The 115,343-nt window shown below is 75.7% G+C and carries 103 protein-coding genes, 1 tRNA gene and 1 pseudogene (1 of these 105 running past the window's edge); 61 read left to right on the top strand and 44 right to left on the bottom strand.

All coding sequences use genetic code 11. The features are described from left to right. Positions 1 to 811, top strand: the 3' portion of a protein-coding gene (locus ACI796_RS12025) for an MFS transporter (protein ID WP_456941464.1). 311 nt of this gene lie to the left of the window's left edge; only the last 811 of its 1,122 coding nucleotides appear in the window; its start codon lies off the left edge, out of view; it ends in the stop codon at positions 809 to 811. Positions 812 to 879: 68 nt separating this feature from the next. Here the strand turns inward: ACI796_RS12025 and ACI796_RS12020 are convergent, their stop codons facing one another. Beyond that, positions 880 to 3,504, bottom strand: a complete 2,625-nt coding sequence (locus ACI796_RS12020) for a diguanylate cyclase domain-containing protein (protein ID WP_456941463.1) — start codon at positions 3,502 to 3,504, stop codon at positions 880 to 882. A gap of 113 nt (positions 3,505 to 3,617) precedes the next feature. Then, a complete protein-coding gene (locus tag ACI796_RS12015; RefSeq protein ID WP_456941462.1) occupies positions 3,618 to 5,306 on the bottom strand; it encodes a diguanylate cyclase in 1,689 nt (562 codons plus the stop codon). Positions 5,307 to 5,412: 106 nt separating this feature from the next. Between ACI796_RS12015 and pheA the strand changes: the two genes are divergently transcribed. Continuing rightward, positions 5,413 to 6,348, top strand: a complete 936-nt coding sequence (pheA, locus tag ACI796_RS12010) for a prephenate dehydratase (protein ID WP_456941461.1) — start codon at positions 5,413 to 5,415, stop codon at positions 6,346 to 6,348. 62 nt (positions 6,349 to 6,410) lie between these two features. On the opposite strand, the gene ACI796_RS12005 is transcribed toward pheA, so the two are convergent. Further along, positions 6,411 to 8,507 (bottom strand): MMPL family transporter, encoded by a 2,097-nt coding sequence (locus tag ACI796_RS12005; RefSeq protein ID WP_456941460.1) that lies wholly within the window; start codon positions 8,505 to 8,507, stop codon positions 6,411 to 6,413. A 58-nt stretch (positions 8,508 to 8,565) separates the two neighbouring features. Between ACI796_RS12005 and ACI796_RS12000 the strand changes: the two genes are divergently transcribed. Then, the gene (locus ACI796_RS12000; RefSeq protein ID WP_456941459.1) at positions 8,566 to 9,024 is read left to right on the top strand and encodes a MarR family winged helix-turn-helix transcriptional regulator; all 459 of its coding nucleotides are present in this window, start codon (positions 8,566 to 8,568) and stop codon (positions 9,022 to 9,024) included. Positions 9,025 to 9,129: 105 nt separating this feature from the next. Here ACI796_RS12000 and ACI796_RS11995 read toward each other — a convergent pair whose 3' ends face one another. From ACI796_RS11995 to ACI796_RS11980, 4 genes are read right to left on the bottom strand one after another with little or no spacing between them, the layout of a single operon-like run. Further along, the gene (locus ACI796_RS11995; protein ID WP_456941458.1) at positions 9,130 to 9,465 is read right to left on the bottom strand and encodes a GroES family chaperonin; all 336 of its coding nucleotides are present in this window, start codon (positions 9,463 to 9,465) and stop codon (positions 9,130 to 9,132) included. Positions 9,466 to 9,501: 36 nt separating this feature from the next. Next, on the bottom strand, positions 9,502 to 9,849 hold the full coding sequence (locus ACI796_RS11990; protein ID WP_456941457.1) for a metallopeptidase family protein: 348 nt from the start codon (positions 9,847 to 9,849) through the stop codon (positions 9,502 to 9,504). Next, on the bottom strand, positions 9,846 to 11,279 hold the full coding sequence (locus ACI796_RS11985; RefSeq protein WP_456941456.1) for a GuaB1 family IMP dehydrogenase-related protein: 1,434 nt from the start codon (positions 11,277 to 11,279) through the stop codon (positions 9,846 to 9,848). Before ACI796_RS11985 ends, ACI796_RS11990 begins: the two co-directional genes overlap by 4 nt. 40 nt (positions 11,280 to 11,319) lie before the next feature. After that, entirely contained in the window at positions 11,320 to 12,036 is a 717-nt protein-coding gene (locus ACI796_RS11980; RefSeq protein WP_456941455.1) for a hypothetical protein, read from the bottom strand. A gap of 98 nt (positions 12,037 to 12,134) precedes the next feature. On the opposite strand from ACI796_RS11980, the gene ACI796_RS11975 reads away from it, so the two are divergent. The 5 genes from ACI796_RS11975 to ACI796_RS11955 all read left to right on the top strand — a co-directional run bounded on the left by ACI796_RS11975 (position 12,135) and on the right by ACI796_RS11955 (position 17,151). Then, on the top strand, positions 12,135 to 12,311 hold the full coding sequence (locus ACI796_RS11975) for a hypothetical protein (RefSeq protein ID WP_456941454.1): 177 nt from the start codon (positions 12,135 to 12,137) through the stop codon (positions 12,309 to 12,311). A gap of 83 nt (positions 12,312 to 12,394) precedes the next feature. Continuing rightward, positions 12,395 to 13,687, top strand: a complete 1,293-nt coding sequence (gene serS, locus ACI796_RS11970; RefSeq protein ID WP_456941453.1) for a serine--tRNA ligase — start codon at positions 12,395 to 12,397, stop codon at positions 13,685 to 13,687. Beyond that, a complete protein-coding gene (locus ACI796_RS11965; RefSeq protein WP_456941452.1) occupies positions 13,684 to 14,607 on the top strand; it encodes an HAD family hydrolase in 924 nt (307 codons plus the stop codon). Before serS ends, ACI796_RS11965 begins: the two co-directional genes overlap by 4 nt. Positions 14,608 to 14,637: 30 nt before the next feature. Then, complete coding sequence (locus tag ACI796_RS11960; RefSeq protein ID WP_456941451.1) at positions 14,638 to 15,441, top strand: Cof-type HAD-IIB family hydrolase; 804 nt, start codon at positions 14,638 to 14,640, stop codon at positions 15,439 to 15,441. Between the two features lie 69 nt (positions 15,442 to 15,510). After that, complete coding sequence (locus tag ACI796_RS11955) at positions 15,511 to 17,151, top strand: methyl-accepting chemotaxis protein (RefSeq protein WP_456941450.1); 1,641 nt, start codon at positions 15,511 to 15,513, stop codon at positions 17,149 to 17,151. An 83-nt stretch (positions 17,152 to 17,234) separates the two neighbouring features. Here ACI796_RS11955 and ACI796_RS11950 read toward each other — a convergent pair whose 3' ends face one another. Beyond that, positions 17,235 to 17,774: a bacterial proteasome activator family protein gene (locus ACI796_RS11950; RefSeq protein WP_456941449.1), complete on the bottom strand. Its 540-nt coding sequence runs from the start codon at positions 17,772 to 17,774 to the stop codon at positions 17,235 to 17,237. 100 nt (positions 17,775 to 17,874) lie between these two features. Here ACI796_RS11950 and ACI796_RS11945 point away from each other — a divergent pair, with 100 nt between their 5' ends. Further along, entirely contained in the window at positions 17,875 to 19,104 is a 1,230-nt protein-coding gene (locus ACI796_RS11945; RefSeq protein WP_456941448.1) for a cysteine desulfurase-like protein, read from the top strand. 10 nt (positions 19,105 to 19,114) lie between these two features. Here the strand turns inward: ACI796_RS11945 and ACI796_RS11940 are convergent, their stop codons facing one another. Both ACI796_RS11940 and ACI796_RS11935 read right to left on the bottom strand, forming a co-directional pair. Further along, positions 19,115 to 20,107 carry an NAD(P)H-quinone oxidoreductase gene (locus ACI796_RS11940; RefSeq protein WP_456941447.1) on the bottom strand — a complete coding sequence of 331 codons (993 nt, stop codon included), beginning with the start codon at positions 20,105 to 20,107 and terminating at the stop codon, positions 19,115 to 19,117. A gap of 52 nt (positions 20,108 to 20,159) precedes the next feature. Then, on the bottom strand, positions 20,160 to 20,837 hold the full coding sequence (locus ACI796_RS11935) for an NAD(P)-dependent oxidoreductase (protein ID WP_456941446.1): 678 nt from the start codon (positions 20,835 to 20,837) through the stop codon (positions 20,160 to 20,162). A gap of 154 nt (positions 20,838 to 20,991) precedes the next feature. On the opposite strand from ACI796_RS11935, the gene ACI796_RS11930 reads away from it, so the two are divergent. Both ACI796_RS11930 and ACI796_RS11925 read left to right on the top strand, forming a co-directional pair. Beyond that, positions 20,992 to 21,966 carry an AraC family transcriptional regulator gene (locus ACI796_RS11930; RefSeq protein ID WP_456941445.1) on the top strand — a complete coding sequence of 325 codons (975 nt, stop codon included), beginning with the start codon at positions 20,992 to 20,994 and terminating at the stop codon, positions 21,964 to 21,966. A 68-nt stretch (positions 21,967 to 22,034) separates the two neighbouring features. After that, positions 22,035 to 22,745 (top strand): hypothetical protein, encoded by a 711-nt coding sequence (locus ACI796_RS11925; protein ID WP_456941444.1) that lies wholly within the window; start codon positions 22,035 to 22,037, stop codon positions 22,743 to 22,745. Between the two features lie 60 nt (positions 22,746 to 22,805). Here the strand turns inward: ACI796_RS11925 and ACI796_RS11920 are convergent, their stop codons facing one another. From ACI796_RS11920 to folP, 4 genes are all read right to left on the bottom strand, one after another. Next, positions 22,806 to 24,404: an AMP-binding protein gene (locus ACI796_RS11920; protein WP_456941443.1), complete on the bottom strand. Its 1,599-nt coding sequence runs from the start codon at positions 24,402 to 24,404 to the stop codon at positions 22,806 to 22,808. Positions 24,405 to 24,488: 84 nt separating this feature from the next. After that, a complete protein-coding gene (locus ACI796_RS11915; protein ID WP_456941442.1) occupies positions 24,489 to 24,911 on the bottom strand; it encodes a PaaI family thioesterase in 423 nt (140 codons plus the stop codon). Between the two features lie 42 nt (positions 24,912 to 24,953). Beyond that, on the bottom strand, positions 24,954 to 25,529 hold the full coding sequence (locus tag ACI796_RS11910) for a universal stress protein (protein ID WP_456941441.1): 576 nt from the start codon (positions 25,527 to 25,529) through the stop codon (positions 24,954 to 24,956). Between the two features lie 206 nt (positions 25,530 to 25,735). Next, entirely contained in the window at positions 25,736 to 26,596 is an 861-nt protein-coding gene (folP, locus tag ACI796_RS11905) for a dihydropteroate synthase (protein WP_456941440.1), read from the bottom strand. Between the two features lie 86 nt (positions 26,597 to 26,682). On the opposite strand from folP, the gene ACI796_RS11900 reads away from it, so the two are divergent. Beyond that, positions 26,683 to 27,144 carry a MaoC family dehydratase gene (locus ACI796_RS11900; protein WP_456941439.1) on the top strand — a complete coding sequence of 154 codons (462 nt, stop codon included), beginning with the start codon at positions 26,683 to 26,685 and terminating at the stop codon, positions 27,142 to 27,144. 66 nt (positions 27,145 to 27,210) lie between these two features. Here the strand turns inward: ACI796_RS11900 and ACI796_RS11895 are convergent, their stop codons facing one another. The 4 genes from ACI796_RS11895 to ACI796_RS11880 all read right to left on the bottom strand — a co-directional run bounded on the left by ACI796_RS11895 (position 27,211) and on the right by ACI796_RS11880 (position 30,446). After that, positions 27,211 to 28,467, bottom strand: coding sequence for a serine hydrolase domain-containing protein (locus ACI796_RS11895; protein ID WP_456941438.1), 1,257 nt, complete (start codon positions 28,465 to 28,467; stop codon positions 27,211 to 27,213). Between the two features lie 117 nt (positions 28,468 to 28,584). Then, on the bottom strand, positions 28,585 to 29,013 hold the full coding sequence (locus tag ACI796_RS11890; protein WP_456941437.1) for an HU family DNA-binding protein: 429 nt from the start codon (positions 29,011 to 29,013) through the stop codon (positions 28,585 to 28,587). A gap of 138 nt (positions 29,014 to 29,151) precedes the next feature. Then, positions 29,152 to 29,325 carry a DUF1059 domain-containing protein gene (locus tag ACI796_RS11885; RefSeq protein WP_456941436.1) on the bottom strand — a complete coding sequence of 58 codons (174 nt, stop codon included), beginning with the start codon at positions 29,323 to 29,325 and terminating at the stop codon, positions 29,152 to 29,154. Between the two features lie 35 nt (positions 29,326 to 29,360). Further along, the gene (locus ACI796_RS11880) at positions 29,361 to 30,446 is read right to left on the bottom strand and encodes an EAL domain-containing protein (RefSeq protein ID WP_456941435.1); all 1,086 of its coding nucleotides are present in this window, start codon (positions 30,444 to 30,446) and stop codon (positions 29,361 to 29,363) included. Positions 30,447 to 30,620: 174 nt separating this feature from the next. On the opposite strand from ACI796_RS11880, the gene ACI796_RS11875 reads away from it, so the two are divergent. Continuing rightward, positions 30,621 to 33,362, top strand: a complete 2,742-nt coding sequence (locus ACI796_RS11875; RefSeq protein ID WP_456941434.1) for a SpoIIE family protein phosphatase — start codon at positions 30,621 to 30,623, stop codon at positions 33,360 to 33,362. Between the two features lie 24 nt (positions 33,363 to 33,386). Here ACI796_RS11875 and ACI796_RS11870 read toward each other — a convergent pair whose 3' ends face one another. Both ACI796_RS11870 and ACI796_RS11865 read right to left on the bottom strand, forming a co-directional pair. Next, the gene (locus ACI796_RS11870; RefSeq protein ID WP_456941433.1) at positions 33,387 to 34,610 is read right to left on the bottom strand and encodes a saccharopine dehydrogenase family protein; all 1,224 of its coding nucleotides are present in this window, start codon (positions 34,608 to 34,610) and stop codon (positions 33,387 to 33,389) included. Between the two features lie 28 nt (positions 34,611 to 34,638). Continuing rightward, the gene (locus ACI796_RS11865) at positions 34,639 to 35,370 is read right to left on the bottom strand and encodes a trimeric intracellular cation channel family protein (protein ID WP_456941432.1); all 732 of its coding nucleotides are present in this window, start codon (positions 35,368 to 35,370) and stop codon (positions 34,639 to 34,641) included. Between the two features lie 104 nt (positions 35,371 to 35,474). Between ACI796_RS11865 and ACI796_RS11860 the strand changes: the two genes are divergently transcribed. Together ACI796_RS11860 and ACI796_RS11855 are read left to right on the top strand one after the other, a co-directional pair. After that, the gene (locus tag ACI796_RS11860; RefSeq protein ID WP_456941431.1) at positions 35,475 to 37,466 is read left to right on the top strand and encodes a putative bifunctional diguanylate cyclase/phosphodiesterase; all 1,992 of its coding nucleotides are present in this window, start codon (positions 35,475 to 35,477) and stop codon (positions 37,464 to 37,466) included. After that, entirely contained in the window at positions 37,463 to 38,365 is a 903-nt protein-coding gene (locus tag ACI796_RS11855) for an ABC transporter substrate-binding protein (RefSeq protein WP_456941430.1), read from the top strand. Before ACI796_RS11860 ends, ACI796_RS11855 begins: the two co-directional genes overlap by 4 nt. A 68-nt stretch (positions 38,366 to 38,433) precedes the next feature. Here ACI796_RS11855 and ACI796_RS11850 read toward each other — a convergent pair whose 3' ends face one another. Together ACI796_RS11850 and ACI796_RS11845 are read right to left on the bottom strand one after the other, a co-directional pair. Beyond that, positions 38,434 to 40,476 carry an acyl-CoA dehydrogenase family protein gene (locus tag ACI796_RS11850; protein ID WP_456941429.1) on the bottom strand — a complete coding sequence of 681 codons (2,043 nt, stop codon included), beginning with the start codon at positions 40,474 to 40,476 and terminating at the stop codon, positions 38,434 to 38,436. Beyond that, entirely contained in the window at positions 40,473 to 41,141 is a 669-nt protein-coding gene (locus tag ACI796_RS11845; RefSeq protein WP_456941428.1) for a TetR family transcriptional regulator, read from the bottom strand. Before ACI796_RS11845 ends, ACI796_RS11850 begins: the two co-directional genes overlap by 4 nt. An 88-nt stretch (positions 41,142 to 41,229) precedes the next feature. Here ACI796_RS11845 and ACI796_RS11840 point away from each other — a divergent pair, with 88 nt between their 5' ends. From ACI796_RS11840 to ACI796_RS11825, 4 genes are read left to right on the top strand one after another with little or no spacing between them, the layout of a single operon-like run. After that, on the top strand, positions 41,230 to 42,516 hold the full coding sequence (locus ACI796_RS11840; protein WP_456941427.1) for an acetyl-CoA C-acetyltransferase: 1,287 nt from the start codon (positions 41,230 to 41,232) through the stop codon (positions 42,514 to 42,516). Positions 42,517 to 42,529: 13 nt separating this feature from the next. Further along, entirely contained in the window at positions 42,530 to 43,864 is a 1,335-nt protein-coding gene (locus ACI796_RS11835; RefSeq protein ID WP_456941426.1) for a 3-oxoacyl-ACP reductase, read from the top strand. Next, positions 43,864 to 44,715, top strand: coding sequence for a MaoC family dehydratase (locus ACI796_RS11830; RefSeq protein ID WP_456941425.1), 852 nt, complete (start codon positions 43,864 to 43,866; stop codon positions 44,713 to 44,715). Before ACI796_RS11835 ends, ACI796_RS11830 begins: the two co-directional genes overlap by 1 nt. Before the next feature lie 16 nt (positions 44,716 to 44,731). After that, positions 44,732 to 45,946: an acyl-CoA dehydrogenase family protein gene (locus ACI796_RS11825; RefSeq protein ID WP_456941424.1), complete on the top strand. Its 1,215-nt coding sequence runs from the start codon at positions 44,732 to 44,734 to the stop codon at positions 45,944 to 45,946. A gap of 21 nt (positions 45,947 to 45,967) precedes the next feature. Here ACI796_RS11825 and ACI796_RS11820 read toward each other — a convergent pair whose 3' ends face one another. Beyond that, complete coding sequence (locus ACI796_RS11820; RefSeq protein WP_456941423.1) at positions 45,968 to 47,149, bottom strand: hydroxymethylglutaryl-CoA reductase; 1,182 nt, start codon at positions 47,147 to 47,149, stop codon at positions 45,968 to 45,970. 123 nt (positions 47,150 to 47,272) lie between these two features. Between ACI796_RS11820 and ACI796_RS11815 the strand changes: the two genes are divergently transcribed. Then, a complete protein-coding gene (locus tag ACI796_RS11815) occupies positions 47,273 to 48,088 on the top strand; it encodes a glucosamine-6-phosphate deaminase (RefSeq protein ID WP_456941422.1) in 816 nt (271 codons plus the stop codon). Here the strand turns inward: ACI796_RS11815 and nagA are convergent. Then, entirely contained in the window at positions 48,051 to 49,175 is a 1,125-nt protein-coding gene (gene nagA / locus ACI796_RS11810) for an N-acetylglucosamine-6-phosphate deacetylase (protein ID WP_456941421.1), read from the bottom strand. The two genes, ACI796_RS11815 and nagA, sit on opposite strands and share 38 nt — an antisense overlap. Before the next feature lie 123 nt (positions 49,176 to 49,298). On the opposite strand from nagA, the gene ACI796_RS11805 reads away from it, so the two are divergent. From ACI796_RS11805 to ACI796_RS11775, 7 genes are all read left to right on the top strand, one after another. Continuing rightward, a complete protein-coding gene (locus tag ACI796_RS11805) occupies positions 49,299 to 51,086 on the top strand; it encodes a glycoside hydrolase family 2 protein (protein WP_456941420.1) in 1,788 nt (595 codons plus the stop codon). An 83-nt stretch (positions 51,087 to 51,169) separates the two neighbouring features. Then, positions 51,170 to 52,699 carry an ABC transporter substrate-binding protein gene (locus tag ACI796_RS11800; protein ID WP_456941419.1) on the top strand — a complete coding sequence of 510 codons (1,530 nt, stop codon included), beginning with the start codon at positions 51,170 to 51,172 and terminating at the stop codon, positions 52,697 to 52,699. Then, positions 52,696 to 53,640: an ABC transporter permease gene (locus ACI796_RS11795; protein ID WP_456941507.1), complete on the top strand. Its 945-nt coding sequence runs from the start codon at positions 52,696 to 52,698 to the stop codon at positions 53,638 to 53,640. Before ACI796_RS11800 ends, ACI796_RS11795 begins: the two co-directional genes overlap by 4 nt. Further along, complete coding sequence (locus ACI796_RS11790; RefSeq protein WP_456941418.1) at positions 53,637 to 54,575, top strand: ABC transporter permease; 939 nt, start codon at positions 53,637 to 53,639, stop codon at positions 54,573 to 54,575. Before ACI796_RS11795 ends, ACI796_RS11790 begins: the two co-directional genes overlap by 4 nt. Then, positions 54,572 to 55,591, top strand: coding sequence for an ABC transporter ATP-binding protein (locus ACI796_RS11785; protein WP_456941417.1), 1,020 nt, complete (start codon positions 54,572 to 54,574; stop codon positions 55,589 to 55,591). The genes ACI796_RS11790 and ACI796_RS11785 overlap by 4 nt, the downstream gene beginning before the upstream one ends. Continuing rightward, on the top strand, positions 55,588 to 56,655 hold the full coding sequence (locus ACI796_RS11780; RefSeq protein WP_456941416.1) for an ABC transporter ATP-binding protein: 1,068 nt from the start codon (positions 55,588 to 55,590) through the stop codon (positions 56,653 to 56,655). The genes ACI796_RS11785 and ACI796_RS11780 overlap by 4 nt, the downstream gene beginning before the upstream one ends. Positions 56,656 to 56,754: 99 nt before the next feature. Continuing rightward, positions 56,755 to 57,507: an MIP/aquaporin family protein gene (locus ACI796_RS11775; RefSeq protein ID WP_456941415.1), complete on the top strand. Its 753-nt coding sequence runs from the start codon at positions 56,755 to 56,757 to the stop codon at positions 57,505 to 57,507. Between the two features lie 72 nt (positions 57,508 to 57,579). Here ACI796_RS11775 and ACI796_RS11770 read toward each other — a convergent pair whose 3' ends face one another. Continuing rightward, positions 57,580 to 59,367 (bottom strand): helicase-related protein, encoded by a 1,788-nt coding sequence (locus ACI796_RS11770; protein ID WP_456941414.1) that lies wholly within the window; start codon positions 59,365 to 59,367, stop codon positions 57,580 to 57,582. Positions 59,368 to 59,639: 272 nt separating this feature from the next. On the opposite strand from ACI796_RS11770, the gene ACI796_RS11765 reads away from it, so the two are divergent. The 4 genes from ACI796_RS11765 (at position 59,640) to ACI796_RS11750 (ending at position 64,113) form a co-directional block, all read left to right on the top strand. Next, positions 59,640 to 60,155, top strand: a complete 516-nt coding sequence (locus ACI796_RS11765) for a hypothetical protein (RefSeq protein ID WP_456941413.1) — start codon at positions 59,640 to 59,642, stop codon at positions 60,153 to 60,155. Between the two features lie 60 nt (positions 60,156 to 60,215). Next, a tRNA-Ser gene (locus tag ACI796_RS11760) sits at positions 60,216 to 60,302 on the top strand. 89 nt (positions 60,303 to 60,391) lie between these two features. Beyond that, complete coding sequence (locus tag ACI796_RS11755) at positions 60,392 to 62,968, top strand: EAL domain-containing protein (RefSeq protein WP_456941412.1); 2,577 nt, start codon at positions 60,392 to 60,394, stop codon at positions 62,966 to 62,968. A 104-nt stretch (positions 62,969 to 63,072) separates the two neighbouring features. Beyond that, the gene (locus tag ACI796_RS11750; protein WP_456941411.1) at positions 63,073 to 64,113 is read left to right on the top strand and encodes a GGDEF domain-containing protein; all 1,041 of its coding nucleotides are present in this window, start codon (positions 63,073 to 63,075) and stop codon (positions 64,111 to 64,113) included. 26 nt (positions 64,114 to 64,139) lie between these two features. Here the strand turns inward: ACI796_RS11750 and ACI796_RS11745 are convergent, their stop codons facing one another. Then, complete coding sequence (locus ACI796_RS11745) at positions 64,140 to 65,249, bottom strand: NAD(P)/FAD-dependent oxidoreductase (protein WP_456941410.1); 1,110 nt, start codon at positions 65,247 to 65,249, stop codon at positions 64,140 to 64,142. Positions 65,250 to 65,330: 81 nt separating this feature from the next. Here ACI796_RS11745 and ACI796_RS11740 point away from each other — a divergent pair, with 81 nt between their 5' ends. Further along, positions 65,331 to 65,891: a mycothiol transferase gene (locus tag ACI796_RS11740; protein WP_456941409.1), complete on the top strand. Its 561-nt coding sequence runs from the start codon at positions 65,331 to 65,333 to the stop codon at positions 65,889 to 65,891. A gap of 26 nt (positions 65,892 to 65,917) precedes the next feature. Here the strand turns inward: ACI796_RS11740 and ACI796_RS11735 are convergent, their stop codons facing one another. Further along, on the bottom strand, positions 65,918 to 66,487 hold the full coding sequence (locus ACI796_RS11735; protein WP_456941408.1) for an LOG family protein: 570 nt from the start codon (positions 66,485 to 66,487) through the stop codon (positions 65,918 to 65,920). A gap of 10 nt (positions 66,488 to 66,497) precedes the next feature. Further along, a complete protein-coding gene (locus ACI796_RS11730; protein ID WP_456941407.1) occupies positions 66,498 to 66,956 on the bottom strand; it encodes a MaoC family dehydratase in 459 nt (152 codons plus the stop codon). A 93-nt stretch (positions 66,957 to 67,049) separates the two neighbouring features. Between ACI796_RS11730 and ACI796_RS11725 the strand changes: the two genes are divergently transcribed. Then, the gene (locus ACI796_RS11725) at positions 67,050 to 67,529 is read left to right on the top strand and encodes an NUDIX domain-containing protein (protein ID WP_456941406.1); all 480 of its coding nucleotides are present in this window, start codon (positions 67,050 to 67,052) and stop codon (positions 67,527 to 67,529) included. A gap of 2 nt (positions 67,530 to 67,531) precedes the next feature. On the opposite strand, the gene ACI796_RS11720 is transcribed toward ACI796_RS11725, so the two are convergent. Next, the gene (locus ACI796_RS11720) at positions 67,532 to 68,335 is read right to left on the bottom strand and encodes an endonuclease/exonuclease/phosphatase family protein (protein ID WP_456941405.1); all 804 of its coding nucleotides are present in this window, start codon (positions 68,333 to 68,335) and stop codon (positions 67,532 to 67,534) included. A gap of 163 nt (positions 68,336 to 68,498) precedes the next feature. On the opposite strand from ACI796_RS11720, the gene ACI796_RS11715 reads away from it, so the two are divergent. From ACI796_RS11715 to ACI796_RS11700, 4 genes are all read left to right on the top strand, one after another. Beyond that, positions 68,499 to 69,245: a hypothetical protein gene (locus ACI796_RS11715; protein ID WP_456941404.1), complete on the top strand. Its 747-nt coding sequence runs from the start codon at positions 68,499 to 68,501 to the stop codon at positions 69,243 to 69,245. A gap of 38 nt (positions 69,246 to 69,283) precedes the next feature. After that, positions 69,284 to 70,174: a 1,4-dihydroxy-2-naphthoyl-CoA synthase gene (locus tag ACI796_RS11710; RefSeq protein WP_456941403.1), complete on the top strand. Its 891-nt coding sequence runs from the start codon at positions 69,284 to 69,286 to the stop codon at positions 70,172 to 70,174. 11 nt (positions 70,175 to 70,185) lie between these two features. Then, positions 70,186 to 70,518, top strand: a complete 333-nt coding sequence (locus ACI796_RS11705; RefSeq protein ID WP_456941402.1) for a hypothetical protein — start codon at positions 70,186 to 70,188, stop codon at positions 70,516 to 70,518. 117 nt (positions 70,519 to 70,635) lie between these two features. After that, entirely contained in the window at positions 70,636 to 71,232 is a 597-nt protein-coding gene (locus tag ACI796_RS11700) for a TetR-like C-terminal domain-containing protein (protein WP_456941401.1), read from the top strand. Between the two features lie 28 nt (positions 71,233 to 71,260). On the opposite strand, the gene ACI796_RS11695 is transcribed toward ACI796_RS11700, so the two are convergent. Next, complete coding sequence (locus ACI796_RS11695; RefSeq protein WP_456941400.1) at positions 71,261 to 71,947, bottom strand: TetR family transcriptional regulator; 687 nt, start codon at positions 71,945 to 71,947, stop codon at positions 71,261 to 71,263. A 206-nt stretch (positions 71,948 to 72,153) separates the two neighbouring features. On the opposite strand from ACI796_RS11695, the gene ACI796_RS11690 reads away from it, so the two are divergent. Then, complete coding sequence (locus tag ACI796_RS11690; RefSeq protein WP_456941399.1) at positions 72,154 to 73,266, top strand: NDMA-dependent alcohol dehydrogenase; 1,113 nt, start codon at positions 72,154 to 72,156, stop codon at positions 73,264 to 73,266. A gap of 11 nt (positions 73,267 to 73,277) precedes the next feature. Here ACI796_RS11690 and ACI796_RS11685 read toward each other — a convergent pair whose 3' ends face one another. From ACI796_RS11685 to ACI796_RS11670, 4 genes are all read right to left on the bottom strand, one after another. Further along, entirely contained in the window at positions 73,278 to 74,246 is a 969-nt protein-coding gene (locus tag ACI796_RS11685) for a glucosyl-3-phosphoglycerate synthase (RefSeq protein ID WP_456941398.1), read from the bottom strand. Positions 74,247 to 74,327: 81 nt separating this feature from the next. After that, positions 74,328 to 76,484 (bottom strand): phage holin family protein, encoded by a 2,157-nt coding sequence (locus ACI796_RS11680; protein WP_456941397.1) that lies wholly within the window; start codon positions 76,482 to 76,484, stop codon positions 74,328 to 74,330. Further along, positions 76,481 to 77,122 carry a DedA family protein gene (locus ACI796_RS11675; RefSeq protein ID WP_456941396.1) on the bottom strand — a complete coding sequence of 214 codons (642 nt, stop codon included), beginning with the start codon at positions 77,120 to 77,122 and terminating at the stop codon, positions 76,481 to 76,483. The genes ACI796_RS11680 and ACI796_RS11675 overlap by 4 nt, the downstream gene beginning before the upstream one ends. Beyond that, positions 77,119 to 77,928: an MBL fold metallo-hydrolase gene (locus tag ACI796_RS11670; protein WP_456941395.1), complete on the bottom strand. Its 810-nt coding sequence runs from the start codon at positions 77,926 to 77,928 to the stop codon at positions 77,119 to 77,121. The genes ACI796_RS11675 and ACI796_RS11670 overlap by 4 nt, the downstream gene beginning before the upstream one ends. A 118-nt stretch (positions 77,929 to 78,046) precedes the next feature. On the opposite strand from ACI796_RS11670, the gene ACI796_RS11665 reads away from it, so the two are divergent. The 6 genes and pseudogenes from ACI796_RS11665 (at position 78,047) to nrfD (ending at position 84,844) form a co-directional block, all read left to right on the top strand. Next, positions 78,047 to 78,307, top strand: coding sequence for a hypothetical protein (locus ACI796_RS11665; protein ID WP_456941394.1), 261 nt, complete (start codon positions 78,047 to 78,049; stop codon positions 78,305 to 78,307). Between the two features lie 24 nt (positions 78,308 to 78,331). After that, positions 78,332 to 78,718 (top strand): MmcQ/YjbR family DNA-binding protein, encoded by a 387-nt coding sequence (locus ACI796_RS11660; RefSeq protein WP_456941393.1) that lies wholly within the window; start codon positions 78,332 to 78,334, stop codon positions 78,716 to 78,718. A 108-nt stretch (positions 78,719 to 78,826) separates the two neighbouring features. Next, positions 78,827 to 79,303: a hypothetical protein gene (locus ACI796_RS11655; protein ID WP_456941392.1), complete on the top strand. Its 477-nt coding sequence runs from the start codon at positions 78,827 to 78,829 to the stop codon at positions 79,301 to 79,303. Between the two features lie 85 nt (positions 79,304 to 79,388). Then, positions 79,389 to 82,679 (top strand): annotated as a pseudogene (gene fdh / locus ACI796_RS11650) (formate dehydrogenase). A gap of 10 nt (positions 82,680 to 82,689) precedes the next feature. Next, positions 82,690 to 83,757, top strand: coding sequence for a 4Fe-4S dicluster domain-containing protein (locus tag ACI796_RS11645; protein WP_456941391.1), 1,068 nt, complete (start codon positions 82,690 to 82,692; stop codon positions 83,755 to 83,757). A 46-nt stretch (positions 83,758 to 83,803) separates the two neighbouring features. After that, positions 83,804 to 84,844, top strand: a complete 1,041-nt coding sequence (gene nrfD, locus ACI796_RS11640; RefSeq protein ID WP_456941390.1) for an NrfD/PsrC family molybdoenzyme membrane anchor subunit — start codon at positions 83,804 to 83,806, stop codon at positions 84,842 to 84,844. Positions 84,845 to 84,910: 66 nt separating this feature from the next. On the opposite strand, the gene ACI796_RS11635 is transcribed toward nrfD, so the two are convergent. Both ACI796_RS11635 and ACI796_RS11630 read right to left on the bottom strand, forming a co-directional pair. Beyond that, complete coding sequence (locus tag ACI796_RS11635) at positions 84,911 to 86,206, bottom strand: flavin-containing monooxygenase (protein WP_456941389.1); 1,296 nt, start codon at positions 86,204 to 86,206, stop codon at positions 84,911 to 84,913. 208 nt (positions 86,207 to 86,414) lie between these two features. Beyond that, on the bottom strand, positions 86,415 to 86,954 hold the full coding sequence (locus ACI796_RS11630; protein ID WP_456941388.1) for an FkbM family methyltransferase: 540 nt from the start codon (positions 86,952 to 86,954) through the stop codon (positions 86,415 to 86,417). Between the two features lie 1,012 nt (positions 86,955 to 87,966). Between ACI796_RS11630 and ACI796_RS11625 the strand changes: the two genes are divergently transcribed. The 7 genes from ACI796_RS11625 (at position 87,967) to ACI796_RS11595 (ending at position 96,608) form a co-directional block, all read left to right on the top strand. Next, positions 87,967 to 88,755: a glycosyltransferase family 2 protein gene (locus ACI796_RS11625; RefSeq protein WP_456941387.1), complete on the top strand. Its 789-nt coding sequence runs from the start codon at positions 87,967 to 87,969 to the stop codon at positions 88,753 to 88,755. A gap of 85 nt (positions 88,756 to 88,840) precedes the next feature. Beyond that, a complete protein-coding gene (locus ACI796_RS11620) occupies positions 88,841 to 89,188 on the top strand; it encodes a hypothetical protein (protein WP_456941386.1) in 348 nt (115 codons plus the stop codon). Further along, on the top strand, positions 89,185 to 90,357 hold the full coding sequence (locus ACI796_RS11615) for a GNAT family N-acetyltransferase (RefSeq protein WP_456941385.1): 1,173 nt from the start codon (positions 89,185 to 89,187) through the stop codon (positions 90,355 to 90,357). The genes ACI796_RS11620 and ACI796_RS11615 overlap by 4 nt, the downstream gene beginning before the upstream one ends. Next, positions 90,354 to 91,373, top strand: coding sequence for a glycosyltransferase family 2 protein (locus tag ACI796_RS11610; protein ID WP_456941384.1), 1,020 nt, complete (start codon positions 90,354 to 90,356; stop codon positions 91,371 to 91,373). The genes ACI796_RS11615 and ACI796_RS11610 overlap by 4 nt, the downstream gene beginning before the upstream one ends. Positions 91,374 to 91,396: 23 nt before the next feature. After that, a complete protein-coding gene (locus ACI796_RS11605) occupies positions 91,397 to 92,170 on the top strand; it encodes a polysaccharide deacetylase family protein (RefSeq protein ID WP_456941383.1) in 774 nt (257 codons plus the stop codon). Further along, the gene (locus ACI796_RS11600; RefSeq protein WP_456941382.1) at positions 92,167 to 95,682 is read left to right on the top strand and encodes a lipopolysaccharide biosynthesis protein; all 3,516 of its coding nucleotides are present in this window, start codon (positions 92,167 to 92,169) and stop codon (positions 95,680 to 95,682) included. Before ACI796_RS11605 ends, ACI796_RS11600 begins: the two co-directional genes overlap by 4 nt. Before the next feature lie 68 nt (positions 95,683 to 95,750). Beyond that, positions 95,751 to 96,608, top strand: coding sequence for a methyltransferase domain-containing protein (locus tag ACI796_RS11595; RefSeq protein WP_456941381.1), 858 nt, complete (start codon positions 95,751 to 95,753; stop codon positions 96,606 to 96,608). Here ACI796_RS11595 and ACI796_RS11590 read toward each other — a convergent pair. Then, positions 96,605 to 97,918 carry a hypothetical protein gene (locus tag ACI796_RS11590; protein WP_456941380.1) on the bottom strand — a complete coding sequence of 438 codons (1,314 nt, stop codon included), beginning with the start codon at positions 97,916 to 97,918 and terminating at the stop codon, positions 96,605 to 96,607. The genes ACI796_RS11595 and ACI796_RS11590 overlap by 4 nt on opposite strands. Positions 97,919 to 98,105: 187 nt before the next feature. Between ACI796_RS11590 and ACI796_RS11585 the strand changes: the two genes are divergently transcribed. Continuing rightward, the gene (locus ACI796_RS11585) at positions 98,106 to 98,675 is read left to right on the top strand and encodes a metal-dependent hydrolase (protein WP_456941379.1); all 570 of its coding nucleotides are present in this window, start codon (positions 98,106 to 98,108) and stop codon (positions 98,673 to 98,675) included. Positions 98,676 to 98,718: 43 nt separating this feature from the next. On the opposite strand, the gene ACI796_RS11580 is transcribed toward ACI796_RS11585, so the two are convergent. Further along, positions 98,719 to 99,543: an SDR family oxidoreductase gene (locus ACI796_RS11580; protein ID WP_456941378.1), complete on the bottom strand. Its 825-nt coding sequence runs from the start codon at positions 99,541 to 99,543 to the stop codon at positions 98,719 to 98,721. A gap of 23 nt (positions 99,544 to 99,566) precedes the next feature. After that, entirely contained in the window at positions 99,567 to 101,687 is a 2,121-nt protein-coding gene (locus tag ACI796_RS11575) for a SpoIIE family protein phosphatase (RefSeq protein ID WP_456941377.1), read from the bottom strand. A gap of 192 nt (positions 101,688 to 101,879) precedes the next feature. Here ACI796_RS11575 and ACI796_RS11570 point away from each other — a divergent pair, with 192 nt between their 5' ends. Continuing rightward, positions 101,880 to 102,044 carry a hypothetical protein gene (locus tag ACI796_RS11570; RefSeq protein WP_456941376.1) on the top strand — a complete coding sequence of 55 codons (165 nt, stop codon included), beginning with the start codon at positions 101,880 to 101,882 and terminating at the stop codon, positions 102,042 to 102,044. 68 nt (positions 102,045 to 102,112) lie between these two features. On the opposite strand, the gene ACI796_RS11565 is transcribed toward ACI796_RS11570, so the two are convergent. Then, complete coding sequence (locus ACI796_RS11565) at positions 102,113 to 103,324, bottom strand: glycoside hydrolase family 3 N-terminal domain-containing protein (RefSeq protein WP_456941375.1); 1,212 nt, start codon at positions 103,322 to 103,324, stop codon at positions 102,113 to 102,115. A 68-nt stretch (positions 103,325 to 103,392) separates the two neighbouring features. On the opposite strand from ACI796_RS11565, the gene ACI796_RS11560 reads away from it, so the two are divergent. The 4 genes from ACI796_RS11560 (at position 103,393) to ACI796_RS11545 (ending at position 107,738) form a co-directional block, all read left to right on the top strand. After that, on the top strand, positions 103,393 to 104,064 hold the full coding sequence (locus ACI796_RS11560; protein WP_456941374.1) for a TVP38/TMEM64 family protein: 672 nt from the start codon (positions 103,393 to 103,395) through the stop codon (positions 104,062 to 104,064). 304 nt (positions 104,065 to 104,368) lie between these two features. After that, positions 104,369 to 105,874, top strand: coding sequence for a sugar transferase (locus tag ACI796_RS11555; protein WP_456941373.1), 1,506 nt, complete (start codon positions 104,369 to 104,371; stop codon positions 105,872 to 105,874). Positions 105,875 to 106,104: 230 nt separating this feature from the next. Next, positions 106,105 to 107,520 carry a sugar transferase gene (locus tag ACI796_RS11550; RefSeq protein ID WP_456941372.1) on the top strand — a complete coding sequence of 472 codons (1,416 nt, stop codon included), beginning with the start codon at positions 106,105 to 106,107 and terminating at the stop codon, positions 107,518 to 107,520. Positions 107,521 to 107,543: 23 nt separating this feature from the next. Continuing rightward, positions 107,544 to 107,738: a hypothetical protein gene (locus tag ACI796_RS11545; RefSeq protein ID WP_456941371.1), complete on the top strand. Its 195-nt coding sequence runs from the start codon at positions 107,544 to 107,546 to the stop codon at positions 107,736 to 107,738. An 18-nt stretch (positions 107,739 to 107,756) separates the two neighbouring features. Here ACI796_RS11545 and ACI796_RS11540 read toward each other — a convergent pair whose 3' ends face one another. The 3 genes from ACI796_RS11540 to ACI796_RS11530 all read right to left on the bottom strand — a co-directional run bounded on the left by ACI796_RS11540 (position 107,757) and on the right by ACI796_RS11530 (position 109,685). After that, positions 107,757 to 107,888: a hypothetical protein gene (locus ACI796_RS11540; protein ID WP_456941370.1), complete on the bottom strand. Its 132-nt coding sequence runs from the start codon at positions 107,886 to 107,888 to the stop codon at positions 107,757 to 107,759. 171 nt (positions 107,889 to 108,059) lie between these two features. Continuing rightward, the gene (locus tag ACI796_RS11535; RefSeq protein WP_456941369.1) at positions 108,060 to 109,142 is read right to left on the bottom strand and encodes an LCP family protein; all 1,083 of its coding nucleotides are present in this window, start codon (positions 109,140 to 109,142) and stop codon (positions 108,060 to 108,062) included. Between the two features lie 348 nt (positions 109,143 to 109,490). Beyond that, positions 109,491 to 109,685 (bottom strand): hypothetical protein, encoded by a 195-nt coding sequence (locus tag ACI796_RS11530; RefSeq protein WP_456941368.1) that lies wholly within the window; start codon positions 109,683 to 109,685, stop codon positions 109,491 to 109,493. A gap of 307 nt (positions 109,686 to 109,992) precedes the next feature. Between ACI796_RS11530 and ACI796_RS11525 the strand changes: the two genes are divergently transcribed. The 3 genes from ACI796_RS11525 (at position 109,993) to ACI796_RS11515 (ending at position 113,504) form a co-directional block, all read left to right on the top strand. After that, positions 109,993 to 111,531 carry a sugar transferase gene (locus ACI796_RS11525; RefSeq protein WP_456941367.1) on the top strand — a complete coding sequence of 513 codons (1,539 nt, stop codon included), beginning with the start codon at positions 109,993 to 109,995 and terminating at the stop codon, positions 111,529 to 111,531. 138 nt (positions 111,532 to 111,669) lie between these two features. Continuing rightward, entirely contained in the window at positions 111,670 to 112,665 is a 996-nt protein-coding gene (gene rfbB / locus ACI796_RS11520; protein WP_456941366.1) for a dTDP-glucose 4,6-dehydratase, read from the top strand. After that, entirely contained in the window at positions 112,662 to 113,504 is an 843-nt protein-coding gene (locus ACI796_RS11515) for an SDR family oxidoreductase (RefSeq protein ID WP_456941365.1), read from the top strand. The genes rfbB and ACI796_RS11515 overlap by 4 nt, the downstream gene beginning before the upstream one ends. Here the strand turns inward: ACI796_RS11515 and cysC are convergent. Next, positions 113,488 to 114,522, bottom strand: coding sequence for an adenylyl-sulfate kinase (gene cysC / locus ACI796_RS11510; RefSeq protein ID WP_456941364.1), 1,035 nt, complete (start codon positions 114,520 to 114,522; stop codon positions 113,488 to 113,490). The genes ACI796_RS11515 and cysC overlap by 17 nt on opposite strands. Before the next feature lie 130 nt (positions 114,523 to 114,652). Here cysC and ACI796_RS11505 point away from each other — a divergent pair. Then, positions 114,653 to 115,343, top strand: a 691-nt coding sequence (locus ACI796_RS11505; protein WP_456941363.1) for a nucleotide sugar dehydrogenase, incomplete at its 3' end; no start/stop codon positions are given.

Raw genomic sequence — 115,343 nt, 5'->3', positions numbered from 1 at the left:
GCTGGTCTACGAGGCCCTGGCCGCCGTCGGCGCGGAGGAGGACTTCGTCCGGGTCCAGGGCACGATGACGGCGACCGAACTGCTCGTGCAGGTGCCCACCGCGCTGCTGGCCGGCGTGCTGGTCGAGGCCGGCGGCTACGCGCTGGTCGGCTGGGCGAGCGTCGGCGTGTGCCTCGCCGCCGCGGCGCTGGCCACCCGCTTCCCCGAGACCACCCCCACGCGGGACGCCGATGCCGGGGACGACGACGCCGGTCCGGGCCTGCGCGCCGCCGTCGGTGAGGCGCTGCGCCGGCCGTCCCTGCGGCTGACCGTGGCCGCCGTCGCGCTGCTCGGCGGGCTGGACGCGCTGGAGGAGTACTTCCCGGTCATGGCGCGCGACCACGGCGTGCCCACCGAGCTGGTGCCGGCGGCCGTGCTGGTCGTCGCGCTGGCCGGTGCGGCGGGCGCGGCGCTGGCGGGCCGGCTGGGGCGGCTGCCGTCGCGGTCGCTGCCGGTCCTGCTGGCCGTCTCGGCGGCGCTGCTGGCGGCCGGGGCGCTGACCGGGACGCCCGTCGCGCTGGCCGCCGTCGCGCTCTCCTACGGCCTGTACCTCGCGGTGCTGGTGGTGGGCGAGGCGCGGCTGCAGGAGCAGGCGCCCGGTGCGGCGCGGGCCACGGTCACCTCGGTCGCGGGCCTGGGCATCGAGCTGGCGTCGCTGCTGGTGTTCGGCGCGTGGGCGCTGGGCTCCGCGCTCGCCGTCTCCGTCCTCTTCCTGGCAGTGGTCCCGGTCGTGGCCCGCGGCCTGGTTCGCCGCCCCGTGAGGAGCCATTAGCGCGACGGAGGCGCCTGCTCCGCCTCGCGCGCGAAAGGCGGAAACGGCCGTTCCTGCCGCCCGGGCCCCTACCTCGCGGTGCGCCTCGCGATGCGGGCGGCGAAGACGCCGGCGGCGTGACCGTTGTCGATGTTGCTGACCACGACGCCGGGCGAGGCCGAGTTCAGCATGGTGAGCAGCGCGCCGAACCCGCCGAACGAGCCCGGCTGACCGGTCGAGGTGGGCACCGCGACGATCGGCACGTCGGTCATCGCGCCCACCGTGCCGGCCAGCGAGGCGTCCAGGCCGGCGACCACGACCAGGCAGTCGACGTCGTCGAGCAGGGTGCGGTCGGTGAGCAGCGGCCGCAGCCGGCTGCCGCCCACGTCGTCGACCCGCACCACCTCGGTGCCGGTCACCCGGGCGACGAAGGCGGCCTCGGCGGCCACCGACGCGTCGGCGGTGCTCGCGCACAGGACGCCGACCCGGCCCAGCGGCTCGGGGATCGGCCCGACCGCGGCCGACATCGCCGCGGCGTCGACGGTGGTGGAGCCGTCGTACGCGCCGGCCAGCGCGACCAGCGTGTCGGCGGTGGCCCGGACGACCAGCGCCGGCCGGTCCGGGTGCGCCGCGCGGGTCTCCCGGACCAGGGCCAGCACCTGCTCGGTGGACCGGCCGACCCCCCAGACGACGTCGGGCTCGGCCGGCGCCGGGCGGGCCGGCGCGGCCGGGGGCGGCGGTGCGAGGGCGGGCCGGCCGGGGCCGCCGAGCGACAGGGGCGGGTCGGCCAGCAGCGCGGCGAAGCCGCCGAGCGGGTCCAGCGGCGAGGACTGCACCGGACCCACCTGCACCGACGCGCGCGCCACCGGCGTGGTCGGTGCCGGCGGGGGCTCCGCGGGCGGATCGGGGGCGCGGGTCTGGGTGACCGCCGACAGCCGGACGACGCGGTCGCGGCCGCTGCGCTTGGCGTCGTAGAGGACGCCGTCGGCGGCGGCGAACAGCGTGCGGCGGTCGTCGCCGCGGGTGGCCGAGGCGATGCCGACGCTGATCGTCACCGGCACCGGCAGGCCGAGCGCGGTCCAGTCGTGCGCGGCGACGGCGCGGCGGATCCGCTCCAGCGCCCGCTCGGCCTGCTCGGCGGTGGTGTCCGGCAGCAGGACGACGAACTCGTCGCCGGCCCACCGGCACACCTCGTCGGTGTCGCGGCACCCGGCCAGCAGCAGGTCGGCGACCGCGCGCAGCACCGCGTCGCCGCCGGGGTGCCCGACGGCGTCGTTGATGGCCTTGAACCGGTCGACGTCGACCACCGCCAGCGCCGGCGTGGTGCCCGCGCCGAGCAGCCCGTCCAGCCGCGCCTCGGCGTAGCGCCGGTTGGGCAGGTGGGTGAGCGGGTCCTCGTAGGCCTGGCGGCGCAGCTGCCCGGCGGCCCGCTCGTTCTCCAGCAGGCTCTTGCGCCGGCCGAACAGCTCGACCCAGCGGGTGCGCCTCTCGTCGACCCGGTCGAGCTCGTCGGCGAGGTAGGCCTGCAGGTAGGGCAGCGCGCGGCCGGCGTCGTCGAGCTCGGCGTGCAGCGTGCACAGCTCGCGCAGCGCCGCCCGCCGCAGCCGGGGCAGGCCGTGCTCGGTGGCCAGCGCCAGCGCCCGGGCCAGCTGCTCGTCGGCGCTCCGGCCGTCGCCCTGCCGGCGCAGCGCCCGGCCGAGCCCCAGCAGCGCCGACGCCAGCAGCGCCCGGTCACCGGTGGCACTGGCGGTGCGGACGGCGGCGCGCAGCGGGCCGGCCGCGGCGGCGGACTCGCCCAGCCCGACCAGCGCCCAGCCGTGCACCACCTGCGCGGCGACGACGCCGTCGGCGTCCGGCGGCAGCTGGGCCAGCGCCCGCTCGGCCAGCTCGCGGGCCTCGGCGAAGTGGACCTCGGCGGCCCCGGGCTCGCCGTCGTCGAGCAGCGCCTCGCCCAGCTCCGCGCACAGCTCCCCCAGGCAGGTGGCCGCCCGCGCCACCAGCACGTCGGGGTCGCCGTCGTCCGGGCCGAGCGTGCCCTGCCCGGCGGCCGCGCCGGCCGCCTCCAGGGAGCGGCGCTGGTAGTCCAGGGCCAGCGGCATGAGCTCGAGGTCGGCGAGGACGCCGGCCAGCGTGCCGAGGGTGTCGACGAGCAGCGCGTCGGGCGGGAGCGCGGGGTCGAGCAGGCTGGCCGCCTCGACCGCCTCGTCCATCGCCGCGTCGATCCGCCGCGACAGCAGCTCGATGCGGGCGTGCCGGGCCAGGCCGGCGGCGCGCTGCACGGCGTCGTCGGTGGCGTCGAAGGCGGCCTTGGCCGAGCGCACCAGGGCGATGGCCTCGGCGGCGTGCGCGGCCGACTCCGAGCGCGGGTCGCCGTCGCCGGCGGTCCGGTCGGCGGCGCGGTCGTCGCCGCGCTCGAGCAGGCCCGCGACGCCGGCGTGCAGGTCCAGGGACTCGGTCGCCTCCGGCGCGTCCAGCGGCTCGCCGACCAGGGTGAACCCGGCGACGCGCAGCCGGCGGACCAGCAGCTCGGCGCGCAGGGTGTCGGCCCAGGCGCGGCCGAGGGAGGGCTCACCGTCGCGCCCGGTGGCGGCGCCGGACGGCCCGGCCCCGTAGGGCGTCGAGGGGTCGACGACCGACAGCAGCCGCTCGGCGTCGTCGAGCTGCCAGTTGGCGAGGGCGGCGGTCACCCGGTGGTGCAGGGCTCCCGGTGGCACCACCGCACTGTGCACGCCGTCGCGCGGTCCGGCCGGGAACGCGGGCCGGGCGCGCCGTGTGGCGCCGGTCCCGTCGCCCGTCGCGTCACTGGCGTCCCAGGCGCGGCCGGCGCTCACGACGACGTCCCCTCGGCCGCGTCGTCGGCCGCGCCCCCGGCGACCAGGCCCGGCGCGCGCACCCGGTTGCGCCCGCCCCGCTTGGCGGAGAACAGGTGCAGGTCGGCGGTGTCGAACAGCGAGCGCCAGCCCACCGGCGCGGCGTCGTCCTCGGCCGCGGGGGCGGTGGCCACGCCGATGCTCACGGTGATCGGCTCGGGGAGCGCGAGGTCGGCCCAGTCGGCGTCGGCGACGGCGGCGCGCAGCCGCTCGGCGGCGGCGAGGGCCTGGGCCGGGCCGGCCGTGGGCAGGACGACGAGGAACTCGTCCCCGGCCCAGCGGTAGACCTCGTCGCCGACGCGGCTGTGCTCGCGCAGCAGCCCGGCCACCCGGCGCAGCACCTCGTCGCCGTGCGAGTGCGAGGTGTCGTCGTTGACCTCCTTGAACCGGTCGACGTCGACGACGGCCAGCGACAGCGGCTCGGCACCCGGCCGCAGCCCGGCCAGCCGGCGCTCGGCGCTGCGCCGGTTGCCCAGGCCGGTCAGCGGGTCCTCGAGCGCGTGCCGGCGCAGCACCGCGGCCTGCCGCTCGACCTCGCGCAGCCGGCTGCGGCGGACGAACATCTCCGCCCACAGCTCCCGGCTGCGCGCGTGCGCCCGGCCGGTGTCGGCGCGGTAGGCGTCCAGCCAGTACAGCGCCTCGGCCGGCCGGCCCATCGCGGCGGTGGCCTGGCCGAGCTCGAGCAGGCACTGCCGGTAACGGCGCCGGTCCGCGGTGGCGGCGAAGGCCCCGGCGGCGTCGACGAGCAGGTCGGCGGCCTCCTCGCCGTGCCCGCCGCCGGTGTGCACCTGCGACAGCCGGGACAGCAGGCGGGACAGCGCCAGGTCGGCGTAGCCGCGCAGCCAGGTGCTGCCGGTGCGGTGCACCCGGCGGTGCGCGCTGCGCAGCGGGCCGAGGGCGTCGTCGAGGTCGTCCCGGCAGGCCAGCGCCCAGGCCTGGACGACGTCGAGCAGGGCGAGGTCACCGGGGTCGGGCTCGACGTCGAGCGCGCGGGCGTCGCCGGCGCAGGCCAGCGCGGCACCGGCCAGCTCGCGAGCCCGCTCGGCCCTCCCGCGGCGGCGCAGCGTCTGGGCCAGCTCGGTGTTCTGCCGGGCGCACAGCTGCAGCAGCTGCCACCGGTCGGCGGGGTCGGGCAGCGCGGCGGCCACCCGGTGCCCGCGCTCGGCCTGCGCGACGGCGAGCTCCTCGAGGTCGAGCGCGGTGAGGGTGAGCGACAGCCACAGGTGCGCCTGGGACAGCGCGCGGGAGGGCTCCTCGGCGGGCGGGGACAGCTGCTCGGCGAGCAGGCTCGCGTCGACGGCGAGCAGCATCGCGGCGTCCGGGTGGTCGGCGGTCGCCTCGACGTGCGCGAGGTAGGCCAGGACCAGGGCCGTCGAGGACGACGGCGGGCAGGCGCCCAGCGCGTCGCGGGCGGCGGCCACCGCGGCGCCGGTGGCCTCGCGGTCGCCGTCGAGCAGGCCGCGGCGGGCGGCCAGCGCGTGCCGCCAGGCCGCCCAGCGGGGGTCGCTCGCGGCGCCGAACGCGGCCTCGGCGTCGTCGAGCCCGTCCCGGAAGGCGTCGGCGTCGTCCCGGCTGCTCGCGCTCAGCAGGCGCCGCAGCGCAGCGTCGAGATCACCGTCGGTGACGGGAGCGGGGCCGGGGGTCACGCATCCCTCCTCCTCGACGCCGGGCGACCGGCCGCACGGACCGGCGGCGAGGCGGTTCCCCCCGGACCCGGACTGTGCCCCGGCCCGACCGCACTACCCTCGTCGGGTGCCCCAGACGCCTCCGACGCGGTTCGCCTACCTCGGGCCCGAGGGTACCTTCGCCGAAGCCGCGCTGAGCAGCGCCGTTGCCCCCGGGGAGGGAGTGCGGCAGCCCGCGGCCAGCGTGCCCGCCGCGCTGGCGGCGGTCCGGGCCGGGGACGCCGACGCCGCCCTCGTGCCGCTGGAGAACTCGGTCGAGGGCTCGGTGCCGGCCACGATGGACGGCCTGGCCGACGGCGACCCGCTGGTCATCACCCGCGAGGTGTTCCTCCCCGTCTCCTTCGTCCTCGCCGCCCGGCCCGGCACCCGGCTCGGCGACGTCCGCGCGGTGGTCAGCCACCCGCACGCGCTGGCGCAGACGGCGCGCACGCTGGCCGAGCGGCTGCCCGGCGTCCCGACCCTGCCGGCCTCCTCCACGGCCGCCGCGGCCCGGGCGGTCGCCGAGGGTGACCAGGACGCCGCGGTGTGCGCGCCGATCGCCGCCGAGCGGTACGGGCTGGTCCCGCTGGCCGACGACGTCGCCGACTTCCCCGGCGCGGTCACCCGCTTCGTGCTCGTGTCCCGTCCCGGGGCGCTGCCGGAGCCGACCGGCGACGACAAGACCTCGCTGGTCGCCGTCGTCGCCGACCGCACCGGCGCGCTGCTCGACGTGCTGCGCGAGTTCGCCGTCCGCGGGATCAGCCTCACCCGCATCGAGTCCCGGCCCACCCGCGACCGGCTGTGGGTCTACTCGTTCTCGCTGGACTGCGAGGGGCACGTCGCCGAGGCGCGGGTGGGGGAGGCGCTGGCCGCCCTGCACCGGGTCTGCGAGGACGTGCGCTTCCTCGGCTCCTACCCGCGCGCCGACGGCCGCACCAACCGGCCGGTGCCCGCCGAGGCCGCCGACGCCGCGTTCACCGACGCGGGCGAGTGGCTCGCCCGCCTGCGCGCCGGCCGGGTCTGACGGAGGGCCCTCCTGCCCCCCACCGCTCGCAGGCTCGCGGCGGGGCCCTGCAGGAGGGCCGATCACGCGGGTTCGAGCTCGCGCTCGGGCTCGGGGGACCGGCGGCGGGACAGGCGGCTCGGCCACCAGGTGCGGTCGCCGAGCAGCGCCACCGCCGAGGGCACCAGCAGCGAGCGGACCACGAAGGTGTCGAGCAGCACGCCGAACCCGACGAGGAACGCCAGCTGGGTGAGGAACAGCAGCGGCAGCACCGCCAGCGCCCCGAACGTCGCCGCCAGGACCAGCCCGGCGCTGGTGATGACCCCGCCGGTGACGGCCAGCGCGCGCAGGACGCCGTCGCGGGTGCCGTGCCGCGCGGACTCCTCCCGCGCCCGGGTCATGAGGAAGATGTTGTAGTCGATCCCCAGGGCGACCAGGAACACGAACCCGATCAGCAGGATGCCCGGATCACTGCCCGGGAAGCCGAAGACGCCGTCGAACAGGAGCGCGGCGACGCCGACCGTCGCGCCGACGCTGAGCACCACGGTGGCGACCAGCAGCAGCGGCGCCACCAGCGAGCGCAGCAGCAGCGCCAGGACGACGGTGATCACCACGAGCACGCTCGGCACGATCACCCGCAGGTCGCGCGCGGCGGTCTCCCGGGCGTCGAGGTTGCTCGCGGTGTCGCCGCCCACGAGGGCCGCCGGGTCGGCGTCGTCGAGGGTGGCCCGCAGGTCCTGGACGACGTCGATGGCCTCGGTGCTGTCGGCCGGGACGGCGAGGGTGACGTCCAGGCGCACCAGCCCGTCGACGACGAGCGGGTCGGCGCCCGGGGGACCGCCGGTGAACGGGACGGCCGACGCCACGCCCTCGGTCGCCGCGGCCGCCTCGGCGACCTCCGGCCACGTCCCCTCCGGCGTGACGACGACGGTGGGGCTGCCCGAGCCGGCGTCGAAGTGGCGGGCCAGCGCCTCCTGCCCGTCGACGCCGTTGGACTCCCCGCGGATGGCGTCGCTGAAGGTGATGCCACTGGCGTCGTAGGTGGGCGCGAACACCGCGGCGGCGACCAGCGCCAGCGTGCTGAGGGCCAGGACGCGCCGCGGCCGGCGGCCGACCAGGGCCGCGACCCGCCGCCACCCGCGCCCCTCGCGGGGCTGGTCCCCGACGTGCGGGCGGAACGGCCAGAACGCGGCGCGGCCGAGCAGGGCGAGCGCGGCCGGCAGGAAGGTGAGCGCCGCGACGACGGCGAGTGCCACGCTCACCGCCGAGATCGGCCCGAGCCCGCGGTTGGACGCGAGGTCCGAGAAGAGCAGGCAGAGGACGCCGAGGACGACGGTCGCCCCCGAGGCCACGATCGGCTCCCACGAGCGGCGCAGCGCCACGTGGATGGCGGTGAACCGGGACGGCTCGCGCTGCAGCTCCTCGCGGAAGCGGGCGACCAGCAGCAGCCCGTAGTCGGTGGCCGCGCCCACGACCAGGATCGCCGCGATGCCCTGGCTCTGGCCGTTGACGGTGATCAGGTCGGCGTCGGCGAGCAGGTAGGCGACCGCGTTGCCCGCGGTCAGCGCGAGGCCGGCGGTGCCGATGACCAGGAAGGGCAGCAGCGGGCTGCGGTAGACCACCAGCAGGATGAGCAGCACGACGCCGAAGGCCGCGGCCAGCAGCAGCCCGTCGATCCCGGCGAAGCCGTTGGCGAAGTCGGCGAAGATGCCGCCCGGGCCGGTGACGAAGGTGTCGGTGCCGTCGACGGCGATCGCGGCGCGCAGGTCCTCGACCACGGCCACGATCTCGTCGCCCAGCTCGGGGGTCAGCGGCAGCACCGCCTGCACCGCCTCGCCGTCCTCCGAGGGGATCGGCGGCGAGGTCTGCCCGGCCAGGGCGCCGGCCTCCTCGGCGACGGCGGTGGCCTCGGCCAGCGCCTGCCCGACGGCGTCGAGGGTGGCGGGGTCGAGGGGCTCGTCGGCCTCCCACAGCAGGACCGCGGGGATGGCCTCGGTGGGGGAGAAGGCCTGGCTGAGCTCCGCGACGCGCGTGGACTCCGCGCTGTCGGGGAGGAAGGCGGCGGTGTCGTTCTCCTGGAGCCCGGTGAGCTGGCCGCTCAGGGCGCCCAGCGGGCCGGCGGCGCCGAGCCAGGCCAGCAGGACGAGGAGGGGGAGCAGCCAGCGGACCCGACGGGCCATGGTGGAATCCTCTCGAGGGCCGATAATCTCGATGTTCGAGAGATTAGGGGGTGGGCAGGTGTCGCGCAACGACGACGAGCGGGTGGAGGTCACCCTGCTGCTGCGGCGGCTCACGGTCGAACTCGACGCCGTCGGTCAACGCTTCGCCGAGACCCACCACCTCGGACGCACCGACGTCCGCGCGGTGACCGCGATCATGGACGCGGCCCGGGCCGGGGAGCCGCTGACCGCGGGCGCACTGGGCGCCGCGGTGGGGCTGAGCTCGGCGTCGGTGACCGCGCTGGTCGACCGGCTGGAGCGAGCCGGCCACGTGCAGCGCGTGCGCGACCCGGCCGACCGGCGCCGCGTCGTCCTGCAGATGACCGAGCCGACAATGGCGGCCGGCGCCGCCTACTTCGGCGGGCTTCAGCGGGAGCTGCTCGCGGCGATGGAGGACCTCACCGACGCCCACGTCGCCGTCGTCCGGCGCTGGCTGACCGCGATGACCGACGTCATCGCCCGCCACGCCCGGGCATAGGAAGCGATCCGCACGGATCGGTGCCCGGGACGTGCGGATCGCTTCCCGTGCCCGGTACCGGGCGGGCAGCGCCGCGTCGTCCACCCGCCGCCCTCCCGCGTCCGGTCAGAGGTAGAGGCCGGTGGACTCCTCGATCCGCTCCGCGGCGACGGCGTGCACGTCGCGCTCGCGCAGGATGATCAGCTCCTCGCCGTGGACCTCGACCTCGTGCTGGTCCTCCGGGGAGAACAGCACCTGGTCGCCGACCTTCACCTGCCGCACGCTCGAGCCGACCCCGCGCGCCTCGCCCCACACCAGCCGCTTGGCCACCTGGGCGGTCGCCGGGATGAGGATGCCGCCGGTCGAGCGCCGCTCGCCGTCCTCCTTGCGGAGGGCCACGAGGATCCGGTCGTGCAGCATCTTGATCGGCAGCCCGCTGCCCTTGGCGACGTCGGATGGCACGGTGATCACGGTACGCGCGGGGGGCTCGGCCTCCCGCTAGCCCCAGCCCAGCTGGTGCAGGCGCTCGTCGTCGATGCCGAAGTGGTGGGCGATCTCGTGGACGACGGTGACCGTCACCTCCTCGACCACCTCCTCGGCGGTCGAGCAGACGTCGCAGATGGCCTCGCGGTAGATCATGATCCGGTCCGGCAGCGCGCCGCCGTACTGCCAGCCGCGCTCGGTCAGCGCGTACCCCTCGTAGAGGCCCAGCAGGTCCGGCTCGTCCTCGTTGCGGTCCTCGACCAGCACGACGACGTTGTCCAGCAGCGCCAGGAGCTCGGCCGGCACCGCGTCCAGCGCGTCGGCGACCAGCTGCTCGAAGACCTCCCGGGGGAGCGGCCTCACCAGCTGGTGGGCAGCGGGCGGCCCTCCTCGTAGCCGGCCGCGCTCTGCACCCCCACCACCGCCCGCTCGTGGAACTCGTCGATGGTGCGGGCCCCGGCGTAGGTGCACGACGAGCGGACCCCGGCGACGATCCCGTCGACCAGGTCCTCCACGCCGGGACGGGCCGGGTCGAGGTACATCCGCGACGACGAGATGCCCTCCTCGAACAGCGCGGCTCGGGCACGGTCGAACCCGCTCTGCTGCGCCGTCCGCGCCTTGACCGCGCGCGCCGAGGCCATCCCGAAGGACTCCTTGTACAGCCGTCCGCTGCCGTCGTCGTGGATGTCCCCGGCGCTCTCGTAGGTGCCCGCGAACCACGAGCCGACCATCACGTTGGCCGCGCCGGCGGCCAGCGCCAGGGCGACGTCGCGGGGGTGGCGCACCCCGCCGTCGGCCCACACGTGCTTCCCGAGCCGGCGGGCCTCGGCGGCGCACTCCTCGACGGCGGAGAACTGCGGCCGGCCGACGCCGGTCATCATCCGCGTGGTGCACATGGCGCCCGGGCCCACGCCGACCTTGACGACGTCGGCCCCGGCCGAGACCAGGTCGCGGGTGCCCTCGGCGGTGACCACGTTGCCCGCCACCACCGGCACCGACCCGGCCACGGACCGGGCCGCGCGCACCGCCTCGACCGCCTTGTCCTGGTGGCCGTGCGCGGTGTCGACGACGAGCACGTCGACCCCGGCGGCCAGCAGCGCGGAGACCTTGCCCGCGACGTCGCCGTTGATCCCGACGGCGGCCGCGGTGAGCAGCTGCCCCTGCGCGTTGACCGCGGGCGTGTAGACCGTCGAGCGCAGCGCGCCCTTGCGGGTGACCACGCCGACCAACCGCTCGCCCTCGACCACCGGCGCGGCGCTGACCCGCTCCTCGGACAGCACGTCGAAGACCTTCGGCAGCTCGGTGCCGGCCGGGATGGTCAGCGGGTGCTCGGCCATGACCTGGGAGAGCTGGCTGAACCGGTCCACGCCCTGGCAGGCGCCGTCGGTGACCACGCCGACGGGCACGCCGTCCTCGACCACCACGACGATGCCGTGCGCGCGCTTGGTCATCAGCGACAGCGCCTCGCCCACGGTCGAGCCGGGGGACAGGGTGATCGCGGTGTCGTAGACGGGGTGCCGGCCGTGCACCCAGGAGACGACCTCGCCGACGACGTCGACGGGGATGTCCTGCGGCAGCACCGCGAGGCCGCCGCGGCGGGCGACGGTCTCGGCCATCCGCCGGCCGCTGATCGCGGTCATGTTCGCGACGACGACCGGGATGGTCGTGCCCACCCGGTCCGGCGTGGTCAGGTCGACCTCGAGCCGGGAGCCGACGGTGCTGTGGTCGGGCACCATGAACACGTCGGCGTAGGTCAGGTCGGTGGGCGGGCGCTGACCGTTGAGGAACCGCATGCCCCCAGTGTCCCGTACCGGACGCCGGACGTGCCGGTCCTCACGCGGTGCGCCGGGCCCCCAGCACCGCGGACACGGCGACGGCGGCCAGCCCGGCGCCGGCCACCAGCACGAGTGCGGTGGCGCCGGCGCCCAGGCTGGAGACGAGCGCGCCGACCAGGGCCCAGGCGGCGGCGAGGACGAACGCGGGCTGTCCGTGCAGGGACCAGGCCAGGACCGCGGCGGTGAGCGCGGCGCCGACGACGAGCAGCGCGGGGACGAGGGTGCCGACGGTCAGCCGGCCCGGGAGGACGGTCGCCGCGTTGACCCACACCGCCGCGCTGGCCCACCCGGCGTAGAGGCCGACGCTGCCGGTCAGGAGGAGACGGGTCACGCGGTCGGCCGGCGTCCGGACGAGGACGCGCAGGCACACCAGCAGGGCGGCCAGCATGCCGGCGAAGACCGGCACGGTCAGCGCCGGCCACCGGGCCGCGGCCACGAGCCAGACGACGAACCCCCCCTGCGCCACCGACAGCGGGACCTGCACCCGCCGCCACGGGTCGGCGGTCGCGCGGCGGAGCGGGAACCCGTACACGGCGGCGGCGAGGCAGCCGAGCACCACCGGGCCCCAGATGGCGAAGAAGGGTCCCGGCGGCACGATCACCGGGTCGCTGCCCGAGCCCTGGTCGAACCCCGCCAGCGGCGGGCTCACGGCCTGGCCGAGCGCGGTCGCCAGCAGCAGCCAGCGCCCGCGGCTGCCCGGTGGGGTGGCGGTCACGGCGGTCTCCCTCCCGGTCGGTGCACCGTCTTCGCGCGCGGCGGTGCGCCCGGATGCGGACGTGCGCTGGAGTGCGCTCCGCACCGAGCATGCCGGGCGTGCGGCAGGTGACGGGACGGGCGGCCGACGGGGTGGACCAGCTGCACGAGGGCCCCGCCCTGCGCACGCAGGAGATCGACGAGTACCGGGACCTGATCGCCCGCGGCCCGGACGGCGAGAGCGAGGACGCCGCCCGGGTCCCGTGCCCGGGCGACGAGCGCGCCACCCTGTCGTGAGCGCCGGCCGCGTCCACCCCGCCGGGGGTGGACGCGCCCTGCGTGCGCGGGGCGGGCCCGCGCGCCCCACCTACGATCGGTACGTGATCGACCTGCGCCTGGTGCGCGAGCACCCCGACGTCGTCCGTGCCAGCCAGCGCGCCCGCGGCGCCGACGAGTCCCGGGTCGACGCGCTGCTGGCCGCCGACGAGGCCCGCCGCGCCGCCGTCAAGCGCGCCGACGACCTGCGCGCGGAGCAGAAGACGGCCTCGCAGGCGGTCCGCGGCGCGAGCAAGGAGGAGCGGCCCGCCGTCCTGGAGCGGGCGAAGGCGCTCGCCGCGCAGGTCAAGGAGGCCGAGGAGGCCCAGCGCGCGGCCGACGCCGCGCTGCGCGAGGCGCACCTGGCGCTGGCCAACGTCGTCCACGACGACGTCCCGTCCGGCGGCGAGGACGACGCGGTCACCCTGCGCACCGTGGGCGAGGTGCCGTCCTACGACTTCGAGGTCCGCGACCACCTGCAGATCGGCGAGGCGCTCGGCGCCATCGACGTGGAGCGCGGCGCGAAGGTCTCCGGCGCCCGCTTCTACTTCCTCACCGGCCCCGGCGCGCTGCTCGAGTTCGCCCTCGCCCAGCTGGCGATCAGCCGCGCGGTGGCCGCCGGGTTCACCCCCGTCGTCGCGCCGGCGCTGGTCAAGCCCGAGGCGATGGAGGGCACCGGCTTCCTCGGCGAGCACGACGAGGAGGTCTACCGGGTCGAGCGCGACGACCTGTACCTCGTCGGGACCTCCGAGGTGGCGCTGGCCGGGATGCACGCCAACGAGGTGCTGGACCTGTCGGCGGGGCCGCGCCGCTACGCCGGCTGGTCGTCCTGCTTCCGCCGCGAGGCCGGGTCCTACGGCAAGGACACCCGCGGCATCATCCGCGTGCACTGGTTCGACAAGGTCGAGATGTTCACCTTCTGCCGGCCCGAGGAGGCCGCCGCCGAGCACCTGCGGCTGCTCGCCTGGGAGGAGGAGTTCCTCCAGGCGCTCGAGCTGCCCTACCGGGTGGTCGACATCGCCGCCGGCGACCTCGGCACCAGCGCCGCCCGCAAGTACGACATCGAGGCCTGGTTCCCCAGCCAGGGCACCTACCGCGAGCTGACCAGCACCTCGGACTGCACCACCTTCCAGGCCCGCCGGCTGGCCATCCGGTACCGCGACGAGGACGGGAAGCCGCAGACGGCGGCCACGCTCAACGGCACGCTGTGCGCGATCGCCCGCACCATCGCCTGCCTGCTCGAGGTGCACCAGCGCGCGGACGGCTCGGTGCACGTGCCGGCGGCGCTGCGGCCCTGGCTGGGCGGGCACGAGGTCCTCACCCCCGGCATGACCCTGGCCGCGCCGGTGCCCGCGTGAGCAGCCAGCCACCGGCCGCGCTCCCGGTCCCGGGGGCGGTGCCGGAGGCCGGCGACGTCGTCGACCTCGGCGGCGTGCTCGACGAGCTCGGGACCTGGCGACCGCGGCTGGTGGCCACCGACCTCGACGGCACCCTGCTCGACTCCTCCGGCGAGGTCAGCCCCCGCACCCGCGCGGCGCTGGACGCCTGCTGGGCCGCCGGCATCCCCGTCGTCGGGGTCACCGGCCGCGGGCCGCGGCTGGTCGACAGCGTGCGGGCGGCCCTCGGCGGCCGCGGCATCGCCGTCCTCGCGCAGGGCGGCTACGTCGTCGACCTCGAGCACGACGAGGTGCTGCGCACCGTCGGCCTGCCGCGCTCGCAGGCCGAGACCGTCGTCTCCCGGATCGAGGAGGTGGCGGGGGACCTCGTGCTCGCCGTCGAGGACGCCGCCGAGCAGGCCGAGGCCCGCGCGGCGCTGCGCGTACAGCACGGCTTCGACTGGCCCTACCCCGAGCCCGCGCACCTGCTGCCCCGCCACTCGGTCATCCCCGAGGGCGCGGTGCTCAAGGTGTTCCTGCGCTCGTCCACGCTCGGGCAGGACGAGCTGCTCGCCCGTGCCCGGCGCGTCGTCGACCCGGCCGAGGCCGAGCTGACCCACGCCGGCCTGGGCTTCATCGAGGTGCTGCCGCCGGGCGTCACCAAGGCCACCGGCCTCGCCGTCGCGCTCGAGCACCACGGCGTGGCCCTGGGCGACGTCCTCGTCTTCGGCGACATGCCCAACGACCTGCCGATGATCGGCGCGGTCACCGACGCCGGCGGGCACGCGGTCGCGGTGGCCAACGCGCACCCGGCCGTCCGCGCGGCCGCCCGCGGCCGCACCGGCGGGCACGACGCCGACGGCGTCGCCCGCTACCTCGAGGCGGTGCTGGCCGGTGTCTGACCGGATGCGCGATGTCTGACCTGATGCGCGATGTCTGACTGGAAGCCGCGGCTGATCGCCAGCGACATGGACGGCACGCTGCTGCGCTCCGACGACACCGTGAGCCCGGGGACGGTGGCCGAGCTGGAGCGGTGGCGGACCGACGGCGTCCCGGTCGTGCTGGCCACCGGCCGCCCGCCGCGCTGGATGCACCGCATCCGGCAGGTCCTGGGCCGGGGCACCGCGGTCTGCTGCAACGGCGCGGTGCTGCTGGACCTGGAGACCTTCGAGATCCTCGAGGAGGAGGCGCTCCCGCCCGCGGTCCTCGAGGAGGTCACCGCGGGCCTGCGCCGGGTGCAGCCGGACACATGGTTCGCCGTCGAGTACGGCCTGGAGTTCCGGCACGAGCCGGTCTACCGACCGCGCTGGGACGTCGACGCGCCCGGCGTCGCCGAGGCGCCGCTGGAGGAGATCGTCGCCGTCCCCGCGGCCAAGCTGCTGGCCCGCCACGAGGACATGGGGCGCGACGAGTTCGTCGCCCTGGTCGAGGACGTCGTCGGCGACCGCGCGACGGTGACCAACTCCTCGTCCGACGCGCTCGCGGAGATCTCCGCCCGCGGGGTCACCAAGGCCACCGGGCTGGCGCGGGTGGCCGCCCGGCACGGCGTCGACCCCGCCGACGTCGTCGTGTTCGGGGACATGCCCAACGACATCGCGGCCTTCGACTGGGTCCGCGAGGGCGGCGGCCGGGCCGTCGCCATGGCGCACGCCCACCCGGACCTGCTCGCCGCCGCGACCGACGTCACGGGCACCAACGACGACGACGGCGTCGCCGCCTTCCTCGCCTCGCTCTGAGCCGACTCAAGCCCGCCGCCGGGCTGCCGATGTGGAACGCGACCGATCGCGCGCCACGGAGGGCAGCACATGAGCACCACCCCGACCCGCGTCCCGCAGACGCCTCCCGCCGAGTCCGCGACGGGAGGGTGGGGCCTGCGCACGCGCCTGCTGGGCGCGATCCTCGTCGTCGCCCTGACGACGATCGGCATCGGCGTCTTCGGGATCGACCGGATGGCCAGCCTCAGCGACCGGGCCGACCGGGTCTACACCGACGGCGCCCTGCCGGTGGCCGGCCTGCAGCAGCTGCAGGTCGACTGGTGGCAGCTCATGACCCACACCGCGCGAGCCAACATCGTGACCCTGCCGGCGGAGAGCCGCGCCTCGGCGCAGCAGAAGGCCGGTGAGGCCGCGCAGACGCTCACCGAGGACACCGCCGCGGCGGCCGGGCTGCCCATGTCCGCGGAGACCCGCGCGTCCTACGAGGAGTTCGTCGCCGCCTCCCAGGGCTACCTCGCCGACCTGCAGCTCCTGGTCGCCGGGGCGACCCCGACCGGCAGCACCCTGCCCCTGGCGGAGCAGCAGGCGATCATCACCCGCCTCAACGCCAACGAGGCCGTCATCGCCGACTCCCTCGCCGCGGCCACCGAGACCGCCCGTGTCGACGCCGAGGCGACCGCCACCTACGCCGCCGACGCCTACGCGGCCGCCCGCACCCTGACCCTGGTGATCATGGCCCTGGGCCTGGTCGTCGCGATCGTGCTCGCGGTGCTCGTCGCCCGCAGCGTCACCCGGCCGGTCGAGCGGATCCGCGAGGTGCTCGGCAAGGTCGCCGGCGGCGACCTGCGGGTGCGCGCCGGGGAGACCGGCGGCGGCGAGCTCGGCGAGGTCGCCCGCTCGCTGGACCGCACGCTGGACTCGCTCAGCGGCGTGCTCGTGCTCGTCCGCGACTCCGCCGGCCGACTGCAGGGCGCCTCCACCCAGCTCGACTCCGCCGCCAGCGGCATCGCCGAGTTCTCCCGCGCCGCCTCCGACCAGACCGACGCCGTCGTCGCCTCCGCCGGGGAGGTGGCCGCCAGCGTCGACACCGTCGCCACCGGCTCCTCGCAGATGGAGACCGCGATCCGGGAGATCGCGCACAACGCCGCCGAGGCCGCCCGCGTGGCCGGTCAGGCCGTGGACGTCGCCGAGACGACGACCCGCACGGTCGGCAAGCTCGGCGACTCCTCGCAGGAGATCGCCACGGTCGTGAAGCTGATCAACGGCATCGCCGAGCAGACCAACCTGCTCGCGCTCAACGCCACCATCGAGGCCGCCCGCGCCGGGGAGGCCGGCAAGGGCTTCGCCGTCGTGGCCAGCGAGGTCAAGGAGCTCGCGCAGGAGACCGCCCGGGCGACCGAGGACATCTCCCGCCGGGTCGAGGCCATCCAGGCCGACACCGCCGGCGCCGTCGAGGCGATCAGCCGGATCAGCGCCGTCATCGGGGAGATCAACGACTTCCAGGCCACGATCGCCGCGGCGGTCGAGGAGCAGACGGCGACCACCAACGAGATGAACCGCAACGTGGCCGAGGCCGCCGGCGGCTCGCGGGACATCGCCACCGCCATCGGCGGGCTGGCCGCCGGCACCCAGCAGACCGGTGCCCGGGTCGCCGACGCCCAGCGCGCCGCGGCTGAGCTCGCCCGCATGAGCGGCGAGCTGCAGGAGGCCGTGGCCCGCTTCGCGGTCTGACCCGCACCCCCGCACACGACAGCGGCGCCGTCCCCTCGGGGGCGGCGCCGCTGTGCACGTCCGCGGGAGTGCACGACCGAGGTCTACAGGTACTGGCCACCGCCGGGGCGGTGCTCGGCCGTGCCCGGGGGCAGCGCCCGCCCGCGCCGGATCTCCTCCAGCTGCGCCCGGGCGGCCATCTGCTGGGCGAACAGCGCCGTCTGGATGCCCTGGAAGACGCCCTCCAGCCAGCCGACGAGCTGGGCCTGGGCGATCCGCAGCTCGGCGTCCGACGGCGTCTCGCCCTCACCGAAGGGCTGGGTGATCCGGCGCAGCTCCTCGGACAGCTCCGGCGCCAGGCCCTCCTCCAGCTCGCGGACCGACGAGGTGTGGATGTCCCGCAGCCGGGCCCGGCTGGCGTCGTCGAGGGGCGCGGCGCGGACCTCCTCGAGCAGCTGCTTGATCATCGTGCCGATCCGCATGACCTTGGCGGGCTGTTCGACCATGTCGCCCACGGTCGTCGCGCCGTCGCCGTCGCCGTCCGGGCCGCCGGCGGGCACGGGCATCGCGCCGACCGGTCGTCCGTCGGGACCCACGACGACGACCTGCTGCGGACGCTCCATGCCGTTTCCCGGTGCCGTCATGCACCCATCCTCCCCCTTGCCGTCCCGGGGTGGACGCGGGGCGGTGGGGTGCCCGGGTGCGGCAGCGGTCCCGGTGCAGCGCCCAACTAGGGTCGCCCGCATGCACCCGGGGGAACCACGGCTGGACGTCGCGCGCGTCCGTGGCCTGTTCCCCGGCCTCTCCGACGGCTTCGTGCACACCGACGCCCCCGGCGGCACGCTGATGCCCGAGAGCGTCGTGCACGCCGTCTCCTCGGCGATGCGGGTGCCGGTGGCCAACCGGGGCGGGGTCTTCCCGTCGTCGTCGCGCACGGAGGGCCTGGTGGCCGCGGCGCGGTCCGCGGTCGCCGACCTCGTGGGCGGGGTGTCCACCGGCGTCGTCCTGGGCCCGAACGCCACCTCGCTGGTCTACGCGGTCGCCCGCGCGCTGTCGCGGACCTGGCGCTACGGCGACGAGGTGGTGGTCAGCCGCCTCGACCACGACGCCAACATCCGGCCCTGGCTGCAGATGGCCGAGCAGGTCGGCGCCGTCGTCCGCTGGGCCGAGGTGGACATCGAGACCGGCGAGCTGCCCGCCTGGCAGTACGACGACCTCATCACCCCGCGCACCCGCCTGGTGGCGGTGACGGCGGCCAGCAACGCGATCGGCACGCGGCCCGACGTCGCCGCGATCGCCGCCCGCGCGCACGCCGTCGGGGCACTGGTCTTCGTCGATGCCGTCCAGGCCGCACCGCACGTGTACCTCGACAAGACCGCCCTGGGCGCGGACTTCGTGGCCGTGTCGGCCTACACCTGGTGCGGCCCGCACGTGGGCGCGGTGGTCGCCGACCCGGCCCTGCTCGCCGAGCTCGCCCCCGACCGGCTGCTGCCCACGCCCGACCGCGTCCCCGACCGCTTCGAGACCGGCACGCCGCCGTACGAGCTCTACGCCGGGGTCACCGCCGCCGTCGACCACCTGGCCGGCCTGTGCGACGACGCCACCGGCAGCCGCCGCGACCGGCTGCGCGCCTCCATGGCCGCCGTCGCCGCGTACGAGTCCGGCCTGTTCGACTGGCTGGACCAGGCGCTGCGGGCCATGCGGCACGTGCAGGTGGTCGGCTTCCCCGAGCACACCACGCCGACGCTGTCGTTCACCGTGCCCGGCATGCGCCCGCGGCAGGTGGCCGCCGAGCTGTCCCGGCGGGGCATCTGCGCCTGGGACGGCGACTTCTACGCCCGCGAGCTGTTCGACGCGCTCGGCGTCAACGAGCTCGGCGGCGCAGTCCGGCTCGGGCTGGTGCACTACAACACCGCCGAGGAGGTCGGCTACGTGATCGACTCGGTGGCGGCGCTGCGCGGCGCGCTGCTCTAGGCCCCCGTCCCTACGCGTCGGGGAGCAGCAGCACCTTCCCGATGTGCTCGCTGGCCTCGACGACGCGGTGCGCCTCGGCCGCCCGCGACATGGGCAGCCGCCGGTCGACGATCGGCCGGACCACGCCGCGCTCGACGTCGGGCCACACCTCCGCCCGCACCGCGGCGACGATGTCGGCCTTGCCGCCCGGGCCGGCCGGCGGGCGCGAGCGCAGCGCCGTGGCCGCCACCGAGGCCCGCTTGGCCAGCAGCTTCGCGAGGTCCAGCTCCGCCCGCGTGCCGCCCTGCATGCCGATGACCACCAGCCGCCCGCCGACGGCGAGGGCGTCGACGTTGCGGGCCAGGTACTTCGCGCCCATGTTGTCCAGCACCACGTCGACGCCGGCGCCGTCGGTCTCCTCGCGCACCCGCTCGACGAAGTCCTCGGACTTGTAGTCGATCGTCACCTCGGCGCCGAGCTCGCGGCAGAACTCGAGCTTGGCCGCGCTGCCGGCGGTGGTGAACACCCGTGCGCCGGCCCGGACGGCGAGCTGGACGGCCATCGTGCCGATGCCGCTGGACCCGCCGTGCACGAGGAACGCCTCACCCCGGCGCAGGCCGGCGAGCTGGAAGACGTTGGACCAGACGGTGCAGGTGACCTCGGGCAGCGCGGCCGCGGTGGCGAGCTCCACGCCGGCGGGGCGGGGGAGCAGCTGCACGGCCGGGACGGCGACCCGCTCGGCGTACCCGCCGCCGGCCAGCAGCGCGCACACCTCGTCGCCGACGGACCAGCCGGTCACGCCCTCGCCGACCTCGCTGACGATCCCGCTGCACTCCAGGCCCAGGACCTCGCTGGCGCCCCTCGGCGGCGGGTAGTGGCCGGCCCGCTGCAGCAGGTCGGCCCGGTTGACGGCGGTGGCCGCGACGTCGACGACGACCTCGCCGGGACCGGCCACCGGGTCGGGGACCTCACCCCAGCCGAGCACCTCGGGGCCGCCGGGTCCACTCGCGATCACCGCACGCATGGCCCCGACCCTAGGAGGACCCTCTCGCCCCCCACCTCCCGTGAGCGTGCTCTCAGGTACTCGGTGCCGGCGCCACGGCGGCCGTGGCGCCGGAGACGGTGAGGCAGCGCCCGCCCCCGGGTCCGCTCACCAGGTCGGCGAGCACCCCGCCCAGCGCCCGCCGGGAGACGTGCATCCCCTCGGTGTCGCCGGACGGCGAGGTCGCGGCCGGCTCGTCGCCGTCGGTGAGGTAGACCGGCTGGACGACCGTCCAGTCCAGGCCGCTGTCCCGGACGAGGCGCTCCTGCCGCTCGTGGTCGGCGATCTGCGGCCGCAGCAGGAGGGCGAACACCAGACGGGCCGACAGCGGCAGCCGGTCGCGCGTCTCCCCGACGCCGTAGGAGGACTGGACGACCAGCCGCAGGACCCCGTGCTCCCGCATCGCGGCGACCACCGCGGCCGTCCCCCGTGAGCGGACGTCGGGCGGGGTGCCGCGGCTGCCCAGCAGGCGCACCCGGAGCGGGTGCTCGCTGATGCCGAGGGTCACCACGACGGCGTCCTGCCCGCGGACCGCCCGCGCCACGTCCCCGGGCGCCGTGGCGTCGCCGTCCACGGCCCGGACGCCGGGACGCCCCGTGTACGCGGCCGACGCCCGCCGGGCGAAGGCGGTCACCTCGTGTCCCTGCCCGGCCAGCGCCTCCACGGCCGCCCGTCCCGATCCACCCGTCGCACCCACCACCAGAACGCGCACGTCCCTGCTCCTCCCGGTCCCGCCGGCGCCGGTCGCCGGCCACCGTCGACACTGGCGGCCGGGGCGGCCGGAGCCCATGACCGCGCGTCCGCGGTCGGTGCCCGTCCGTCCGGCGGACCTGGACGCCCGGTGCGGACGTCAGCAGGCTGGGACCGTGCACGCGGACGCCGGGACCGACGGGGACCACACCCGGCCCTGGGCGCCGGTCGACCCCCTCGGCGGCGTGCTGGCCGACCTCCGGATCCGTGGCACCTTCTACTGCCGGGCGGAGGCGACCGCGCCGTGGGGCGTGGAGATGCCCGCCCTCGCCGGGTGCATGAGCTTCCACGTCGTCACCCGGGGCGCCTGCCTGCTCGAGGTCGACGGCGAGCGCCACGAGCTCGGCGTCGGGGACCTCGCCCTGGTCCCGCACGGCCGCGGGCACCTGCTGCGGAGCGGCCCCGGGGCGCCGGTCGCCGGGCGCGCCGACCTGCTGCCCCAGCGGTACCTGGGCGACCACTACTCCGTCCTGCGGCTCGACGGCGGCGGGTCCCCGGCGACGATGGTGTGCGGGGTGGTCGAGCCCGACCGGCCCGGCGCGGCCCACCTGCTCGGCCTGCTCCCGCCGGTCCTGGTCGTCGACGGGTCGGACCCGGCCCGGACCGGCTGGTTGCCGCTGCTCCTGCGGGTCCTCGCCGACGAGGCCGCGGTGGACCGGCCCGGGGCGGAGGCCGTGATCACCCGGCTCGCCGACGTCGTGGTCGTCCAGGCCGTCCGGGCGTGGCTGGACACCGCGGCCACGGGCCCGGGGTGGCTCCGGGCCCTGCGCGACCCCCAGGTGGGGCGGGCCGTGGCGTCGCTGCACCGCGAGCCCGGCTCGGCCTGGACGCTGACCCGGCTGGCGCGGGAGGCCCGCATGTCGCGCTCCTCGTTCGCCGCCCGGTTCACCGAGCTGGCCGGCGAGCCGGTGATGCACTACCTGGCCCGCTGGCGCATGCACCTGGCCACGGTCGCCCTGGGGCAGGGGGCGCGGGTGGGCGAGCTGGCCGGGAGCCTGGGCTACGAGTCGGAGGCGGCGTTCTCGCGCGCGTACAAGCGGATCGTCGGCGTCCCGCCGACCGCGACCGGGGCGGCCGCGCGACGCTCCTGAGTCGGCCCGCGGCGCCGTCCAAGCAGGCCACAAGCCCCCTGCAGGGGCCGGGCGGCACCGTCTGCGCCATGACCACGACGAGCACCCCGACGACGACGTCCCCCGCCCGCTGCGCGCCCGCCCGCCGCGGCGCCGTCCGGCACCTGGGCGACCACGCCCTGCTGCACCGGGCGCTGCGCTCGGGCACCCGGGTGGTCGCCGACGCCCTGACCGGCATCGCCTACGACGAGTCCTGCTGCCCCGAGCGGCAGCGCGAGCTGGTCCGCTGGACGAGCGGTGTGCTGGCCGAGGTCCGGGCGCACGCGGTGCTGCGCCGGCGGCTGGAGGCCGCGGTGTCCCGCGTCGTGCTGCCCGGCGGGGGCCCGGACCTGCGCCGCCCGGGTGGCGACACCGCCCTCGACGAGGCGCTCATGCGGGCCGTCCTGGCGCTGCCGCTGTTCGCCCGCGACGTGAGCGCCGGTGCCCCCGCCCTGGCCGTCGCGCTGACCGACCTCGCCGACCTGGTCGCCGCCCGGCTGGACGCCGAGGAGGCCGTCGTGCTGCCGCTGGTCGACGAGCACGTGTCCGCCGCCGAGCGCGCCCGCGTCGAGCGGGCCGCCCGCCGGGGCCTGCCCGCAGGTCAGGCGCTGTTCTCGCTGCCGTGGCTGCTGGACGCCTGCCACCCCGCCGAGCGGGTCGCGGTGCTGGAGACGGCCTCCCGCCCGGCCCGGCTGGTCCTGCGGTTCGCCGGCGCCCGCCACGGGCGCACCCGCGACGCCGTCCTCGGCACGCCCTGGTGACCCCGGGGACGGCAGCGGGCCGGCTCCCCCGGAGGGGAACCGGCCCGCTGTGCAGGACCGCTAGGCCCGTGCCTTCAGGTCCTTGCGCAGGATCTTGCCGGCCGCGGACTTGGGCACCTGCTCGATGAACTCCACCGCGCGGATCTTCTTGTGCGGGGCGAGCCGGCTGCCGGCGAAGTCCATGACGTCCTGCTCGGAGATCTCCGCGCCGGGCGCCTTGACGACGAACGCCTTGGGCAGCTCCTCGCCGCTCTCCTCGTCCTTGACGCCGATGACGGCCGCGTCGGCGATGGCCGGGTTGCTCAGCAGCACGGCCTCGAGCTCGGCCGGGGCCACCTGGTAGCCCTTGTACTTGATCAGCTCCTTGACCCGGTCGACGACCGTGTAGCAGCCGTTCTCGTCGACGATCGCGACGTCGCCGGTGTGCAGCCAGCCCTCGTCGTCGAGGGTCTGGGCGGTCGCCGTCGGGTTGTTGAGGTAGCCCTTCATGACCTGCGGGCCGCGGACCCACAGCTCCCCGCGCTCGCCGGGAGCGGCGTCGGTGCCGGTCTCCGGGTCGACCAGGCGGCACTCGGTGTTGGGCAGCGCCAGGCCGACCGAGCCCTTGGGCACCTCGGTGACGCCCTCGGGCAGGCGGTTCGCGTCCGGGGTGGTGTGCGAGACCGGCGACAGCTCGGTCATGCCGTAGCCCTGCGCGACGACGACGCCGTCGGCGGCGCCCTTGCGCAGCCGTTCCTGGGCGGCCTGGGCCAGTGCCTCGTCCAGCGGCGCGGCCCCGGAGGTGATGCTGCGCAGCGAGGACAGGTCGAACTGGTCGACCATCGGGTGCTTGGCCAGCGCCAGCACGATGGGCGGCGCGACGAACGCGCGGGTGATCTTCTGGTCCTGGATCGTGCGCAGGAACTGCTCGAGGTCGAACCGCGGCAGGGTGACCACGGTGCCGCCCCACTGCAGGCCCTGGTTCATGAGCACGGTCAGGCCGTAGATGTGGAAGAACGGCAGGACGGCGATGATCCGCTCGTCGCCCTCGACCAGCTCCACCAGCGGGCGGGACTGGCTCACGTTGGCCACCAGGTTGCGGTGGGTGAGCATGACGCCCTTGGGCAGGCCCGTGGTGCCGCTCGAGTAGGGCAGCGTGACCAGGTCGTTCGCCGGGTCGATGTCCACCTCGACGGACGGCGCGTCGCTGGTGATCAGGTCCAGCAGCGAGGCGTGACCCTCGGCGCCGTCCATGACGATGACCTCGTCGACCGGCGTCTGCTCGGTGGCCTCCAGCGCCCGGTCGAGGAACGGCGAGACGGTGACGAGCACCTTCGCGCCGGAGTCCTTGAGCTGGTAGGCCACCTCGTGGGCGGTGTAGAGCGAGTTGATCGGGCTCATCACCAGGCCGGCGCGGGCGATGCCGTGGAAGACGACCGGGTACCACATGGTGTTCGGGCACAGCACCGCGACGACGTCGCCCTTGCGCAGGCCGCGCGCGGCGAGGGCGGCCGCGACCCGGTCGACGTAGGTCGCCAGCTGGCCGTGGGTGATCGAGTCACCGCTCAGCCCGTCGACCAGGGCCGGCGCGTCCGGGCGCGACGCCCCGCCGGCGAGGACGAACTCGGGGACCGACTGGTCGGGGATCTCGACGTCGGGGTAACGACTGGCCAGAGCCACGGTGCTCCTCCTCGGGGGTGCGTAGTGGCGCCAGTCTCACACCCCGGGTGTGTCGCAGGGCACGGGGGTCACTCGGCGTGACGATCAGCGCGGCCAGAGCACCGACTGGGTGCACCGGAACAGCGCCAGCGTCCTCCCGGCGTCGGCGGCGACGACGGCGTCCCACACCTGCGTCGTCCGGCCGGCGTGCACGTTCGTCGCCACCGTGCGCAGCCGGCCCTCGCGGAGGGTGCCGAGGAAGTTGCTCTTCAGCTCGATGGTCGTGAACCCGGCCGACCCGTCGGGCAGCAGGGCGCGGGTGGCCAGGCCGCAGGCGGTGTCGGCCAGCGCGACGACGGTGGCCGCGTGCAGGTAGCCGTTGGGCGCGAGCAGCTCGGGGCGGACGTCGAGCGCGGCCTCGAGCCGGCCGGGCTCGTGCGCGGTGACGGTCAGCCCGATCAGCCCGGGCAGCGTGCCCGGCAGCAGCGTGTTGAGCTCGTCGGCGGTGAGGAACCCGGGAGCGGCCATGGCCGCGACCGTAGCGCCGCACCACCGGGGGACCCGGCGGCGTCAGGGGGCGGAGTCGGCCCTCGTCCGGCGGAAGCGGCGGCGGTGGGTGCGGACCCGCTCGCCGTCGGTGCGGCGGCGCAGGTGCAGCCGCTCGCGGTGCGCCTCGGCCGAGTGGACGACGGTGACCGGGCACGGCGCGTGCAGGACGCACTGCAGGCCCGTCGAGCCGAGCAGCACGCTGGAGAACCCGCCGTGCCCCCGGCTGCCGACCACCAGCAGGTCCGCCCCCACCGACTCCCGGACCAGCCCGTCGGCCGCCGAGCCGAGGGCGGCCGTCACGTGGATCACCGGGTGCGGCTCCGGCACCTCGCGGAGCACCTCCTCGACGAACGCCTCGGCCCGCTCCACCGCCGCCGCCTCGGCCCGGTCGTAGTGGACGTCGCCGACCACGTCGAAGTCCATCCACGCTTCGGGCGGGCGGTACACGGTGACCGCCTCGACGGGCACGTCCCGGCGGACGGCGTCCTCGAGGGCGAACCGCAGCGCGGCCCGCGCCCCCGCCGACCCGTCGACGCCCACCACCACCCGCGGCCCGTGGGCCCGGGACTCCTCGACGCCTGCGGCCTGCTCGGTCATGACGGCCTCCCCGGCACCGTCCCCGCGGGACCCGGCGCCCCGGCGGGCGACCCGAGCATGATCCGTCCGGGCGCGCGGCGGAAGGGGCCTCCGTCGCGCCGCGGCAGACCGCCGTCCCCGCGGTGGGGTGCCCGGCCTCGCGCTGCAGGGTGAGGCCGGGCACCGCGGGGTGACGACGGCGGCCGGCGGACCGGCGCCCGGCCGGCTCAGGCGAGGCCGCGGGTGGTCCGCGCCGGCGGACGGTCCCCGCGGATGGCGGCGACCATGTCCAGCGTCTGGCGGGTCGCGGCGACGTCGTGGGCGCGGAACACGCGGGCGCCCAGCCACGCGCTGACCGCCGTCGCGGCGAGCGTGCCGGTCAGCCGCTGCTCGAGCGGGACGTCGAGGGTCTCCCCGACGAAGTCCTTGTTCGACAGCGCCACCAGCACCGGCCAGCCGGTGGCCACGAGCTCGTCGAGCCGGCGGGTGGCCTCCAGCGAGTGCCGGGTGTTCTTGCCGAAGTCGTGGCCCGGGTCGACCAGCACCCGCTCGCGGTCCACGCCGGCGGCGACCGCGGCCTCGGCCAGCGCCGTCGTCCGCGCGACGACGTCGGCCACCACGTCGTCGTACCGCACCCGGTGCGGCCGGGTCCGCGGCGGCAGGCCGCCGGCGTGGGTGCACACGATGCCCGCGCCGGCCTCGGCCGCGACGCCCGCCAGTTCGGGGTCGACGCCGCCCCACGCGTCGTTGACGACGTCCGCCCCCGCGGCGAGCACCTCCCGGGCGACCTCGGCCCGCCAGGTGTCGATCGAGATCGGCAGGTCCGGGTGGGCGGCGCGGATGGCGGCCACCAGGTCCACGGTGCGGCGGATCTCCTCGGCGGGGGAGACCTCCGCGCCGGGAGCGGCCTTCACCCCGCCGACGTCCACCACGTCCGCGCCCTCGGCCACCACCCGGTCCACCCGCTCGACCGCGGCGGCCAGCTCGTACGTCGCCCCGCGGTCGTAGAAGGAGTCCGGCGTGCGGTTGACGATCGCCATGACCACCAGCCCGCCGTCGGGCACGTCCCGCCGGCCCAGTCGCAGCACCCCGTCGCCTCCGTCCCGGCCGATGTGGTGGAGTCAGCCAACCAGACCACCGGCGGTCGGGACCGAGGGACACAGGAGGACAGGCGATGGCGCAGACCACCGTGGACGGCGTCGAGGGCGTGCAGGGGCTCGTCGGGCAGCACCTGGGGTACAGCGACTGGGTCGAGGTCACCCAGGAGCAGGTGGACCAGTTCGCCGAGGCGACCGGCGACCACCAGTGGATCCACGTCGACGTCGAGCGGGCGAAGAGGGAGAGCCCCTTCGGCGGGCCGGTCGCGCACGGCTACCTGACGCTGTCGCTCATCCCCTCCCTGCTGCCGCAGATCGTGGAGATCTCCGGCTTCCGGATGGGCGTCAACTACGGCACCGAGAAGGTGCGCTTCCCCTCGCCGGTGCCGGTGGGCAGCCGGGTGCGGGCCGGCGCGACGCTGGCGTCGGCGACCCCCTTCGACGGCGGCATCGCGATGAACATGGACGTCACCGTCGAGGTCGAGGGCCAGACCAAGCCGGCGATGGTCGCCACCGTCGTCTACCGCCGCTACCTCTGAGGCACCGGAGGCGATCCCTGCGTCCTGGGCGCCAGGACGCAGGGATCGCCTCCTCCACCTGGTCGGTCAGTTGACGATCGACTGGTTCACCAGGGCGCGCAGGTAGGCGCGGATCGGCAGCGTGCTCGAGGGCAGCAGCTGCGTGTAGAAGCTGACGACGACGTCCTCGACCGGGTCGACGTAGAACGCCGTCGACGCCGCCCCGCCCCAGCTGTAGTCGCCGACGCTCGCCACGCCGCCGTAGCGCGCCGGGTCGAGCACCATCGAGAAGCCCAGCCCGAAGCCGACCCCGCGCAGCGGCGTCTCGGCGAACAGCGGCCGGCCGAAGGTCTCCAGGTCCTGGTCGCCGGGCAGGTGGTTGCGGACCATGTGCGCCAGCGTCCGGGGGCCGAGCAGGCGCCCGCCGTCGAACGAGCCGCCACGGCGGAGCATCTCGCAGAAGCGCAGGTAGTCACCCGCCGTCGAGACCAGCCCGCCACCGCCGGACAGGAACGTCGGCTTGCGGTGCGCGGCCTCGCCCATGGCGTCGATCGGCGCGAACGCGGTGGCCGGGCCGCCGGGCTGCCCGGGGACGGCGGCGTAGAGGCGGGCCAGGGAGGCGACGTCGTCGTCCTCGCGCAGGCCGAAGGAGGTGTCGGTCATGCCCAGCGGGCGGAAGACCCGCTCCTCGAAGAAGACGTCGAGGGTCTGCCCGGAGACGACCTCCACCAGCCGGCCGAGGACGTCGGTGGAGACGCCGTAGTTCCACTCCGACCCGGGCTGGAAGACCAGCGGCACCGACGCCCACTGGCGGCACGCCTCGGCCGAGTCGACGCCGGGCGGGGTGCCCCACTCGTGGCCCATCGCGCGGTACATGGCGTCGACCGGGTGGGCGTGGTGGAAGCCGTAGGTGAGCCCGGAGGTGTGCGTGAGCAGGTGCCGGACGCGGATCGGCTCGACCTGCGGCTGGGTGACCGGCTTCTGCGACGACCCGGCGACGTAGACCCGGGTCCCGGCGAACTCCGGCAGCCACCGGGCGATCGGGTCGGTGAGCTCGAAGGCCCCCTCCTCGTACAGCATCATCGCCGCCACCGAGGTCACCGGCTTGGTCATGGAGAAGATCCGCCAGCGGGTGTCCTCCTCGACCGGCAGGCCGTTCTCGACGTCGCGGGAGCCGTACCGCCCGACGTGCGCCAGCCGGCCGTGCCGGGACACCGTGACCAGGAAGCCGGGCAGCTGGCCGTCGTCGACCCAGCGGGCCAGCCGCTTGTCCAGGCGCTCCAGCCGGCCGGCGTCGAGGCCCACCTCGGCCGGGTCGGTCTCCAGGGTCAGTCCGCTCGCCACGTGTTCCTCCGTCCCGGCGCCGTCGCCCTCGGGCGGCGCCTGCCTGCGCATCCTGACCCACGGGACGTGGGGGAGGTCACAGGGGGCAGGCGCCGCCCCGGCGGGGGTCCCGGTGGATCAGACCGGCACGTTGCTCGCGGCCTTCTTCAGGTTGGAGCCGGCGGTCACCTTGACGGTGTTGGCCGCGGGGATCTCGATGGACTCACCGGTCTGCGGGTTGCGGCCGGTGCGCGCCGAGCGCTGGGTCCGCTCGACGGTGATGAGGCCGGAGACGGCCACCTTCTCGCCGCGGGTGATCGCCTCGACGAGCTCCTCCTGCAGACCGCTGAGCACGGCGTCGACGGTGGAGTTGGGGACGTCGGCGCGCTTGGCGATGGCGGAGACGAGTTCGGCCTTGTTCACGGGTTTCCTCTCGGACGTCGGGGCCCGCGCGGTCTCGGCGGGCCGCCGGGTGGGTGCCGGCCGCGGGTCCGCGGCGGCGGTCCCGGGCGGGCGCCCGGGACGGACCGGTTCCCGTCGGGGGTCCGGCCCGGGGCACCGTGACACGCCGACGGGGCATCTGGCCAGTGCACGGGCCTGATCACGACCCTACGGACCCGCCGGTACCACCCGTCCCGGGGGCGGGTCGGCTCCCCGCGACACAGCGTGAGCCGCGTGCCGCGGCTCCCCGGGACCGGACGGCGGTCAGGCGGCGCGGATGTGCGCGCAGACGGCCGCCACCGGCTCCGGGCCGACCTCGGCCCGCCCGTGGTCGGCCGCGGCGTGCCCGGCGACCTGGCCGAGGATCCCGGCGTCGTCGGCGGCGGTGAACGAGGCGGTGCAGCCGGGGACGACGTCCCCGCAGGTGGAGGTCTCCACCGGGCGGTGGCTCTCGGGAGGGGTGGGGAGGGCGTTCAGCGGACGGCGGCCGCGGAGGCCAGGTCCTCGACGCGCAGCAGGCCCACCACGGCGCCGGAGGCGTCGGTGCAGACCACGGGGTCGAAGCGCTGGGCCGGCGAGCGGGTCAGGGCCCGCTGGAGGGTGGCGGTGACGTCGTCGCTGGGCTCGGCGCGCAGCGACACCGGGGCCGTGTGGGCCTGTCCGGTGCGCGGGTCGGTCAGCCGCAGAGCGAGTGGCTCGCCCTGCCGGCCCACCAGGACGACCGGCGGGACGCCGGGGAAGGGCTCGGTGACCTCGCACTGGCGCACCGGGCGCAGCAGGCCCGCGACGGTGGACGCCGACCGCGCGCGGGCGGCGCAGCCGCGGACCAGCGCGACGACGTCCGGGTCCAGCGGCGCGAACCCGGGGGAGGGCCGGCCCAGCAGCCACCCCTGCGCCAGCGGCACGCCGAGCCGGCAGAAGGCGGCCAGCTCGCCGCGGGTCTCGATGCCCTCGGCGAGCAGCCAGGCGTCGATGCGGCCGGCGAACTCGCCGACCATCTCGGCCAGCGCCATGCGCACCGGGTCGGCGTCCGCGCCGGCGACCAGGGAGCGGTCCAGCTTGACCAGCTGCGGCCGGAGGGCGGCCAGCTGCTGCAGGCCCGACCAGCCCGAGCCGGTGTCGTCGAGGGCGACCAGCGCCCCCCGCGCCCGCAGCTCGGCGACCTGGACGCGCAGCGCGCCCAGGTCGTCGACCGGCGCGTGCTCGGTCAGCTCGACCACGACGCGGTGCAGGTCCGGGCGGGTGGCCAGCGCCTCCTGCACCGGCGCCGTACCGAGCAGGTGCGGGCCGACGTTGACGGTGAGGAAGGTGTCCGCGGGCAGGTCCGGGACGGCGGCCAGGGCCTTGTGCAGGGCCAGCGCCTCGAGCTCGGCGGCGATCCCGGCGTCGGCGGCCGCGGCGAACCACACGTCCGGGCCGGCGGTGCCCGGGAAGCGGGACAGCGCCTCGTACCCGGCCACCCGGGCCCGCGCGAGGTCGACGATCGGCTGGAAGACCAGCGTGAGGTCGTCGGGGTCGGCGAGCAGGGGGCGGCAGTCCGGCAGCCGCCGCGTCAGCATCCCCGTCATGGTGGGGGGATCGGCCGCGGCCGCCGCCCGCCGGACCCCTCCGGCCGTGGGCCTCACCCGGTGGGGTGGGCGGGCGCCACCTGCGGACGGCGCCGTCCGCGCGGCCGTCTCCCGTGGCAGCATGGACGGCTGCGGCCGCCCGGTCGCGCGAGGACGAGGAGGGCCGTGACCGTCCCTCCGCCGTGCGCGCCCGACGACGTCCTGCGGGACCCGCACCGCCTCGCCGCCGCCCGCCGCCTGCTCCTCGAGGTGCCCGGACCCGCCGCCTACGACCGGCTGTCCGGGCTGGCCGCGCGGCTGCTCGACGTCGGCTACGCGAAGGTCACCCTGTTCATCGAGCGGGACACCGTCGTCGGCGGGCACGGCCTGCCGCCCGGCGTGATCGGCGGGCGGGCGCTGCTCACCGGCGCCTTCTCCGAGCGCGTCGTGCGCGAGGGACGGGCCCTCGCGGTGCCCGACGCACGGGCCGACCGCGCGCTGGCCGGGCTGCCCGCCGTCACCTCGGGCGAGGTCGTGGCCTACCTGGGCACACCGCTGCTGTCCGCGTCCGGGTTCGTCGTCGGCGCGCTCGCCGTCTACGACCCCGGGCCGCGCACGTGGGAGCCCGACGACGTCGCGCTGCTGGAGCACCTGGCCTCCGCGGTGGTGGCCGAGCTGGAGCTCTCGGCGGCCCGGTCCGCCATCGGCGTGTCGGCCACCCGGCTGGAGGTGGCCCTCGAGGCCAGCGAGATCGGCATCTGGGAGTACGACCTGCGCACCGGGGCGCTGCACTGGGACGAGCGCTGCGCGGCGGTGCACGGCCTCGACGGACCCCTGGACATCGTCGACGTCGACCGGATGCTCGCCGAGCGGATCCACCCCGACGACCACGCCGCGGTGCGGTCGGCCATGGTCGGGGCGCTGGCCGGCGACGGCGAGTACGCCGTCGAGGCCCGCGCCCTGCACGCCGACGGCAGCGTGCGGTGGACGGTGTCCCGCGGCCGCGTGGTGCGCGACTTCCGCGGCGAGCGGGTGCGGGTCCTCGGGACCGTCCTCGACGCCACCGAGGCCCGCGAGCAGGCCACCCGCCGGATGGCGGCGGTGCAGCGGGCCGCCGCCATCGCCGAGGTCGCCGCGGAGCTGGCCAACGCGACCGCGCTGTCCCAGCTGGCCGAGATCGCGCTGCGGGGTGCCCGGGTGCTCGGGGCGTCCTCGAGCGCGCTGGCCGCGTTCGACGGGGACGGCGCGCTGCGGCTGCACCTGGCCCGGGACCTGGCCGACACCGTGGCGCACGCCGCCGCGGAGGCCGACGTGGAGCTCCCGCCCGAGGACCTGGTGGTCGAGCTCGACGACGCCCTGCCCACCCAGTACGCCGCCCGGCACGGCGAGCGGCTGGTCTTCGCCGACCTCGACGAGGCCGTGGCCCGGTTCCCGCAGATGGCCGACGTCGGCGCCGCGCTCGGGCTGCGCGCGCTCGCCGCGCTGCCGCTGCGGGTCGAGGGCCGGCTGCTGGGCAGCTTCGTCGTCGTCTGGGACACCGCGCACGTCTTCGCCGACGACGACGTCGAGCTGCTCGACGCGCTGACCGCGCAGATCGGCCTCAGCGTCTCCCGGCTGCGGTCCCAGGCCGAGCGCGCCGAGGCCGTCCGCGCCATGTCCGAGGCCAACCAGCGGCTGCAGCTGCTGGCCGACGCCGGCCGCGTGCTCTCGGGCAGCCTCGACATCGGCGAGCAGCTCGGGCAGCTCGCCGACCTGGTGGTGCCGGCCCTCGCCGACTGGTGCTGGATCGTCGTCACCGAGGAACAGGGCCGGCTGCACGAGGTGGCCTGGGCGCACCGCGACCCGGCCCGGCGTGGGGACGTCGCCGCCTACGTGCACGCGATGGCGACCGGGATGAGCGACGAGCACGCCGCGCGGGTGGTCACCCGCACCGGCCGGCCGCTCGTCGTCCCGGAGCTGGACGCCGCCCGGATCGCCCGGTCCCTGCCCGACCCCACCGCCCAGGAGATGCTGCTGCGGCTGGCGCCCCGGTCGGCGCTCGTCGTGCCGCTGGTGGCGCGGGGGCGGGTCATCGGCGCCCTGGGCACCGCCAACGACGCCGCGCGCGGGCCGCACACGCCCGGCGAGATCGAGACCGCGGTCGAGGTGGGCCGCCGGGCGGGGCTGGCCCTCCAGGCGGCCCGCCTCTACGAGCAGCAGCGCGGCCTCGCCGACGCCCTGCAGCACAGCATGCTGACCGCGCCGCCCCGGCCCGAGGGCTGCGAGATCGTCGTCCGGTACGTGCCGGCGTCGGAGGGCGCCGAGATCGGCGGCGACTGGTACGACGCGTTCGTCGAGGCCGGCGGCGCGGTGGTGCTGGCGATCGGCGACGTCGTCGGGCACGACCGGCACGCCGCCGCGGCGATGGGCCAGCTGCGCGGGCTGCTGCGCGGCATCGGCTACGCCGGCGGGGGCTCCCCGGCCGAGGTGCTCGGCGGGCTCGACCGCGCGGCGGCCGGGCTGGCGCTGGGGACGATGGCCACCGCGGTCCTCGCCCGGCTGGAGCGCACCGACGCCGGGGGTGCGCGGCTGCGCTGGTCGAGCGCCGGGCACCCGCCGCCGGTCGCCGTCCTGCCCGGCGGCGGCGTGCGCGTGCTGGACGAGGGGACCGCGGACCTGCTGCTCGGCGTCGACCCGCGCCGTCCCCGCGCCGACCACGACTGCGACCTGCCCGTGGGCAGCACGGTGCTGCTCTACACCGACGGCCTGGTCGAGCGGCGGGACCGCGACCTCGACGCCGGCACCGCCGCCCTCACCGCCGCGCTGGGCGAGTTCGGCGACCTCCCGCTCGAGGAGCTGTGCGACCGGCTGCTCGGGCGGATGGTCCTGCCCGGCGCCGAGGACGACGTCGCCCTGCTCGCCGTCCGCGTCGGGCGGGAGAGCCATTAGCGCGACGAAGGCGCTCCGGGAGTCCTAGAGAGGCGCGACCTCGTAGGTGTGGCCGGCCGCGCGCAGCCGGTCGACCAGCACGCCGCCCAGTGCCGTCGCGGGGGTCAGCGACCCGGCCCGGTCCGGCAGCCGCTCCTCGTCGAGGGCCAGCGCCAGCGCCACCTCGCCGAGCATGACCGACGTCGCCTTGTAGCCGGGGTCGCCCTGCCCGGCCACCGTGGCACGGTAGCGGCGGCCGCCCTCGGTGTCGGCGTCGACGACCATCCGGAAGAAGCCCCTCTCCCGCGTGGCCTCGTCCGGCCCGCTGCCCGGCGCGGGGAGCACCCGGTCGAGCAGGGCCCGGGTCGGCGGGAAGGCGAGCGCGCCGAGCGCCGCGGCCAGGCCGGTGGTGACGCCGGCGGCGGCGAACGCGCCGGTGATTCCGCGGCCGGTGCTCATCGACTCGCCGTAGCGCAGGCCCCGGCCGTAGGCCCACTCCTGCAGCGCGTTGCTGCGGCGCACGATCCGGGTGTTGAACGGTGCCATGACGAACGGGGCGGTCCACCGGCCCTCGGCGGCCAGCGCGGGCGGCACGGCGTCCGGGGGCTGCTTCGTGTCGGGCTCGGCGGCGCGGTCGGGGGAGAGGGCGTACGGGTCGCCGATCACCCTCCGCACCGCCCGGTCGGTGGCCATCGCCTCGATCTGCGCGCGCATCGAGTCGACGGTGCCGCCGCTGAACCCGCCGCGGACGGTGGCGACCAGGCGGACGTCGGTCAGCCCGCCCGCGCCGTCGGCCCGGGCGCGCTCGGCGAGCAGGTACACCGACAGGTCCGACGGGATGGAGTCGTAGCCGGCGGCGTGCACGAGGCGGGCGCCGGTCTCCCGGGCGACGGCGTCGCAGCGGTCGATGGCCTCGCGCACGAACAGCACCTCGCCGGTGAGGTCGGCGTAGTGCGTGCCCGCCCGCGCGCAGGCCTCCACGACCGGCAGGCCGTAGCGGTGGTACGGGCCGACCGTGGTGGCCAGCACCCGGGTGCCCTCCACCATCCGGGCCACGGACGCCGGGTCGCCGGTGTCGGCCTCGACCAGCGGCCAGTGGCGGGCCGCCTCCGGCAGCGCGGCCGCGGCGGCGGTCAGCTTCTCCTTCGACCGGCCGGCCAGGGCGACGCGCAGGCCGGGCGGCGCGGCCTCGGCCAGGTAGGCGGCGACCAGGCGGCCGACGAAGCCGGTGGCGCCGAAGAGGACGACGTCGTGCTCCCGCTCGGGCATGCGGCTCATCCTGCCGGGCGGCTCCGGCTCACCGCATCCGGCGGCGGAGGACCCGGCGGCGCCCCTCGGGCCGCCGGGACCGGTCGCGGGCCGCCAGCCGGCTGCGGGCGCGACCGGGGAGGTCCACGGCGACCGGCGCCTCCCACCCGCGCCACACCGACAGCACCCGCAGGCCCGCGACGAAGGCGATCACCACCAGCGCCACCGGGATGGGGTCCACGCCGAGCGGCCCGGCCAGCAGCGTCAGCAGGGTGGCGCCGAGCAGCGCGGCGACGGCGTTGTAGGGCCCGGGCTGCACGATGTCGGCGCGCTGGGCGAGCAGCACGTCGCGGATGACCGCCCCGCCGACCGCCGTCAGCGTCCCGATGAACACGACCGAGGCGCTGGGCAGGCCGGCGAGCTGGGCCTTCTGCGCGCCGATGACGGTGAACAGGCCGAGGGTGAGCGCGTCGAGCACCACCAGCAGCGCGGTGAGCCGGGACAGCCAGCCGGAGAAGAAGAAGGTCACCGCCGCGGTGATGGCCACGGCGGGCAGGTAGGCGCGGTCGGTCAGGGCGACCGGCGGGCCCTCCGCCAGCAGCACGTCGCGGATCAGCCCGCCGCCGAGGCCGCCGCTGACCGCGAGCAGCAGGACGCCGGAGACGGCGAAGCCCTCCCGGGCGGCCAGCAGCCCGCCGGTGAGCGCGCCGACGACGATCGCGGCGAGGTCGACCGCGGCCGGGACGTGCAGCGTCTCGGTGGCCGCCGCGAGGGTGCTCACGAGGGTCCATCCTCCCGCCCGCCGCCGGGCCGCCCGGGACCTGCCCCCCTCGGACGGGTGAGACGGCGCTCGACCCGCTGCCCGGCCCGTCCGATGAGGCAGCCATGAGCAGGTCCCGGAGCGCGACGGCGGCCGGCACCCGGTTGTTCGCCGCCTACGCCGCGGCCAGCCTGGTGCCGGTCGTCGTGCTGGGCGCGGTCCTCGCGGCGGGCATCCGGCAGGACGCCGTCGACCGCGCGCTGGAGTACGGCCACGCGCAGGCCGCGGTGGTCGAGGAGATGGCCATCGCCCCGGCGCTGCGCGGGCAGGACCTCGGCACCGGGCTCACCGGCGCCGAGCGCGAACGGCTGCAGTCGGCCACCGACCTCGCCGTCTTCCGCGGCTCGATCCTGCGGCTGCGGCTGCGCGACTTCGCCGGCACGGTCGTCTTCGCCGACGACGGCGCCACCGGTCCCGAGACCGCGCTGCCCGACTACCCCGCCGGCGAGGACGTCGTCCCCGCGGCCGGCGGCGCGTTCACCACGGCCGCGGCCGGCGGGACCGACGTCGCCCTGCTCGACGACGACGGCCTGGCCGTGGGCCGGATGATCCGCGTCCTGCAGCCCATCGTCGCCGACACCTCCGGCCGGTCGGTCGGCGTGCTCGAGCTGCTGCTGCCCTACGACACCGTCGCCGCCGAGGTCGAGGCGGCCACCACCCGCACCTACTGGCGGCTGGGCGCCGGCCTCGGCGCCCTCTACCTGGTGCTCGCCGGGATCTCCTGGTCGACCACCCGCCGGCTGCGCCGCCAGGCCGCGCAGGCCGCCCACGACGCGCTGCACGACCCGCTGACCGGGCTGGCCAACCGCGAGCTGTTCGCCCGCCGGGTGGCCGCCGAGGTCGGCCGCGGCGCCCCGGCCGCCGTCGTCCTCGTCGACCTCGACCGGTTCAAGGAGGTCAACGACACCCTCGGCCACCACGCCGGCGACCAGCTGCTGCGGGAGGTGGGCCGCCGGCTGTCGGCCACCGTGCGGGCGGGGGACACCGTCGCCCGCCTCGGCGGCGACGAGTTCGGCCTGCTGCTGCCCGGCATGGACGACGCCGGCGCCGCCCGCGAGCTGGTGCAGCGGGTCAGCGACGCGCTGTCGGTGGAGACCGTGGTCGAGGGCGTGCCGCTGGCGGTGGAGGCCAGCTGCGGCATCGCCATGCACCCGGCCGACGCCACCGACGTCGAGACGCTCATGACCTGCGCCGACGCCGCCATGTACCAGGGCAAGCGCGGCGCGACCGGCGTCGTCGTCTTCGACCCCCGCGCCACCGCTCCCTCGCCGCACTCGCCCGCGCTGCAGCACGACGTGCGGCGCGCGCTGGAGGACGGCGACCTGCGCCTGCACTACCAGCCGCAGGTGGACCTGGCCTCCGGCGCCACCGTCGGCGTCGAGGCGCTGCTGCGCTGGCAGCACCCGCAGCGCGGGCTGCTCGGCCCCGGCGAGTTCCTGCCGGCGCTGGAGCAGTCCGGCGTCATCAGCGCGCTCACCGAGTGGGTGCTCCGCCAGGCGCTGGCCGACTGCGCCGCCTGGACGGCCGCCGGCGAGGACTGGACGGTCTCGGTGAACGTCTCGGTGCGCAACCTCGAGGCGCCCGGCTTCGCCGCCACCGTCGCCCGGCTCGCCGCCGCGGCCGGGGTGCCACCGGCGAGGCTGCTCCTGGAGGTCACCGAGACCGCGCTGCCCGCCGACCTCGCGGCCGCCTCTGCCTGCCTGGCCGAGCTCGCCGCGCACGGGTTCGGCGTCGCCCTCGACGACTTCGGGGTCGGCTTCGCCAGCCTGTCGCACCTGCGCTCGCTGTCACTGACCGAGGTCAAGGTCGACCGGGCCTTCGTCACCGGGGTCGACGTCTCGGCCGAGGACGCCGCCGTCGTGCGGTCGCTGGTCGAGCTCGCCCACGGCCTGGGTCTGTCGGTCTGCGCCGAGGGCGTCGAGACGCCCGAGGTCGCCGCCTGGCTGCGGGCGGTCGGCTGCGACCGCGCGCAGGGGTGGCTGTTCTCCCGGCCCCGCCCGTGGCCGGAACTCACCTGCGCGGTCGCGTCCGCGCCCGCCCTGGAGGTCCTCGCGTGACCCGCACCCGCCGCGCCCTCGCCGGCACCGCCGTCCTCGCCGCCGCCCTGGTCACCGCCGGGTGCGGGGGAGCCGCCCCGACGACCGGCACCGGCGCGGCCGCCGCCGTCACCGTCGACGCGCGGCTGCACGCCGCGCTGCCCGCCGACGTGCGCGAGGCCGGCGTCCTCACCGTGGCCAACGACCCGTCCTACCCGCCGGCGTCGTCGTTCGGCCCGGACGGGCGCACCATCGTCGGCTTCGAGCCCGACCTCGGCGCCGCGCTCGGCGACCTGCTCGGCGTGGAGGTGCGCTTCGAGGCCGCGCCGTTCGACACGCTCCTCGACGACCTCGTCGCCGACCGGTTCGACCTGGTCATGAGCGCGGTCACCGACACCGCCGAGCGCGAGCAGCAGGCCGACTTCGTCAACTACTTCCGCGCCGGCTCCGCGATCGTCGTCGCGCGCGGCAACCCGCTCGGCATCCACGAGCTGGCCGGGCTGTGCGGCCGCAGCGTCGCCGTCGAGGCCGGGACCGTGCAGGTCGGGCTGCTGGAGCGGGCCCAGGCCTCGTGCACGGGACGCATCGACGTGCACGAGCTGCCCACCAACGACGACGCCCTGCTCGAGCTGCGCACCGGCCGCGCCGACGCCGTGGTCGCCGACTACCCGCCGGCGGTCTACGTGACCACCGACCCGCGGACGCAGAACAGCTACCAGCTGGTCTCCGACACCCAGTACGAGCCCGGGCTCTACGGCATCGCCGTCGCCCCGGACCGGACCGGGCTGCGCGACGTGCTCACCGAGGCGCTGCAGCGGCTGGTCGACGACGGCGTCTACCAGGAGCTGCTCGACCGCTGGGAGGTCGGGCACGGCGCCGTCGACGCGGTGACCGTCAACGGCGCCCTGCCCGCCAGCTGATGGAACGGCCCCCTTGCAGGGCCCCGCTCCGAGCGTCAGCGAGGGGTGGGGGGCAAGGGGTCCTCCGACTACTGGCCGGGCGGGACCTCCACCGAGGTGGCGGTGTCGTCGGGAGCCGTTCCCGCGCGGACACGCGCGTCCTCGGCGGCCATCGCCTCCTGCCGGCCGGCCTCCTCCTCGAGGATGGCGGCGGCCTTCCACTGCTGCGGGATGGCGAAGCCGTCGACGAGGGTGACCATGTGCGGCCGCAGCTCGGCCAGCAGGGCGTTCACCGTGGCGGTCAGCGCCCTGGACCGGGCCGGGGTGAGCTGGCCGTGCTCGAGCAGCCAGCCCTTGTCCGCCTCGAGGGTCGACAGCGCGTAGAGGTCGCACAGGGCCTCGAGCAGCGCCCTCGCACCCGGGTCGGTGGTCCGTTCGATGCCGGCGACGAACGCCTCGAGCACCACCCGGTCGATGTGCGTGGACGCCGTCCGCAGCACGTGGTCCTGCACGCTGTTGAACACCTGGAAGGGCTCCATGCCCTCGGTGGCGGCGTTCCTCCGCAGCCGCCGGATGGCGCCCTCGAGGGTGTGCCTCTCGCGGAACTCGAACACCTTCAGCTGCCAGCCGCGGTCGCGCAGCGGCACGTCCTCGTCCCGGCCGGGGACGGCGTCGACCAGCCGGGCGATCAGGCCCCGGGCCGCCGTCCGCTCGAGGACGGTCTCGCGGACCATGTCGGCGACGAACGCGACCCGGCCCCAGCCGTCGAGGGAGCCGAACGCGTCCCGGTAGCCGGTGAGCAGGCCCTTGGCGACCAGCTGCAGCAGGACGGTGTTGTCGCCCTCGAACGTGGTGAACACGTCGGTGTCGGCCTTGAGCTGGGGCAGCCGGTTCTCCGCCAGGTAGCCGGCGCCGCCGCACGCCTCGCGGCACACCTGGATGGTGCGGGTGGCGTGCCAGGTCTGGGCCGCCTTGAGCCCGGCCGCGCGCGACTCGAGCTCCCGCTGGGCGGCCTCGTCGACCGGCTCGCCGTGCTCGTGCACCGCGGTCTGGACGTCGTGCATCGTGCCGACCAGCTCCTCCTGCGCGAACGCCAGGGCGTAGGAGGTGGCCAGGGCCGGCAGCAGCTTGCGCTGGTGGACCAGGTAGTCGTTGAGCACGATCTCCCGGTCGCGGCCGGGGGCGGCGAACTGGCGGCGGACGTCGCCGTAGCGGACGGCGATGTCGAGGGCCAGCTTGGTCGCCGAGCCGGCCGAGCCGCCGACGCTCACCCGGCCGCGGACCAGCGTGCCGAGCATGGTGAAGAAGCGGCGGGTCTCGTTCTCGATGTCCGAGGTGTAGGTGCCGTCCTCGGCGACCTGCCCGAAGCGGTCGAGCAGCATCTCCCGCGGCACGCGGACGTGGTCGAAGGAGAGCCGGCCGTTGTCGACGCCGAGCAGCCCGGCCTTGGGGCCGTCGTCGCCGATGGTGACGCCGGGCACCGGGTTGCCGTCCTCGTCGCGGATCGGCACCAGCCAGGCGTGCACGCCCCGCGGCTCCCCCTGGGTGACCAGCTGGGCGAAGACGACGGCCATCCGCCCGTCCTTCGCCGCGTTGCCGATGTAGTCCTTGCGCGCGGCCTCGTGGGGGGTGTGCAGGTCGAAGGTCTGCGTGTCCGGGTCGTACGTGCACGTGGTGCGCAGCTGCTGGACGTCGGAGCCGTGGCCGGTCTCGGTCATCGCGAAGCAGCCGGGCAGCGCGAAGCTCATGATGTCGGGCAGGTACGCGTCGTGGTGCCGCTGCGTGCCGAGCAGCTGGACGGCGCCGCCGAACAGCCCCCACTGGACGCCGGCCTTGACCATGAGCGACAGGTCGCCGAAGGCCAGCATCTCGATCGAGGTCACCGAACCGCCGGCGTCGGCCTCGCCCCCGTACTCCTTGGGGAAGCCCAGGCCGACGCGGCCGGTGGCGGCGAGCTCGCCGGCCAGCCGGGTGATCCGCTCGCGGGCCTCCTGCACCGACTCGCCGTACACCGGCGCGTACTTCGGGTCGCCGAGCTGCTCGCGGGCGTCGCGGCGCACGTGCGCCCACCGCCCGTCGAGCACCTCCCGGAGGCGCGCCGGGTCCACGGTGCGGGGCAGGGTGGAGGTCACTTCTTCTCCTCGGGGATGGGGACGGGCTCTCCCGGCACCAGGCTGCGCAGCCCGGCCCAGGCGAGGTCGGTGAGGTGGGCGGCCAGGTCGGCCCGGGGCATCGGCCGGTCGGCGCGCAGCCACCAGTCGGCGGCGGCGCGGACCAGCCCCACCAGGCCGTGCCCCCAGGGCGCGGCGGCCGCGGGGTCCCGGCCGGCCTGCTCGAGGGCGACGGCCACCAGGGCGGCGGCCTGGTCGCCGACGAGGTCCGACAGCGTGCTGACCGGGTCGGCGTCGACCGGCCGGTCCAGCAGGGGGTGGGCGACGACGAAGCGGTAGAGCTCCGGATCGGCCTCGATGAACGCCAGGTAGGTCTCGACGGCGGCCGCCACCATCCGGCGCGGGTGGCCGGTGCTGGTCATCGCCGCGCGCAGCTTCTCGGTGAGCTGGGCCGCGACCCGGTTGCAGACGGCGACGTAGAGCTCGCTGCGGTCGGCGAAGTGCCGGTAGACGACGGTCTTGCTGGTGCCGGCCTCGGCGGCGATCTCGTCCATGCCGACTCCGGCGCCGTGCCTGCCGACGGCGGCGACGGTGGCGTCCACCAGCTGCTCGCGGCGCGCGCGGCGGTGCTCGTCCCACCGCGAGTCCCGGCGGTCGCGCTGCCGGGTCGCCGTCTCCGCTTTCATGTAACCGACGGTACCGTGTACCGTCGGTACCGGCCACTGTGAGCGGCCCTCGTAGCGCTAATGGCGTCCTGTGACCCCGGAGGTCCTCATGAGCTCGCCCCAGCCCCGGCGGGCCGCCGTCCTCGGCGGCAACCGCATCCCGTTCGCCCGCTCGAACTCCCGCTACGCGCAGGCGTCCAACCAGGACATGCTCACCGCGACGCTGGACGGCCTGGTCGCCCGCTTCGGGCTGCAGGGCGAGCAGGTGGGCGAGGTCGTCGCCGGCGCCGTCCTCAAGCACTCGCGCGACTTCAACCTCACCCGCGAGTCGGTGCTCGGCTCGACGCTGTCGGCCGCGACCCCGGCCTACGACGTGCAGCAGGCCTGCGGCACCGGCCTCGAGGCGGCGGTGCTGGTCGCCAACAAGATCGCCCTCGGCCAGATGGAGTCGGGCATCGCCGGCGGCGTCGACACCACCTCCGACGCGCCGCTCGCCGTCCACGAGGACCTGCGCCGCGTGCTCATCCGGCTCAACTCCGCCAGGACCCTCGGCCAGCGGCTCAAGGCCCTGCGCGGCCTGCGCCCCGGCCAGCTGGTGCCCGAGATCCCGCGCAACGCCGAGCCGCGCACCGGGCTGGCGATGGGCGACCACGCCGCCCTCACCGCCGAGGAGTGGGGGATCGGCCGCGAGGAGCAGGACGAGCTGACCGTCCGCTCGCACCGCAACCTCGCCGCCGCCTACGACCGCGGCTTCCTCGACGACCTGGTCACCCCCTACCTGGGCCTGACCCGCGACCAGAACCTGCGGCCGGACACCTCGCTGGAGAAGCTCGCGAAGCTGGCGCCGGTCTTCGGCGAGGGCCCCGGCGCCACGATGACGGCGGGCAACTCGACGCCGCTCACCGACGGCGCCTCGGCCGTCCTGCTGTCCTCCGACGAGTGGGCCGCCGAGCACGGGTTCCCGGTGCTCGCCCACCTGGTCGACGCGCAGACCGCGGCCGTGGACCACGTGCACGGCGGCGAGGGCCTGCTCATGGCGCCGGCCTACGCGATGCCGGTGATGCTCGCCCGCAACGGCCTGACGCTGCAGGACTTCGACTTCTACGAGATCCACGAGGCGTTCGCGTCCACCGTGCTGTCGACGCTCAAGGCGTGGGAGGACCCGGCGTTCTGCAAGGAGCGGCTCGGCCTCGACGCCCCGCTCGGCGCGATCGACCGGGACCGGCTCAACGTGAACGGCTCGTCGCTGGCGGCCGGGCACCCGTTCGCCGCCACCGGCGGCCGCATCGTCGCGACGCTGGCCAAGACCCTGCACGAGGCCGGTCCCGGCAAGCGCGGTCTCATCTCCATCTGCGCGGCCGGCGGCCAGGGCGTCGTCGCGATCCTCGAGTCCTGAGCAGGAGGCTCCCGTGAGCGACTGGTACACGACCTTCGCCAACTCCGGCGTCGGCTCGACCGTGGTGGAGCAGCTCGGCCTGCCCCGGCCGGCGGTGCTGCGCCGGTACGAGCCCGGGCAGCCGCTGCTGCCCGGCCCGGCCCTGGTGGGGACGGCGGGGGAGGGCCGGCTGGGCGACACGCTGGCCGCCGTCCTCCGCGACGCCGGCGTGACCGTGCCGGGTGGCGACGACGAGCGGCCGGCCGCCGTCCTGCTCGACGCCACCGGGCTGACCGGGCCCGGGCAGCTGGCCGCGGCGCACGCCTTCCTCGCCCCGGCGGTCAAGCGGCTGCGGCCCACCGGCCGGGTGCTCGTGCTCGCCGACCCGCCCGCGGCCGCGGACTCCCCGGCGCAGGCCGCGGCCCGGCAGGCCCTGGAGGGGCTGGTCCGGTCGGTGGCCAAGGAGCTCCGCGCGGGCTCCACGGCCAACCTCGTGCACGTGCCCGAGGGCGCCGAGGCGTCGGTCGCGAGCCCGGTGCTGTTCTTCCTGTCCGGGCGGTCGGCCTACGTCGACGGGCAGGTGCTCACCGTGTCGGCGGCCGAGGTACCCGCGGACGAGGACCCGGTGCGCCCGCTGCAGGGGAAGGTCGCCGTGGTCACCGGCGCCGCGCGCGGCATCGGGGCGGCGATCGCCCGGGTCGTGGCCCGCGACGGCGCGCACGTGGTCGCCGTCGACGTGCCCGCCGCCGGGGAGTCGCTGGCCGCGGTGGCCAACGAGGTCCGCGGGACGGCGTTCCAGCTCGACATCACCGCCCCCGACGCCGCCGAGCGGCTGGTCACCCACCTGCGGGAGCGGCACGGCGGGGTCGACGTCGTCGTGCACAACGCCGGGATCACCCGGGACAAGCTGCTGGTCAACATGGACGCCGCCCGCTGGGAGTCGGTCATGGCGGTCAACCTCCAGGCGCAGCTGGACCTCACCCGCGCGCTGCTCGACGCCGAGGGCCTGCTGCGGCCGGGCGCCCGCGTGGTCGCGGTGAGCTCGCAGTCCGGGATCGCCGGCAACCGCGGGCAGACGAACTACGCGGCGAGCAAGGCCGGCGTCATCGGGATGGTGCGGGCGTGGGCGCCGGAGTTCGCCGCGCGCGGCGCCACGATCAACGCCGTCGCGCCGGGTTTCATCGTCACCGAGATGACGGCGAAGATGCCCTTCGGCACCCGCGAGGTCGGCGCCCGGATCAACTCGCTGCAGCAGGGCGGGCTGCCGGTCGACGTCGCCGAGACGATCGCCTGGCTGTCCTCGCCCACGGCCGCCGGCGTGAACGGGCAGGTCGTGCGCGTGTGCGGCCAGTCGATGCTGGGCGCCTGATGGTCACCGTGCTGGAGTCGGCGCCGTCGATGGCGCCACTGTTCGTCCGGGCCGCGCTCACCGCGCGGGGCCGCGGCGGGGACCTGCCGGGCACCCGGCTGGCCCGCCGCGGCGTGACCGTGGACCCGGCCGAGGTGGCCGCCTACGCCCGCGTCTGCCGGTTCCCGCTGGCCGATGCGCTGCCGGTGACCTTCCCGCACGTGCTGACCTTCCCGCTGCAGGTCGCGCTGATGAGCGACCGCGCCTTCCCGCTGGCGCTGCCGGGCCTGGTGCACGTCCGCAACCGGATCGACGTGCTGCGGCCGGTCGGGCTGGGGGCGGCCCTCGACCTGGAGGTGTGGGCCGAGCGGTTCGCCGTCCACCCGCGCGGCGCGACCGTCGACCTCTGCGCGTCGGTGTCGGCCGGCGGCGCCGAGGTGTGGCACGGCCGCTCCACCTACCTGGCCCGCGGGGCCCGGCCGCCCGAGGGTGCGCCGGCGTCCGACGTCGACGTGACCGTCGGCGACGTGCCCGCGGGGACCATCCGCTGGCGGGTGCCGGGCGACGCCGGCCGCCGCTACGCCCGGGTCTCCGGCGACGTGAACCCGATCCACCTCTCCGCGCTGACCGCCCGGGCCTTCGGCTTCCCGCGGGCGATCGCGCACGGGATGTGGGTGGAGGCGCGGGCGCTGGCCGCGCTGTCGGGCCGGCTGCCCGGGGCGCTCACCGTCGACGTCGGCTTCCGCCGCCCGCTGCTGCTGCCCTCGACGGTCACCCTGGCGACCGCGCCGGCCGACGGCGGCTGGGACCTCGCGCTGCGCAGCGCCAGGAGCGGGTCCGACCACCTCGTGGGCACCGTCCGCCCGCTCTGACCGGAGGAGACGCACCGTGGCCGTGTCGTTCGCGCTGACCGAGGACCAGGTCGAGCTGCAGCAGTGGCTGCACGGGTTCGCGGCGGACGTCATCCGTCCCGCGGCCGCCGAGTACGACGAGCGCGAGGCCTTCCCGTGGGAGGTCCTCCAGGAGGCGGCGAAGACCGGGATCTACTCGATCGACTTCTTCGCCACCCAGTGGTTCGACGAGTCCGGCCTCGGCATCCCGCTCACCATGGAGGAGCTCTTCTGGGGGGACGCCGGGATCGGGCTGGCGATCGTCGGCACCACGCTGGCGGCCGCGTCCGTGCGCGCCAACGGCACCGACGAGCAGGTCGGGCAGTGGATCCCCGCCATGTTCGGCACCGAGGCCGAGCCGAAGGTCGCCGCGTTCTGCTCGTCGGAGCCCGACGCCGGCTCCGACGTCGGGGCGATGCGCACCCGGGCGGTCTACGACGAGGCGACCGACGAGTGGGTGCTCACCGGCACCAAGACCTGGGCCACCAACGGCGGCATCGCCGACGTCCACGTCGTCACGGCCGTCGTCGACCCGGAGCTCAAGGCGCGCGGCCACGCCAGCTTCGTCGTCCCGCCGGGGACGAAGGGGCTCTCCCAGGGGCAGAAGTTCCTCAAGCACGGCATCCGTGCCTCGCACACCGCCGAGGTCGTCCTCGACGGGTGCCGGGTCCCCGGCGACTGCCTGCTCGGCGGCCGCGAGCGGCTCGAGGAGCGGCTGGCCCGGGCGCGGGAGGGCCTGCGCAGCGGCCGCACCCAGCCGTCGATGGCCACCTTCGAGCGCACCCGGCCCGGCGTCGGCGCCCAGGCGGTCGGGGTGGCGCGGGCGGCCTACGAGTACGCACTGGACTACGCGAGGCAGCGGGTGCAGTTCGGCCGGCCGATCATCGAGAACCAGGCGATCGCCTTCGTGCTCGCCGACATGAAGACGTCCATCGACGCCGCCCGGCTGCTGGTCTGGCGGGCCGCGTGGATGGCGCGCACCGGCCAGCCGTTCACCTCCGCCGAGGGCTCGATGAGCAAGCTGGTCGCGGGCGAGACGGCGGTGCGGGTGACCGAGCAGGCCATGCAGGTCCTCGGCGGCAACGGCTACACGCGCGACTACCCCGTCGAGCGCATGGCCCGCGACGCGAAGATCTACACGATCTTCGAGGGCACCTCGGAGATCCAGCGGCTGGTCATCGCCCGGACGATCTCCGGCGTCCAGATCCGCTGAGCCGGGGTCCGCCGAGCCGGGTCAGCGGTTGCGGCCCAGCGCGTCGTGGCTGGTGACCCAGTCGCCGGCGAGGATCGCCGAGGTCAGCGAGACGTCGCCGGCCAGCACCACGCCGGCGCAGATCTCGGCGAACTTCTGCACCTTCCCGGAGCCGTAGCAGCCCAGCAGCTCCAGGCACTCGCGCTGGGTGGGCAGCCCGGTCCCGCCGCCGTAGGTGGCCACGATCAGCGACGTCAGCGTGGTCGACCAGTAGTAGTCGCCGTTCTCCAGCAGCTGGGTGTAGGTGACCCCGGAGTGCGACTCGCTGACGTTGGCCACGTCCTGCCCGGTGGCGATGAACAGCGCGGTCAGCCCGTTCGCCGCGTGCGCGCCGTTGTAGGCCGCCCCGGACATGAACGACCCGACCATGCCGATCTGCCGGTACTCGAACAGGTCCCGCGTGTCGACGCCGGTCAGCCGCCGCAGCACCTCCCGGGGGATGGTGGCCTCGGCGACGACGCGCTTGCCCCGCGTCATCAGCATGTTGATCTGCGAGTGCTTCTTGTCGGTGTCGATCGCCCCGGACAGCACGAAGCGCGGGTGGTCGGGGTGGTTCTCCCGGATCCACTCGCAGGCGGCCAGCGTCGCCTTGCCGGTCATGTTCTGCCCCGCGGCGTCGCCGGTCGTGTAGTTGACCCGCAGGTACCGCAGCGGCCCGATCTGGTGCTGGCCGATGTAGGTCAGCCGGCCCGAGCGGGTGGTGGCCTCGGCGGCGGCGCGGATCTCGTCGAGGTGCTCGTCCACCCAGCGGCCGAACTCCCGGGCCTGCAGGGCGTCGTCGAGGATGAACGCCGGGGCCCGCTGCATGTGGTCGTCGACGACGGTGGTGCGGATGCCGCCGCTCTCGCCGAGCACGCGCATCCCGCGGTTGTAGCTGGCCACCAGCGTGCCCTCGGTCGTGGCCAGCGGGACGAAGAAGTCGCCCTGCGCGTGCTCGCCGCGCAGGGTCAGCGGGCCGGCCAGCCCGATGGGCACCTGGGCGACGCCGGTGAAGTTCTCGACGTTGCCGGGCAGGACGGCGGGGTCGAAGGAGTACTGGCGGACGTGGTCGAGGCCGGCGCCGGTGCGCTCGGCGACGAAGGCCTGGCGCTTGTCGGCCATCTCGCGGGTGTAGTCGTGCTCGCGGTCACGGGGGATGCGGGTGCGGTGGTCGCTGTCGGTCATCGGGCACCTCGGACTCGGATGCGGATTCGGCCCCCAGTGTGATCCGGATCACGGCCGGACGCGAGGCGGAGTGGTCGGCCGGCGCTCCCGTCGGGCCCGTGGGCGCGGTGGGACAGTGGCCGGGTGGAGGTGGTCGTCCTGCCCGGGCCGGACGACGTCGCCCGGGTCGCCGCCGACGTGGTCGCCGACGTCGTCCGGCGCCGGCCCGCCGCCGTGCTGGGCCTGGCCACCGGGTCCTCGCCGGTCGGCGTCTACGCCGAGCTCGCCCGCCGGGTCGCCGCCGGGGAGCTGGACCTCTCCGGCGTCAGCGGGTTCGCGCTCGACGAGTACGTGGGGCTGCCGGCCGGGCACCCGCAGCGCTACGCGGCGGTGATCGCCCGCGACGTCACCGGCCCGCTGGGCCTGGACCCGGCGCGGGTGCACGTCCCCGACGGCGGCGCGGCGGACCTGGATGCGGCGGCGGAGGAGTACGAGCGGGCGATCGCCGCGGCCGGCGGCGTGGACGTCCAACTGCTCGGGATCGGCGCCAACGGGCACATCGGTTTCAACGAGCCGGCGTCGTCGTTCGCCTCACGCACCCGGCTGACGACCCTCGCGCCGCGCACCCGCGCGGACAACGCCCGCTTCTTCGCCTCGCCCGACGAGGTGCCGCTCCACGGACTCACCCAGGGGCTCGGCACGATCCTCGAGGCGCGGCGGCTGCTGCTGGTCGCGCAGGGCGGCGCCAAGGCGGAAGCGGTCGCGGCCGCCGTCGAGGGGCCGCCGGCCGCCGACTGCCCGGCCTCGGCGCTGCAACTGCACCGGCGGGCGACCGTCGTCGTCGACGAGGCGGCCGCCGCGCGGCTGACCCGGCTCGACCACCACGGCACGCCCACGCGGCAGAGCCGCCCTGGCAGTGGCCCTAGCGGATCCGGCGGCCGGCCACCCAGACGGCCGTGACGGACCGGTCCGCATCCAGGGCGACGAGGTCCGCGGCGGCGCCGGGGGCCAGCCGGCCCAGCCGGTCGCCGAGGCCGAGGACCCGCGCCGGGGTGGCGGTGAGCGCGGTGACCGCGGCGACCGGGTCGACTCCCGCGGCGAGGGCGGTGCGCAGCGCGGCGTCCTGGGTGAGCGTCGACCCGGCGAGGGTGCCGGTGCCGGCGAGCACCGCCCGGCCGCCGCGCACGGTGACCGCCTGCCCGGCCAGCCGGTGGTCGCCGTCGCCGGCGCCGGCGGCGGCCATCGCGTCGGTGACCAGCGCGACCCGGCCGGGCGCGCCGGCCACCAGCAGCCGCGCGACGACGGGGTGCACGTGCACGCCGTCGAGGACGAGCTCCAGGGTGACCCGCGGGTCGGCCAGCGCGGCGCCGACCGGGCCGGGCTCGCGGTGGTGCAGGCCCGGCATGGCGTTGAGCGCGTGGGTGAGCAGCCGGGCGCCGGCGTCGAACGCGGCCGCGGCGAGCGCGGCGTCGGCGTCGGTGTGCCCGACCGCGACGACGACGCCGGCGGCGGTGAGGTCGCGGACCGCCTCCAGCGCGCCGGGCAGTTCGGGGGCGACGGTGACCTGGCGCAGCGTGCCGCGCGCCGCGGTGAGCAGCCGGTCGACGGCGTCCGCGGTGGGCGCGCGCAGGTGGCGGGGGTCGTGCGCGCCGCAGCGGGCGGGCGCGAGGAACGGGCCCTCGAGGTGGGCGCCGAGCACGGTGGGGTCCGCGGCGGCCACCTCAGCGATGGCCGCCAGGGACGTCTCCAGCCGGTCCAGCGGCGCGGCCACCAGGCTGAGCACCGAGCGCGTGGTGCCCGCGGCGCGGTGCACGGCCAGCGCGGTGCGGATCGCGTCGGGGCCGTCGTCGAACGCCGCGCCTCCGCCGCCGTGCGCGTGCAGGTCGACGAAGCCCGGGGTGAGCTCCGCGCCGGCCAGGTCGACGGTCTCGCCGGAGTCCGGCGGCGGGCCGGTGCCGGTGGCGGCGATGGTGTCGCCGTCGAGGAGCACCCAGCCGCCGTCGGTCACCCCGCCGGCGTCGCGCAGCCGCGCGCCGGTCAGCAGCACACCGGGATCCTCCTCCACACGGTGCGGCCGACGGCGTCCGCGGCCTGCGCGAGCGGCGCCCGCGTCGGCACCCGGCGGTGGCCGTGCCGTGCGGGGGCCGCCCCGGTCCGGTGAGGTGGGGGCGTGCCCGTCGCCGACGACCCGACCGCCCACCCCCGCCCCCTGCTGCGCCGGCCCTGGCGCTCGCTCGACGGGGACTGGCAGTTCGCGGCGGACCCGGACCTCGCCGCCACGCCCGGCACCGTCCGCTTCGAGCGCACGATCCGCGTCCCGTACGCCCCGGAGACCCCGGCCAGCGGCATCGGGTGGACCGGCCCGCTGCCCCGCGCCTGGTACCGCCGCCCGCTGCCCGGCCGGCAGGGCGACCGCCGCACGGTGCTGAACCTCGGGGCAGTGGACCGCGTGTGCGACGTCTGGGTCGGCGGCGCGCACGTCACGCGGCACGAGGGCGGCTACACGCCCTTCCGGGTCGACGTCACCGACTCCCTCGGCGACGGCGCCGACCTCCTCGTCCGGGCCGACGACGACCCCCGCGACCTCGAGGCGCCGCGCGGCAAGCAGGACTGGCGCGACGAGCCGCACGAGATCTTCTACCCGCGCACCACCGGCATCTGGCGCACGCCGTGGCTGGAGTCCGTGGCGCGGGAGCACGTCACCGACGTCGTCTGGCGCGGCGACCCCCGCACGCTGCGCGTCGACGTCCGGGTGGAGATGTCGGTCCCGGTCACGGGCGCCCGGCTGCACCTGCGCCTGTGGGCCGGCGACCGGCTGCTGGCCGACGACGCGGTCCGGGTCGACGGCGCGGTCGTCGAGCGGACGCTGCGGGTCGGCGACGGCGGCACCGACGACCGCTGGCACCTGACCTGGGAGCCCGGCTCGTCCCCGGTGCTGATCGACGCCGAGATCGCGCTGGTCCGCGACGACGGCGAGGTGCTCGACGAGGTCGCGAGCTACACCGCGCTGCGCTCGGTCGAGGTCGACGACGGGCGCCTGCTGGTCAACGGCCGTCCCGTGCCGCTGCGCCTGGTGCTCGACCAGGGCTACTGGCCGCACACCGGCGCCACCCCGCCCGACGTCGCCGCGCTGCGCCGCGACCTGGAGCTCACCCGGGCGCTGGGCTTCACCGGCGCCCGCAAGCACCAGAAGACCGAGGACCCGCGGTACCTCGCGCTCGCCGACCGCATGGGCCTGCTCGTGTGGGCCGAGATGCCCGCCGCCTACCGCCCCGGGCCCACCTCGGCCGCCCGGCTGCTGCGCGAGTGGGCCGACGTGGTGGTCGCCCACCGTGGGCACCCGAGCGTGGTCGCGTGGGTGCCGCTCAACGAGTCGTGGGGCGTGCAGGAGGCGGCCGCCGACCGGGCCCAGCGCGGCCTGGTCACGGCCCTGGCCGCCACCGCCGACGCGCTCGACGGCACCCGCCCCGTCTCCGCGAACGACGGCTGGGAGGCCCTCGGCGGGAGCGTCCTCGGCGTCCACGACTACGAGCAGGACCCGGCGGTGCTCGCCGCCCGTTACGCCACCGCCGCCGACCTCGAGCGCCTGGCGACGGGACGGCGTCCCGACGGCCGGCTGACCGACCTCGACCGCGCGGGCGTCGCCGGCCGCGCCGTCGTCCTGTCCGAGTTCGGCGGGATCGCGCTGAACGCGGGGCGCTCCGACCCCGACCACACCCGGCCGTGGGGCTACGCCGACGCCCGCTCCCCGGAGGACCTGCTCGCCCGCTACCGCGACCAGTGGGCCGCCGTGCACGCCAGCACCGCCCTGGCCGGCGCCTGCTGGACCCAGCTCACCGACACCTACCAGGAGGTCAACGGGCTGCTGACCGCCGACCGGGTGCCCAAGTGCGACGTCGAGGCGATCCGCCGGGCCACCACCGGCGCGACGTGTGACGGCCGGGTCGAGGGAACGTGACGATCACCGTCTCGAACTGCGGGGACGGAGAGAGAGGGCCAGGGTCGGGGACGGAGACGTCACCGAGCCCCCCGGAGGTCCCCGTGCGCACGAACCGGCTCCTGCCCCTGGCCGCGGCGGCGGCCCTCGTCCTCTCCGCCTGCGGCGGCGGGGAGAGCGTCGACACCGGGGGAGGAGGGGGCGGCGGAGGAGGCGACGACGTGCTGGTCGCCGCGGTCAGCGCCGAGCCCGACCAGTTCGACCCGCACGTCACCAACGCCTACGCGAGCTTCCAGGTGCTGGAGAACGTCTACGACACCCTCGTCGTCCCCAGCGCCGAGGACCTCACCATGCAGCCGAGCCTGGCCGAGTCGTGGACGACCAGCCCCGACGGGCTGGCCTGGACGTTCACCCTCCGCGAGGGCGTGACCTTCCACGACGGCAGCGAGTTCGACTCCGCCGACGTCGTCTACAGCTACCGGCGGATCATCGACGAGGACCTGTCCAACGCCTACCGCTTCGCCACGGTCGCCGACGTGCAGGGGCCCGACCCGCGGACCGTCGTCATCACCCTGACCCGGCCGACGCCGAACCTGCTCGAGCTGATCGGGTCGTTCAAGGGCATGGCGATCGTCTCGGAGAACGCCGCCGAGGAGTTCGACCTGCAGAGCGAGGCCAACGGCACCGGCCCGTTCCGGCTGGAGAGCTCCGACGCCAACGCCACCACGCTCACCACGTTCGACGAGTACTGGGGCGGGGCGCCGGGCATCGACGGCGTCGAGTTCCGCTACGTCTCCGAGCCCAGCTCCGCGCTGACCGCGCTGCGCAACGGCGAGGTCCAGTGGACCGACAACGTCCCGCCGCAGAACGTGGCGGACCTCGAGGACGACGAGGCGGTCGAGCTCGGCTCGGTCACCAGCGTCGAGTACTTCTACCTGTCGATGAACTACGCCGTCCCGCCGTTCGACAACCGGGACGTGCGCCGCGCGATCGCCACCGCGCTGGACCGCGACGAGATCACCCAGGCCGCCCGCTTCGGTGCCGCGCAGCCCAACCAGACGGCGATCCCGCAGGGCAGCCCCTGGTACCTGGACTACGCGCCGTTCACCCCGGACGAGGAGGCCGCCCGGCAGCTGCTGGCGCAGGCCGGCGTGCAGACGCCGCTGACGATGGGCCTGATGGTCACCGACGAGTACCCCGAGACGGTGGCCGCCGCCCAGGTGATCGCCAGCGAGCTCGAGCCGATCGGCATCCAGGTGGAGATCCAGGAGGAGGACTTCGCCACCTGGCTGGACCGGCAGGACCAGGGCGACTTCGACGCCTTCATGCTCAGCTGGATCGGCAACGTCGACCCGGCCGACTTCTACGAGAACCAGCACCTGTCCACCGGCGGCAGCAACTACCAGGGCTACAGCAACGCGCAGGTCGACGACCTGCTGACCCGCGCCGCCACCGAGCCGGACCAGGCGACCCGCAAGGGCCTCTACGACGAGGCCGCGCGGATCATCGTCGACGACGTCAGCTACCTGTACCTCTACAACCCCGACGAGGTGCAGGCCTGGGTGCCCGGGCTGACCGGCTACCAGGTGCGGGCGGACTCGGCGATCGAGTTCGAGAACGTGGAGCTGCCCTGAGCGGCTACCTGCTCCGGCGGGCCGGCCAGGCGATCGTCGTCCTGGCCGGTGTGAGCGTCCTGGTCTTCTCCCTGATCCACCTCGTGCGGGGCGACCCGATCCGCCTGGCCCTCGGCACGAGGTACTCCCAGGAGACCTACGACGCCCTGCGGGAGCGCAGCGGGCTGGACCTCCCCCTGGTCCAGCAGTACCTCACCTGGGCCGGGCGGGCGGTCACCGGTGACCTGGGGGTGAGCTTCCGCAGCGGCGAGACGGTCACCTCGCTGATCGCCGAGCGGCTGCCGGCGACGCTGACGCTGGCCTTCGCGTCGCTGCTGGTCGCGCTGGTCATCGCGCTGCCGCTCGGGATGCTCTCGGCGCTGCACCCGCGGTCGTTCGTCGACCGGCTGGCCACCGTCGTCAGCCAGTTCGGCATCTCGGTGCCCGACTTCTGGCTGTCGATCATGCTGATCCTGGTGTTCGCGGGGACGCTGGGCTGGCTGCCCTCGGGCGGCTACGTCCCGCTCACCGAGGACCCCGTGGGTTGGGCGCAGCGGCTGGTGCTGCCCGCGATCGCCACCGGCGTCGTCTCGGGCTCGGTGCTCACCCGGTTCGTCCGGTCGAGCATGCTCGAGGCGCTGGGCTCCGACCATGTGCGGACGGCGCAGGCCAAGGGCGTCCCGACCCGGCAGGTGCTCACCTGGCACGTGCTGCGCAACGCCCTGCTGCCGCTGGTCACCGTCACCGGCGTGCAGCTGGCGTACCTGCTGTCCGGCGTCGTCGTCGTGGAGATCGTCTTCTCCTGGCCGGGGCTGGGGCAGCTGGCCTACCAGGCGGTGCGCGACCGGGACTTCCCCGTGCTGCAGGGCGCCGTCCTGCTGTTCGCGCTGGTGTTCCTGGTCATCAACCTGCTGGTGGACCTGCTCTACAGCCGCATCGACCCGAGGATCACCCGCCGATGACGCAGCTGCCGACGCCGGGCGCCACCCCGGCCGCCCCGCCGCCCGCCGAGCCCCTGCCGACGGCGGCCCCGCCGCGGCCGCGCTGGCGGGAGACCCTCGGGCTGCTCGCCCGCAACCCGACCGCCGCCGTCTCCGCGGTCGTGCTGGTCCTCATCGTGCTGGTCGCCGTGTTCGACGAGACGCTCGCGCCCGACGGCCCCAACGAGCAGGACCCCTCGCTCCAGTTGCAGCCGCCGAGCTGGGATCACCCGTTCGGCACCGACGAGTTCGGCCGCGACGTGTTCAGCCGGGTGATCCTGGGCGCGGCGACGTCGCTGCGCGTGGGCTTCCTCTCCGTCGCGTTCGCCCTCGTGATCGGCACGCTCATCGGGCTGCTCGCCGGTTTCTACGGCCGGTGGGTCGACGACACGCTCATGCGGCTGATGGACGTGCTGTTCGCCTTCCCGGCGGTGCTGCTGGCCATCGCCATCGTGGCCATCCGCGGCGCCGGGCCGGCCAACGCCATCCTCGCGATCGGCATCGTCTACGTGCCGATCTTCGCCCGGGTCACCCGCGCCAGCGTGCTCGGCGTGCGCGAGGAGGTCTACGTGCGGGCCTCGCGCTCGGTCGGCGCCTCGGACTGGCGGCTGGTCACCCGGCACGTGCTGCCCAACGCCGCACCGCCGATCATCGTGCAGACCTCGATCAGCCTGGCCTTCGCGGTGCTGGCCGAGGCGGCGCTGTCCTTCCTCGGCCTGGGCCCGCGCCGGCCCAACCCGTCGTGGGGGCTGATGCTCGCCGACGGCCGCGGCTTCATCGAGCAGGCCTGGTGGTACACGGTCTTCCCGGGCCTGGCGATCGTGATCACGGTGCTGTGCTTCAACCTGCTCGGCGACGGGCTGCGGGACGTCCTCGACCCCCGGCAGCGCACCCTCATGGCCGGAGGCGGCCGGTGAGCGCGCTGCCCGAGACCGCCGCGGAACCGGTCCTGGAGGTGCAGGACCTGCGGGTGGACCTGCGCACCCCGCGCGGGACGGCGCACGTGGTCAACGGCCTGAGCTACACCGTCGGGCCGGGCGAGACGGTCGCCGTCGTGGGGGAGTCGGGCAGCGGCAAGAGCGTGTCGGTGCTCGCGCTGATGGGCCTGCTGCCGGCGCGGACGGCGACGGTGACCGGGCGGGCCCTGCTGCAGGGCGAGGACCTGCTCACCATGTCCCCCGACCGGCTGCGGCAGGTCCGCGGGCCCGGCGTCGGCATGGTCTTCCAGGACCCGATGACCTCGCTCAACCCCGTGCTCACCGTGGGCCGCCAGCTCACCGAGGGCATCCGCGCGCACGGGGCGGTGTCCAAGGCCGAGGCCCGGGCGCGCGCGGTGGAGCTGCTCGCCGAGGTGGGGCTGCCCGACCCCGGCCGCGCGGTGGACCGCTTCCCGCACGAGCTGTCCGGCGGCATGCGGCAGCGGGTGGTCATCGCGATCGCGCTGGCCAACTCGCCGTCGCTGCTCGTCGCCGACGAGGCGACGACGGCGCTCGACGTCACCGTGCAGGCGCAGATCCTCGACCTGGTCGAGCGGCTGCAGGCCGACCACGGCACCGGCGTCATCTGGATCACCCACGACCTCGGCGTCGTCGCCGGCATCGCCGACCGGGTGCTGGTCATGTACGGCGGGCGCTGCGTGGAGGACGGCACGGTCGACGACGTCCTCGAGCGGCCGGTGCACCCCTACACCCGCGGCCTGCTCGGCGCGCTGCCCGACCTCGCCGCCGGCGGCGGTGGCGACCTGGCCACCATCCCCGGGACGCCGCCCCCGCCCACCGACCTGCCCGCCGGCTGCGTGTTCTGGCCGCGCTGCCCGGTGCGCGGCGACGCGCGCTGCGAGACCGAGCAGCCGCCGCTGGCCGTCGTCGGGTCCGGGCGCGACGGCCTGCCGCACCGGGCGGCCACGTGGTGCGCGGAGGAGGAGGCGTCGTGACCTCGACGACGGAGCGGGAGGTCCTGGTCTCCGCCCGGGGCCTGGAGGTGCACTTCCCCGTCCGCTCGGGCGGGCTGGTGCGCCGCACCACCGGCGTGCTGCGCGCCGTCGACGGCGTGGACCTCGACGTGTACCGCGGCGAGACGCTGGGCCTGGTGGGGGAGTCCGGGTGCGGGAAGTCCACGCTGGGCAACGCGCTGCTGCGGCTGGTCCCGCCCACCGGTGGCACGGTCACCTTCGACGGCACGGACGTCACGGCCATGGGCAGGCGGGAGCTGCGCGAGCTGCGGCGGCGGGCCGGGATGGTGTTCCAGGACCCGTTCGCCTCCCTCGACCCGCGGCGCACGGTGGCGCAGACGGTGGCCGAGCCGCTGGAGGTGCACGGCCTGCACCCGGGGCGGCAGGCGCGGGCCGCGCGGGTGCGCGAGCTGCTGGAGCTGGTCGGCCTGGACCCGGCGGTGGCCGCCCGCTACCCGCACGAGTTCTCCGGCGGCCAGCGGCAGCGGGTCGGCATCGCCCGCGCGCTGGCCGGCGAGCCGGACTTCCTGGTCTGCGACGAGGCGATCGCCTCCCTCGACGTCAGCGTGCAGGCGCAGGTGCTGAACCTGCTGCGCCGGCTGCAGCGGCAGCTCGGCCTCACGCTGCTGTTCGTCTCGCACGACCTGTCGGCGGTGCGGCACGTGTCCGACCGGATCGCGGTGATGTACCTGGGCCGGGTGGTCGAGGTGGGGCCCGCGGCCGCCGTCGCCGCCGAGCCGCAGATGCCCTACACGCGGGCGCTGCTGTCGGCGGTGCCGGTGCCGCACCCGGCGCTGGAGCGGTCGCGGCAGCGGATCGTGCTGCGCGGCGACGTCCCCTCGCCGGCCCGGGTGCCCAGCGGCTGCCGGTTCCGCACCCGCTGCCCCGACGTCTTCGAGCCCTGCCCCGACGTCGACCCGGCGCTGCAGCCGGTCGGCTCCGCGCCGGGGCACGTCGCCGCCTGCCACCTGCACGGCGTCGTCGGGGAGCCGGTGGAGCGGGAGCGGCCCGACGAGCCGGTCACCGCGGGCGACCCGGCGACCTGACCTGCGGCCCCCCGGTCGGCCGTTTCGCCCGTGCGGGATGAGGGCACGGGCGGACGACCGCAGCCACGCGGGCCGTGCCGATCGACCGGGGATCCGACGATGGCAGCGAGCAGCACCGGCCGGAGGGCCGCGGCCACCGGCCTGTACGGGAGCAGGATCGACGACAGGGTGGGGCGCACCGCCCTCACCGAGCTGGTCGGGACGGCAGTCCTCGTGTTCGTCGGGACCAGCACCGCGGTGGCCACGCCCGCCACCGGCAACCCGGTCTACGACCTGCTGGCCGTGGTGCTGGCCTTCGGCCTGGTGCTCACCGCGCTCGCCGCGGCCCTGGGCCACGTGTCGGGCTGCCACCTCAACCCGGCGGTGACGCTGGGGCTGGCCGTGACCCGGCGCTTCCCCTGGCCCGCCGCCGGCGCCTACGTCCTCGCCCAGCTCGTCGGCGCGGTCGTCGGCGCGGCGGCCACGTGGGCGGCCTACGGGCAGGCGGGCCGGGACGAGGGGCTGCTCGGCGCGACGACGCTGCAGCCGGGCGTCTCGGCCGGCCGGGGCTTCCTCGTCGAGGCGCTGGTGACCTTCGTCCTGGTCCTCGTCGTGGTGTCCGTCGCCACCGACGAGCGCGCCCAGGCCGCGATCGCGCCGGTGGCCGTCGGGTTCGCGCTGGCCGCGGGCGTCTTCGTCGCGGGGCCGCTCACCGGCGGGGCGGTCAACCCGGCGCGCGCCTTCGGCCCGGACCTGCTGGCCGGGGAGCTCTCGGCGCTGTGGATCTACCTGCTGGCTCCGCTCGTCGGCGGCGTCCTGGCGGCAGTCGTCTACGACCGGCTGCTCGCCCCCGCCGAGCCGCCGGAGGCCTGACGCCCCGCCCCCGGGCGAGAACGCGCCAGGCGCCCCCTCCGGACGGCGGAGGGGGCGCCCGGCGCGTGTTCGTCAGCCGCGGCCGGTGCGGGTGGGGCGCCGGCCCTGCCGGGAGCCCGAGCGGGGAGCCCGCCGCCCGTCCCGGCCGCCGGGGCGAGGGTGCCCGTCGCGGCCGCGGCCGCGCGGTGCGCTGCACGGGCGGCAGGTGGAGAACCACGGGGCGATCGCGGTGCCGCACTCGACGCAGGCGCTGGACCGGCTCACCGCGATCGCGTCGGGCAGCAGCTCGCTGATCGCCTCGGCGCACTCCTCCTCGACCCAGGCGGCGTCGTCGGCGTCCAGGTCCGCGACGCCGGGGAACTGCCGCAGCAGCGCCTGGGCGTCGCGGGCGGCCGCGGCGGCCTGCTCGAACTCCTCGACGCTCCCGCCGACCGGGACGTCGGGCAGCACCAGCTCCGGCCGCACCGGCAGGCCCGCGGCGTGCCGCAGCGCGGCGCGGGCGAGCACCAGCCAGCGGGTGCGCCGCGGCGGCTCGTAGTCGATCGGCAGCTGCACCAGGCGCCAGACGGTGCGCAGGTCGCCGACCGCGCCGAGCGGCCCGCGCAGCAGCGGCAGCAGCGCCCGCACCCGCAGCACCAGCTCGCCGACGTCGTCCGGGGTCATCGCCCGGTCGCTTGTGGCCGTGCGGGCCCAGGACTCCCAGCGGACCAGGGCCTCGGGCAGGTCGGCCGCCTCGACGGCGCCGAGGTCCTCGAGCTCCGGGCGCAGGCGCGCCCCGCGGGCCGGCAGGTCGCTGACCTGCTCGCCGCGGGCCACCTCGGCGCCGACGGCCACGAGCGCCGCCGACGCCCGGAGTCCGGGCACGCCGGCCAGGACGCCGACCGTCCCGTGCCCGGTCAGGCCGTAGCGGCCGGCCCGCCCGGCGATCTGGGCGGCCTCCCAGCTGCGCAGCGGCCGCAGCTCGGTGCCGTCGAACTTCGTCGTCTCGGCGAACAGCACGGTGGTGGCCGGGACGTTGATGCCGTGGCCGATGACGTCGGTGGTGACGAGGACGTCGAGCTCGCCGGTGGTGAACCGCTCGATGACCTCGCGGCGGGTGGCCGGCGGCAGCGCGCCGTAGAGGACGCCCACCTTCCCCGGCCGGTGCCGGTCGAGCTCGGCGGCGACGGCGTAGACGGTCTTGCGGGAGAAGGCGACGACGAGGGTCTGCGGGCGCACGCGCGGGGTGCGCACCGGCGCGCGCAGGACGTCGAGCCGGGACAGCCGCCGGTGGTGGACCACCTCGACCTCGCCGGCGTCGGACACCAGCGGCGCCAGCTGCGGGTGCGCCTCGGCCGCCGAGACCAGGTGCATCTCGCGGTACTCGCCGGTGAGCAGCAGCCGGGCCCAGTGGTGCCCGCGGTCGGCGTCGGCGATCCAGTGCGACTCGTCGAGGACGAGCAGCTCGCCGCGCATCGGCGCCTTCTCCACCGTGCAGCAGAGGATGTCCGCCTGCGGGTGGATCTCCTCCTCGCCGGTGGACAGGCCGACGGCGCCCTCGGGCAGGCCGGCGGCGAGCTTGGCGTAGGCCTCGTGGGCGAGCTGGCGCAGCGGCGCGGCGTAGACGCCGGAGCCGGTGGCGGCCAGCGCCTGCAGCGACTCGTACGTCTTGCCCGAGTTGGTCGGGCCGAGGTGGAAGACGACCCGCTGCGGCGGGGTCGCGCGGACGGGCAGCTCGGGTGCGGCGCCCTCGACCCACAGCTGCTGGGCGCGCCGCTCGGCGCGGGCGGCCTCACGCCGGGCCTCACGCTGGGCATCGCGCTCGGCCGCGCGGTCGGCGGTCGGCGGGAGGGGAGGGCGCCCGTCGGCGGGGCGCCGCACCCGGCGGCGGGTGGACGGCGGGGGAGCGGTCTCGGGCAGGAGGTGTCCTCGGATCGGCGTGCGGGGCGGGTCGACGCGACGGGGTCGCGGACCGGGTCGGAGGGACAACACCGGCCGGTCCCGGATCATGCCCGCCGTCGCCTCACCGGAGTCTCATCCGGCTCTCATCCGCCCTGCCCCGCACCGCCCTAGCGTCGGCCTCCCGCGGACAGGCGGGAGCCGAGCGCACCAGGGAGGCCGAGATGTCACGGACGGTCGCGAGGAGGACGAGGGTGGTGGCGATCGGGCTCGGCGCGCTGGCCGGACCCCTGATGGTGGCCGGCGTCGCCGGCGCGGATCCGGACACCGCCCTCTGGGACGCGCCTGCGCAGATCCCCCCGGCGAACCCCTCGACGGTGACCTCGGAGCTGCTGGCCCGCGGGTCCGCGGGGGAGTTCCGGCTCGTCGACACCGAGGCCGGGATCAACCTCGCCGTCACCGAGCCGACCGACGTCGCCGTGGTCCGGGCCACCCTGCCGCCGCACACGTCCACCGGCTTCCACACGCACCTCGGACCGTCCGTGGCCGTCGTCGTGAGCGGCACGCTGCGGATGGTCGAGCCCCCGCACCACGCCGGGAACGGCTGCACGGAGGAGACCTACCCGGCCGGCACCGCGTTCGCCCACCCGTCGGGGGTGCACACCCTGGCCAACGACGGCGACGAACCCGCCGTCTTCACGATCACCTACCTCGTGCCGGAGGCGGCGACCCCGGCACCGGTGCTCGTCGACCCGCAGCCCCGCTGCTGACGCCCCGGCGGCGCGGCCGGGTGGGTCCTCCCGGGAGGCCGGGTTAGCCTCGACCTGCCGGGAGGGCTCGCCTAGTGGCCGATGGCGGCGGTCTTGAAAACCGCTATGGGGTCAAACCCATCGTGGGTTCGAATCCCACGCCCTCCGCTCGCGCGCCGACCGGCGCTGCGCACCCCTCCCGTCCCCTAACGTGCCCTCCGCACGGAGATCCGAGTCGGACCGGTCCGGGGAGTGGCATGAGCGGAGGTGGGGCGCCGGGGGACGACGCGGCGCCGGGGGACGACACCGCCGGCGACGGTGTGCCCGAGGACCCGGTCCTCGCGCTGGCCCGCAGCCGGCGCTGGCTCGCCGAGGCGCAGCGGCTGGCCGCGATGGGCAGCTGGGAGTGGGACGTCCGCACCGGCGCGGTGACCTTCAGCGACGAGCTGTTCGCCGTCTACCGGCTCGACCCCGCCGTGGTGACGCCGACCTTCGAGATCTGCATGCAGATGGTCCACCCCGACGACCGGGGCCGCGCCGAGCAGGCCATCCTCTCCGCGCTGGGTGCGGGCGGGGTGTTCGACTTCGACCACCGGGTGGTCTGCGGCGACGGCGCGCTCATCTGGGTGCGTGCCCGCGGGTCGGTCACCCGGGACGAGGCGGGGAACGCCGTGCTCCTGGTCGGCACGGCGCAGGACGTCACGGAGCGGGTGGCGATCGAGGCGCGCCTGCAGGAGAGCGAGCGGCGGCTGCTGGAGGCGCAGCGGGTGGCGCGGCTGGGCCGGTGGGACTGGGACGTCGTCACCGACACGGTCACCTGGTCCGACGAGATGTACCGCATCTTCGGCGTGCCGCCGGACGCGCTGGTGCCCACCGTCGGGGGCTACCTGGCGCGGGTGCACCCCGACGACCGGGCCGAGCTGGTGCAGCTGCTCGCCGACGTCCGCGCCGGCCGCGAGGAGTACGGCCTCGAGCACCGGGTGCTGCGCGCCGACGGCAGCACCGGCTGGGTGGCCTGCCGCGCCGCCGTCGAGCGGGACGGGAGCGGCGCGGAGGTGCGCGTCCACGGCACCGCCACCGACGTCACCGAGCGCAAGGCGGCCGAGCTGGCGGCCGCCCGGGCCGCCGCGGAGCTGGCCGGGCAGGCCGAGCAGCTGCGCCGGCTGGCGTTCACCGACCCGCTCACCGGGCTGGCCAACCGGGCGCTGTTCGCCGACCGCCTGGCCCACGCCCTCGAGGCGCGCTCGCCCGCCGGGGTGAGCGTGCTGCTGGTCGACCTCGACGACTTCAAGGACGTCAACGACGTGCTGGGCCACCAGGTCGGCGACCGGCTGCTGGTCGAGGTCGCCGACCGGCTCACCCGGTGCGTCCGGCCCGAGGACACGGTCGCCCGCCTCGGCGGGGACGAGTTCGCCGTCGTCCTGGCCGAGGCCGACCACGGCGAGCAGGTCGCCCGGCGCATCGGCGCCGCCCTCGACGCCCCGGTCCGGTTCGGCGACCGCCAGGTGGTGCCCAGCGGCAGCATCGGCCTGGCCCGCAGCGCCGGGGGTGAGCACGTGCCCGCCGAGGTGCTGCTGCAGCAGGCCGACATCGCGATGTACGCCGCCAAGCAGGCGGGCAAGGGCCGGCACGCGGTCTTCGACCCGACCATGTCGACGGCGGTCCTCGCCCGCGCGGACGTCGAGAGCGGCCTCCGGCAGGCGCTCGAGGACGACGGGTTCGTCGTGCACCTGCAGCCGCTGGTCGACGTCCGCACCCGCGCGGCCACCCGGGTCGAGGCGCTGGTGCGCTGGCCACGCCCCGGCGGCCTGGCGCTGCCGGCCGACTTCCTGCCGGTCGCCGAGCGCAGCGGGCTGGTGCGCGAGCTCGGTCAGCAGGTGCTGCGCACCGCGTGCTCCGGGCTGTCCGGCTGGCTGTCCGCGGACCCGCGCCGGTCGGTGTCGGTCAACGTCTCGCCGGTGCAGCTGCGCGAGCCGGACTTCGCGACGGCGGTCCTCGGCATCCTCGCCGGCACCGGCGTGCGCCCCGGGCAGGTGCTGCTCGAGGTGACCGAGACGGTGTTCCTCGAGGCCGCGCCCCGGGTGGTCGGTCAGCTCGACGAGCTGCGGGCCGCGGGCATCCGGGTGGCCATCGACGACTTCGGGACCGGCTACTCCTCCCTGGGCCGGCTGCAGGCCCTGCCCGTCGACGGGATCAAGATCGACCGGTCGTTCGTGCAGCAGATCGGCGACGGCGCCGACGACCAGCCGGTCCTCACCGCCCTGGTCACGCTCGCGCACTGCCTGGGGCTGGAGGTCACCGCCGAGGGCGTGGAGACCCGCGTGCAGGCGACCCGGCTGGTCGAGCTCGGCGTGGACCACCTGCAGGGCCACCACCTCGCCCGCCCGGTGCCGCCCGAGGACCTGGCCGGCGCGGTCGCCGCCGCCGGCGCCGCCCTCGGGACCGCGGGGGACCGGTCCGCGGGGCCGGGGCGGGAACCGGTCGTGCTGCTCGTCGCGCCCGAGGACGCCCGCAGCCGGACGCTGCGCGGCGTCCTGCTGCGCGACGGCCTCGCCGTCACCGTGCCGGGGGTGGCGGCGCCGGAGGCCGACGCGGTCCTGCTCGTGACCGGCCGGGGGGAGGACGCCGTCGACCGGGTGGCACGGCTGGGCGCCGCGCCGGGGACCGCCGTCCTCGTGCTCTGCGACGACGCCGACCGGGCCACCCGGGCGCGGCTGCTGGTCGCCGGCGCCGACGACGTCCTCGTCGACCCCGACTGCTGCCCGCCCGGCCTGGCGGACCGGCTCCGCGCGGCGGTGCGGACGGCGGCCGGCGAGGCGCGCCGGCGTGACTGACCCTGCGGGGGGTGCGCGGCGCGTCCCGGGGACACGCCGGGGGAGTCCTCACCCCTGCGGGTGGCTCGGCTCATCCGGGGGACCCCGGGTGCCGAAGAGGGGGTGTGGCCATCCCCCGGGGACTGAGAGCCCGGCAGCCGCGTGCCGCCGCCCGCTCGCTGGTCCTCGTGCTGGGCATCTCCGCGGGCGCCCTCGCCGCGGTCAACGGCTTCGGTGCGAACGCCGCCTCGCCGCTGACCCTGGCGGCGTGCTGGGTCGTCGTCGCCCTCCTCGTCGCGAGCGCCGTCGCGTGCCGCCGTCTCGCGCCCGAGCGGCTCGACCGCCGGGGCGTGTTCCCCCTCCTCGGGGTGACCGGGGTCCTGCTGGTCGCCGGGCTGAACCTCGTGACCGAGGACCCGTCGGCCGGCGCCCAGGCCTTCCTCGCCTTCCCGGTGCTGTGGGCGGCCGCCCACCTCCGGCGGGCGGCCGTCACGGTGGTCACGGCGCTGGCCGTGGCGGCGAACGCCACCGTGCTGCTGCACCTGGTGCCGGTCGAGAACGCGGTCAGCGACGCCCTCCTCCTCGGCACCGTGCTCGCCGTGGTCGCCGTGATGCTGGAACGGGCCGGCGCGGTGCAGGAGCGGCTGGTCGAGGCGCTCGAGCAGCAGGCCACCGTGGACACCCTCACCGGCCTGGTCAACCGCCGGGTGTTCGACGACGCGCTCGCCGTCGCGCTCACCGGCCCCGCCGGCGCCGACGGCACCGCCCTGCTGCTGCTCGACGTCGACTCGTTCAAGCAGATCAACGACGAGCACGGCCACCCCGTCGGCGACGACGCGCTGGTCCACCTGGCCGGGATCATCCGGCGGCAGATCCGCGCCGGTGACGCCGTCCTGTCCCGGCTCGGCGGCGACGAGCTCGCCGTCCTGCTGCCCGGGTGCACGTCCGAGGTCGCCGTCGCCCGCGCCGAGTCGGTGCTCGGGACCGTGCTGTCCACGCCGCTCACGCTCCCCGACGGCAGCCTGCTGGCGATGTCGGTGAGCGTCGGGGTGGCGCACGCCCGCGGCGCCGCGGTCGGGATGCGCGAGTTCTACGCCGCCGCCGACCGGGCCCTCTACCGCGCCAAGCGCGCCGGCCGCGGCCGCGTCGAGGTCGCCCCGGCCTGAGGAACCGACAGCGCTAGGAGGGCTCCTCAGCGCAGGTGCCGGGCCGCGGCCGCCAGGGTGCGGGCGGTGAGCCGGCCGTCGGCCAGCCCGAGCGCCACGACGTCGTCGAACACCCGCTGGTCGGCCGCCGCCGCACGGAACGCCGCGTCCATCACCCGCGGCCAGCGGCTGACCCACGACGCCACCGACGCCGACCGGTGGTGCGCGCCCAGCCGGCGCCGCAGCGCCCGCCGGTGCACCGCGCCCGCGGCCGCCCCCGCCGACGCGGCCGCGCCGGCCAGCGCCCCGGACAGCACCGCGTAGAAGATCCCCTCGCCGGTCATCGGGTTGACCAGCGACGCCGCGTCGCCGGCCAGCAGCACCCGCCCGTCGGGCTGCCGCGGCCGGCCGGTGGACAGCGGCAGCCGGTGCGCCCGCAGCCCCTCCGGCTCGACCCCGGGCAGCAGCCGCTGCAGCCCCTCCACCAGCGCCGCCCGGGTGGCCCCGCCGGAGACCAGCTCGCCGTAGCCGACGTTGGCCCGCCCGTCGCCGAGCGGGAACGACCACGCGTAGGCCGGCCAGCGCTGCTCGGTGGTCACGAGCACCTGCATGCCGGCCCGGCCCGGCAGCTCGGGCGCGTAGCCGCGCAGCGCCACCGCCATCCGGTCGTCGGCGTTGCGCGGCAGGCCCAGCGCCCGCCGGACGACGGACTCCGCGCCGTCGGCCCCGACCAGCACCCCCGCGGTGAGCACCCCGTCGACGTCGACGCCGTCCGGTCCCGGCGTGACCCGGCGGACGGCGTGCCGCCGGAACCCCGCGCCCGCGTCGAGCGCCGTGCCGAGCAGGCGGGCGTCGAACACCGCGCGCGGCACCACCGACGACGGCCGGGGCGTGGCCCGCTCCACCGCCGCCCCGCCGGGCGAGCGCAGGGACAGCCGCGGTGCCGGCGCGTACCCGGCGGTCAGCGCGGCGGCGTCGGCGCCCAGCCCGGCGAGCACGTCCAGCGCCTCGGGAGCGATGCCGTCGCCGCAGACCTTGTCGCGCGGGAAGTCGGCCCGGTCGAGGACGAGCACCGAGGCGCCGTCGCGCCGCGCGGCCAGCGCCGCCGCCGCGCCCGCCGGGCCGCCCCCGACCACGACGACGTCCCAGCGCTCCACGGGGGCGACGCTAGGCAGCGCTGCCGCCGGCGGCCAGCCGGGCCCTGTCCCGCCGCGCGATCCCGGCGCAGGATGGCCCGCGTGACCGCACCCGCCGAGCACGACCTGCTGCTGCGCCTGCTGGCGAACCAGCGCACCGCGCTGCGCAACGCCCTGTACGGGCTCACCGAGGAGGAGGCGCGCGCCACCCCGAGCGCCAGCGAGCTGTCGCTGTCCGCGCTGCTCAAGCACGTGACCCAGGGTGAGCGGGCGAACCTCGCCGGGCGGGTCGGGCGCCGTCCGCACGCGGTGGAGGGCGATCCGCAGGCCGAGTGGATGGCCGGGTTCACCGTCGCACCCGGCGAGACCGTGGAGGTCCTGCTGCACCGGCAGGCGGAGGTTGCGCGCGAGACCGAGGAGGTCGTGCGCGCCGAGCGCGACCTGGACCGGGTGGTCGAGGTCCCCGACGGCGTCGCGCGCTGGCTGCCCGACGGCACCGTGTTCAGCGTCCGCTGGCTGCTCCTGCACCAGATCGAGGAGCAGGCCCGGCACGCCGGCCACGCCGACGTCATCCGCGAGTCGATCGACGGCAAGGGCGCCTGGCAGCTGGAGGCCGAGGCGCAGGGCATCACCGGCCCGAGCTGGGACCGCGCCCGGGGCTAGGGCGGCCAGGGCTGGGGCGGCCAGGGCTAGGGCGGGGTGGGCGCCCACTTCCGCGGCGGGTGCTCGTAGCCCTCGACGAAGGCGAGCAGCCCGGCCGCGTCGGTCACCACGCCGAGGGCGTCGAGCCGGCGCCGCTCGAGGTAGCCGTCGTCGGCCATGCGCCCCAGCTGGGCCCGCAGCGGCGCCCAGAACCCGTCGACGTCGAGCAGCACCACCGGCTTGGCGTGCAGGCCGAGCATCCCCCAGGTCCAGGCCTCGAACAGCTCCTCGAGCGTGCCGGCGGCCCCGGGCAGGGCGACGAAGGCGTCGGAGAGCTCGGCCATCCGCGCCTTGCGCTCGTGCATGGAGGTCACGACCTCCAGCCGCGGCAGGCCGGGGTGGGCCAGCTCGTCGTCGACCAGGTGCTGCGGGATCACCCCGACCACCTCGCCGCCGGCGGCCAGGGCGGCGTCGGCGACGACGCCCATCAGCCCGACGTGCCCGCCCCCGTAGACGATCCCGACGCCGGCCTCGGCCAGGCCCGTGGCCAGGTCCGCGGCGGCCTTCCGGTGCGCCTCCGGCCCGGGCCGGCTGCCGGTGAAGACGGCGATCCGCATGCGCTGGTGGCTAGCCGCCGTAGTAGCGGTAGACCGGCTCGGCGATGCAGGCCGGCTTCTCGCTGCCCTCGCGCTCGACGACGGCGGCGAAGGTCAGCTGCAGCCCGCCGGCGACCTGCTCGACGTCCTTCAGCGTCGCGGTGAGCCGCACGCGGGAGCCGACCGGCACCGGCGAGGGGAAGCGCACCTTGTCCAGGCCGTAGTTGACGCCCATGGCGGTGTCGCTGACCACGAAGACCTGCGCGAACAGCGGCACGAGCAGGGACAGCGTGAGGTAGCCGTGCGCGATCGGCCCGCCGAAGGGGCTCTCGGCCTTCGCCCGCTCGACGTCGACGTGGATCCACTGGTGGTCGCCGGTGGCGTCGGCGAAGGTGTCCACCCGGTCCTGGGTGACCTCGAACCAGTCGCTGGTGCCCAGCTCCTCGCCGATGAGGCCCGAGACCTCGGCCATCGTCGTCGTGGTCGCCATGCGGGGTGCCTCCGTCGTCGTCGCCGGTCGTCCTGCCGGATCCTGCCAAAGCGGTCCACCGGCCCGCGGCCCGGCTGCGGTTCACTGGTCGGCGTGCCGACCCTCCGTCTGACCCCCACCGACGGCTGGACCACCTGCTCCCTGGGGCACCGGCACTGGGGGCGGGCCGGCGCGGCCGGCCTGCTGGTGCACCGCGACGGCGGCGACGGCCCCGAGCTGCTGCTGCAGCACCGCGCCCTGTGGTCGCACCACGGCGGGACGTGGGGGACGCCGGGCGGGGCGCTGCACCTGGACGAGACGCCCGAGCAGGGCGCCCTGCGGGAGGTCGAGGAGGAGCTCGGGCTGGCCGCCGCGGACCTCGTGCTCGGCGCCCGCTCGGTCGACGACCACGGCGGCTGGGCCTACACGACCGTCCTGGCCCGCCCGGTCGGCGACCTCGACCCGTCCCGGCTGCGGCTGGACGGCGAGAGCACCGGCGTCGCGTGGGTGGCGCTGGCCGCGCTGCACCAGGTCACGCTGCACCCGGGGCTCGCCGCCTCGCTGGACCGGCTGCGGCCGCTGCTCGCCGCCTGAGCTCAGCCGACCGTCACGGTCAGCGCCCGGTGGTCGCCCACGCCCAGCCGGCGGGCGGCGGCGTCCCGGGCGGTCACCCCGCCCAGCGCGAGCAGGTGGTCCAGCTGCAGGCGCGGCCCGTGCGCCGGGAAGCTCGCCTCCCGCACGAGCGCGGTCGCGCCGAGCAGCCGCGCCGGCACCCCGCCGGGCAGGTTGAGGTCACCGGCGACGACCACCGGCCCCGGCAGGGACGCCACCCAGCGGCGCAGCCGCCGCAGCTGCCGCACCGCCGTCGGCGGCGAGAACGACAGGTGGGTGGCCACCACGGTCAGCCCGTCCAGGCAGGCGGCGACGGCGACCCGCGGCTCGTCGGGCACCCACCACAGCCGCGGCCGGCCGGTGGCGGGGTCCGGCGCCCGCAGCGGCAGCCGGGCGCGGCCGGACCCGAGCCCGAGCACCGCCCAGTCCCGCACCGGGCGGCGGGCCAGCAGCGCGACGCCGTACGCGGGACCGTCCGCCGCGTGCTCGGGCCCGCGCAGCGCGGGTGGGTCGGCGGCGGCCCAGGTCCCGCGGAACGGGCTCGGCGTCCCGGTGAGCGTGGCCGCGTGCCGCCAGTCGACCGCGGCCAGCGCACCGGCGAGCACCGCGGCCTGGTCGGTGCCGCCCGAGCGGGGCTGGCCGGCGTCGACCTCCTGCACGGCGAGCACGTCGACGTCGAGTCCGGCGACCGCCGCGGCCAGCGCGGCGGGGGCCAGCGTGCGGCCGTCGGTACCGCGGCCGGAGGCGAGGTTGAGGGTGCCCACGCGCAGGGCGGCGCCGTCGGGCACGGGCCCGACGCTAGCGGCGGCACGTCGCTCGTGCGCAGTACTCGGCTGGCAGCGCAACCGCGGGGCTGGTACCTCGTTGTACCGAAGGTGTGAGAGCAGTCTCACCACCTCGGCGGAGAGGGGTCGACCCATGGGCGCGCGGCACCGCGCAACGGATGACGTCGTGGCGGGGGACCGGGCGGCGGCCGGGCCGGCGCCCGAGACCGCGGGGCAGCGCTTCTGCTGGCGCGTGCTCATGTCCTTCGCCGTCACCGGGATCGTGGTCGCGCCGTTGATGGCCACGGCCGGCACGGACGCCTCCGGGGCGGTGGCCGCCGACGGCGGCACGGGCGTCTACTCCGACGACCCCGCGGTCGCGCAGCCCTCGACCTACGCCCGGCTGACGCCGTCCTTCGGTGTCCCCGGCACCCCCGACGGCTTCCTCTTCCCGGGCTTCGGGACCACGGCCTCCTCGTCGCAGCGCGCCACCGGCGGGCCCGCGTCCCCGGCCGGGCTGACCGGCATCGCCGGCTCGGTCGCGGCCGCGACGGCCGGTGCCGCCGCGCCCGCCGCGCCCGCTCCCGCCGTCCCCGCCGCTGCTCCGGCGCCCGCCGCCCCGGCCGCTCCCGCGGGTGGCCGCGCCCCCGCCGGCTCCGGCTCGTCGGGCGGGACGGGTCCGTCCGCCGGCACGACGGCGCCCGCGGCCCCCGCAGCCCCCGCGCCGGCCCCGGCGCCACAGCCCTCGCCTCCGGCCGTTCCGAGCGCACCAGGCCCGCTCGACCAGGTCGTCGAGCAGACCACCGGCACCGTGGGTCAGGTCGTCGAACAGACCACCGGGACGGTCGAGAGCGTGCTCGACCAGACCACCGTGACGCTGGAGAGCACCGTCGACGGCGTGACCGGCGGACTCGGCCTCGGCGGCGGCAGGTAGCCGCTGCCCGGTCCCGGGCGCGCGGATAGGTTCCTGTCATGAGCGCCCGCGACGACGTCTCGGAGATCTTCGACAGCGCCGCGTGGCAGCCGGTCGACGGGTTCGACTTCGGCGACATCACCTACCACCGCGCCGTCGACGCCGGCGTCGTCCGGATCGCCTTCGACCGGCCCGAGGTGCGCAACGCGTTCCGCCCGCAGACCGTCGACGAGCTCATCACCGCGCTCGAGCACGCCCGGCTGGCCACCGACGTCGGCTGCGTCCTGCTCACCGGCAACGGCCCGAGCCCGAAGGACGGCGGCTGGGCGTTCTGCTCCGGCGGTGACCAGCGGGTGCGCGGGCGTTACGGCTACGAGCACGAGGTGGGCCGCAGCAGCGGCCGGCTGCACGTGCTGGAGGCGCAGCGGCTGATCCGGTTCATGCCGAAGGTCGTCGTCTGCGTCGTCCCCGGCTGGGCCGCCGGCGGCGGGCACAGCCTGCACGTCGTCAGCGACCTGACGCTGGCCAGCGCCGAGCACGCGCGGTTCAAGCAGACCGACGCCGACGTCGGCAGCTTCGACGGCGGCTTCGGCTCCGCCTACCTCGCCCGCCAGGTGGGCCAGAAGTTCGCGCGCGAGGTCTTCTTCCTCGGCGAGGAGTACTCCGCCGAGGACGCGCACCGCATGGGCATGGTCAACCGCGTCGTCCCGCACGCCGAGCTGGAGCGCACCGCGCTGGACTGGGGCCGGCGGATCGTGGCCAAGAGCCCGACCGCGCAGCGGATGCTCAAGTACTCGTTCAACCTGATCGACGACGGCCTGGTCGGCCAGCAGTTGTTCGCCGGGGAGACGACCCGGCTGGCCTACACGGCCGAGGAGGCCGTCGAGGGCCGCGACGCCTTCCTGGAGAAGCGCGACCCCGACTTCTCCCGCTTCCCCTGGCACGTCTGAACGGAGGACCCGTGATCGTCGAGGTGGTGGGCGGCGCCGACGAGCGCCCCGAGGTGCGGGTCGTCGACACCGACGACCTGACCGGGCTGCACCTGGCCCTGGGTCAGGTGACCGACGAGGAGGCCGACGAGGTGCTGCGCGAGGCGGGCCTCGGGCGGCTGCAGGACGACGGGACCGGCCTGCTCGACGCCGCCGCGCTGCGGGCCGCCGCCGAGCCCGACGCCGACGTCGCCGACTGGGGCGAGCGCTGGGACCGGATGGTCGAGCAGGCCCGCGACCAGGGCTGGGGAAGCGACGACGGCGCCACCCTCCAGGTGCACGTCGAGGGCGCGGCGGGCGCCTGAGACGGAGGTCTCGGCGGACCGGTCGGGTGACGATACGGCCCCGGTCGTTGTGGTCACTCCACTGACAGGTCAGGATGAGACCGTGCGCAACCTGATGTCGTGCGAACGAGTTCGCTCGTGAGTGGCACCCCCGGCCGCCCGCTGAGCGCCGAGCTGTCCGAGCAACTGGTCGCCGTTGCGGTCGACATCCTCGCCGACGAGGGCTGGGGCCGGCTCAACAGCGACCGGGTCGCGGCCCGGGCGCGCGCGGGAAAGGCCGGCATCTACCGGCGCTGGCCGTCGATGGCGGCGCTGGCACGGTCGGCGGTCAGCCGCTTCACCCTGGTCCACGCTCCCGAGGACGAGGGCTCGATGCACGCCGACCTCGTCGCCCTGGTCGCCTCCTGGCGCCGGCCGCTGTCCCGCGAGGAGCGGGCGGTGGCCAGCCTCGTCGGTGCCGCCCGGCACGACGAGGACCTGCGCGCCGGGCTCGAGGCCGCCCTGGTACGCCCGCTGACCGAGGCCGTCGAGGTGCTGGGCGAGCGCTGGGCCGCACGGGGCGAGGAGGTGCCGGCCGAACGGCTGGCGCTGCTGCGCTCGGTGCTCGAGGCCTTCTGGTGGCAGCGGCTCACCGCGGCCGGCGACGGCGGGATGGTCGCCGACCGCGTCGAGCAGGTCGTCGACGACGTGCTGCTCCCGATCGTGGTCCCGTCCGCGGAGCCCGCCCGCCGCTGACGCCGGCCCCGGGCGACCGGGGAGCGGGTCAGACGGCGCGCAGGGCGCGGGTGGTGTCGTCCGCCAGCGCGGAGCTCACCAGGTTCGCCTCGTAGCCGGAGAGCAGCCGCTCGGCCAGCGCGCGCGTGGCCGCGGCGACCTCGGCCGCCTGCTCGGGTGCCGGCATCGGCGAGCGCGGCTGGGTGACCAGGATGCGCGTGACCGCCAGCCACGTGGCGGCGACCACCGCGGCCGCCGTCCGCGGGTCGGCGGGGACAGGGCGCTCGGGGCAGGGGCCGGTCCAGGCCTCGATGAGGGCCTCGCGCAGCCGGGCCTCGGCGGTGTGGTGCAGTTCCCGCTCGGAGGCCTGCAGCGCCGGGGAGCGGTCGAGGTCGGTGACGGTGCAGCGCCCGGTCGGGTCGGCCAGCCGCTCGACGAAGCGCCCCACCGAGGCGACCAGGTGCTCACGCAGCGCGGTCAGCGCGGACACCCCGGCGGGGCGCTCCCGCACGGCGGCCGCCGGCCCGTCCACCCACGGCGTCCGGTCGGCCCAGTAGAGCTCCTCCTTGGTCGTGAAGTGGTTGAAGACCGTCTGCACCGCGACGTCCGCCGCGGCGGCGACGTCGGCGATGGTCACGGCGTCGAAGCCGCGCTCGGCGAACAGTCGCTGGGCCGTCTCGCGCACGTGGGCGCGGGTGAGGGCCTTCTTCTGGGCCCGGCGGGACTGATCACTCACGGTGCGAAGGGTAGCAACGCTGCGTTGCTGGTCTCGTGGAAACGGAACGACATCATCCGGTCGGGGCGGGCCGCCGGCCGCCGCAGCCGCAGGTGGCACCGGGTGCCACCCCGCCGTCGGTCGCCGTCGCACCGTGGGGTTGGCTGGACGCCGAGACGACGGCGTCCGCGCGGGCGGGTGCCGGGCCAGAGGAGGGTCGGGGACCGGTGAGGACGCGGGGAGCGGTGCTGCGCGGGGCGGGCACCGAGTACGAGATCGTCGACCTCGAGGTCGTGGACCCCGGCCCGGGTGAGGTCCTGGTCGAGATGGCCTACGCCGGGCTGTGCCACTCCGACGAGCACCTGCGGCACTCCAACCCCGGCGGGCGGTACCCGATCGTCGGCGGCCACGAGGGCTCCGGCGTCGTCCTGGCGGTCGGGCCCGGTGTCACCTCCGTCGCGCCCGGCGACCACGTCGTCACGAGCTTCCTCCCCGCGTGCGGGCACTGCCGGTACTGCGCCACCGGCCGCTCCAACATCTGCGACGCGGGCGCCACCATCGCCATCGGGCAGCTGCCCACCGGCACCTATCCCTTCCGGCTGGACGGCGAGCCGCTGGGCGGGTTCTGCATCGTCGGCGCCTTCGCCCGGCACACGGTGCTCAGCGAGTTCTCCTGCGTGCGCATCGACCCGCACCTGCCGCTGGACACCGCGGCGCTGCTCGCCTGCAGCGTGCCCACCGGCTGGGGGTCGGCGGTCTACTCCGGCGGCACCCGCCCCGGTGACGTCGTCGTGGTGGTCGGGCTGGGCGGCGTCGGTGTCAACGCCGTCCAGGGCGCGGTGCACGCCGGCGCGGTGCACGTGATCGGCGTCGACCCGGTGGCGATGAAGCGGGAGTTCGCGGAGTCGCTGGGGGCCACGCACACCGTGGCCGACGCCCGCGAGGCCGCCCAGCTGGCCCGCGAGCTGTCCCGGGGCACGGGCGCCGACGTGGTGGTCGTGACCGTCGGGAAGATGTCGGCCGAGGTGATGGCCGGGGCGTCGGCCTGCCTGGGCAAGGGCGGCACGCTGGTGCTCACGGCGCTGGCCGACCACCCCCGCGAGGGGCACGTGGACCTCAACGGGCAGATGACCACGGTGTTCGAGCACCGCGTGCAGGGCTCGCTGTTCGGCTCGTGCAACCCCTTCCGCGACATCCCGATGCTGGCGCGGATGGCCGAGGAGGGGCGGCTGGAGCTCGGCCGGCTGGTCACCCGGCGGTACACCCTGGACGAGCTGAACCAGGGCTACCGGGACCAGGCGGCCGGCGAGACGGTCCGGGGCCTGCTGGTCCACGGCTGAGCGGCGGGGTGTCAGACCGCCCCGGCGCGGGAGGTCCGGTACCCGGGGACGGTCACCATCGGCGGCCGCTCGTCGACGGCGACCGGCGTGCTGACCGGCAGGAAGCCGCTGCCGTCGGCGCGGAACTGGGTGAGCAGCCCGCCCGCGCCGGACCGGCCGCTGCGGGCCAGCACCGTCGAGACCACCTGGCCGGCCATCCGGCCCAGCGCCTCCTGGTCCTGCGAGGTGTGCCGGCGCACGCCCAGGTCGACCTGCGCCAGCCCGTGCAGGCCCAGCAGCCCGAGCAGGTCGACCAGCAGCCCCACCTCCACGCCGTAGCCGGAGACGAAGGGCACCTGCTCCAGCGCCTCGCGCCGGCCGGCGTACTCCCCGCCCAGCGGCTGCACGAAACCCGCCAGCTCCGGCCACAGGGCGTTGAGCAACGGGCGCGCGGTGAGCTCGGTGACCCGGCCGCCGCCCGCGGGCGTGATGCGGCCGTCGACCTCCAGCGGCCGGGCGTAGCAGCCCTTGACGTAGCCGACCTGCGGATCGGTCAGCAGCGGCGCGAGCAGCCCCGGCACGTAGTGCGCCACGTCGCCGAGCAGGTCGGCGTCGAGGAAGACCAGCAGGTCGCCGGTGGTGGCCGCGAGCGACTTCCACAGCGCCTCGCCCTTGCCCGGCCGGCTGCCGTGCGCGGGCAGCACGTCCGCGGCCGCGACGACGTCGGCCCCGGCGGCGCGGGCGACCTCGGCGGTGCGGTCGGTGGAGTCGGAGTCGACGACGACCACCTCGTCGACCAGCGGCACCAGCCGGACCCAGTGCGCGACCAGACCGGCGACGATCCCGCCGACGGTGGACTCCTCGTCGCGCGCGGGGAGGACCAGGCTCACCCGGTGGCCGCCGCGGCGCTTGGCCCGCAGCAGGCCGAGGACGTCGACGTCCCCGATCGAGCGGACGGCGGAGGTGCGGCCGGAGAACCAGGCGGCGGCGTCGGGTCGCATCGCCCCACTCTCCAGGAGGCCCCCGGCGCGCCGCCACGGGGCGGGCCGGTGTTCACGTGGCCGTAGCCGGGCGTTCCGCCGTCAGACGCGGCTGCGGTCGCGCAGGGCCGCGGGGCTGTCCGGCCCCACCTGCGCGCCGGCGCCGTCGGGCTCCGGGTGACCGAGCTCGGTCAGCCAGCCGCGCAGCACCCGGTGCAGGTGCTCGGCCCCGACGATCTCGCCGGGCGGCGTCAGGACCCGGGGGTGGGCGAGGAAGCCCCGCTGCTGCGGGCCGCCGAGCCCGCCGTGCGACCCGACGTGCGGCTCGAACGGCGAGGCCTCGTCGGTGTCCGGGTCGTAGCGGCTGTTGACCATGACGTCGGGGCAGTGCGGGAACGTGGACACCCGCGCCACCAGCGCGGGCGCGTGCTCGCCGTAGCCGGCCAGCGGGTCCTCGCCGACCACGACGCCGGTGGCCAGCCGGTGCAGGCCGTCGCGGCCGAGGACGACCGGCCCGTGCTCCTCGGAGTGCACCAGCACGAAGCCCACGCCGTCGTGGTCGACCAGCGCCGGCAGCAGCTCGGGCCAGTGGTGCTCGATCTCCTCCAGCGGCACCCGGCCGGGCAGGTCGGGGAACGAGACGCCGGCGGTGTGGCCGGAGACGACGACCACCACGCCCGGCGCCACCCGCGCGACCCGGGCCGGCTGCCCGGACGGCGTCCCGTGCGCGTGCTCGCCGGCGCCGGCGGACACCACCCGCTCCCGCAGCCGGCGGGCGATGAACCCGGGCCCGGACGCCACCTCGGCCAGCGCGCTGGTCACCTGCCAGCCCTCAGCCGGGCGGCGGCTGTCCCGCGGCTCGGCCCCGCGCCGCCCCGGCTCCGGCGTGCCGCCGCAGTGCCGGCCGACGAAGGACTCGATCGTCTCGCCGAACCGCTGCGCGAAGGCCTCGCCCTGGGTCTGGCCGTGGTCGGACAGCAGCACCACGTGGTACGGCCGCGGGGCGAGCTCGCCGGCGCGGGCCAGCCGGCCCACCTGCTGGTCGATGCTGCGCAGCACCTCGAGGGTGTCGAAGCGCTCGACGCCGCTGTGGTGGGCGACCTCGTCGTAGCCGAGGAAGTCGGCGTAGACGGCCGGGCGGCCGGCCATCATGTCCTCGAGGACGGCCGCGACGACGACGTCGCGGGCGATGACCGTCGTCCCCGGCCGCGCCAGCGGGTAGATGCCGCCGCGGCTGACCCGGGGCCGCACGTCGGCGCGGCGCTGCCGGGCGGCCGCGGACAGCTCTCGGTAGACGTCGGCCAGCGAGACGCCGAGCGTGCGCAGCGCGTTCACCGGGTTGGCGAAGTACGCGTAGTAGCCGGCGCCCACCCGCTCGCGCCGCCGTCCCGACCGCCGCGGTACCACCAGCGGCAGCGCGCTCATGGTCAGGCTGACGTGCGGGGCGTCGCCGGTGAACAGGTTGCCGCGGCTGGCGCCGCCGCCGGCCAGCAGGCCGCGGCCGTCGGAGTGCCGCCGCTCCACCTCCGCGGCGTCGGTCGGGTGGGAGACCGCGACGACGTGGTCGCGGTCCTTCTCGTAGTAGCGGAACCCCAGGACGTCGTGGTTGGAGCCGTGCAGGATGCCGCAGACCGAGGCGCCGGTCTGCGAGCTCCAGTCGGTGTGCCACGAGGTGAGCGCGTGGCTGCCCGACCGCAGCCACGCGGCCAGGGTGGGCATCGACCCGTCGCGGACCGCGCGCCGGACGGTGTCGGCGCCCAGCCCGTCGATCTGCAGGAACAGCACGCCCGGCGGGCGGGGCCCGGCCGCCGAGGCGTGCGGGGCGCGGCGGCGGGCGCGGCGGAAGAAGAGCTCGTCCTCGTCGATCGCCAGCGCGCTGCTCACCACCGCCGTCACCGCCGCCATGGCGACGACGACCAGGGTGGCGGTGCCCAGGTCGGTGACCACGACGCCCGGGATCGCGAAGGAGACCGCGAGCACCCCGGCGCCCAGCAGCAGGAAGCTGCCCAGGCCGAGGGTGAACAGCGCCAGCGGCAGCGCCACGCGCATGACCAGCGGCCAGACCACGCCGGCGAGCAGGCCGAGCAGCAGCGCGGTCAGTGGCGGCTGCCACCAGGCGGGCATCGCGAAGCCGGCGAGCCAGCGGTCGAGGACGACGAGGGCGAGCGTGGCGAGCACCCAGGTGAGCAGCACCCGGGCCGGTGCGCGCCCGCGGCCGAGCACCCGGCCGTGCTGGTCCGCCCGGGGAGTGCGCGTCACGCCGGACCGCACGACGTCGGGCTGCCCTCGTCCTCCGGCTGCCGCTCCGGCTCGGCGTGCCGCCGGCGGCGGGACCCGACCAGGTTGAGGACCGCGCCGACGACGAGGACCAGCAGCGTCGCCACGAGGGTGGCGATCAGCGGGCTGTCGAAGATCCCGCCGCTGGCCACGCCGAGCAGCGCGTAGGCGACCGCCCACAGCGACGCGGCCAGCAGCGAGGCGGGCAGCAGCCGCCGCCACGGGTAGGCCAGCGCGCCGGCGGCCAGCAGCACGGGGATGCGCCCGGCGGGGAGCAGCCGCCCGGCCACGATGATCTGCCAGCCGTGCCGGCGGAACTGCCCGCGGACCTCCTCGATGCGGTCGGCGTGCTGCCCCCGCGCCACCCAGCGCACCGCGGCCGGCCCGCCGAAGCGGCAGACGGCGAAGGTGGTGACGTCGCCGAGCCAGGCACCGAGGGCGGCGACGACGAGCACCGCGACCAGGTTGAGCTCGTGCGCGGTGACCGCGAACGCGGCGGCGGCGCCGACCAGCGGCCCCGTGGGCACCACCGGGACGATCGACCCGAGCAGCACGCCGCCGAACAGGACCGGGTAGCCCAGCGACCCGTCGGTCCAGGCGGCGGCGAGGGTGGTGCTCATGCCGCGTCCGCCACGGCGGGGAGCGCGACCGGCCGGCCGGGCTCGGGGACGACGACGGTGGTGGGCAGCCGGCGGGCGGCGACCGCCTCCGCGAAGGCGAGCGGCGGCTCGGACAGCAGCCGGCGGTAGCGCCCGGCCAGGCCGGGGAGCGTGGTGCCGCCGCGGACGGCCAGGGTGCCCCAGTGCACCGGGACCGCGACCTGCGGGCGCACGCGCGCCACCGCCTCCGCGGCCCGCCCGGGGTCGAGGTGGCCCGGGCCGAGCGTGGGACCCCAGCCCCACACGGGCACCAGCGCGACGTCGACCCCGCGGTCGCCGATGCGGGTCATGCCCTCGAACAGGTCGGTGTCGCCGCAGGCGTAGACGCTGGACCCGGCGCCCTCCAGCAGGTGCCCGACCGCGACCGTCTCCGGGCCGTGCGTCAGGCGCGGGCCCCAGCGGTGGCCGCTGTGCACCGCGGGGACGGCGGTGACCCGCAGGCGGCGGTGCACCAGCGACTCCCCGGGGGCGAGCTCGTCCACCCAGCGGACGCCGCGCGAGCGCAGCCACGCGCCGGCGCCGCGCGGCACGACCACGCGGACGTCGTCGTCCAGCAGCCGCAGGCTGGGCAGGTGCAGGTGGTCGGCGTGCAGGTGGCTGACCAGGACCAGGTCGGCGTCGGCCCAGGCGGCCGGGGACGGGAGGGGGACGACCCGCCGCAGCGGGCCGAGGGAGCGGGTGAGGACCGGGTCGGTGAGCACCGTGGACCCGGCCAGCTCGACGCGGACGGTCGAGTGGCCGATCCAGTGCAGCCCGGGACCCTCCACGCGGCCAGTATCGACCCGGGCACCGACGGGCCCGGGGACGCCGCTCCCCGTCCGGGGCAGCGGGCCCGGCGCGCCGCTCCGGGTGCGGCGGGGACGGATGCGTTCCACCATGCCTCCCATGACCTCAGCGGGGGCCCCGGGGTTGCCACGGCCGGCGCAGGACCTGTCCGGCGAGCTGCGGCGCATGGCGCTGCACCTGGAGACGGCGGCGGTGCTGGAGCTGCGCGCCCAGCGCACCACCGACCCGGTGCAGGTCGTGGTGCTGCGCCGGCGCGCCGAGCAGCGACGGCAGGAGGCGGCCCGCCTGCGGGAGCGGCTGGCCGCCTGCGGCGTGGCCCTGCCGCTCGGGCAGCGGGCGCCGGGCGCGGCCCCCGCGTGACCCGGGGGCGCTAGCGTCGCGTCCGTGGCCACCTGGGCGGACGTGCGGCGGCTGGCCCTCGCGCTGCCCGGGACGACGGAGGGCACCTCCTACGGCCGGCCGTCCTGGGAGGTCGGCGGCCGCGCCTTCGTCTGGGAGCGCCCGCTGCGCCGCGCCGACGTCGAGCACCTGGGGGACGCCGCACCGGAGGGCCCGGTCCTCGGCGCCGCCGTCGCCGACGAGGGCGTCAAGCACGCGCTGGTCGCCGACGACCCCGCCGTCTACCTGACGACGCCGCACTTCGACGGGTACGCCGCCGTGCTGGTGCGCCTGGACGCGATCGACGTCGCCGAGCTCGGGGAGCTGGTCACCGAGGCGTGGCTGGCGAGGGCGCCGGCCCGGCTGGCGCGCGAGTTCCCCGCCGGGCGGTAGCCCCTCCCGGTACCGGGCGGTACGGCGCCGCGCGCGGACCCCTGGCCGGGCGGTTCCGGGTCTGGCATGTTCCGCCGCCGTCCCGAACCCGTGATCACAGGAGATCCCGTGCGTCTGCGCCCCCTCGTCGCCGGCACCGCCCTCGCCGCGACGTCCGTCCTCGCCCTCGCCGCCCCCGCCGCCGCGGCGCCCAGGCCCGCCTACGAGGCCGACGTCGTCGGCGTCGTCCAGGTCGACCGCGGTGACCGCACCGTGGCGCAGGTCCAGGTCCGCTACCGCTGCGCCGCGGGTGAGGACCTCGGCCTGTGGGTGTCGGTCAAGCAGACCGCCGACCGCACGGCCGACCCACACCTGGAGCAGGAGGGCAGCAGCGGCATCTCCGCGGCGTGGAGCCAGAGCCACGGCAACTCGTTCACGTGCGACGGGCGCACTCGCGTGGGCACCTTCACCGTCGACCACCTGGAGTGGGGCTTCGGCGAGCTGGCCCGGGGCGAGGCCTACGTCCAGTTCTGCCTGACCGACCCCCACGCCCCCGGCCCGGAGGGCCTGCTGCTCAGCCACAACGAGTTCGTGCACGTGCGCTGACCCCGGCGGACGCCGCGGTACCGGCACGACCGGTACCGCGACGTTCCGCGCGCCGGATCGCGCCGGGAGTGGCAGAGTCCACAGGGTGAAGACCTGGCTCGACGCCTGGCCGGTGTTCCGGCAGCTGACCGGCCCCGATCCGCTCGGGCGCGGCAGGGCCGCGCGAAGCAAGGCGACGGAGGACGTGGTGAGCCGCACGGCCACCGCCGACCGCGTCGTCCAGAGCGTCTGCCCGTACTGCGCCGTCGGCTGCGGGCAGCGGATCTTCGTGAAGGACGAGCAGATCGTCCAGATCGAGGGCGACCCGGACTCCCCGATCAGCCGCGGCCGGCTCTGCCCCAAGGGCAGCGCCAGCAAGTCGCTGGTCACCAGCCCGACCCGCGTGACGACGGTCAAGTACCGCCGGCCGTACGGGACGGAGTGGGAGGACCTCGACCTCGACACGGCGATGCACATGATCGCCGACCGCGTGCTGGAGGCCCGGCGCAAGGGCTGGCAGGACGAGAACGACGGCAAGCGCGTGAACCGCACCATGGGGTTGGCGAGCCTCGGAGGGGCGACCCTCGACAACGAGGAGAACTACCTCATGAAGAAGCTGTACAGCGCCCTGGGCGCCATACAGATCGAGAACCAGGCGCGCATATAGCACTCCGCCACGGTGCCCGGTCTGGGTGCCTCGTTCGGTCGTGGCGGTGCCACGAACTCCCAGGAAGACCTCGCGAACTCCGACTGCATCGTCATCGAGGGTTCCAACATGGCCGAGTGCCACCCGGTGGGTTTCCAGTGGGTGAGCGAGGCCAAGGCGCGCGGCGCGAAGGTCATCCACGTCGACCCGCGGTTCACCCGCACCAGCGCGATCGCCGACCTGCACGTGCCGCTGCGCATCGGCACCGACATCGCGTTCCTCGGCGGGCTGATCAACCACGTCCTCACCCACGACCTGTACTTCGAGGAGTACGTGGTCGCCTACACCAACGCCGCGGCGCTGGTGCGCGAGGACTTCGTCGACGCCGAGGACCTCGGCGGCCTGTTCTCCGGCTTCGACCCGGAGAACAACACCTACGACGAGTCCAGCTGGCAGTACGAGCCGGAGGAGCCGCCGCACTCGGGCTCCGACGACCCCGCCGGGGCCGCCGCGCAGGACGAGCTCGAGGACCACCCGCAGATCCGGAAGACCGACAAGGCGCAGGCGGCCGGCAGCGGTGGCCCCCCGATCGCGGCCAAGCCGAAGCGCGACGAGACGCTGCAGCACCCGCGGACGGTCTTCCAGGTCCTCAAGCGGCACTTCGCCCGCTACACCCCGGAGATGGTGGCCGAGGTCTGCGGCATCGAGCCGGAGGTGTTCCTCCAGGTGGCCCGCTGGGTCACCGAGAACAGCGGCCGCGACCGGACGACGGCGTGGGTGTACTCGGTGGGCTGGACGCAGCACAGCGTCGGCGCGCAGTACATCCGCACCTGCTCGATCCTGCAGACGCTGCTGGGCAACATCGGCCGTCCCGGCGGCGGCATCCTGGCGCTGCGCGGGCACGCCAGCATCCAGGGCTCGACCGACGTCCCGACGCTGTACAACCTGCTGCCCGGCTACCTGCCGATGCCGCACGCGCTGCAGCACCAGTCGCTCGACGACTACTGCGCCGACGCCGCCGGCAAGGCCGGCTTCTGGGGCAACAAGCGCGCCTACATGACCAGCCTGCTCAAGGCCTGGTGGGGCGACGCCGCGACGCCGGAGAACGACTTCGCCTTCGGCTACATGCCGCTGATCGACGGCGACCACAGCTCCTACCGCCAGATCAAGGACATGATCGAGGGGAAGATCTCCGGCTACTTCCTGGTCGGCGAGAACCCCACGGTCGGCCACCCCAACGGCCGGATGAACCGGTTCGGACTGGCCAACCTCGACTGGCTGGTCGTCCGCGACCTGCAGATGATCGAGTCGGCGACCTTCTGGAAGGAGTCGCCGGAGATCGAGACCGGCGAGCTCGCCCCGGAGACGATCGCCACCGAGGTCTTCTTCGTGCCCGCGGCGTCGCACGCGGAGAAGGAGGGGACCTTCACCCAGACCCAGCGGCTGCTGCAGTGGCGGCACAAGGCCGTCGACCCGCCGGGCGACGCGAAGAGCGACCTGTGGTTCTACTTCCACCTCGGCCGCATCCTGCGCGAGCGGCTGGCCGGCTCGACCGACCCGCGCGACCGCCCGCTGCTCGACCTCACCTGGGACTACCCGACGCACGGTCCCGACCAGGAGCCCAGCGCCGAGGACGTGCTGCGGGAGATCAACGGCGTGGGCCCCGACGGGCGTGCCGTCTCCGGGTACATGGAGCTGAAGGACGACGGGTCGACGTCGTGCGGCTGCTGGATCTACTCCGGCGTCTACGCCGACGAGGTCAACCAGTCCGCCCGCCGCAAGCCCGGCCGCGAGCAGGGCCAGGTCGCCTCCGAGTGGGGCTGGGCGTGGCCGTACAACCGGCGCATCCTCTACAACCGCGCCTCGGCCGACCCCGACGGCAGGCCGTGGAGCGAGCGCAAGAAGTACGTCTGGTGGGACGAGGAGGCCGGCCGCTGGACCGGCGCCGACAACCCGGACTTCGAGGCGACCAAGCGGCCGGACTACGTGCCGCCGGAGGGAGCCCGGGCGCAGGACGCGATCGGCGGCGCCGACCCGTTCATCATGCAGGGGGACGGGAAGGCGTGGCTGTACGCGCCCGCGGGCGTCGTCGACGGGCCGCTGCCGACGCACTACGAGCCGGCGGAGTCCGTCGTCGAGAACGCCCTCTACAAGCAGCAGGCGAACCCGACGATCGAGCGCATCGAGGGCCCGTGGAACCGGGAGAACCCGCCGCTGAGCCCGGTCTTCCCGTTCCAGGTGACCACCTACCGGCTCACCGAGCACCACACGGCCGGCGGGATGAGCCGGACGCTGCCCTACCTGTCGGAGCTCCAGCCGGAGTTCTTCGTCGAGGTCAGCCCCGAGCTGGCCGCGCTGCGCGGGCTGGTCAACGGGGAGTACGCCACGCTGGTCAGCACGCGGACGGCGATCGAGGCGAAGGTGCTGGTCACCGAGCGGATGCGCCCGATCCGGCTGCGGGACGGCCAGGTCGTGCACCAGATCGGGATGCCCTACCACTGGTCCTACGGCGGCATCTCGACCGGCGACTCGGCCAACGACCTGCTCGGGATCGTGCTCGACCCGAACACCCACATCCAGGAGGACAAGGTCAGCACCGCCGACATCGTCCCGGGACGGCGCCCGCGCGGGCCCGAGCTCATCGAGTTCGTGGAGGGCTACCGGCGCCGCGCGGGCGTGGGGTCGGGGCGGGTCGGGGTCAACGGCCGCGACCCGGTCGCCGCCGAGGCCGGCGAGGGATCCCAGCAGTGAGGAGACCGGCATGACCCCGATCAGCTCGGCGAGTGCGGCGTTCACCGGGCACGACCCGGAGAACCGGCTCTACGGGCCGGTGCCGGACGTGACCGGGCAGGCCGGCTACGACCCGGACCACCCGGCGCGGGTGGGCTTCTTCACCGACACCTCGGTGTGCATCGGCTGCAAGGCCTGCGAGGTGGCGTGCAAGGAGTGGAACACGCTGCCGATGGACGACTCGCACGGCGTGCGCGACGTCATCGGGTTGTCCGGGATGTCCTACGACAACACCGGGCAGCTCGGGGCCAACTCCTGGCGGCACGTGGCGTTCATCGAGCAGTCCCGCACCGTCGACCTGCCGATGCCGACCTTCGGCCGCCCGGGCGACGACCGGCAGGGCAGCGGCCCGTCGGTGGCCGAGGGCGACAACGACGGCAGCCTGGCCGCGGCGCAGCAGTCGAGCGTGCTCAACGCCGAGGCGCTGTCGGAGTTCGACCCGCAGACCGGGCAGAGCGGCACCGACAAGCAGATCCGCTGGCTGATGAGCTCCGACGTCTGCAAGCACTGCACGCACGCCGGGTGCCTGGACGTCTGCCCGACCGGGGCGCTGTTCCGCACCGAGTTCGGGACCGTCGTCGTGCAGGGCGACATCTGCAACGGCTGCGGCTACTGCGTCATCGGCTGTCCCTACGGTGTCATCCAGACCCGCAAGGGCGACGGCCGGGCCTTCAAGTGCACGATGTGCTACGACCGGCTCACCGACGGGCTGCAGCCGGCGTGCGCCACCGCCTGCCCGACGCAGTCGATCCAGTTCGGCAACCTCGACGAGCTGCAGGCCCGCGCCGACGCCCGGCTGGCGACGCTCAAGTCGCAGGGAGTGGAGACGGCGCGGCTCTACGGCCGGGACGAGGACGACGGCGTCGGCGGCGCGGGCGCGTTCTTCCTGCTGCTCGACGAGCCGGAGGTCTACGGCCTGCCGCCGGACCCGGTGGTCACCACCCGCGACCTGCCCTCGATGTGGCGCGCGGCGGCGGCCGGCGCGGCGATGATCGCCGGCGTCGTCATCTCGTCGTTCGTCGGACGGAGGCCCCGATGATCGGCCGGGAGCGGCAGGGATGGCCGTTCCTGCCGGAGGGGGACCGGTGACGGAGGGGCTGACGACACCGGGCGCGGGCTGGCGGCGGGCCGACGGCCCGGCGGCGGAGGCCCGCGGCAAGCGGCGGCGCAGGGGCGGGCGGCGCGGCGGCGGCGGCGAGGTGCCGATGGTCGAGGACGCCCGGTTCACCTCGTACTACGGGCGCCCGATCATCAAGTCGCCGGTGTGGAAGTCGCCGGACGTGCCGCTGTACCTGTTCCTCGGCGGCATGGCGGGGTCGTCGTCGATCCTGGCGGCGGTCGCCGACGTCACCGGTCGGCCGGTGCTGACCCGGGTCGGCCGGTACACCGCCGGCGGCGGCGCGATCGCCTCGGTGGTCTTCCTCATCCACGACCTCGGGCGGCCCGAGCGGTTCCTGCACATGCTGCGGGTGTTCAAGCCGACCTCCCCGCTGTCGGTCGGCTCCTACATCCTCGCGCCGTTCGGTGCGGCGGCCGGGGCGACGGCGGCGGTCGAGCTGCTGGGCTGGTTCCCGCGGCTCAAGCGCTTCGGCGGCGTGGTGTCGGCGCTGTTCGGCGGGCCGCTGGCCACCTACACCGGCGTGCTGCTGGCCAACACCGCGGTGCCGTCCTGGCACGCGGCGCACCGGCAGCTGCCGTTCGTCTTCGGCGGCTCGGCGATGGCGGCCGGCGGCGGGATGACCATGGTGTTCACGCCGGTGGCCGAGGCGGGGCCGTCGCGGCGGACCGCGGTGGCCGGCGCGGCGATCGAGCTGGCCGTGATGCACCGGGTGGAGAACGACCACGGGATCGTCAGCGAGCCGTACCACGAGGGCCGGGCCGGGGCGCTGCTGCGCGCGGCGAAGGCCTGCACCGCGGCGGGCGCGGCGCTGACCGTCGTCGCCGGACGGCGTCGGGCCGGTGCGGTGGTGTCCGGGCTGCTGCTGGCGGCCGGCTCGCTGCTCACCCGCTTCGGCGTCTTCGAGGCCGGGCTGGCCAGCGCGCGGGACCCCAAGTACACGGTCGTCCCGCAACGCGAGCGGCTCGCCGCCCGGCAGAACGGCCACGCGCCGACCGTCACCCGCTGATCCCCCTCCGCGGCGGACGCCGACCACCGGGCGACCGCTCGTGCCCTCGGCTGCCGAGGACCGTCGTCACCTCGACGTGTGGGCGGACGGCGACTTCCACGGCCGGACCCGCCGGGTCGATGCCTCAGGCAGCCCCGCCAGCCGCCGGCGGAGTGACGGTCCTGTCTGTGGTGACGCCGGCTCGCCCGGCGCGGTGCAGTCAGGGTCCGGGGCGCGCAACCGTTCGGCGAGCCATGCGGCGTCCGCGGCGACGAAGCCCAGGAAGTGCGAGCTGCGCGAGCGTTGCCAGGGCAGTCCGAGGAAGACCAGGCCAGGCACGTCGCTGACACCGGCGACGTGCCGGACCTGCCCGTCGAGGACCACTCCGGGAACGTCCAGCCATGGGTACTCAGGGCGGAACCCGGTGGCCCAGACGACCCCGGCCACGTCCACGGTGGTGCCGTCGGCGAATCCGACGGTGTCGCCGCACGCGCTCACCGCACGCGGGCGGATCCGGACACCACTGGCACGCAGGCGTCGCCACGACGTACCGATGACGATCTCGACGCCGGCGCCCTGCCGCGCTCCCGGATGCCGCTGCGAGGCGACGCCACCGGCCCGGATGCGCCGCCACACGCTGTCGACGAGCGCCCCGCGGCGGGAGGGGGGCCGGATCGGCCCCTCGTCCGTCGGCCTGGCGACCAGCCCCAGCATCGTGAGCCACCAGAAGAGATCTCGGCCGAGCGGCCGCTGCGGCATCATGTACGGCCGCGAGCCGAGCGCGATGCTGACCGTGCGGCCCGAGGCGGCCAGCTCCGCGGCGATCTGGACGCCGGAGTTCCCGGCACCGACGACGAGCACCGGCCCGTGTGGCAGATCGGCGGGCCGTCGATAGGCCGAGCTGTGCAGCTGGACGACGGTCGGTGCCAGGCCCCCGGCGAGCGCCGGCACGTGGGGCGCGACGTAGGAGCCGGTGGCGACGACCACCTGGGAGGCGGTGAGCGTCCCGGTGGTGGTCTCGGCGATGAACCGGCCGTCGGGCGACCGGTGGAGACGGACCACCCGGGTCTGCAGGCGGACGGGCAGCCCGAAGGTCCGGGCGTAGCGCTCCAGGTAGTCGGCGACCTCGTCCTTGGTCGGGTAGGTGCCGGCGGGGGCCGGGAACGGAGAACCGGGCAGGGAGTTGTACTCCGCCGGGCTGAACAACCGCAGCGAGTCCCACCGTGAGCGCCAGGCGTCCCCGATGCGGGAGCCCGCGTCCACGACGAGGAAGGGGATCCCGACCCGTCGCAGGTGCCAGGCCATCGCCAGGCCGGCCTGGCCTGCGCCGATGACGAGGACCTGGACGGTGACGTCCTCCTCGGGGTGGAGCGGCGCGGTCATGGGCAAGCACGGTAGGTCAGCCAGGGAGTGCCGGGGTGGGTTTCCCGCTCGCCGGTCCCGGTGCCCTCGGGGCCTCGCGGACGGACACCCGAGCACAGGTCGCCTCCCGTCGCCCCGTCCCCGCGACGCAGGTCCACGACCGCCAGGCCGTACCCCGGGGCCGCGCCGACACCTCAGGGAGTGCGTGTCTCCCGCGCCGGCGGGCGGGCTACCGGCGTCGGATGACGAACAACTTGCTGTTGATCTGCCGGACGTCGTCGAGGCCTGCTCTCGCGAGATGTCCGAGAAGCGCGGGAAAGTCGTAAGGGGAGCCGGGCTCGTGGTCGAGGTCCACCTGCCCCACCACCGCCAGTTCCTCGACGGCGGTGGAAAAGAGGACGTCCCCCACCGCGCCCTCGACATTGATCTTCAGCGCGATCTCGATACCTGGGTGTTCTGCCGCCACTCGGCGCAGGATGTCGGGGAGGGTCACCATCGGCACCTCTTCGACCGACACCGAGTCGATCATCGCGCTGTGCAGGGAATGCGCCCACGACTCCTCGGCGATGAACAGTTCAGCCGTTCCTGTCGATCGGCCCACCGCCGCCTGCACACACGTCCATGCCGCCGCTCGACAATTCTGCTGCTGCGCCTGCACGAGGGCGTGGAAGTTGTCGCTCTGCGGCTCGTACGAATACACGTGCGCCGCTCCCTGAGCCAGGGCCCATGCCGAGAAATAGCCCTTGTGTGCTCCCAGATCGACGATCACGCGCCCACGGCACGTCATGGGGAACGCGTGCTGCCCCCAGATGTAGCCGAGAGTGAGGGCGTCGACTCCATAGGAGTCCCTCCCGAGGACGACCGGCCCGCCCGGCAGGGTGATCAGGTCGTCCTGTCGCGGTGGCCGACCGGCGACCAAGCGGAGTGACGCGCGCACGAGCTGAGCTCGGGCGCGTAGGGGGATGTCACTGCCGAGCGTCGTGAAGAAAGCGAGCTTTCCGGCGAAGTATGTGCGTTTGAGTACCGGCCGTAGCTGTGTCGGAACTCTCTGAAAGGAGCGTTCGAGCAAGTCCCCGTTCACCGTGCGTGCGTATCAGGAGTCTCGGATCCCGTCCAGAGGAGTCCGCCTCTGATCGTCGTCCCGCTTCTCCGGTGATCAACTTTCTGTCCGCTGCCACGGAGATGCGAATGGTGATTTCCGGGTCACCTGGTGTAGTCGCTTCCGGATTGACGTCGGACCCGAGCGGCGAGTCGCGGACGCAGCGAGAGAGGCAGCCACTCTGCGTGACGAAATCACAAAAGGTGGGATTTCGTCTCGTCAGCCCTTGACGATGCTCCTGGCACGACGCAAAGTCCTTCCCCTGTCAAGCACTCACACGAGATGAGTCGGGCTGTAGGAGACAGGCCGGCTCCGCTCAAGCGGGGGTCAGACGTGTTTGCCATGGGAGCGAACCGCGGGCGGCACCACTGCGGTGGCAGTGATGCACCTGACCGATGCGACGGCGGGCGCCGAGCTCCCTACGGCGGGGGTGTCGGCCACCCCGCGGACACGAGCCGCAGGTCGGGTGCAGGAGGCATGCGGGGCCCTGCGGCTCCCGATCCCGCACCGAGCCCCCTCGGCCCATTCCGGTTCCAAGAAGCGCGAGCCCCGGAGGCCACCCGTGAACACCTTGACCAGTCCCGTCATCAACCCTGACGGTGTGGAGCGCCAGGCTCCGCAGACGAGCGTCCAGCCGCGGGAGCCGGGGGACGCGGTGGCCGGACCCGAGGCGCCGCTCCCCGTGCCGACCACTGCTTCGGCGAGAGGCCGCCCGATCGTCAGCCTGATCATCCCGACGAGGAACGAGGCGGCGAACATCGCCTGGGTCCTCGAGAACGTCCCCGACCGTGTCGACGAGGTGATCGTGGTCGACGGGCGGTCCACCGACGCGACCGTCGTGACGGCACGGTCGTGTCGGCCCGGCATCCGGGTGCTCGAGCAGGAGGGGATCGGCAAGGGAGACGCCCTGCGGACCGGCTTCCGCGCGGCGCGTGGCGACATCATCGTCATGATCGACGCCGACGGCAGCATGGCGCCCAGTGAGATCCCGCACTACGTGCACTTCCTCGAGAACGGCTACGACTTCGTCAAGGGCTCGCGCTTCATCGGAGGCGGGGGCTCTCGCGACATCAGCCCCACCCGACGGATGGGGAACGCGGTCCTGGTGCACCTGGTCAACGGCCTCTACGACGCGCACCTGACCGACCTCTGCTACGGGTTCTGCGCCTTCCACCGTCGGTACCTCGACTACCTGGGGGTCTCCACGCCCGGCTTCGAGGTCGAGGCCAAGATGATCGTCTCGGCCATCAAGTCGGGGCTGCGGATAGCGGAGGTCCCCAGCCTCGAGATGCCGCGTCGGTTCGGCCGGTCCAACCTGCGGACCTTCCGTGACGGCACGCGGGTTCTCCGCACCGTCCTCCGGGAGCACAACTCAGGGCTCAGCGGCCACGCCGTCCAGCAGGTCCGGTCGATGGTCCATCGTCCCGCCGGGACGACCTCGGTCGCACTGACCCCTGCTCCGCGGCCGTGAGCGCCGTCCCGGGCGAGGAGGCCGCCGAAGCACTCGACGGCCTCCGATGAGACGGTCGGCGGAACGCCTGGCCGGTGCTGCGGCCATGGCAGCGACCGGCCACCTGGCCGGAGTGGCGATCGCCACGGACCAGCACGCGCTGGTGGAGGGACTGGCCGTCGCGGCTCTCCTCGCCGGCCCAGGGGTCACCACCGCGGCCCTCCTCCGGAGGGTGACCGTGTGGACCCGGCTCGTGTGTGGACTCGCGGCCGCGATCTGTGTCAACGGCATCGTGGCGGAGGTCATGCTCGTCCTGCACCTCTGGTCCATCCCGGGCGGGGCCACCGCGGTCGGCGTCATCAGCGCGGCGCTGTGGCTCGTCGCCCCGGCTCTCCGGGACGACGCCGTGGCCGCCGTCTCCCCGCCTGCCCCGGACCCCCGGGTGGCGTCGTGAGGATCACCGTGGTCCCACCCGGCGAGCTGGGCGAGCCCGAGCTGGGAGCCTGGCGCACCTTCCAGCAGCAGACACCGGCCCTGGACAACCCCTTCATGGCGCCGGAGTACGTCCGCGCGGTCGGCGCGGTCCGGCCCGCGACCCGTGTGGCGGTGCTCGAGGACGGGAACGCGGTGGTCGGCTTCTTCCCGTTCGAGCGCCGGGGCCTCGGCTACGGGATGCCGATCGCCCCGACCCTGACCGAGTGGCAGGGCGTGGTGCACGCGGTCGGCCTCGACTGGGATCCCAGGCGGTTGCTGCGGGCCTGCGGCCTGTCGACCTGGGAGTTCGACTGCCTCGCCGAGGGGCAGCGGCCGTTCGCGCCCTTCGAACTCTGCCGTGTGCCGTCGCCGGTGATGGACCTGCGTCAGGGCTACGACCACTACCTCGCTGAGCGCCGCCGTGCGTCGTCGCGGATCCGGGACCTGCCGCGCCGGCGTCGACGGCTCGAACGCGAGGTCGGGCCCGTCCGGTTCGAGTTCGACGCCCGGGATCCGCAGGCGCTCCGGAGGCTCATGGCGTGGAAGTCGGCGCAATACCGCCGAACCGGCCGGACCGACCGCTTCGCCCGGCCCTGGATCGTCGAGCTGGTCGAGACCATGCTCGAGACACGGGCCCCGGGGTGCACCGGCCGGCTGTCGATCCTCCACGCGGGCGAGCACGTGGTCGCGGCGCACTTCGGCGTGAGCTCGTCGCGGGTCCTCCCCACGTGGTTCCCCGCCTACGACGTCGGGTCCCGGCCGTACTCGCCCGGGCTGCTGCTGCACCTCGAGATGGCGCGGGCGGCGTCCGCCGTCGGCATCTCCACCGTCGACCTGGGCCGTGGCGCCAAGGACTACAAGGAGTGGCTCAAGAGCTACGACCTCGTCGTCGCCGAGGGGCGCGTGCACCGGGCCTCGGCCGCCGCCGCCCTGCACTGGGCGCGCCGGGAACCCGTGCGCCACCTCCGGCAGGTCGTCCTCGAGAGCCCCGCGCTCTACCAGGCGGCCGACCGGGCCCTCGTGGGCTACGCGAAGTTGCGCGGCCGGCCCGGCCGGAGGACTCCCGGACCCGGCGACGGTGGTGCCGGGGGCACGAGACAGCGGTCCGACGGGGTGCACCGGCCCCACCGACAGGAGGTGTCGTCATGAGCACCGCGAGCGCAGCCCGGGACCGGCGCGCAGCGCCGTCGCCGGAAGAGGTGCCGGCCTCGCCCCCGCCCCCGCCGATCTCCGTGGTCATCTGCGCGTACACCGAGCAGCGCTGGGACGACGTGCTCGCCGCCGTCCGGTCGGTGGAGGAGCAGCGGCTGCGCCCGCTCGAGGTCATCCTCGTCGTCGACCACAACCGTCCGCTCCACGAGCGGCTGCGAGCGGCGCTGCCCGACGTCCGCGTCGTCGAGAACGAGGGTGAGCGCGGCCTGTCGGGAGGCAAGAACACCGGCGTCGCGCTGGCCCGCGGCGACGTCATCGCCTTCCTGGACGACGACGCGGTGGCCGAACCGGAGTGGTTGCACTGGCTGGGAGCCGGCTACACGGGCCCGGACGTCATGGGCGTCGGTGGGCTGACCCTCCCCTCGTGGGAGACCGGTCGCCCGGCCTGGTTCCCGGCGGAGTTCGACTGGGTGGTGGGGTGCACCTTCACGGGTCGGCGTCCCGGCGTGGTCCGCAACCTGCTCGGCGGCAACGCCTCCTTCCGCCGCGAGGCGTTCGAGGTCGCGGGCGGCTTCGTCAGCCGGCTCGGCCGGTCCACCAGGAGCAGCCGACCACTCGGCTGTGAGGAGACCGAGTTCTGCATCCGGGTCGCACAGCAGCGCCCGGGATCGGTGTTCCTCTTCGAGGACCGTGCGGTCATCCGGCACCGGGCACCCGCGGACCGCGAGCGCTTCTCCTACTTCCGTTCCCGGTGTTATGCCGAGGGCCTGTCCAAGGCCGTCGTCACCCGGAGCGTGGGCGCCGGCGACGGGTTGTCGGCAGAACGCTCCTACGTCGCGCGCACCCTCGGCCGGGGGATGGCCCGGGGGCTGGGGGAGGCGCTGCGCGGGGACGGCGCAGGTCTGGCCCGCACCGGCGCCATCGCGGCCGGGCTGCTCGCGACCACGGCCGGTTACGCCGTCGGCCTGGCGCAGTCGCGCCCGGTGCTCCAGGGGGAGGCCGGCGACACGTGAGTCGGAGGCCCGTACCGCTTCTCATGTACCACTCGGTCGCCGAGGACCCGACCCCGGCGACCCGGCGGCTGGCGGTCAGTCCCCCGGCGTTCGCGGAGCAGGCCCAGCGGCTGGCGGACCTCGGCTTCACGACGCTGACCTTCTCCGCCCTCGCCGACCGGCTGACCTCGGGCGCCGAGTTGCCGGAGCGACCGGTGGCCCTGACCTTCGATGACGGCTACGCCGACTTCCACAGCGTCGTGTTCCCGATACTGCGGCGACACGGTCTCACCGCCACGGTCTTCGTCACCACCGGCTGGCTGGCCGATGCAGGGGCGTCCGCGGCGGGACGGCCGATCGGCCGGATGCTGAGCCGGCAGCAGCTCGCGGAGCTGAGCGCCGCCGGCATCGAGATCGGCGGCCACAGTCACAGCCATCCCCAGCTCGACCAGCTCCAGGGCCCCCAGCTGGCCGGGGAGCTGCAGCGCAGCAAGGAACTGCTCGAGGAGGCGACCGGCCGGCCGGTGGAGGGACTGGCCTATCCGTACGGCTACACCAGTCCTCGGGTCCGGGAGGCCGTGGCCGCCAGCGGTTACCGGTTCGCCGCCGTCGTGGCCAACACCTGTGCCCGGGCGCCGGTCGACCCGCTGGCAGTACCTCGGCTCACCATCCGGCGGACGACGACGATGCAGACCTTCGAGCAGCTCGTCGGCGCGCGGGGCATCGGCCGGACGTTCCTGCTCCAGCGCACGTTGACCCGTGGGTTCGCCGTCGTCCGACGAGGCCACCGGCTCGCCCGGCGAGTGGGACGGGCATGACCGACGTCGACGTGCGCATCCCCACCCCCGCCCCGGAGGCGGGGGAGGAGGCGCTCCCGCCACCGCGAGGGAGGGGACGGCTGCGGCGGCACCTGGCCGAGCCGTTCGCCCGCAACGCCTACAGCCTGGTGCTCAACACCGGTCTGACAGGCGTGCTGGGGGTCGGCTACTGGCTGGTGGCGGCTCGGACCTACGGGGAGTCCGACGTCGGCCGCGGGTCGGTGACGATCTCGGTGATGACCCTGCTCAGCGGGCTCGTGGCCCTGAGCCTCTACGGCACGTTGGCCTGTTTCATCGGGCCCAGCGGACGGCGGACCGGCAGGTTCGTGCTGGGCACCTACGTGCTCACGGCCGTGGCCACGGCCGTGCTGGCCACCGGCTTCCTCCTCACCCTGCCGCTGTGGGGGCCCTCCTACGTCCACCTGTCGGGCTTCACCACGGGGGCGTGGTTCGTCGCCGCCGTCGTCGCCGCGGCGCTGTTCACCCTGCAGGACGGTGTCCTGACCGGACTGCGCCGGTCCGGCTGGGTACCGGTCGAGAACGCCGTGTTCGGCATCGCCAAGCTGGCCCTGCTGGTCGTGCTCGCCTCGAGAGATCCCCGGGACGGTGTCTGGCTGTCGTGGGTCATCCCCATGGCGCTGCTCCTGCTGCCCGTCAACGGCCTCATCTTCGGCCGCTTGATCCCCCGGCACCGCCGGACGGTGCCCCCGACGCACGTCCCCCCCACCGTCAGGCAGGTGGGGCGGTTCCTGGCCGGCGACTACCTCGGCGCGCTGTGCATGCTCGCGGCCTTCCAGCTGGTGCCCGTGCTGGTGGCCGCCGCCGTGCCGCTGTACTCCTTCGGCTACTTCTACATCGCCTGGACGGTGGGCTCGCTGCTGGCCACCGTCGGCACGAACATGGCCAGCTCGCTGACCGTCGAGGGCGTCTACGACCCGGGCAGCCTCAGCGCCAACTGCCGCGCCGCCATCACGCGGACCGTCGCGCTGGTGCTCACCGCGGCCGTCGCCATCGCGCTCGTCGCACCCTACGGTCTGGGGCTCCTGGGCAAGGGGTACCTCGACGCCGTCCCTCTCCTCCAGTTGCTGGCAGCGGCGGCGTTGCCGGTCTCCCTCGTCGAGATCTACGTCGGAGTGCTGCGGGCCCAGAACGCCAGCGCCCGGATCGCCCGCATCCAGGTGCTCCGCGTCGTGCTCATGTTGTGCGCGGTGCTGGCAGCGACCCAGCTGGACGGACTGTTCGGCGACCTCGTGCCCCTCACGTTGACGCGCGTGGGGATCGCCGTCCTGCTGTACCAGAGCGTCCTGGCCGCGCTCGTGCTCCCGCGGCTGTGGAAGGTGGCGGGGACCGCCCGGAGCACGGCGCGGCGCGGCGGCCTGCACCGGTTGCCGGTCCCGACCGCTCCTGTGCTGGACGACCACCTCGTGGCCGGCTCCTCCGCCCCCGTGCCGGTGACGGCGACGCGGATCCGCACGAGCGACCGCGCTGCGGCCGGGCGCCTGGGAGGAGCGGCGCCGGTCCTGCTCGCGCTCACGACCGTTGCCGGGCTCGTGGCGTACGCGCTCCCGCTGCGGTCGGTGGACCTGCGGCAGATCAACGGCTACGGACTCGTCTCCGTCCTCCCGCTCGCCTCCATCGCGGGGCTCGTCCTGATCGGCTCGTCGTTCCTGGCCGGCCTCGCTCTCCGCCGCGCCCGCACCGTCCTCCTGGGTCTGCAGCTCGTGGCGTGGGTCGTCTGCCTGCACGGGCTGCCCGTGCTGCTGCACAGCATGCCGCGGTTCCCGACGGCCTGGACGCACCTGGGGTTCATCGAGTTCATCACCCGCACCGGCACCGTCGCCCCGTCGATCGACGCGAGGTTCAGCTGGGCGGGCTTCTTCGGGCTGTTCTCGTTCCTCAGCGACGCCCGCCACTGGCAGGACATGGCGTGGGTCCTGCGCCTCACCCCGGTCGTCAGCAACCTGCTGTACCTGCTGCCGGTGGTCCTCATCCTCACCAACCTGCGGGCGAACTGGCGCGCGAAGTGGCTGACGCTGTGGCTGTTCGCCGTCTTCAACTGGGTGGGTCAGGACTACTTCTCGCCGCAGGGACTCGCCTACTTCCTCTACCTGACGCTGGTGGCGCTGCTGATCACCTGGTTCCGCCCGGCGGCGAGAACCCGCCGGCCGGGCGTCCGGGAGCCGCGGGCCCGGTCGTGGCTGCACCCCCCGACGCCCGGGGAGTTGCCCGCTCGGCCCACCGGGCGCTCCGAACGGGTGGTCCTGCTGGTGCTCGTGCTGGTGGTCTTCACGTTCACCACGATGAGCCACCAGCTGACGCCGTTCCTGATGATCGGCGCGGCCACGGCCCTGGTCCTCGTCGGGCGGTGCGTGCTGCGCACCCTGCCGGTGCTCATGTTCGTCATCGTGGCGGCCTGGATCAGCTTCATGGCCGTCGGCTACTGGTCGGGGCACCTGCACGAGCTGTTGGGCGGGTTGGGGTCGTTCGGGACCAACGTGTCGAGCAGCGTCCAGGGCCGCACCGGGGACAGCGGCGCCCAGCACCTGCTGGTCCTGAAGGTCCGGGTGGCCCTCGCCCTGGGTGCGTGGGGGCTCGCCGCGGCGGGGGCACTGCGACGCCGGCGGCAGGGTTTCGACGACCGCGTCGTCCTGGCGCTGCTGGCCAGCCCCGCCCTCGGGTTCGGCCTGCAGAGCTACGGCGGGGAGATCGCCCTGCGTGTCTTCGTGTTCTCCCTGCCGGCGGTGTGCTTCCTCGCCGCCCAGTCCTTCTTCCCCGAGGCCGGATCCCGACGGCGCATCGGGCGCCTGCTGGGCGTTCCGGCCGCTCTGCTGTGCGTCCCGTTGCTGGTGGGTGGCTTCCTGGTCGCCCGCTTCGGCAACGAGGGGTTCGAGTACGTGCGTCCCGGGGAGATCACCGCCACCGACGTCGTGCTCGACCACAGCACCGGCTTGACCTCGGTTCTCTGGCCGGCGAGGGAACCCCCCGCGACCCTGCCCAGCGCCTCCTTCGTGACCAGTTACAGCCAGGTCGACCGGGTCTTCTACTCCTCGGTCATCGTGCCACCGGACCCCGGGGACGTCGGGCCCGTGGTGAACCAGATGCGTGAGCACGGGCCCGGTGCGTATCTCCTCACCACCCGCAGCCAGGAGGCCGAACTGGTCCTCGCCGAGGGATTCCCCCAGGATTGGGGGGACCGTTTCCGGGCCAGCATGGCAGCGAGCCCGGACGTCCGTGTCCTGGTGTCGAACCCCGACGCCGCGGTGTACGTGCTGGCCACTCCGCCACCCGGGCCCGTCGAGGACCCGCCGCCGGTGAGCACGGGCGTGGGCGCGTGGACGCCGCTGACCGGGGTGGGCCTCACCTGTCTCGTGGCGCTCGCGGGCGCGCTCTGCCTGCGTGAGCTGCGCCGCCTGACCGGACGGGCCCGGGCGCCGATGCTCACGGTGGTGACCCTGCCGCTCGCCTTCGGCCTGCTCGTCGTCGTCCTGGAGCGCGCGGTCCTGCTGGCGTGACCGATGGCGGTGCCGGGCCCCGGCTCGGCGTGTCCGGGGAACTGTGAGCACAGGGGAGAGGGACAGTCGTGGACTTCGTGAGGGACGTGGGGGTGCGCCTCACCCGCTTCCGGGCCGACGTGCTGAGCGGCTACCACCGGGGCGGGGTGCGAGCGACGGTTCCGGTGGTGGGGCGGCTGATCGGCCGGCAGCTGTACCGGATGGCCTCCTTCGCCGAGCTGTACGTCTTCGACCGCAAGTTCGGCCTGGACACCCGTGGGTGGCGGACTCCGGATGCGGACGCGGTCGCCCGCTCGCTCCACCGGGACAACACCGACTTCGAGCCGATGTCGGTGCGGGAGCTGGGCCGGATCTTCGCCGGGCTGCCGGCGGATCCGGCCGGGCTCACCTTCGTGGACCTGGGCTGCGGCAAGGGCGGTCCGCTGGCGGTGGCGGCCCTGCACCGCTTCCACCGCGTCATCGGGGTGGAACTGGACAGCCGGCTCGCCCGGACCGCCCGGCGCAACGCGGCCGTGCTGCAGGCCCGGACGCCCACCCGGATCGAGGTGGTCGAGGCCGATGCCAGCACCTACCGGTTGCCGCCGGAGCCGACGCTGCTCTTCCTGTACAACCCGTTCGGTGCGGGCACGATGGGCGAGGTCGCGAAGTCGGTCGTGGCATCGCTGCACGAGCGCCCGCGGCCGCTGTTCGTCCTCTACGTCAATCCCGTGCACCGCCAGGTGTGGGACGCGATCCCGGAGCTGCGGCCGATCCGCTGTGGGCGGCCTCCCCGCAGCGACTGGGCGGTGCGGCAGGACCGGGAATGGGTGCTGTACGCGGCCGGTCCCGGGGACGACGAGCGCACGGCGTCGGGCGCGGACACGAGCCGCACCCGACCGCCGACGGGCGACGGCCCGGTCGACGAGCCCGTGAGGCCCGACAGCTAGTCGGGGGTGATCCACCGTGTCTCGTGCGGCGAGAGGGTGAGGCGCGTGCCGTCGATCGTCAGGGTGTGCACGGCGCCGGTCGTGTTCACCGCGACGAGCGCGCGGTGCTGGGCCAGGACCTCGACGCCGGGCGGCGCGGGCACCGTCCGCAGTGCCGTCCCGGGAGGGAACCAACGGCCGAAGTCCTGCAGCACGGTCAGGAAGGGCAGCGGCCTCCCGCCCCCGTCCTCGGCGGTGTCCGTCCACAGGCAGCCGGCGCATCCCCGGCTGCGGGGTCGGGGGTTCCAGTACAGGACCGTCTCGGCACCGGAACGGACGAACTCCATCATGGCGACCGTGTAGGCGGCGACCTGCCGGTCGGCCGGCCAGAGCCGCACGGCCGGGTCGAGGTACCACTCGGCCCACCAGATGGGCAGGGCCGTGCGCTGCTGGATCCAGCGGTTGACCGCGGAGAACATGCCGACCACGGAGAACGGGTCGACGGCGCGGCCCAGGCTGTGGGCCACGCCGTCGACCACCACGAAGTCGGCCCCGCGGTTGTGCGCCAGCCAGTAGTCGAACGCATCGAGGACGCGCGGGTCGACGGTCCCCCAGGGGCCGGCCAGCGGAGCGGCGCCGTCGGGCGGGACCGCCGGGTCGGCACCGGTCCCGTGGCCGTCGGCGTCGTTGAACAGCGACAGGTACGGGCCGCCGATCCGTGCCCGCGGGTTGACCGCCTTCACCGCGTCGTAGACCCGGTTGTACAGGGCCGTGTAGCCCGAGGCGTCCCAGGTGTCGTCGTCCTCGTCCCAGAACCCCTTGAACTCGTTCCAGACCATGAAGTGGAGCACGTCGGGATAGCGCTCGGCGACGGTCGCGGCCAGCGCCGCGAAGTCGGCGTAGTGCTCGGGCAGGGGGGCCTCGGTGAGGCGGGCCCAGTCGGTGGTCCCGGGCCGGCCGCCCTTCATCCAGTCGGGGGCGCAGCAGAGCGTGATGACGGGGATCCCGCCGGAGCGGCGGATGAGGTCGATCCGCTCGTCCAGGCTGCCGAAGTCGTACCGCCCCGGGCTGGGCTCCGGGTTGTCGGCTCCCCATCCCATGAGCGCCTGGGCCTGGACGAGGGGCTGGGCGGACAGGGCCGACTCGACGGACCGGACGGCCGCCGGGGCGCCGTGGTCGGCGCTGAACTGCGTGTGGGTGAAACCCCAGCCGGGCCACGAGGGTGCGGTGCGCAGAGGAGGTCGCTGGTCCCCGACGGGGGTGTCCGCCGCCAGGACGGTCCCGACCATGGCGACGAGGAGCACCGCGGTCGGCAGGTGCCAACGTCTCACACTGACCCTCCGGACGGGTCCGAGCGTCCTGGCCACGCGTAGCGTACGGGTGCGGGGGACCGCGGAGGTCCCGTCGCGCGTGTCGGTGTGCTGGTCAGCGTCCTCCCGCCACGGGACGGCCGGTCGCACACGGGAGGCCCCCTCCGGCGGACGGGCGCGTCGAGACCATCTCGGCGACGATGTCCAGGTGCCGCGAGGTGGCTGGGCCGGCCGGGTCGCCGGTGCGGCCGGTCCGGTGCTGGCCGTCCTGTGCATCGTCGGCCTGGACCTCGTGATGTCGGCGCGGCACCGGTCGGTCGTCGTCACCGGGCTGCTCGACGAGCCGGCCCACCTGCTCACCGCGTGGCTGGCACTCGTGGCCGTGGGCGCGACGTCCCCGCGCGTCTGGCCGTGGGTGCTCGCCGGTGCGGTGGCCATCGACGTCGACCACCTGCCGATGTACCTGTGGAACGAGCCGCTGAACGCGGACGGGGGACGCCCGATCACGCACTCGCTGACCACGGTCCTGGTGCTCCTCGCGGTCGCCCTCGGCGCTCGACGGGTGCGGACGGCTGCGGTGGGGATCGCGGCCGGGGTCCTCCTGCACCTCGTCCGGGACGTCGCGACCGGGCCCGGTGTGTCGCTCCTCTGGCCGCTCCGGGACACGAACCTGTCCGTCCCGTACTGGGCCTACCTGGCAGTGGTGGGCCTGCTGGCCGGCGCGGCGGTGCTGCGGCAGTGGCGCCGCGCCGACGTCCGCCGCCTCCGCGAGGGCTGACGTCGGGGCGGGCCGGGCGTCCTCGGGTGTGCGGGGCAGGCGCTCAGGCGTCGGCCAGGTGCTCGGCGAGGGTCCGGGGCGGGCGGCCGAGCAGCGCGGTGAGCACCCGCGGGCTGCCGGTGAACCCGTGCGCGCGGTACTCGGCGAACATGGTCCTCAGGCAGTGTCGGGCGTAGCTGCCGTCGTCCTCGGGCGGGTCGGCGTCGACGGCGGTGACCTCCCGGCCGAGGTGCTCACCCACGAGCCGGGCGACGTCGCGCGCGGTGAGCTCCTCGGGACCGGCCGCCTCGAAGGTGCCGCTGTCCAGGCCCTCCTCGGTGAGCAGCACGGCGGCGGCCTCGGCGACGTCGCGCAGGGCGACGAAGGACTGCGCGCGCTCCAGGCCCCACGGGCTGCGCATCTCCCCGGTCTCCGCCGCGGCGGCCACCTGCGCGTCGAGGTTGTCGGCGTAGGCGCACGGCTGCAGCACCCGCCAGCGGGCGCCGGTCCCGGCGACGGCGTCGTCGAGCGCCTCCTCGACGCGGTCCTTGGCGGCGTGGTGCGGCATCGACCGGGCCTGCGGTCGGAGCACCGAGTGGTAGACCAGCCGCGCCGCCCCGGCCCGCGCGGCGGCGCGCAGCACAGCGGGCGCCCCGGTCGCCTCGCGCGGGTCGAAGTTCGGCCAGACCAGGTACAGCGCCCCGGCGCCGGCGAGCACGGGGGCGACGTCCCCGCTGAGGTCGGCGACGACGACCTCCGCGCCCAGCGCCTCGAGTTCCGGCCGTGGCCGCGGCGTGGCGACGACGGCGCGCACCCGCTCGCCGCGCGCCCGCAGCACCCGGACGACCGCGGTGCCGGTGGGGCCGCCCGCGGCGGTCACGACGATCACCGGACCGACCCTAGAGAGGCAGGTCAGGCGGGCGTGGCCGGGTCCGGGGGGACGGCGCCGGGCACGTCGGCCGGCCCGGCGACGTCCGGGCGCGGCCGGTCCTGCCGGTGCAGGCGGACGGCGACGAGCGCGACGTCGTCGTCCGGGTGGCCGTCGACCATGCGCTCGACGAGCAGGTCGCACAGTTCCTGCAGTGGCCGGTCGCCGAGCTCGGCCAGGGTGGCGGTGAGCCGGGCGAGGCCGGCGTCGAGGTCGGCGTCGCGCCGCTCGACCAGTCCGTCGGTGTAGAGCAGGACGGTCGTGCCGCGCTCCAGCTCCACGACGGACTCGCGCCGCGGCACCTCCGGGTCGACGCCGAGCAGCCGGTCGGCCCGCTCGCCCGCGAGGACCTGCACCTCCCCGCCGGCCGTGAGCAGGACCGGCGGGGTGTGTCCGGCGTTGGACCAGCGCATCCGGGTGGTGCCGCGGTCGATCTCCCCGGGCTCCTGCTCGAGCCGGGCGACCGCCGCGGTGGCGAGGGTGTCGAAGCCCAGCACCGCCATGGCGCGGTCGAGGTCGCGCAGCACCGCGGCCGGCCCGGCCCCGGTGGCGACGGCGATGCCGCGGACCAGGCTGCGCAGCTGGCCCATCGTCGCGGCGGCCGCGGTGTCGTGCCCGACGACGTCGCCGATGACCAGCGTGGTGGCGCCGTCGGCCTGCAGGAACGCGTCGTACCAGTCGCCGCCGACGGCGGCCGCCTGGGCGGCGGGGGCGTACCGGACGACGATCTCGGCGTGGTCGGGCTCGGGCGGGGCGGTGAGCATCGACCGCTGCAGCTGCAGGGCCAGCTGCCGCTGCTCGCCGTAGAGCCGGGCGTTGTCGAGGGCCATGCCGAGGCGCTCGGCCACGTCGCGGAGGGTGGCGACCTCCTCGGCGGTCGGGACGCGGCCGCCGGTGTAGAGCAGGGAGACCAGGCCGAGGGTGTGGCCGCGCCCGCGCAGGGGGAGGGCCAGCGCCGCGCTCGGCGCCAGCCGGGACAGCAGCGCGTGCGGCTCGCCGGGCGGGGTGGTGGCGAGGGTCTGCTCGCCGGTCAGCTGCAGGGGCTCGCCCGTCGCGAACACGTGGCTGACGGCGGGGATGCCGGGCAGCGCGGCCGCTCGGGACAGGGCGTACTCCTGCAGCAGCGCGCGGGAGGCCTCGTCGGCGTGCCAGGAGCTCACGCTTCGGGTGCGGCCGTGGTCGTCGAGGACGCTGACGATGCAGGCGTCGGCGAGCGTGGGCACCACCATGCGGGGCACCTGGCCGGTGGCGACCTCGGCGTCCATGGACCCCGCCAGCTCGGTGCTGATCCGGGCCACGGTGAGCGTCCGCTCGGCGGCACGGCGGAGCTCCTCCTGGGCGCGGACCCGGTCGGTGACCTCGATGAAGTAGACCGACAGGCCCTCCGCGGTCGGCCAGGCGCGCAGCTCGTACCAGCCGTCGAGCGGGGCGGGGTAGTACGCGTCGAAGGAGACCGGCCGGCGGGTCTCCACCGCGCGGCGGTAGCTCTCCTCGAACACCGAGCTCACGGCCGCGGGGAAGGCCTCCCAGATGACCTCGCCGAGCAGGTCCTCGCGGCGGCGGCCCAGCAGCCGCTCGGCCTCGGCGTTGAGGTGGGTGAAGCGCCAGTCGGGGCTCAGCGAGTAGAAGCCGGCGGGCATGGCCTCGAGGACCTGGGTGACGCCGAGGGACTCGCCGCGCTGGTCGGTGACGTCGTAGGCGGCGCCGAGCAACCGGGTGGCTCCCCCGTCCGGTCCGCTCAGCGCGCGGCCCTGGGCGGAGATCCAGCGGACGGCGCCGCCGGGGAGGGCGATGCGGTACAGCGCGCTGAAGTCGCCGCACTCGTCGACGGCGGCCTGCAGCGCGGCCACGACCTCGTCGCGGTCGTCCGGGTGCAGCCGGGCGGTGAAGCCCTCGATGCTGCGGTCGAAGCTCGCGCCGTCGTATCCGAACAGCGCCACGAGGCGCTCGTCCCAGTCGAGGACGCCGGTGGTCAGGTCCCAGTCGAAGGTGCCGATGCCGGCGGCCTGCAGCGCCAGTTCACCGCGCAGTGCCGAGGCGATCTCGTCGACGTGCCGGTGCGCCGGGCCGCTCTCCCGCCGCCCGACCCCTTCTCGGTCCCCCACGGTGCCCTTTCCGGTGATTCGAGACGCGGTCCCGATCCTGTGTACCCCGGCCTATCCTCTGCTCGAGCAACGCGTCCGACGGAGATCACAGGAAGCGTGTTCGGCGCGAGTCGCCACCGGACGTGTTGCCTCCCGTTCCGTGGGTAGCCGTCCCGTGTGGCCACGGGGGCCTGTCCGTCGGCTGGGGGAGTCGTGCCGTGGTGGGTGTGGGCGCTGGTGCTGTGGGCCGCGGTCGCGGTCGTCGTCTCGGTGGTCGTCGGGCGGGTGATCCGCGCGGCCGACCGGCGGGAGGCCCGGGAGGCCCGGAGGGTCCGTGACGACGGCCGGACGCCGCCCGGGGGACGCCGGGTCTCCTGAGCGCGGGACCGCCCGGCGCGTCCCGCGGTGGCGGACGACGGTGCGGGCCGCCGCCCCGGCGCGGGCGGTCACCCCAGCAGGCCGGCCTCCGCCTTGGCGGTGAGCGCGGTGCGGACGGCGGCGTCCACGGTGGCCGAGAACCCCGGGTCGGCCTCGGCGCGGGCGAGGACGGCGTCGCGCATCTCGGGGTAGACGTCCTCGGTCACGGTGAGCACGAGCGTGCCGCCGGCCTCGAGGAAGCGGACGGCGCGGTCGCCGGGCGGCACGTCCTCGAACGCCGCCGCCGCACCGACGTCGTCGGTGATGACCACGCCGTCGAAGCCGAGGAAGCCGCGCAGCAGCGTCGTGACGACCTGCCGCGAGAAGGTGGCCGGCGCGGCGGGGTCCAGCCGGGGGTAGGTGGCCGAGGAGACCATCACGAACGGGTCGGCGCCGGAGCGGGCGAGCTCGCCGAACGCCGCCACCTGCTCGCTGTCCGCGGTGGTCACGTCGTCGGTCACGCCGGCGACCTCGTCGGTGTTGGCGTCGACCAGCCCGAGGCCGGGGAAGTGCTTGAGCGTCGCGGTGACGCCGTGGGCGGCCAGGCCGTCGACCACGGTGCGCACGTCGGCGACGACGTCGGCCGCGGTGTTCCCGTACTGGCGGCCGAAGGCGCCGATCGGGTCGTTGGCGGCCTCGGTGCCGGCCGGGACGACGTCGGCCACCGGCGCGAGGTCCAGGTCGATCCCGGCCGCGGCGAGCTGGGCGCCGAGGGTGCCGGCGAGGGCGGCGAGCTGCTCGGGCGGGAGCTGTCCCTGCTCGGCCGCGGGGGGCAGCCGGTCGAAGCCCGGGCCCTGGAGCGACTGCACCTGCCCACCCTCCTGGTCGACGGCGACCCAGGGGCGCGGACCGGGCGCGGCCCCCGTCCAGCGCCCGGTGACGGCGGCGAGGTCCGTGGCGGCGGCACGCGAGCGGCCGGCGAGGAAGACGCCGCCCACGCCGTCGGCGACCAGGGCGTCGCCGGGGGCGAGGTCCTCGAGCCGGACGCCGACGACGAACAGCTGTGCCACCTGCGCCCGGCGGTCCATCCCGGCCAGGGCCGCGTCGACCTGCTGGTCGACCGCGTCCGCGGGCGGCGTCGTCGGCTCCACCGGGGTCGTCGTGGCCGTGCCGCTCGCCGGGCTGCCCGGCTCCGTGCTGCTGGTCCCCGACGGGGTGCCCGAGGAGCCGGAGCAGGCGGCGAGGACCAGGCAGAGGAGCGCGAGCAGGACGGCCGGGCGGGTCCGGGCGGGCGGGCGCATCGGTCTCCTGGGGGCGGCGACGGCGGTGCCTCCAGTGTGCCCGTCGGGGCGTGGGCGACCATGGGGCGGTGCGGACGACGTGGGTGCGGGTGGGCGTGCTGCTCGCCGTCCTCGTCGCCGGCACCGTCGTCGCGCTGACCGTCGAGCTGCCCGACGTCGGCACGGTGCGCCGCTGGGTCGAGGGTGCCGGGGTGGCGGGGCTCGTCCTGCTGGCTCTCGGCAAGGGGGCCCTGCTGGTCGGTCCGGTGCCCCGGTCGGCGCTGTGCGTGCTGCTCGGCGTCGTCCTCGGGTTCTGGACCGGCGCGGCCGTGGCCTACGCCGGGGGGCTGCTGGGCGCGACGGCCGCCTTCGGCCTGTCCCGCTCCCTCGGGCGCGAGACCGCCGTGCGCCTGGCCGGGCCGCGGCTGGCCGCCGTCGACCGGGCGGTGGCCGGCCGGGGCTTCGTCACCGTCCTCGTCGCGCGGGTGCTGCCCATGGCGCCGTTCGCCGTGCTGAGCCACGCGGCGGGGCTGTCCGCCGTGCCGTTCCGGGCCTACACCGCGGGGACCGCGCTGGCCCTCCTGCCCACCACCGCGCTGCAGGTGGGCGTGGGTGCCGCGGTGCCCGGGCTGAGGGCGTGGGCCGCGCGCGCCGGGTCGCCGTGGGTGTTCGCCGTGGTCGCCACGGCCGCCCTCGGGGCGGCCGGCGTCGTGTGGCTGCGCCGGCGGCGGGCCAGGAGCGGTCCGGTGGAGGCCGGCTGAGACGGCCCCGGCACCGTCGCGGCACATCGTCGGATCGGGGGAACCCGGCCGGCGTGACGTCGACCACCGCCGAGGGGCTCGAGCGCTGGCGCTCAGGACGTGTCGTCACCCACGGTGATCGCCAGCTCGCCAGGGGACAACCGGTGTTGCCTAGCCCACAACCCGGTTGTGCACTACTCCTTCCCTCCCGACCAGCCCACCGCTAGCCTCGCCCGTGCCGGTTGAACGTTGAAGTTCCCGGCGGTCACGGGGGATTCACACCACCGGGCGCGGGGCGTCCGGTGTCGTACGGGGGTCGGTGCACTTGTCCCTGCTGGAACTCGTCGACGGGGACGTCCGTCGTGACGCGTGGTCGGTCGGTCGCCGTTGGCACTGGCTGACCTCCGGACTCCGCGGTGAGGGGACCGCCGCCCGCCGCGCGTGGCGCCACTCGTACGTCCGTCGCCTCGCGCTCCTCGACGCGACCGCCGCCCTGCTGGCCGGCGTCGCCGGCTCGCTCGTCCCCGAGGGCGGCCCGCTCATGGGCTCCGCGGCGAGCGCCGCGCTCGTCGTCGCTCTCCCCGTCGTCTGGCTCGGCGCCATGCTCGTCGCCCGCACCTACGAGGAGCGGTTCCTCTGGGTCGGTCCCGAGGAGTTCCGACGGGTCCTCTCCGCCGCCGCCCTGCTGCTGGCCACGGTCGGCACCGTCTCCTGGGCGTTCAGGCTGGAGGTCGCGCGCAGCTTCGTCGTCGTCGCCCTCCCGCTGGCGACCCTGCTGACCCTGGCCGCCCGGGTGGTCCTCCGCCTCCGGCTGCACGCGCGGCGGGCGCGGGGTCGGCACGTGCAGACGACGGTCCTCGTGGGCCACCGCAGCGGTGTGGCCGCGCTGAGTGCCCAGATGGAGCGCGAGGCCCGGCACGGCTACCGGGTGATCGGCTGCTGCCTGCCCCTGTCGGCCGGCGACCGCGACGTGTTCGACGGTCTCCCCGTCCTGGGTGGTCTCGACGAGGTCGCCGACGTGGTGCGCCGCTACGAGGTGGACGCCGTGGCGGTGCTGCCCTCGCCCGAACTGGAGGGCGCCCGGCTGCGCAAGCTCGGCTGGGACCTGGAGGACACCGAGGCGGAGCTCCTGCTGGCCCCCGCGGTCACCGAGATCGCGGGCCCGCGCGTGCACGTGCGCCCCGTGGCGGGCCTCCCGCTGGTGCACCTGGAGCGGCCGGAGTTCACCGGCGTCCGCCGCATCGCCAAGGACGTGGTCGACCGCACGGCGGCCGGCGTCGGCGTCCTCCTGCTGCTGCCGCTCCTGCTGACCCTGGCGGTCCTGGTCAAGGTCACCAGCCGGGGCCCGGTCTTCTTCCGGCACGAGCGCATCGGCCGCGACGGCCGGCCGTTCCGGGTCCTCAAGTTCCGCAGCATGGTCGTCGACGCGGACGCGATCGAGCCCGACCTGCACGAGCAGAACGAGGGCAACGCGGTCCAGTTCAAGATGCGCCGCGACCCGCGCGTCACCCGGGTGGGCGCGGTCATGCGGCGCTACTCGCTGGACGAGCTGCCCCAGTTGCTCAACGTCCTCGGCGGCAGCATGAGCCTGGTCGGCCCGCGCCCGCACGTGACCCGCGAGGTGGAGCAGTACGGCTCCGACATGCGCCGCCGGCTGCTGGTGAAGCCCGGCATCACGGGGCTGTGGCAGGTCAGCGGCCGCTCGGACCTCTCCTGGGACGACGCCGTCCGGCTCGACGTCCGGTACGTGGAGAACTGGTCACTGGCCTTCGACGCCATGATCCTCTGGAGGACCGTCGGTGCCGTCCTCCGTGGATCCGGAGCGTATTGAGGCCCTCGCGACAACAGTTCGTGACCCTTCAGGTCCGTTGGGTGATGCGTTGATCGGAATCATTCTCCGGTGAGGCCGATCGGGCCTCGGAATGGCGAATTGCCGCGAGGGGTGTCAGCATCCCTTGACCGCGCCGAGCCCTCGGCGCGGTGATGGAGGAGGACATGGTCGACGCCACGGGGGGTGGCGCCGCATCGGGACAGGCAGCGCGACGGACGGGTCGCATCTCGGTGGACACGGCGTCGCGTGAGGAGAGTTCGAACTCGGTCAGGACCTGGCCCACCGCGCAGGTCCCCGCCAGGGAGAAGTGGTGGCTCCGGCGTGGCGTCGGGCCCTACCTGGTGCTCGTCGACGTCGCCGCCTTCGCCGTCGCCACCCTCATCACGCTGCCGGGATCGCCACCGGTGCACGCCGTCGCGCTGGTCTTCCTCCTCCTGGTCTTCTGGCGGGCCGGCCTGTACCGGTCGCGGCTGAACCTGTCGCTGCTGGACGACCTGCCCTACGTCCTGGCGGCGGTCGTCGTCGCCTGGACGTTCAAGGTGGCCCTCTTCGCGATCTTGCCCGGGGTCGACCCTCCGATCCGCCAGGTCACGCACTTCGTGGTGCTCCTCGCGGCGATCCTGGTCGCGCGGCTGGTCGCCTACCGGGTCGTGCACACCGCACGGTGCCGCGGCCTCGTCCGGCACCGCACCCTCGTCATCGGAGCCGGCCCGATGGGCGTCCGGGTGGCGGTCACGCTCCTGGAGCGCCGGACCTACGGGCTCGACCCCGTGGGGTTCCTCGACGCGGAGCCGCCCGAGGACACCGCCGTCCTGCTGCCCCTCCCCGTCCTCGGCGGCCTCGAGCTGCTCGGGCAGGTCATCCGTGAGCAGGCGATCCGGGACGTCATCGTCGCCTACGGCGGGGTGGACGACGACGAGCTCGTCGACATCCTCCGCACCTGCGACCGGCTCGACGTCGACGTCTTCGTCGTCCCGCGGCTGTTCGAGCTGCACGACGTCAACCGCTACACCGACGAGATCTGGGGCATCCCGCTCGTCCGGCGGCGGCGGGCGGTCTACCGCAGCCCGTGGTGGCGGGCGAAGCGGCTCGTGGACGTCGCCGTGTCCCTGCTGACGCTCCTGCTCCTCACCCCGGTGCTGGCCGCGTGCGCAGTCGCCGTGAGGCTCGAGGGCGGGCGCGGGATCATCTTCCGGCAGGAGCGGGTCGGGCTGGACGGCCGTCCGTTCCAGGTCCTCAAGTTCCGCTCGCTCAAGCCGGTGGACGACACCGAGTCGCAGACGAACTGGAACATCAAGCACGACGACCGGCTGGGCCCGGTGGGCCGGTTCCTGCGCGCCACCTCGCTCGACGAGCTGCCGCAGCTGTGGAACATCGTCCGCGGCGACATGAGCCTGGTCGGGCCGCGCCCGGAGCGGCCGCACTTCGTGGACCAGTTCTCCGCGCACATCCCCCGGTACACCGCCCGCCACCGGGTGCCGGCCGGGCTGACCGGGTGGGCGCAGGCGCACGGCCTCCGGGGGGACACCTCGATCGAGGACCGAGCTCGGTTCGACAACTACTACATCGAGAACTGGTCGCCGTGGCTCGACATGAAGATCGTCGTGAAGACCGTGGGGCAGGTGCTGCGGCGCCAGGGCGGCTGAGTCTCGACGCCGTCCTCCGCGGGATGTTCGCGCTGGTCATCGCCGGCATGCTCACCGCCTTCACGGCGCTGCTGGTGACCGGCGAGTACTACAACGAGGGGCCGGTGCTCCTCCGGCTCACGGCCGACCACGGCCTGCACAAGGGCGACGTGTTCGTGGTCACCGGCTGGGCGGCCGGGATGCTGTCCCTGGCCGGGCTGCTGGCGTACCGGCGGTGAGGAGAGCCGGCCCCGACCTCAGGCAGCGGTGCGGCGCAGCAGGCCTCGTGCCGGCGCCACGCTGCACGCGGCGGCCGCCAGGAGGACGTGCCCGTGCTCGGCCACGAACACGTGGAGCGCGAGCCAGGTCGAACCGAGGAGGAAGGCCACGGCGTGATCCTCGGTCTCCACGGGGCGGGTGATCGCGGACGCCTGAGGTGTCCGCGACGCCCGGGACGAGGGCGACCGTGGTGCAGGACGAGGCGGTCCCCCCGTGCACCAGGTGCACCACCGGCACCTCGGTGGACCGGGAGCGGTCGCCGGGGGTGACGGGGGGTCTCGTCAGCGGGGGACGTCCGGCAGGGCCTGGGTCTCGAACTCGTCCGCGTTCTGGGACAGCGAGTCGTTGCGCAGGTAGGCCCACATGCGCTCGCCGGTGACCTCGTCGAGGTAGACCACGCTCGCCGACCCCTCCGTGCCGGTGCCCAGCACGGGGGCGGTGAACGAGTCGACGTTCTCCGGCCGCAGGTCCCGCAGGGAGTACGCCAGGGACAGGAGGTCGTCGTTGCCGAGGGAGTCGTCGACGCCGACGGCGCTGGTCACCGCGAGCAGTGCGGCGTCGAGGCGGCCGGGGTCGGTGAACGTGTCCGAGGTGAACAGCTGGGAGAACATCGCCTCGAGGTACTGCTGCTGACGGCGCACGCGGTCGAAGTCGCCGCCGGTGAGCCCGTAGCGCTGTCCCAGGTACCAGCGGGCCTGGTCGCCGTCGAGGTGGTTGACCCCGGCCGTGAAGGTGTACGGCCCCCACCTGGTGGTCTCGGCGACGACGACGTCGACCCCGCCCAGCGCGTCGGTGACCTCGATGATCCCCTCGAAGTCGATGGCCACGTAGTGGTCGATGCGGACGTCGGTCAGCTGCTCCACGGTCCGGATCAGCAGGGACGGCCCGCCGTAGGCGTACGCGGAGTTGATCTTGTCCATCCCGTGGCCGGGGACGTCCACCCACGAGTCGCGGGGGATGGAGATCAGCTGCGCGTGCTGCCGGTCCCCGGAGAACCGGGCGACCATGATCGCGTCCGACCGGCCGCCCTCGGCGATGCCGGCACCCGCCGTGGCACGGGTGTCGCTCCCGACCAGCAGGAAGGTGACCGGCTCCGCCGAGGCCTGCTCGGCCGGCGTCGCGGGTGCGGGCCGGGCCTCCTCGTCCAGGCCGGCGAAGACGTCGCCGACGCGGTCGACGTTCCCGGCGTAGCGGTCGGTCAGGTACCAGAGGCCGCCGCCGACCAGCACGACCAGGACGGTGACGAGGACGCCGAGGGCGACGAGGAAGCGCCGCAGCCCTCGTCGTCGGCGGGGCGGCCGCTCCGCGGTGGTGGGCTCGTCGGCGACGAGCGTGGACCCCGAGCGTTCCTGCTCGTCGCTCACAGTGACCCCCGTGACTGTCGTTGCCACGAGGCTAGGCGCGGAACAGCACGTCCTGCTCCCCGTCCCACCCCGGAGGGTGGGACGGCGCGACGTCCGGTGACGTTCCGTAGGACGTCCGGGTGCGGCACCATGGGCGCGTGTCCACGCCACAGGGCCCCGTCCGTCCGGGTGAGTGGCGCCCCGGCGTCCCCGCGGTGGGACGCCGGCGCTGCCTGTGGCACCGCTTCCGCTGGGCCGGGGAGGACCCCTTCAGCGGCGCGAGTCTCTACGCCTGCCGCTGCGGACGGGTCCGCCCGGCCCTCTGACGACCCTCGGGCGCCCGGTCCGCCGTCGTCCGTGCGGTGGGACTCAGACCGTCCTCGGTCCGGCCGCGGCGCGGAGGTCGGCCTCCAGGCCGGCCAGCACGGCGTCGAGCTCGCGGCGCAGGTCGCCGCAGCCGGGCGCCTGCCGGCCGTCGGCCAGCCGGACGACCCGCCCCAGCCCGAGGGCGACGGCGATCGCCACGGCCGGCCAGACCAGGGCGACGAGGAGGACGACGGTCACCGCTCCTTGGTACGGGGACGCGGGTCTCCGGACGGCCGGGCCACGCGGGCAGATGCTGCCGAAAGGCCGCGGCGCCGGTGTGGCCGGGGACGCCCGTCGTCCCACGGGGCCCACGGACACCGCGTGCCCCGTCGAGGTGCCCGCGGGGCACGCCGTCCGCGACGGACGGTCACCGGTGCGCGCCGGTCTCCCCCCACGGGGTGGAACGAGCCCCTGCACGCCCGGTCCGCCTCCGTCTCGCCTTCTGTCCCGGCTCCGGGCTGCCGACGCTGGCGCGTACAGACCGCGACCGACCAGGGGAGACCGCGTGACCGCCAGCACCACCGTGCCGCCCGCGCCGGGCGACGACGCGCCGCGGCGGGTGCGGACCCTGTCGCTGACCGGTGCCGAGGAGCGCGTCCCGGGGCCGCTGCTCGACCGTCCCGTCTACGACCCCTTCTCCGCCCGGCGCCGCCGGACGCCGGAGTGGCTGGTGTCCTACACGGCCGCGCTGGTCACCGGTGACGTGCTCGCGGTCGCCGCGGGGCTGGGGCTCGCGGCACTCCTCCCGGCCGGCGCCGTCCCCGGTTCCGCGTCCGGGCCCGTCCTGCTCGGCCTCGCGTGGCTCGTCCTGCTCGCCGGCGCCGGCACCTACGCCGAGCGCCGACTCGGCACCGGCGACGACGAGTACCGCCGCGTCCTCACGGCGGGCCTGCTCGCGACGACCGCGCTCGGCGTCGCCGCCGCACTGCTCCCGTCGACCCTGCTCGACCGGCTCCTGCTCGTGGCGGCGCCCACCACCGTGCTCGCCACCCTGCTGGGCCGGCTGCTCAACCGGCGGCGGCTGCACGCGGCCCGCCGCCGCGGCCTCATGACCAAGCGGGTCGTCGTCCTCGGCCGCGACGTCGCCGTGGCCGACCTGGTCCGCCGGCTGCGGCGGGACGCGACCGCGGGCCTGCGGGTCGTCGGCGCCTGCGTGCCGCGGCCGGAGGAGGCTCTCGCCGTCCGCGCCGAGGGCGTCCCGGTGATCGGCACGCTGGCCGGCGCCGTGCGCGCCATCGACGACGCACGCGCCGACGCCGTCGTGGTGGCCTCGGCCAGCGAGACCGCGGGGGAGTACCTGCGCGACCTGGCCTGGCGCCTCGAGGGGACCAACGTCGAGGTCCTCGTCGGCCCGGGGCTGGTGGAGGTGGCCTCCAACCGGCTGCAGGTCCGGCCGACGTCGACCATCCCGCTCATCCAGGTGCAGGAGCCGGAGTTCCGCGGCGGTCGGCGGCTGGCCAAGTCCCTGCTCGACCGGGCCGTCGCGGGCGCCCTGCTGGTCGCGTTCGCGCCGTTCCTCGTCACCGTCGCGGTCGCCGTCCGCACCACCAGCCGCGGCCCCGCCCTCTACCGGCACCGGCGCATCGGCAAGCGCGGCCGGGAGTTCGACCTGCTCAAGTTCCGCAGCATGGTCGTCGACGCCGACTCGCGCATCGAGGCCCTGCTCGTGCTCAACGAGGGCAACGACGTGCAGTTCAAGATGCGCCGCGACCCGCGGGTCACGCGCGTCGGCGGCTTCCTGCGCTCGTTCTCGCTGGACGAGCTGCCGCAGCTGGTCAACGTGCTCAAGGGCGACATGTCCCTGGTCGGCCCGCGCCCGCACGTGACCCGGGAGGTCGAGCAGTACGGCGCCGACATGCACCGCCGGCTGCTGGTCAAACCCGGCATCACCGGGCTGTGGCAGGTCAGCGGCCGCTCGGACCTGACCTGGGACGAGTCGGTGGAGCTCGACGTCCGGTACGTCGAGAACTGGTCCTTCGGCCTCGACCTGGCCATCCTCTGGCGCACCGTCCGCGCGGTGCTGCGCCGCTCCGGCGCCTACTGACCCCCCGGCCGCCGGCCCCCCTCCTCCGCGCGGGGGGCACGCGCGGTCCGGGAGACCGCCGAGGCCGGACCGCAGGGCAGGATGGCCCCCGTCGCCCCGCGGGTGGCCGCGACCCCACCTACTGCAGGAGGACCACACGTGCGTCTGCTCGTGACCGGTGGCGCCGGCTTCATCGGCGCCAACTTCGTCCACCAGACCGTCGAGCGCTTCCCGCAGCACGACGTCACGGTCCTCGACGCGCTGACCTACGCGGGCAGCGAGGCGTCCCTGGCCGGGGTGAGGGACGCGATCACCTTCGTGCGCGGGTCGATCACCGACGCCGCGCTCGTCGACGACCTGGTCCGCGACAGCGACGCCGTCGTCCACTTCGCCGCCGAGAGCCACAACGACAACTCGCTGGCCGACCCCGCGCCGTTCCTGCAGACCAACGTGGTCGGCACGTACACGCTGCTCGAGGCGGTGCGCCGGCACGGCGTCCGGTTCCACCACGTCTCCACCGACGAGGTCTACGGAGACCTGGAGCTCGACGACCCGGCGAAGTTCACCCCCGAGACGCCGTACAACCCCTCGAGCCCCTACTCGTCGACGAAGGCGGCCTCCGACCTGCTGGTGCGCGCGTGGGTGCGGTCCTACGGCGTGCAGGCGACGATCTCCAACTGCTCGAACAACTACGGGCCGTACCAGCACGTGGAGAAGTTCATCCCGCGGCAGATCACCAACGTGCTGGCCGGCCGCCGGCCGCGGCTCTACGGCGCCGGCCACAACGTGCGCGACTGGATCCACGTCGACGACCACAACGCCGCCGTCCACGAGATCCTGCAGCGCGGCCGGACCGGCCAGACGTACCTGATCGGTGCCGACGGCGAGGTGGACAACCGCACCGTCCTCGCCACCATCCTCGAGCTGATGGGCCAGCCGGCCGACGCCTTCGACTCGGTCACCGACCGCGCCGGGCACGACCTGCGCTACGCCATCGACGCCACCAAGCTGCGCGAGGAGCTGGGCTGGCGGCCGCGCTACACCGACTTCCGCGACGGCCTGGCCGCGACCATCCGGTGGTACCGGGACAACGAGGACTGGTGGGGTCCGCAGAAGGAGCGCGTGGAGGCGGCCTACGCCGCGCGCGGCCAGTGACGACGGTCGTCCTCGGCGCCGGCGGGCAGGTCGGCCGCGCGCTGGCCCGCCGGTTCCCCGGGGCGGTCGCGCTGACCCGGGCCGGCCTCGACGTCGGCGACCCCGCCGCGGTCGCCGCGCACGACTGGTCCGGCGTCGACGTGGTCGTCAACGCCGCCGCCTGGACCGCCGTCGACGCCGCGGAGGACCCGGCCAACCTGGCCGCGGTGCGGGCGGTCAACGTCGACGGCGTCGGCGCCCTGGCCGAGGCGGCGCGCGCCTCCGGGTTCCTGCTCGTGCACTTCTCCACCGAGTACGTCTTCGACGGCGGGCACCCCGGGCCGATCCCGGAGGACGCGCCGGTCCACCCGCTGAGCGTCTACGGGCGCAGCAAGGCCGACGGCGACGCGCTGGTCACCGCGCTCGACCGGCACCTGCTGCTGCGGACCACCTGGGTGGTGGGGGAGGGGCGCAACTTCGTGCGGACGATGGCCGGCCTCGCCGACCGCGGGGTCAGCCCGTCCGTCGTCGCCGACCAGGTCGGCCGGCCCACGCTCGCCGAGGACCTCGCCGACGCCGTCGCGCACCTCGTCGAGCGCGGGGCGACGGGCACCTACAACGTCACCTGCGGGGGCGAGCCGGCGTCGTGGGCCGACGTCGCGGAGGTCGTGTTCGCCGCCCGCGGCCGCGACCCGCACGACGTCCGGCGGGTGAGCACCGCCGAGTACACGGCCGACAGGCCCGGCCTCGCGCCGCGTCCGCTCAACAGCGTGCTGGACCTGGCCCGGCTGGAGGCGGCCGGCCTCGCGCCGCGCGACTGGCACACCGCCGTCGAGGCCCACCTCACGACGCTGGACTGAGCACCGCCGCGAGCACCTGGTGGGCGCACTCGTCGACGTCACGCCCGGCGGTCTCCACGGTCACCTCGGCGTCGGTCGGCGTCTCGTAGGGGTCGCTGATGCCGGTGAAGGCGGGGATCTCGCCGCGCCGCGCCCGCGCGTAGAGGCCCTTGCGGTCCCGGGCCTCGCAGGCGGCCAGCGACGTCGCCACGTGCACGAGGACGAAGCTGCCCGGGCCGGCCTGCGCCTCGACCTCGCGCCGGACGTCCGCGCGCACCTCCGCGTACGGGGCGATCGGCGCGCAGACGGCGATCCCGCCGTGCTTGGCGATCTGCGCGGCCACCCAGCCGATCCGCCGGACGTTGGTGTCCCGGTCGGCCTTGGAGAACCCGAGCCCGGCGGAGAGGTGGTGCCGGACCTCGTCGCCGTCGAGCAGCGTCACGGTGCGGCCGACCTCGATGAGCAGCTCCACCAGCCGCGCCGCGATCGTCGACTTCCCGGCGCCGGACAGGCCGGTGCAGAACACCACCGTCCCGCCGGTGCGCGCCGTCCCCGACCACGGGCGGCTGCCGAGGAGCGAGGCGCCGTGGGCGGCGGCGAGCTCCTCCGGCCCGGCCTCCGGCGCGTCCGGGGTGACCGGCACCGGCACCACGACCACGTCCCGGCCGCCCTCGCAGACGGCTGCCCAGGCGGCGGCGGCGGACGACAGCGCCGCGGAGTCCGGGGGCAGGCCGGCGGCGGGCACCAGCGCGAGCAGCCGGCGCGGCAGCCCCGCGACGTCGTCGGGCGGCAGCCCCACCCAGGCCACGGGGTCGGTCCAGCCCTGGTCGTGCAGCCGCTCGGCCACCGCCGACGGCGGCTCCCAGCGCGGCACCTCGACGACGGTCAGGTCGCCCTCGGCCGCCGTCGCGACCAGCACGCCCTGCGCGTCCTCGTACTCCTCGGCGGGCGGGAGGTCGGGGCGCGGCGCGAGGCCCGCACGGTAGCGGGCCACCGCGGCGACCTGGGCGTCGTCGAGCCGGGCACGGGCGTCAGGCATGGCGTCATCCTGCCCGGGGTGCCGACCCCGCCGTCGCCCGGAGGGGAGGTGACCGCCTCGTCCCGTCCGGCGTGCACGGCGTCGTCGTGGTGCACTTCGGGAGCTGGGTGTCCGGACGGGAGGGGTGGCGGTGCGCATCTCGGTCATCGGCTGCGGCTACCTCGGGGCCGTGCACGCGGCCTCGATGGCCGAGCTCGGTCACGAGGTGGTCGGCATCGACGTCGACGAGCGCAAGGTCGCGGCCCTGTGCGAGGCCCGGGCGCCGTTCTACGAGCCCGGCTTCGAGGAGCTGCTCGGCGCCACGCTGGCCTCCGGGCGGCTGCGGTTCAGCACCGACGTCGCCGACGCGGCCGGTGCCCGGGTGCACTTCCTGTGCGTCGGCACCCCGCAGAAGCACGGCGAGTACGCCGCGGACCTGCGCTACGTCGACGCCGCCGTCGAGTCCCTGCTGCAGGTCCTGCAGCCCGGCGAGCTGCTGGCGGGCAAGTCCACGGTCCCGGTCGGCACCGCCGCCCGCCTGGCCGAGCTGGTCCACGGCAAGGTGCCCGGCGCCCTCGTCGCCTGGAACCCGGAGTTCCTGCGGGAGGGGTTCGCCGTGGCCGACACCCTGCGGCCGGACCGGCTGGTCTACGGCCTGCCCGCCGACGGCGCCGGGCAGATCGCCGAGGCCCTGCTCGACGAGGTCTACGCCCCCATCGTGGCCCGCGGCACCCCGAAGGTGAGCACCGACCACGCCACCGCCGAGATGGTCAAGACCGCCGCCAACAGCTTCCTGGCCACCAAGATCTCCTTCATCAACGCGATGGCCGAGCTGTGCGAGG

The organism is Geodermatophilus sp. SYSU D00525, from assembly GCF_054050475.1.
The sequence above is the reverse complement of the archived record's forward strand: the minus strand, read 5'-3'. Positions and strand labels throughout refer to the sequence as shown.

Coding starts and splice junctions, on each gene's coding strand:
- ACI796_RS11775 (WP_456941415.1), top strand. CDS start 56,755: ATGGCAGCGAGCAGCACCGGCCGGAGGGCCGCGGCCACCGGCCTGTAC.
- ACI796_RS11870 (WP_456941433.1), bottom strand. CDS start 34,610: ATGCCCGAGCGGGAGCACGACGTCGTCCTCTTCGGCGCCACCGGCTTC.
- ACI796_RS11915 (WP_456941442.1), bottom strand. CDS start 24,911: ATGGCCGCTCCCGGGTTCCTCACCGCCGACGAGCTCAACACGCTGCTG.
- ACI796_RS11675 (WP_456941396.1), bottom strand. CDS start 77,122: ATGAGCACCACCCTCGCCGCCGCCTGGACCGACGGGTCGCTGGGCTAC.
- ACI796_RS11610 (WP_456941384.1), top strand. CDS start 90,354: ATGAGCACCGCGAGCGCAGCCCGGGACCGGCGCGCAGCGCCGTCGCCG.
- cysC (WP_456941364.1), bottom strand. CDS start 114,522: ATGCCTGACGCCCGTGCCCGGCTCGACGACGCCCAGGTCGCCGCGGTG.
- ACI796_RS11830 (WP_456941425.1), top strand. CDS start 43,864: ATGGTCACCGTGCTGGAGTCGGCGCCGTCGATGGCGCCACTGTTCGTC.
- ACI796_RS11985 (WP_456941456.1), bottom strand. CDS start 11,279: ATGCGGTTCCTCAACGGTCAGCGCCCGCCCACCGACCTGACCTACGCC.
- ACI796_RS11940 (WP_456941447.1), bottom strand. CDS start 20,107: ATGCGTGCGGTGATCGCGAGTGGACCCGGCGGCCCCGAGGTGCTCGGC.
- ACI796_RS11925 (WP_456941444.1), top strand. CDS start 22,035: ATGACCACGACGAGCACCCCGACGACGACGTCCCCCGCCCGCTGCGCG.
- ACI796_RS12005 (WP_456941460.1), bottom strand. CDS start 8,507: ATGGCCCGTCGGGTCCGCTGGCTGCTCCCCCTCCTCGTCCTGCTGGCC.
- ACI796_RS11880 (WP_456941435.1), bottom strand. CDS start 30,446: ATGCTGACGCGGCGGCTGCCGGACTGCCGCCCCCTGCTCGCCGACCCC.
- ACI796_RS11565 (WP_456941375.1), bottom strand. CDS start 103,324: ATGCGCCCGCCCGCCCGGACCCGCCCGGCCGTCCTGCTCGCGCTCCTC.
- ACI796_RS11820 (WP_456941423.1), bottom strand. CDS start 47,149: ATGACCGACAGCGACCACCGCACCCGCATCCCCCGTGACCGCGAGCAC.
- ACI796_RS11960 (WP_456941451.1), top strand. CDS start 14,638: ATGTCTGACTGGAAGCCGCGGCTGATCGCCAGCGACATGGACGGCACG.
- ACI796_RS11950 (WP_456941449.1), bottom strand. CDS start 17,774: ATGACGGCACCGGGAAACGGCATGGAGCGTCCGCAGCAGGTCGTCGTC.
- ACI796_RS11945 (WP_456941448.1), top strand. CDS start 17,875: ATGCACCCGGGGGAACCACGGCTGGACGTCGCGCGCGTCCGTGGCCTG.
- ACI796_RS11735 (WP_456941408.1), bottom strand. CDS start 66,487: ATGCGGATCGCCGTCTTCACCGGCAGCCGGCCCGGGCCGGAGGCGCAC.
- ACI796_RS11685 (WP_456941398.1), bottom strand. CDS start 74,246: ATGCGACCCGACGCCGCCGCCTGGTTCTCCGGCCGCACCTCCGCCGTC.
- ACI796_RS11645 (WP_456941391.1), top strand. CDS start 82,690: ATGACCCCGATCAGCTCGGCGAGTGCGGCGTTCACCGGGCACGACCCG.
- ACI796_RS11900 (WP_456941439.1), top strand. CDS start 26,683: ATGGCGCAGACCACCGTGGACGGCGTCGAGGGCGTGCAGGGGCTCGTC.
- ACI796_RS11730 (WP_456941407.1), bottom strand. CDS start 66,956: ATGGCGACCACGACGACGATGGCCGAGGTCTCGGGCCTCATCGGCGAG.
- ACI796_RS11600 (WP_456941382.1), top strand. CDS start 92,167: ATGACCGACGTCGACGTGCGCATCCCCACCCCCGCCCCGGAGGCGGGG.
- ACI796_RS11605 (WP_456941383.1), top strand. CDS start 91,397: ATGTACCACTCGGTCGCCGAGGACCCGACCCCGGCGACCCGGCGGCTG.
- ACI796_RS11910 (WP_456941441.1), bottom strand. CDS start 25,529: ATGACCGAGCAGGCCGCAGGCGTCGAGGAGTCCCGGGCCCACGGGCCG.
- ACI796_RS11860 (WP_456941431.1), top strand. CDS start 35,475: ATGAGCAGGTCCCGGAGCGCGACGGCGGCCGGCACCCGGTTGTTCGCC.
- ACI796_RS11755 (WP_456941412.1), top strand. CDS start 60,392: ATGAGCGGAGGTGGGGCGCCGGGGGACGACGCGGCGCCGGGGGACGAC.
- ACI796_RS11635 (WP_456941389.1), bottom strand. CDS start 86,206: ATGACCGCGCCGCTCCACCCCGAGGAGGACGTCACCGTCCAGGTCCTC.
- ACI796_RS11840 (WP_456941427.1), top strand. CDS start 41,230: ATGAGCTCGCCCCAGCCCCGGCGGGCCGCCGTCCTCGGCGGCAACCGC.
- ACI796_RS11955 (WP_456941450.1), top strand. CDS start 15,511: ATGAGCACCACCCCGACCCGCGTCCCGCAGACGCCTCCCGCCGAGTCC.
- ACI796_RS11790 (WP_456941418.1), top strand. CDS start 53,637: ATGACGCAGCTGCCGACGCCGGGCGCCACCCCGGCCGCCCCGCCGCCC.
- ACI796_RS11710 (WP_456941403.1), top strand. CDS start 69,284: ATGAGCGCCCGCGACGACGTCTCGGAGATCTTCGACAGCGCCGCGTGG.
- ACI796_RS11620 (WP_456941386.1), top strand. CDS start 88,841: ATGGCAGCGACCGGCCACCTGGCCGGAGTGGCGATCGCCACGGACCAG.
- ACI796_RS11845 (WP_456941428.1), bottom strand. CDS start 41,141: ATGAAAGCGGAGACGGCGACCCGGCAGCGCGACCGCCGGGACTCGCGG.
- ACI796_RS11545 (WP_456941371.1), top strand. CDS start 107,544: ATGTTCGCGCTGGTCATCGCCGGCATGCTCACCGCCTTCACGGCGCTG.
- ACI796_RS11665 (WP_456941394.1), top strand. CDS start 78,047: ATGACCTCAGCGGGGGCCCCGGGGTTGCCACGGCCGGCGCAGGACCTG.